This window comes from Microvirga sp. 2MCAF35, from assembly GCF_052115545.1.
GTDB lineage: Bacteria > Pseudomonadota > Alphaproteobacteria > Rhizobiales > Beijerinckiaceae > Microvirga.
The window spans coordinates 1-113,909 of sequence record NZ_JBFRGW010000009.1; the positions used below are offsets into that span (position 1 = coordinate 1).

Annotated in this window: 101 protein-coding genes and 1 pseudogene (1 of these 102 running past the window's edge); 41 read left to right on the forward strand and 61 right to left on the reverse strand. The window is 64.6% G+C overall.

What is annotated here, in order from left to right; genetic code table 11:
* Window positions 1–116: 116 nt before the first annotated feature.
* Together AB4097_RS06670 and AB4097_RS06675 are read right to left on the reverse strand one after the other, a co-directional pair.
* Window positions 117–665 (reverse strand): hypothetical protein, encoded by a 549-nt coding sequence (locus AB4097_RS06670; protein WP_442037830.1) that lies wholly within the window; start codon window positions 663–665, stop codon window positions 117–119.
* Window positions 666–678: 13 nt separating this feature from the next.
* Window positions 679–2,175 carry a CoA-acylating methylmalonate-semialdehyde dehydrogenase gene (locus tag AB4097_RS06675; RefSeq protein ID WP_442037831.1) on the reverse strand — a complete coding sequence of 499 codons (1,497 nt, stop codon included), beginning with the start codon at window positions 2,173–2,175 and terminating at the stop codon, window positions 679–681.
* Between the two features lie 121 nt (window positions 2,176–2,296).
* On the opposite strand from AB4097_RS06675, the gene AB4097_RS06680 reads away from it, so the two are divergent.
* The gene (locus AB4097_RS06680) at window positions 2,297–3,187 is read left to right on the forward strand and encodes a LysR family transcriptional regulator (RefSeq protein WP_442037832.1); all 891 of its coding nucleotides are present in this window, start codon (window positions 2,297–2,299) and stop codon (window positions 3,185–3,187) included.
* A gap of 70 nt (window positions 3,188–3,257) precedes the next feature.
* Window positions 3,258–4,229, forward strand: coding sequence for a transaldolase (gene tal, locus AB4097_RS06685; protein WP_442037833.1), 972 nt, complete (start codon window positions 3,258–3,260; stop codon window positions 4,227–4,229).
* Window positions 4,230–4,452: 223 nt separating this feature from the next.
* On the opposite strand, the gene AB4097_RS06690 is transcribed toward tal, so the two are convergent.
* The 3 genes from AB4097_RS06690 to AB4097_RS06700 form a co-directional block, all read right to left on the reverse strand.
* A complete protein-coding gene (locus tag AB4097_RS06690; protein WP_442037834.1) occupies window positions 4,453–6,132 on the reverse strand; it encodes a thiamine pyrophosphate-binding protein in 1,680 nt (559 codons plus the stop codon).
* Window positions 6,133–6,205: 73 nt separating this feature from the next.
* Window positions 6,206–7,756 carry an L-piperidine-6-carboxylate dehydrogenase gene (gene amaB, locus AB4097_RS06695; RefSeq protein WP_442037835.1) on the reverse strand — a complete coding sequence of 517 codons (1,551 nt, stop codon included), beginning with the start codon at window positions 7,754–7,756 and terminating at the stop codon, window positions 6,206–6,208.
* 205 nt (window positions 7,757–7,961) lie between these two features.
* Window positions 7,962–9,095 carry a saccharopine dehydrogenase family protein gene (locus AB4097_RS06700; protein WP_442037836.1) on the reverse strand — a complete coding sequence of 378 codons (1,134 nt, stop codon included), beginning with the start codon at window positions 9,093–9,095 and terminating at the stop codon, window positions 7,962–7,964.
* Between the two features lie 114 nt (window positions 9,096–9,209).
* Between AB4097_RS06700 and AB4097_RS06705 the strand changes: the two genes are divergently transcribed.
* Together AB4097_RS06705 and AB4097_RS06710 are read left to right on the forward strand one after the other, a co-directional pair.
* Window positions 9,210–9,638: an Lrp/AsnC family transcriptional regulator gene (locus AB4097_RS06705; RefSeq protein WP_442037837.1), complete on the forward strand. Its 429-nt coding sequence runs from the start codon at window positions 9,210–9,212 to the stop codon at window positions 9,636–9,638.
* A complete protein-coding gene (locus AB4097_RS06710) occupies window positions 9,635–10,843 on the forward strand; it encodes an NAD(P)/FAD-dependent oxidoreductase (RefSeq protein ID WP_442037838.1) in 1,209 nt (402 codons plus the stop codon). The genes AB4097_RS06705 and AB4097_RS06710 overlap by 4 nt, the downstream gene beginning before the upstream one ends.
* On the opposite strand, the gene AB4097_RS06715 is transcribed toward AB4097_RS06710, so the two are convergent.
* Window positions 10,840–11,562 carry a hypothetical protein gene (locus tag AB4097_RS06715; protein WP_442037839.1) on the reverse strand — a complete coding sequence of 241 codons (723 nt, stop codon included), beginning with the start codon at window positions 11,560–11,562 and terminating at the stop codon, window positions 10,840–10,842. The two genes, AB4097_RS06710 and AB4097_RS06715, sit on opposite strands and share 4 nt — an antisense overlap.
* A gap of 206 nt (window positions 11,563–11,768) precedes the next feature.
* Here AB4097_RS06715 and ugpB point away from each other — a divergent pair, with 206 nt between their 5' ends.
* From ugpB to AB4097_RS06740, 5 genes are all read left to right on the forward strand, one after another.
* Complete coding sequence (gene ugpB / locus AB4097_RS06720; protein ID WP_442037840.1) at window positions 11,769–13,076, forward strand: sn-glycerol-3-phosphate ABC transporter substrate-binding protein UgpB; 1,308 nt, start codon at window positions 11,769–11,771, stop codon at window positions 13,074–13,076.
* A 124-nt stretch (window positions 13,077–13,200) separates the two neighbouring features.
* On the forward strand, window positions 13,201–14,082 hold the full coding sequence (gene ugpA / locus AB4097_RS06725) for a sn-glycerol-3-phosphate ABC transporter permease UgpA (protein WP_442037841.1): 882 nt from the start codon (window positions 13,201–13,203) through the stop codon (window positions 14,080–14,082).
* Window positions 14,082–14,927, forward strand: a complete 846-nt coding sequence (ugpE, locus tag AB4097_RS06730; protein WP_442037842.1) for a sn-glycerol-3-phosphate ABC transporter permease UgpE — start codon at window positions 14,082–14,084, stop codon at window positions 14,925–14,927. Before ugpA ends, ugpE begins: the two co-directional genes overlap by 1 nt.
* Window positions 14,928–15,031: 104 nt before the next feature.
* Window positions 15,032–16,108, forward strand: coding sequence for a sn-glycerol-3-phosphate import ATP-binding protein UgpC (locus tag AB4097_RS06735; RefSeq protein ID WP_442037843.1), 1,077 nt, complete (start codon window positions 15,032–15,034; stop codon window positions 16,106–16,108).
* Between the two features lie 291 nt (window positions 16,109–16,399).
* Window positions 16,400–18,031, forward strand: coding sequence for an HAL/PAL/TAL family ammonia-lyase (locus tag AB4097_RS06740; protein WP_442037844.1), 1,632 nt, complete (start codon window positions 16,400–16,402; stop codon window positions 18,029–18,031).
* Between the two features lie 47 nt (window positions 18,032–18,078).
* On the opposite strand, the gene AB4097_RS06745 is transcribed toward AB4097_RS06740, so the two are convergent.
* Window positions 18,079–18,384, reverse strand: a complete 306-nt coding sequence (locus AB4097_RS06745) for a hypothetical protein (RefSeq protein ID WP_442037845.1) — start codon at window positions 18,382–18,384, stop codon at window positions 18,079–18,081.
* 80 nt (window positions 18,385–18,464) lie between these two features.
* Between AB4097_RS06745 and AB4097_RS06750 the strand changes: the two genes are divergently transcribed.
* Window positions 18,465–18,980, forward strand: a complete 516-nt coding sequence (locus AB4097_RS06750; protein ID WP_442037846.1) for a GNAT family N-acetyltransferase — start codon at window positions 18,465–18,467, stop codon at window positions 18,978–18,980.
* A 56-nt stretch (window positions 18,981–19,036) separates the two neighbouring features.
* On the opposite strand, the gene AB4097_RS06755 is transcribed toward AB4097_RS06750, so the two are convergent.
* The 9 genes from AB4097_RS06755 to AB4097_RS06795 all read right to left on the reverse strand — a co-directional run bounded on the left by AB4097_RS06755 (window position 19,037) and on the right by AB4097_RS06795 (window position 27,558).
* Entirely contained in the window at window positions 19,037–19,477 is a 441-nt protein-coding gene (locus AB4097_RS06755; RefSeq protein ID WP_442037847.1) for a GNAT family N-acetyltransferase, read from the reverse strand.
* Between the two features lie 10 nt (window positions 19,478–19,487).
* Window positions 19,488–20,726, reverse strand: coding sequence for an allantoate amidohydrolase (locus AB4097_RS06760; protein WP_442037848.1), 1,239 nt, complete (start codon window positions 20,724–20,726; stop codon window positions 19,488–19,490).
* A 179-nt stretch (window positions 20,727–20,905) separates the two neighbouring features.
* Entirely contained in the window at window positions 20,906–21,949 is a 1,044-nt protein-coding gene (locus AB4097_RS06765; protein WP_442037849.1) for an NAD(P)/FAD-dependent oxidoreductase, read from the reverse strand.
* A gap of 61 nt (window positions 21,950–22,010) precedes the next feature.
* A complete protein-coding gene (locus AB4097_RS06770) occupies window positions 22,011–22,325 on the reverse strand; it encodes a 2Fe-2S iron-sulfur cluster-binding protein (RefSeq protein WP_442037850.1) in 315 nt (104 codons plus the stop codon).
* A 107-nt stretch (window positions 22,326–22,432) separates the two neighbouring features.
* Complete coding sequence (locus tag AB4097_RS06775) at window positions 22,433–23,149, reverse strand: ABC transporter ATP-binding protein (RefSeq protein WP_442037851.1); 717 nt, start codon at window positions 23,147–23,149, stop codon at window positions 22,433–22,435.
* Window positions 23,146–23,922 (reverse strand): ABC transporter ATP-binding protein, encoded by a 777-nt coding sequence (locus AB4097_RS06780; protein ID WP_442037852.1) that lies wholly within the window; start codon window positions 23,920–23,922, stop codon window positions 23,146–23,148. The genes AB4097_RS06775 and AB4097_RS06780 overlap by 4 nt, the downstream gene beginning before the upstream one ends.
* Complete coding sequence (locus AB4097_RS06785) at window positions 23,919–25,766, reverse strand: ABC transporter permease (RefSeq protein WP_442037853.1); 1,848 nt, start codon at window positions 25,764–25,766, stop codon at window positions 23,919–23,921. Before AB4097_RS06785 ends, AB4097_RS06780 begins: the two co-directional genes overlap by 4 nt.
* A 3-nt stretch (window positions 25,767–25,769) precedes the next feature.
* Complete coding sequence (locus AB4097_RS06790) at window positions 25,770–26,258, reverse strand: endonuclease domain-containing protein (protein ID WP_442037854.1); 489 nt, start codon at window positions 26,256–26,258, stop codon at window positions 25,770–25,772.
* A gap of 94 nt (window positions 26,259–26,352) precedes the next feature.
* Window positions 26,353–27,558: an ABC transporter substrate-binding protein gene (locus AB4097_RS06795; RefSeq protein WP_442037855.1), complete on the reverse strand. Its 1,206-nt coding sequence runs from the start codon at window positions 27,556–27,558 to the stop codon at window positions 26,353–26,355.
* 156 nt (window positions 27,559–27,714) lie between these two features.
* Between AB4097_RS06795 and AB4097_RS06800 the strand changes: the two genes are divergently transcribed.
* From AB4097_RS06800 to AB4097_RS06815, 4 genes are all read left to right on the forward strand, one after another.
* Window positions 27,715–28,908 (forward strand): amidase, encoded by a 1,194-nt coding sequence (locus tag AB4097_RS06800; RefSeq protein ID WP_442037856.1) that lies wholly within the window; start codon window positions 27,715–27,717, stop codon window positions 28,906–28,908.
* A gap of 75 nt (window positions 28,909–28,983) precedes the next feature.
* The gene (locus AB4097_RS06805) at window positions 28,984–29,865 is read left to right on the forward strand and encodes an SMP-30/gluconolactonase/LRE family protein (RefSeq protein WP_442037857.1); all 882 of its coding nucleotides are present in this window, start codon (window positions 28,984–28,986) and stop codon (window positions 29,863–29,865) included.
* 6 nt (window positions 29,866–29,871) lie between these two features.
* The gene (locus AB4097_RS06810) at window positions 29,872–30,873 is read left to right on the forward strand and encodes an aldose epimerase family protein (protein WP_442037858.1); all 1,002 of its coding nucleotides are present in this window, start codon (window positions 29,872–29,874) and stop codon (window positions 30,871–30,873) included.
* A gap of 88 nt (window positions 30,874–30,961) precedes the next feature.
* Window positions 30,962–31,138 carry a hypothetical protein gene (locus AB4097_RS06815; RefSeq protein ID WP_442037859.1) on the forward strand — a complete coding sequence of 59 codons (177 nt, stop codon included), beginning with the start codon at window positions 30,962–30,964 and terminating at the stop codon, window positions 31,136–31,138.
* Between the two features lie 33 nt (window positions 31,139–31,171).
* On the opposite strand, the gene AB4097_RS06820 is transcribed toward AB4097_RS06815, so the two are convergent.
* Complete coding sequence (locus tag AB4097_RS06820) at window positions 31,172–33,250, reverse strand: M3 family metallopeptidase (RefSeq protein ID WP_442037860.1); 2,079 nt, start codon at window positions 33,248–33,250, stop codon at window positions 31,172–31,174.
* Between the two features lie 45 nt (window positions 33,251–33,295).
* Window positions 33,296–34,087, reverse strand: coding sequence for a dienelactone hydrolase family protein (locus AB4097_RS06825; protein ID WP_442037861.1), 792 nt, complete (start codon window positions 34,085–34,087; stop codon window positions 33,296–33,298).
* A gap of 194 nt (window positions 34,088–34,281) precedes the next feature.
* Here AB4097_RS06825 and AB4097_RS06830 point away from each other — a divergent pair, with 194 nt between their 5' ends.
* Window positions 34,282–36,306: an AI-2E family transporter gene (locus AB4097_RS06830; RefSeq protein ID WP_442037862.1), complete on the forward strand. Its 2,025-nt coding sequence runs from the start codon at window positions 34,282–34,284 to the stop codon at window positions 36,304–36,306.
* A gap of 6 nt (window positions 36,307–36,312) precedes the next feature.
* Here AB4097_RS06830 and AB4097_RS06835 read toward each other — a convergent pair whose 3' ends face one another.
* The 18 genes from AB4097_RS06835 to bcsN form a co-directional block, all read right to left on the reverse strand.
* A complete protein-coding gene (locus AB4097_RS06835; protein WP_442037863.1) occupies window positions 36,313–37,140 on the reverse strand; it encodes an ABC transporter ATP-binding protein in 828 nt (275 codons plus the stop codon).
* Window positions 37,137–37,994 (reverse strand): ABC transporter ATP-binding protein, encoded by an 858-nt coding sequence (locus tag AB4097_RS06840; RefSeq protein ID WP_442037864.1) that lies wholly within the window; start codon window positions 37,992–37,994, stop codon window positions 37,137–37,139. The genes AB4097_RS06835 and AB4097_RS06840 overlap by 4 nt, the downstream gene beginning before the upstream one ends.
* A 2-nt stretch (window positions 37,995–37,996) precedes the next feature.
* Entirely contained in the window at window positions 37,997–38,911 is a 915-nt protein-coding gene (locus tag AB4097_RS06845) for an ABC transporter permease subunit (protein ID WP_442037865.1), read from the reverse strand.
* Complete coding sequence (locus tag AB4097_RS06850; RefSeq protein WP_442037866.1) at window positions 38,908–39,918, reverse strand: ABC transporter permease subunit; 1,011 nt, start codon at window positions 39,916–39,918, stop codon at window positions 38,908–38,910. The genes AB4097_RS06845 and AB4097_RS06850 overlap by 4 nt, the downstream gene beginning before the upstream one ends.
* Before the next feature lie 65 nt (window positions 39,919–39,983).
* Window positions 39,984–41,585 (reverse strand): ABC transporter substrate-binding protein, encoded by a 1,602-nt coding sequence (locus AB4097_RS06855; protein ID WP_442037867.1) that lies wholly within the window; start codon window positions 41,583–41,585, stop codon window positions 39,984–39,986.
* Between the two features lie 244 nt (window positions 41,586–41,829).
* Entirely contained in the window at window positions 41,830–43,728 is a 1,899-nt protein-coding gene (locus AB4097_RS06860; protein ID WP_442037868.1) for a response regulator, read from the reverse strand.
* Between the two features lie 14 nt (window positions 43,729–43,742).
* On the reverse strand, window positions 43,743–45,467 hold the full coding sequence (locus tag AB4097_RS06865) for a response regulator (protein ID WP_442037869.1): 1,725 nt from the start codon (window positions 45,465–45,467) through the stop codon (window positions 43,743–43,745).
* On the reverse strand, window positions 45,464–46,540 hold the full coding sequence (cheB, locus tag AB4097_RS06870) for a chemotaxis-specific protein-glutamate methyltransferase CheB (protein WP_442037870.1): 1,077 nt from the start codon (window positions 46,538–46,540) through the stop codon (window positions 45,464–45,466). The genes AB4097_RS06865 and cheB overlap by 4 nt, the downstream gene beginning before the upstream one ends.
* 10 nt (window positions 46,541–46,550) lie before the next feature.
* Window positions 46,551–48,770, reverse strand: a complete 2,220-nt coding sequence (locus AB4097_RS06875; RefSeq protein ID WP_442037871.1) for a hybrid sensor histidine kinase/response regulator — start codon at window positions 48,768–48,770, stop codon at window positions 46,551–46,553.
* A 27-nt stretch (window positions 48,771–48,797) separates the two neighbouring features.
* Window positions 48,798–50,474: a methyl-accepting chemotaxis protein gene (locus AB4097_RS06880; RefSeq protein ID WP_442037872.1), complete on the reverse strand. Its 1,677-nt coding sequence runs from the start codon at window positions 50,472–50,474 to the stop codon at window positions 48,798–48,800.
* Between the two features lies 1 nt (window position 50,475).
* Window positions 50,476–51,075, reverse strand: a complete 600-nt coding sequence (locus AB4097_RS06885; RefSeq protein ID WP_442037873.1) for a chemotaxis protein CheW — start codon at window positions 51,073–51,075, stop codon at window positions 50,476–50,478.
* Window positions 51,076–51,077: 2 nt separating this feature from the next.
* Entirely contained in the window at window positions 51,078–52,517 is a 1,440-nt protein-coding gene (locus AB4097_RS06890) for a CheR family methyltransferase (RefSeq protein WP_442037874.1), read from the reverse strand.
* On the reverse strand, window positions 52,517–53,023 hold the full coding sequence (locus AB4097_RS06895) for a chemotaxis protein CheW (protein ID WP_442037875.1): 507 nt from the start codon (window positions 53,021–53,023) through the stop codon (window positions 52,517–52,519). The genes AB4097_RS06890 and AB4097_RS06895 overlap by 1 nt, the downstream gene beginning before the upstream one ends.
* Window positions 53,024–53,122: 99 nt before the next feature.
* Window positions 53,123–55,255: a tetratricopeptide repeat protein gene (locus tag AB4097_RS06900; protein WP_442037876.1), complete on the reverse strand. Its 2,133-nt coding sequence runs from the start codon at window positions 55,253–55,255 to the stop codon at window positions 53,123–53,125.
* The gene (locus AB4097_RS06905) at window positions 55,231–56,268 is read right to left on the reverse strand and encodes a glycosyl hydrolase family 8 (protein WP_442037877.1); all 1,038 of its coding nucleotides are present in this window, start codon (window positions 56,266–56,268) and stop codon (window positions 55,231–55,233) included. The genes AB4097_RS06900 and AB4097_RS06905 overlap by 25 nt, the downstream gene beginning before the upstream one ends.
* 71 nt (window positions 56,269–56,339) lie before the next feature.
* On the reverse strand, window positions 56,340–58,907 hold the full coding sequence (locus tag AB4097_RS06910; protein ID WP_442037878.1) for a cellulose biosynthesis cyclic di-GMP-binding regulatory protein BcsB: 2,568 nt from the start codon (window positions 58,905–58,907) through the stop codon (window positions 56,340–56,342).
* A 9-nt stretch (window positions 58,908–58,916) separates the two neighbouring features.
* On the reverse strand, window positions 58,917–61,112 hold the full coding sequence (gene bcsA, locus AB4097_RS06915) for a UDP-forming cellulose synthase catalytic subunit (protein WP_442037879.1): 2,196 nt from the start codon (window positions 61,110–61,112) through the stop codon (window positions 58,917–58,919).
* Between the two features lie 162 nt (window positions 61,113–61,274).
* Entirely contained in the window at window positions 61,275–62,108 is an 834-nt protein-coding gene (gene bcsN, locus AB4097_RS06920) for a cellulose biosynthesis protein BcsN (RefSeq protein WP_442037880.1), read from the reverse strand.
* 554 nt (window positions 62,109–62,662) lie between these two features.
* Between bcsN and AB4097_RS06925 the strand changes: the two genes are divergently transcribed.
* Window positions 62,663–63,850 carry a multidrug effflux MFS transporter gene (locus tag AB4097_RS06925; RefSeq protein ID WP_442037881.1) on the forward strand — a complete coding sequence of 396 codons (1,188 nt, stop codon included), beginning with the start codon at window positions 62,663–62,665 and terminating at the stop codon, window positions 63,848–63,850.
* Here the strand turns inward: AB4097_RS06925 and AB4097_RS06930 are convergent.
* The gene (locus AB4097_RS06930; protein ID WP_442037882.1) at window positions 63,841–64,743 is read right to left on the reverse strand and encodes a LysR family transcriptional regulator; all 903 of its coding nucleotides are present in this window, start codon (window positions 64,741–64,743) and stop codon (window positions 63,841–63,843) included. The genes AB4097_RS06925 and AB4097_RS06930 overlap by 10 nt on opposite strands.
* 134 nt (window positions 64,744–64,877) lie before the next feature.
* Between AB4097_RS06930 and AB4097_RS06935 the strand changes: the two genes are divergently transcribed.
* Genes AB4097_RS06935 through AB4097_RS06945 form a run of 3 tightly spaced genes read left to right on the forward strand, consistent with a single transcriptional unit; the run spans window position 64,878 to window position 68,075 of the window.
* The gene (locus AB4097_RS06935) at window positions 64,878–66,074 is read left to right on the forward strand and encodes an acyl-CoA dehydrogenase (protein WP_442037883.1); all 1,197 of its coding nucleotides are present in this window, start codon (window positions 64,878–64,880) and stop codon (window positions 66,072–66,074) included.
* A 17-nt stretch (window positions 66,075–66,091) separates the two neighbouring features.
* Entirely contained in the window at window positions 66,092–66,898 is an 807-nt protein-coding gene (gene dapB, locus AB4097_RS06940) for a 4-hydroxy-tetrahydrodipicolinate reductase (RefSeq protein ID WP_442037884.1), read from the forward strand.
* A gap of 4 nt (window positions 66,899–66,902) precedes the next feature.
* Window positions 66,903–68,075, forward strand: coding sequence for a CaiB/BaiF CoA transferase family protein (locus AB4097_RS06945; protein WP_442037885.1), 1,173 nt, complete (start codon window positions 66,903–66,905; stop codon window positions 68,073–68,075).
* Window positions 68,076–68,090: 15 nt separating this feature from the next.
* Here AB4097_RS06945 and AB4097_RS06950 read toward each other — a convergent pair whose 3' ends face one another.
* Complete coding sequence (locus tag AB4097_RS06950) at window positions 68,091–68,663, reverse strand: TetR/AcrR family transcriptional regulator (RefSeq protein ID WP_442037886.1); 573 nt, start codon at window positions 68,661–68,663, stop codon at window positions 68,091–68,093.
* A 166-nt stretch (window positions 68,664–68,829) separates the two neighbouring features.
* Between AB4097_RS06950 and AB4097_RS06955 the strand changes: the two genes are divergently transcribed.
* Entirely contained in the window at window positions 68,830–69,963 is a 1,134-nt protein-coding gene (locus tag AB4097_RS06955) for an efflux RND transporter periplasmic adaptor subunit (protein ID WP_442037887.1), read from the forward strand.
* Window positions 69,964–69,972: 9 nt separating this feature from the next.
* On the forward strand, window positions 69,973–73,056 hold the full coding sequence (locus AB4097_RS06960; protein WP_442037888.1) for an efflux RND transporter permease subunit: 3,084 nt from the start codon (window positions 69,973–69,975) through the stop codon (window positions 73,054–73,056).
* A gap of 109 nt (window positions 73,057–73,165) precedes the next feature.
* Here AB4097_RS06960 and AB4097_RS06965 read toward each other — a convergent pair whose 3' ends face one another.
* The 7 genes from AB4097_RS06965 to AB4097_RS06995 form a co-directional block, all read right to left on the reverse strand.
* On the reverse strand, window positions 73,166–73,618 hold the full coding sequence (locus AB4097_RS06965) for a Fur family transcriptional regulator (RefSeq protein WP_114943105.1): 453 nt from the start codon (window positions 73,616–73,618) through the stop codon (window positions 73,166–73,168).
* A 202-nt stretch (window positions 73,619–73,820) separates the two neighbouring features.
* The gene (locus tag AB4097_RS06970; protein ID WP_442037889.1) at window positions 73,821–74,231 is read right to left on the reverse strand and encodes a Fur family transcriptional regulator; all 411 of its coding nucleotides are present in this window, start codon (window positions 74,229–74,231) and stop codon (window positions 73,821–73,823) included.
* 114 nt (window positions 74,232–74,345) lie between these two features.
* Entirely contained in the window at window positions 74,346–75,521 is a 1,176-nt protein-coding gene (locus AB4097_RS06975) for a Gfo/Idh/MocA family protein (protein WP_442037890.1), read from the reverse strand.
* A 17-nt stretch (window positions 75,522–75,538) separates the two neighbouring features.
* Window positions 75,539–76,600: a sugar phosphate isomerase/epimerase family protein gene (locus AB4097_RS06980; protein WP_442037891.1), complete on the reverse strand. Its 1,062-nt coding sequence runs from the start codon at window positions 76,598–76,600 to the stop codon at window positions 75,539–75,541.
* A gap of 124 nt (window positions 76,601–76,724) precedes the next feature.
* Entirely contained in the window at window positions 76,725–77,675 is a 951-nt protein-coding gene (locus AB4097_RS06985; RefSeq protein WP_442037892.1) for a substrate-binding domain-containing protein, read from the reverse strand.
* Between the two features lie 66 nt (window positions 77,676–77,741).
* Window positions 77,742–78,740: an ABC transporter permease gene (locus AB4097_RS06990; protein ID WP_442037893.1), complete on the reverse strand. Its 999-nt coding sequence runs from the start codon at window positions 78,738–78,740 to the stop codon at window positions 77,742–77,744.
* Window positions 78,737–80,257, reverse strand: a complete 1,521-nt coding sequence (locus tag AB4097_RS06995; protein WP_442037894.1) for a sugar ABC transporter ATP-binding protein — start codon at window positions 80,255–80,257, stop codon at window positions 78,737–78,739. Before AB4097_RS06995 ends, AB4097_RS06990 begins: the two co-directional genes overlap by 4 nt.
* A 252-nt stretch (window positions 80,258–80,509) precedes the next feature.
* Between AB4097_RS06995 and AB4097_RS07000 the strand changes: the two genes are divergently transcribed.
* Complete coding sequence (locus AB4097_RS07000) at window positions 80,510–81,568, forward strand: LacI family DNA-binding transcriptional regulator (protein ID WP_442037895.1); 1,059 nt, start codon at window positions 80,510–80,512, stop codon at window positions 81,566–81,568.
* 39 nt (window positions 81,569–81,607) lie between these two features.
* Here AB4097_RS07000 and AB4097_RS07005 read toward each other — a convergent pair whose 3' ends face one another.
* Window positions 81,608–81,925 (reverse strand): hypothetical protein, encoded by a 318-nt coding sequence (locus AB4097_RS07005; protein WP_442037945.1) that lies wholly within the window; start codon window positions 81,923–81,925, stop codon window positions 81,608–81,610.
* 403 nt (window positions 81,926–82,328) lie between these two features.
* On the opposite strand from AB4097_RS07005, the gene AB4097_RS07010 reads away from it, so the two are divergent.
* Window positions 82,329–82,742 (forward strand): VOC family protein, encoded by a 414-nt coding sequence (locus AB4097_RS07010; RefSeq protein WP_442037896.1) that lies wholly within the window; start codon window positions 82,329–82,331, stop codon window positions 82,740–82,742.
* A 6-nt stretch (window positions 82,743–82,748) separates the two neighbouring features.
* Here the strand turns inward: AB4097_RS07010 and AB4097_RS07015 are convergent, their stop codons facing one another.
* Both AB4097_RS07015 and AB4097_RS07020 read right to left on the reverse strand, forming a co-directional pair.
* On the reverse strand, window positions 82,749–84,380 hold the full coding sequence (locus AB4097_RS07015; protein ID WP_442037897.1) for an alpha-D-glucose phosphate-specific phosphoglucomutase: 1,632 nt from the start codon (window positions 84,378–84,380) through the stop codon (window positions 82,749–82,751).
* 221 nt (window positions 84,381–84,601) lie between these two features.
* Window positions 84,602–85,036 (reverse strand): hypothetical protein, encoded by a 435-nt coding sequence (locus AB4097_RS07020; RefSeq protein ID WP_442037898.1) that lies wholly within the window; start codon window positions 85,034–85,036, stop codon window positions 84,602–84,604.
* Between the two features lie 27 nt (window positions 85,037–85,063).
* Here AB4097_RS07020 and AB4097_RS07025 point away from each other — a divergent pair, with 27 nt between their 5' ends.
* Window positions 85,064–86,050 carry a Bug family tripartite tricarboxylate transporter substrate binding protein gene (locus AB4097_RS07025; protein ID WP_442037899.1) on the forward strand — a complete coding sequence of 329 codons (987 nt, stop codon included), beginning with the start codon at window positions 85,064–85,066 and terminating at the stop codon, window positions 86,048–86,050.
* A 168-nt stretch (window positions 86,051–86,218) separates the two neighbouring features.
* Here the strand turns inward: AB4097_RS07025 and AB4097_RS07030 are convergent, their stop codons facing one another.
* Window positions 86,219–87,052, reverse strand: a complete 834-nt coding sequence (locus AB4097_RS07030) for a DUF1194 domain-containing protein (RefSeq protein ID WP_442037900.1) — start codon at window positions 87,050–87,052, stop codon at window positions 86,219–86,221.
* 422 nt (window positions 87,053–87,474) lie between these two features.
* Here AB4097_RS07030 and AB4097_RS07035 point away from each other — a divergent pair, with 422 nt between their 5' ends.
* The 4 genes from AB4097_RS07035 (at window position 87,475) to AB4097_RS07050 (ending at window position 90,205) form a co-directional block, all read left to right on the forward strand.
* A complete protein-coding gene (locus AB4097_RS07035; protein WP_442037901.1) occupies window positions 87,475–87,894 on the forward strand; it encodes a DoxX family protein in 420 nt (139 codons plus the stop codon).
* Window positions 87,895–88,249: 355 nt separating this feature from the next.
* A complete protein-coding gene (locus tag AB4097_RS07040; RefSeq protein WP_442037902.1) occupies window positions 88,250–88,540 on the forward strand; it encodes a hypothetical protein in 291 nt (96 codons plus the stop codon).
* A gap of 445 nt (window positions 88,541–88,985) precedes the next feature.
* Window positions 88,986–89,744 (forward strand): LuxR C-terminal-related transcriptional regulator, encoded by a 759-nt coding sequence (locus AB4097_RS07045; protein WP_442037903.1) that lies wholly within the window; start codon window positions 88,986–88,988, stop codon window positions 89,742–89,744.
* Between the two features lie 245 nt (window positions 89,745–89,989).
* A complete protein-coding gene (locus AB4097_RS07050) occupies window positions 89,990–90,205 on the forward strand; it encodes a hypothetical protein (RefSeq protein ID WP_442037904.1) in 216 nt (71 codons plus the stop codon).
* A gap of 113 nt (window positions 90,206–90,318) precedes the next feature.
* On the opposite strand, the gene AB4097_RS07055 is transcribed toward AB4097_RS07050, so the two are convergent.
* From AB4097_RS07055 to AB4097_RS07065, 3 genes and pseudogenes are all read right to left on the reverse strand, one after another.
* Window positions 90,319–90,516: a hypothetical protein gene (locus tag AB4097_RS07055; RefSeq protein WP_442037905.1), complete on the reverse strand. Its 198-nt coding sequence runs from the start codon at window positions 90,514–90,516 to the stop codon at window positions 90,319–90,321.
* 186 nt (window positions 90,517–90,702) lie between these two features.
* A complete protein-coding gene (locus AB4097_RS07060) occupies window positions 90,703–91,593 on the reverse strand; it encodes a LysR family transcriptional regulator (RefSeq protein ID WP_442037906.1) in 891 nt (296 codons plus the stop codon).
* A 386-nt stretch (window positions 91,594–91,979) separates the two neighbouring features.
* Window positions 91,980–92,123: pseudogene (locus AB4097_RS07065) on the reverse strand (chemotaxis protein CheB); the annotation flags it as partial.
* Window positions 92,124–92,292: 169 nt separating this feature from the next.
* Here AB4097_RS07065 and AB4097_RS07070 point away from each other — a divergent pair.
* From AB4097_RS07070 to AB4097_RS07080, 3 genes are all read left to right on the forward strand, one after another.
* On the forward strand, window positions 92,293–93,030 hold the full coding sequence (locus AB4097_RS07070; protein ID WP_442037907.1) for a Crp/Fnr family transcriptional regulator: 738 nt from the start codon (window positions 92,293–92,295) through the stop codon (window positions 93,028–93,030).
* A 71-nt stretch (window positions 93,031–93,101) separates the two neighbouring features.
* Window positions 93,102–94,214: an NADH:flavin oxidoreductase/NADH oxidase gene (locus AB4097_RS07075; RefSeq protein WP_442037908.1), complete on the forward strand. Its 1,113-nt coding sequence runs from the start codon at window positions 93,102–93,104 to the stop codon at window positions 94,212–94,214.
* A 42-nt stretch (window positions 94,215–94,256) separates the two neighbouring features.
* The gene (locus AB4097_RS07080; protein ID WP_442037909.1) at window positions 94,257–94,502 is read left to right on the forward strand and encodes a hypothetical protein; all 246 of its coding nucleotides are present in this window, start codon (window positions 94,257–94,259) and stop codon (window positions 94,500–94,502) included.
* Window positions 94,503–94,529: 27 nt separating this feature from the next.
* Here the strand turns inward: AB4097_RS07080 and rocF are convergent, their stop codons facing one another.
* Window positions 94,530–95,480 carry an arginase gene (rocF, locus tag AB4097_RS07085; RefSeq protein WP_442037910.1) on the reverse strand — a complete coding sequence of 317 codons (951 nt, stop codon included), beginning with the start codon at window positions 95,478–95,480 and terminating at the stop codon, window positions 94,530–94,532.
* 93 nt (window positions 95,481–95,573) lie between these two features.
* Between rocF and AB4097_RS07090 the strand changes: the two genes are divergently transcribed.
* The 8 genes from AB4097_RS07090 to AB4097_RS07125 all read left to right on the forward strand — a co-directional run bounded on the left by AB4097_RS07090 (window position 95,574) and on the right by AB4097_RS07125 (window position 102,857).
* On the forward strand, window positions 95,574–95,741 hold the full coding sequence (locus tag AB4097_RS07090) for a hypothetical protein (protein WP_442037911.1): 168 nt from the start codon (window positions 95,574–95,576) through the stop codon (window positions 95,739–95,741).
* A gap of 104 nt (window positions 95,742–95,845) precedes the next feature.
* A complete protein-coding gene (locus AB4097_RS07095) occupies window positions 95,846–97,654 on the forward strand; it encodes a methanol/ethanol family PQQ-dependent dehydrogenase (protein WP_442037912.1) in 1,809 nt (602 codons plus the stop codon).
* A complete protein-coding gene (locus tag AB4097_RS07100) occupies window positions 97,635–98,213 on the forward strand; it encodes a c-type cytochrome (RefSeq protein ID WP_442037913.1) in 579 nt (192 codons plus the stop codon). The genes AB4097_RS07095 and AB4097_RS07100 overlap by 20 nt, the downstream gene beginning before the upstream one ends.
* Window positions 98,214–98,220: 7 nt before the next feature.
* Complete coding sequence (gene coxB / locus AB4097_RS07105; protein ID WP_442037914.1) at window positions 98,221–99,228, forward strand: cytochrome c oxidase subunit II; 1,008 nt, start codon at window positions 98,221–98,223, stop codon at window positions 99,226–99,228.
* Between the two features lie 107 nt (window positions 99,229–99,335).
* Entirely contained in the window at window positions 99,336–101,237 is a 1,902-nt protein-coding gene (gene ctaD, locus AB4097_RS07110; protein WP_442037947.1) for a cytochrome c oxidase subunit I, read from the forward strand.
* Window positions 101,234–101,869 carry a cytochrome c oxidase subunit 3 gene (locus tag AB4097_RS07115; protein WP_442037915.1) on the forward strand — a complete coding sequence of 212 codons (636 nt, stop codon included), beginning with the start codon at window positions 101,234–101,236 and terminating at the stop codon, window positions 101,867–101,869. The genes ctaD and AB4097_RS07115 overlap by 4 nt, the downstream gene beginning before the upstream one ends.
* Before the next feature lie 4 nt (window positions 101,870–101,873).
* Entirely contained in the window at window positions 101,874–102,224 is a 351-nt protein-coding gene (locus AB4097_RS07120) for a hypothetical protein (protein WP_442037916.1), read from the forward strand.
* Window positions 102,225–102,278: 54 nt separating this feature from the next.
* Window positions 102,279–102,857 carry a c-type cytochrome gene (locus AB4097_RS07125; protein WP_442037917.1) on the forward strand — a complete coding sequence of 193 codons (579 nt, stop codon included), beginning with the start codon at window positions 102,279–102,281 and terminating at the stop codon, window positions 102,855–102,857.
* A gap of 124 nt (window positions 102,858–102,981) precedes the next feature.
* Here AB4097_RS07125 and AB4097_RS07130 read toward each other — a convergent pair whose 3' ends face one another.
* The 8 genes from AB4097_RS07130 to AB4097_RS07165 all read right to left on the reverse strand — a co-directional run bounded on the left by AB4097_RS07130 (window position 102,982) and on the right by AB4097_RS07165 (window position 110,928).
* The gene (locus tag AB4097_RS07130; protein WP_442037918.1) at window positions 102,982–103,839 is read right to left on the reverse strand and encodes a c-type cytochrome; all 858 of its coding nucleotides are present in this window, start codon (window positions 103,837–103,839) and stop codon (window positions 102,982–102,984) included.
* Between the two features lie 59 nt (window positions 103,840–103,898).
* On the reverse strand, window positions 103,899–104,300 hold the full coding sequence (locus AB4097_RS07135) for a translation initiation factor 2 (protein ID WP_442037919.1): 402 nt from the start codon (window positions 104,298–104,300) through the stop codon (window positions 103,899–103,901).
* 90 nt (window positions 104,301–104,390) lie between these two features.
* Complete coding sequence (locus AB4097_RS07140; RefSeq protein WP_442037920.1) at window positions 104,391–105,287, reverse strand: carbohydrate kinase family protein; 897 nt, start codon at window positions 105,285–105,287, stop codon at window positions 104,391–104,393.
* On the reverse strand, window positions 105,284–106,354 hold the full coding sequence (locus AB4097_RS07145) for an ABC transporter ATP-binding protein (RefSeq protein ID WP_442037921.1): 1,071 nt from the start codon (window positions 106,352–106,354) through the stop codon (window positions 105,284–105,286). The genes AB4097_RS07140 and AB4097_RS07145 overlap by 4 nt, the downstream gene beginning before the upstream one ends.
* Entirely contained in the window at window positions 106,354–107,862 is a 1,509-nt protein-coding gene (gene argH, locus AB4097_RS07150) for an argininosuccinate lyase (protein ID WP_442037922.1), read from the reverse strand. Before argH ends, AB4097_RS07145 begins: the two co-directional genes overlap by 1 nt.
* Window positions 107,863–107,867: 5 nt before the next feature.
* The gene (locus AB4097_RS07155) at window positions 107,868–108,722 is read right to left on the reverse strand and encodes a carbohydrate ABC transporter permease (protein ID WP_442037923.1); all 855 of its coding nucleotides are present in this window, start codon (window positions 108,720–108,722) and stop codon (window positions 107,868–107,870) included.
* Complete coding sequence (locus tag AB4097_RS07160) at window positions 108,722–109,648, reverse strand: carbohydrate ABC transporter permease (RefSeq protein ID WP_442037924.1); 927 nt, start codon at window positions 109,646–109,648, stop codon at window positions 108,722–108,724. Before AB4097_RS07160 ends, AB4097_RS07155 begins: the two co-directional genes overlap by 1 nt.
* Before the next feature lie 26 nt (window positions 109,649–109,674).
* Complete coding sequence (locus AB4097_RS07165) at window positions 109,675–110,928, reverse strand: extracellular solute-binding protein (protein ID WP_442037926.1); 1,254 nt, start codon at window positions 110,926–110,928, stop codon at window positions 109,675–109,677.
* Between the two features lie 172 nt (window positions 110,929–111,100).
* Here AB4097_RS07165 and AB4097_RS07170 point away from each other — a divergent pair, with 172 nt between their 5' ends.
* On the forward strand, window positions 111,101–112,354 hold the full coding sequence (locus AB4097_RS07170; protein ID WP_442037928.1) for an ROK family transcriptional regulator: 1,254 nt from the start codon (window positions 111,101–111,103) through the stop codon (window positions 112,352–112,354).
* Window positions 112,344–113,909: the 5' portion of a PIG-L family deacetylase gene (locus AB4097_RS07175; RefSeq protein ID WP_442037930.1), read on the forward strand. The gene runs 831 nt beyond the window's last position; only the first 1,566 of its 2,397 coding nucleotides appear in the window; the start codon lies at window positions 112,344–112,346; its stop codon lies off the right edge, out of view. The genes AB4097_RS07170 and AB4097_RS07175 overlap by 11 nt, the downstream gene beginning before the upstream one ends.

A 113,909-nucleotide genomic window follows, 5' to 3' on the forward strand; every position in this document is an offset into this window, starting at 1 on the left:
CCCGCGGCACGCCATGAGCCAATGGGAAATACGGTGAGATCCGCGCCATCTGGCGCTCGCTCAGAAGAAACAGATCACCCATCAGCACCTCCATCGCAGAGGCACTGAATCACTCCTCAGACCAAATTAATAGGTCCTGAGCCTAGGCGTTTTGGGCGCTCTTTCCTAAACGGCTGATCGCGCAAATCGACTTTGCCGTACAGCCCCTTGTCGCGGTTCGCGAGATAACTCGTGCTGTATGGAGAAATGTTTAGCGGTGACAGGGTAATGAGTTCCGCGTCAAAAGCACCAGCCAAGACCAGTTTTCCATCCGCCATTCTGTATAGGTTTGCCTCTGCGAACCCGCCGTGATCTGAGAAAAGCTCAGTGACGGTAGTCGAATTGTCCGACTGGGTAATTAAAAGACGGCGGTCGAATTCTGCTTTGCCAATCGGGCTGGTGTTGGTCAGTTCGATGCCAATCCTGACTTTCTCTGGCTCTAGTGAAACACTTGCAAGGTGATCCGGCCCATAGACGAGGCGCCGCGTTCGAGGATTGAGCTCCACGACACAGGAAACGAGGAGTGCAACGAAGGCCGCAATGAAGGTCCAGAGCAGCGCTTTCGAGAAAAGCGCAAGCACCCTCCTGAATGAAAGGTGCTTGCTTTGCGTGGTCGGATAACTCACCACGTCTGTTCGACTACTTCATCGTCGGAATGGAGAATTCCGCGCCTTCCTTGATGCCGGACGGCCAGCGGGAGGTGACCGTCTTGGTCTTGGTGTAGAAGCGCACCGCGTCCGGGCCGTGCTGGTTGAGGTCGCCGAAGCCCGAGGCCTTCCAGCCGCCGAAGGTGTAGTAGGCGAGCGGCACCGGGATCGGCACGTTGATGCCGACCATGCCCACGTTCACCTTGGAGGCGAAGTCGCGGGCGGCGTCGCCGTCGCGGGTGTAGATCGCGACGCCGTTGCCGTATTCGTGGTCGGAGGGCAGGCGCAGCGCCTCGTCGTAGTTCTTGGCGCGCACCACCGAGAGGACAGGCCCGAAGATCTCTTCCTTGTAGATGCGCATGTCGGTGGTCACCTCGTCGAAGAGGCAGCCGCCCATGTAGAAGCCGTTCTCGTAGCCCTGCATCTTGAAGTCGCGGCCGTCGACCACGAGCTTGGCGCCTTCCTTCACGCCGAGATCGACGTAGGAACGCACCTTCTCCATATGCGCCTTCGTGATCATCGGGCCGAAATCGGCCGACGGATCGGTGGAGGGGCCGACCTTCAGGCTCTCGACGCGCGGGATCAGCTTGTCCATGAGCGCATCGGCCGTCGCCTTGCCGACCGGCACCGCGACCGAGACCGCCATGCAGCGCTCGCCCGCCGAGCCGTAGCCGGCGCCGATGAGCGCGTCCGCCGCCTGATCGAGATCGGCGTCGGGCATGATGATCATGTGGTTTTTGGCGCCGCCGAAGCACTGGGCGCGCTTGCCGTTCGCGGCCGCGCGGGAATAGACGTATTGCGCGATCGGCGACGAGCCGACGAAGCCCACGGCCTTGATGTCCGGATCGTCGAGGATCGCGTCCACCACTTCCTTGTCGCCGTTGACCACGTTGAGGATGCCGGCCGGAAGGCCCGCTTCCATCATGATCTCGGCGAGGCGCATCGGCACGCCGGGATCGCGCTCGGAAGGTTTCAGGATGAAGGCGTTGCCGCAGGCGATGGCGGGCGAGAGCTTCCACAGCGGGATCATGGCCGGGAAGTTGAACGGCGTGATGCCGGCCACCACGCCGAGCGGCTGGCGGATCGAGTACATGTCGATGCCGGGGCCGGCGCCTTCCGTGAACTCGCCCTTCAGCAGATGCGGGATGCCCGTGCAGAACTCGGCCACCTCGACGCCGCGCTGGATGTCGCCCTTCGCGTCCGGGATGGTCTTGCCGTGCTCGCGGGCCAGCATGTCGGCGAGCGAATCGGTCTCCTTGGCGATGAGTTCGAGGAACTTCATCATCACGCGGGCGCGGCGCTGCGGGTTCGTGGCCGCCCAGGCGGGCTGCGCCGCCTTGGCGTTCTCGACCGCCTGGCGCAGCTCGTCCTTGGAGGCAAGCGCCACTCGGCCGAGAACCTCGCCGGTCATGGGCTGGAAGAATTCGGTGGTGCGACCGGATTGGCCTTTAACCTGCTTGCCGCCGATGAAATGTCCGACCTCGCGCATGGCGTCGTCTCCTCCTGAGGGTGTTTTTCGTGCTTTCCTTCTATCATTGTTGAAATCGCACGACTATGGGTGAAACCAAAGTGCCGTTGTGCGAAAATGCCAATATGCTCAAGGTGAGGACATGAGCGCCTTCGACTGGGACGATCTCCGCTTTTTCCTGGCCGTCGCCCGGGCCGGACGTCTCACCGTGGCGGCGCGGCAGCTGGAGGCCGACCACACCACCGTGTCCCGCCGCATCTCGGCCCTGGAAGCTGCCCTCAAGGCCAAGTTGTTCGAGCGCAGTCCCCAGGGCTACACCCTGACCGAGCAGGGCGAGCGGCTCCTGAGGCACGCGGAGACGATGGAGACGCAGGCGCTGGCGGTCGCGAGCGAGCTCGGCGGGGCGGATCTCGCGCTCTCGGGCACCGTGCGCATCGGCGCGCCGGACGGGATCGGCACCTACTTTCTCGCCCCCGAACTCGGCGCGCTGGCCGAGCGGCATCCGGGCCTGACCCTGCAGCTCGTGGCCCTGCCGCGCACCTTCTCGCTCTCCAAGCGCGAGGCCGACATCGCCGTGACCCTGGAGCAGCCGACGGAAGGGCGCCTCGTCTCGCGCAAGCTCACCGATTACCGCCTGAGGCTCTATGCCTCGCAGGATTATCTCGACCGTCACGGGCCGGTGGCGGAGCTGGCCGATCTCTCGGGCAAAACCCTCGTCACCTACGTGGCCGACCTGCTCTACAGCCCCGTGCTCGATTATTTTTCAGGCCTTGAGAAATACACCGCTCGCCGTTTCGAGTGCGCCAGCGTGGTGGCCCAGGCGGAGGCGGTGCGAGCAGGCGTTGGCATCGGCATCCTGCACGATTACGCCGTGCGCCAGTTCCCGGAGCTGCGGGTGGTGCTGCCCGAGGTTTCTTACTTGCGCACCTACTGGCTCGTCACCCATGCGGACGTAAGGTCCCTGCGCCGGGTGGAGGAGGTTTATTCCTTCATCCTCAGTCGGGTACGGGCCAATAGAGGACTTTTTGTCTGACGCTTTGCCCTTCACGCGGGCTCCTTATGGGACTAAGTCAGACCTCAAAGGACAACCTACGGAGATCCCCATGCCCTCCAAGCTCGACCAGTTGCGCGCCATGACGGTCGTCGTCGCCGATACCGGCGACCTTGACGCGGTGCGCCGCCTGAAGCCCCAGGACTGCACCACCAACCCGACCCTGCTCCTGAAGGCGGTCGAGATCCCCGCCTACGAGCACCTCCTTGAGGAGGCCCTGGCCTGGGGCCGCAAGCAGGGCGGCTCCCGCGAGGGCGTGGTTGCGGCCATCTGCGACCGGCTGGCGGTCGCCTTCGGCGCCGAGCTTGCGAACATCGTGCCCGGCCGGGTCTCGACCGAAGTGGATGCAGATCTCTCCTTCGACACGGAAGCGACGGTGACGACGGCGCGGAGCATCATCAAGGACTACGAGGAGCGCGGCATCGGGCGCGAGAAGATCCTGATCAAGATCGCCTCCACCTGGGAGGGCATCCGCGCGGCCGAGATCCTCCAGAAGGAAGGCATCGACTGCAACCTCACGCTCCTGTTCAGCCAGGTCCAGGCCCAGGCCTGCGCGGAGGCAGGGGTATTCCTGATCTCGCCCTTCGTCGGCCGCATCCTCGACTGGCACGTGAAGGCCGGCGGCGGCCCCTACACGGGCGAGACCGATCCGGGCGTGCTCTCCGTGCGCAAGATCTATGCCTCGTACAAGGCGCAAGGGATCAAGACCGTGGTGATGGGCGCCTCCTTCCGCAACATCGGAGAGATCGAGGCGCTCGCCGGCTGCGACCGCCTCACCATCTCGCCCGCGCTCCTCGACGAGCTGGCGAAGGCCGAAGGCGATCTGCCGCGCAAGCTCTCGGCCGACGACGTGGAGACGATTCAGCCCCTGCCGCGCATGGACGAGAAGAGCTTCCGCTTCGCGCTGAACGAGGACGCCATGGCAACCGAAAAGCTCGCCGAGGGCATCCGCTCCTTCGTGAAGGACCTGCGCTCCCTGCGCACGCTCGTGGCTCAGCGGCTCGACGAGGCGAAGGCGGCTTAAGAGCGAAAAAACGTTGTCCCGGACGGTGCAGCCGATCCGGGATCGCAAGACGGAAGCGCCGATTAGGACTTCTCATGTCATGGCCGGGCTTGTCCCGGCCATCCCGATCCTGTGAAACGCCGTGCCTTCCTTGATCGAGATCACCGGCACAAGGCCGGTGATGACGGTGGAGGCGCCATATCGCGCGCACTCTGCCCGAGATGACTCTTAAATCAGAGCAGCGTCACTTCTTCCCCGCCAGCGCCTTCTCGCGGATCTGCGTCAACGACATGGTCGGCGTGATGACTTCCGGGTCGATCATGCAATGGAGGATCGCCGGCTTGCCGGAGGTCAGTGCCCGCTGCAAGGCGGGGGCGAATTCCTCCGTCGTAGTCACGCGCTCGCCATAGCCGCCGAAGGCCTTGGCGTAGGCGGCGAAGTCCGGGTTCTTCAGCATCGTGGCCGAGACGCGACCGGGGTATTCACGCTCCTGGTGCATGCGGATCGTGCCGTACATGCCGTTGTCGAGCAGGATCACGAGGATCGGCAGATCGTACTGCACGGCGGTGGCGAATTCCTGCCCGTTCATGAGGAAGTCGCCGTCGCCGGCGAACACCACCACGGGGCTGTCGGGCCGGATGCGCTTCGCACCGACGGCGGCGGGCACGCCGTAACCCATGGAGCCGGACGTCGGGGCGAGCTGCGTGCCGTATTCGCGGAAGGGCCAGAAGCGGTGGACCCAGGTGGCGAAGTTGCCCGCGCCGTTGCAGAAGATCGTGTCGGACGGCATCACCTTGCGCAGGTGCGCCATCACCTCGCCCATCTGCAGCCCGCCGGCGGTGCGGATGGCGCTCGGGTCGCTCCAGGCCAGATAATCCGCATGCGCGGCCTTCGTGCCCTCGCTCCAGGGCAGCGAAGCCGGGGGATGCACGCCCTCCAGCGCCGCCGTGAAGGCGACCGGCGAGGCGTTGATGGCGAGATGCGGGGAATAGACCCGGCCGATCTCGCTCGGATCGGGATGGATGTGCACTAGTTTCTGCTGCGGCGCCGGAATGTCGAGGAGCGTGTAGGCCTGACTCGGAATCTCGGAGAGGCGCCCGCCCACGAGCAACACGAGATCGGCTTCCTTGATGCGTGCCAGAAGCTTCGGATTCACGCCAAGGCCGAGATCGCCGATGTAGGAGGCGTGATCGGCGGGAAACAGCATCTGGCGGCGGAACGTGCAGGCGACCGGCAGTTCGAAGCGCTCGGCAAAGCGCACGAAGCGCTGCACCGCCACGTCGGACCAGCGGCTGCCGCCGAGAAGCGCGATGGGTTTCTTGGCGCCGTGCAGGAGCTTCTGGAGCTCCGCCATCTGGGTCAGGCCCGGATGCGTCTCGACGATCTGGTAGCGCGGCGCGTCGGCGACCTGCGCCATCTCGGTGAGCACGTCCTCCGGCAGGGCGATCACGACAGGACCGGGGCGGCCCGACGTCGCCACATGGAAGGCGCGGGAGATGATCTCAGGGAAGCGTGCCGGATCGTCCACCTCCGTGGCCCATTTGGCGAGCGGGCCGAAGGCCGCGCGGTAATCGAGTTCCTGGAACGCCTCGCGCTCGCGCATGCCGCGCTCGATCTGGCCGACGAACAGGATCATCGGCGTGGAATCCTGCTTGGCGATGTGAATGCCCGGGGAGGCATTCGTCGCGCCGGGACCGCGGGTGACGAAGCAGATCCCGGGGCGGCCCGTGAGCTTGCCGTAGGCCTCGGCCATCATGGCGGCGCCGCCTTCCTGGCGGCAGACCGTGACGTTGATGCTCGCATCGTGCAGCGCATCCAGCGCCGCCAGATAACTCTCGCCCGGAACGCAGAAGATGTGATCGACTCCGTGGATGAGAAGCTGATCGACAAGGATCTGGCCGCCGGTGCGGGAGGAGGCTGTCATGGAAGACTCGCGATGTGAGATAGAAGATACAGAAACGGAGGGCAGTGCCCTCCGTTTAGCTAACGTGCAATGATCAGGCGTCGACGTCGAACTTCACGCCCTGGGCGAGCGGGAGGGTCGAGCCGTAATTGATCGTGTTGGTGGCGCGGCGCATATAGGCCTTCCAGGCATCGGAGCCCGACTCGCGTCCGCCGCCCGTTTCCTTCTCGCCGCCGAACGCCCCGCCGATCTCGGCGCCCGAGGGTCCGATATTCACATTGGCGATGCCGCAATCGGAACCCGCCGCCGACACGAAGGCTTCAGCCTCGCGCAGGTTGAGTGTGAAGATCGAGGAGGAGAGGCCGGCGCCGACCGCGTTGTGCAGCGCGATCACCTCATCGAAATCCGAATAGCGCATCACGTAGAGGATCGGCGCGAAGGTCTCGCGCAGCACCGGGCCGGTCTGGCTCGGCATCTCGACGAGCGCCGGACGGGCATAGACGCCATCATTCGCCACATCCGTGGTGCGTCCGCCGCCATGCACCTTGCCGCCTGCCGCGCGGGCCTCGTTGAGGGCGCGCTCCATGTTGTCGAATGCCGCCTTGTCGATCAGCGGGCCGACGAGCGTGCCCTCGGCGCGCGGGTCGCCGATCTTCACGCTGCCATAGACCTTCACGAGGCGGGGAACGAGCTGGTCGTAGACGCTCTCATGCACGAAGAGGCGGCGAAGCGTGGTGCAACGCTGGCCTGCCGTGCCCATGGCGGCAAACGCGATGCCGCGGAGCGCCAGATCCAGGTCTGCGGAGGGAGCCACGATGGCGGCATTATTGCCGCCGAGCTCCAGGATCGCACGGGCGAAACGCTCGGCGAGCTTAGGGCCGACCTGACGGCCCATGGCGGTGGAGCCGGTGGCGGAGAGAACCGGCACGCGGTGATCGTCCACAAGAATCTCGCCGACCTCACGGCCGCCGAGCAGCACCTCGCACAGGCCTTCCGGCACGCCGCCGAAGCGCTTGGCGGCGCGCTCGACGATGGCGTGCGTGGCAAGTGCGGTCAGCAGGGTCTTTTCGGAGGGCTTCCACACCACGCTGTCGCCGCACACGAGCGCGAGCGCCGCATTCCAGGACCACACGGCCACGGGGAAGTTGAAGGCCGAGATGACGCCGCAGACGCCGAGCGGATGCCAGGTTTCCATCATGCGGTGATCGGCGCGCTCGGTGGCGATGGTCAGGCCGTAGAGCTGGCGGGACAGGCCGACGGCGAAATCGCAGATGTCGATCATCTCCTGCACTTCGCCGAGGCCTTCCGAGACGATCTTGCCGGCTTCCAGCGTCACGAGGCGACCGAGATCGTCCTTGGCGGCGCGGAGTTCCTCGCCGAGCAGGCGGATGAACTCGCCGCGCTTGGGCGCCGGGACCTTGCGCCAGGCCTTGAAGGCGGCGTCGGCGCGCCCGATGGCGGCCTTGGCCTCCTCGGGCGTGGTCTCGCGCACATGGGCGATTACCTCGCCGGTGATCGGCGACCTAGCCGGACGGCCGGTGGACGCGAAGGCGCTCTCCGGCACGCCGAGGCGCGCGAGAATGGCGCGAGCCTCATCCGCAACGGAAGCGGGCGCGGAGGATACGGGTTTCAGGCTCGCGGTCATGTTGGTTCTCCCTGGATGCGGGCTTGGGCTCATGGAGGCCCGCCACCCTCGCTTGTCTTTGAAACGAAACGACGGCGGCTCTCATGCCACCGTCTTAATGCATGACCGGGAAGCCTGGGAACTGCTTTTCCCGAATAGGGTCATGCCAATTTGTAAAGAACTTGGCCGTTCTCGCTGCGCGAAAACGGCCAGACAGTCCTTTTTATCATGCCACCGCGTCGAGGCGGATCTTCTTCGCCGCGGGCTCGTGGCCTTCGTCCAGGCGCTCGCCCGCATAGACGCGGCCGAAGCGGTTGGCGAGGAACGCGCCGAGGTCGATCTCCTCCTGGCGCACGAAACCCTGTTTCGGCAGCTTGCCCGCTACCAGCAGATCGAGCATGGCGCAGATGCCGGCGGCGGTCGTCACCTGGATCGCGGTGCGCTGGGTGCCGGCGACCTTCTGGCCGTAGACGCTGCGGGCATAGGTTTCCTGGACGTAACGGCCGCCGCGCTCGCCGGTCACGGTCACGAAGACGATGACCATGTCCTGCATGGTGGCCGGAACGGCGTTCTCCAGGATGTCCTTCAGGACCTCGCGGCGGTTGCGCAGCTGAAGGTCGTTGAGCAGCACGCGCATCAGGGCGCAATGGCCCGGATAGCGGATGGTCTTGTAGTTCAGGTTGCGCACCTTGCCTTCCAGCGTCTCGCACAGGGTACCGAGGCCGCCCGAGGTGTTGAAGGCTTCGTAGCGGGTGCCGTCGAGGGAGAACTCTTCGAGCTCCTCCATGGCGGGCACTTCGCGGAGCTTGCCGTCGACCACCGCCTCACAGCGCTCGATATATTCGTTGATGACGCCATCCGTGCTCCAGGTGAGGTTGTAGGAGAGGGCGTTTGACGGATATTGCGGCAGCGCGCCGACGCGCAGGCGCACGGTGTCGAGCTTGTCGAAACGGCTCGCGATGTCGTGGGCCACGATAGAGATGAACCCGGGAGCGAGGCCGCATTGCGGAATGAAGGCCGTGGTGGCGCCCTCCGCCAGCTCCTTCACCATGCGGGTGGTGGCCACGTCCTCGGTCAGGTCGAAATAGTTGACGTCGGCGAGGCGCGCCGCTTGGGCCACGTGGCCGGTCAGGTGATATGGCGCCGCGCTGAGCACCGCGTAACGGCCCTTGAGGGCGTTCTGCAGGGCGACCGCATCATTGAAGTCGAGCTGGATCGTCTTGATGCCACCCTTGGCGACGGCTTCGAGGGCGGCGGCGGACGAATCCGCAACTGTGACGTCGTAGTCGCCGGTCTCGTGAAGCATGTCGACGATGGTGGAGCCGATCTTGCCGGCGCCGATGACGAGGATCGAATGCATGGAGTTCTCCCTGTGATGGTTTAAGAAAAAGGCAAAGCCTTGCAGAACGCCATGGACAAGCTGACGAAAAGACGAGTATTTTTCGGCATATCGCCATAGCGACTGGTCATTCTGATGCTCGACCCTACTGATCGTGCCTTGATTGCGCTGCTGCGGGAGAATGCCCGGATCGGCCACGCGGAAGCCGCCCGGCGGCTCAAGCTCTCGCGCACGACGGTGCAGGCCCGCGTGGAAAGCCTGGAGCGCCGGGGTGTGATTGCAGGCTATACCCTGCGCCTGGCCGAGGAAGTCGCGAGTCGCATGGTGCGGGCGCATGTGACCATCGTGGTTGCGCCCAAGGCCTCGGGCGGGGTGGTCTCGGCGCTTCAGCGCATGCCAGAATTGCGCGCGCTTCATTCGGTCGCGGGTGTCTTCGATCTTCTGGCGGTGGTAGAGGCTGAGGACGTTCCCTCCCTCGATGCGGCCATCGACAAGATCGGCGCCGTCGAAGGGGTGGAGCGCACGCAATCCTCCATCATCCTCTCAACGAAATTCGAACGATGACCCCTGCAGCTTCCTCTTCAGCCGATGTCGTGATCGTGGGCGGCGCCGTCATGGGCTCCTCCACGGCCTACCACCTGCTCGCCGATTCCGGCTTCAAGGGACGCGTCGTCGTCGTCGAGAAGGACCCGACCTACCAGCTCTCCGCCTCGGCCTTGTCCGCAGCCTCGATTCGCCAGCAATATTCGAGCGCGGTGAACATCCGCATCTCGCTTTACGGCATCGATTTCCTGCGCTCCATCGGCGACCGTCTCGCCGTCGACGGCGAGCGGCCGGAGATCGGCCTGAAGGAGGGCGGCTATCTCTATTGCGCATCGAAGGCCGGTGCGTCGATCCTGGCCGAGAACCAGGCGCTCCAGGCTGAGGAAGGCGCGGACATCCTGTTCCTGAAGCCCGACGATCTGAAGGCCCGCTTCCCCTGGCTCAACACGGACGATCTGGCGGCCGGCACCTGGGGGCGCTCGGGCGAAGGCTGGTTCGACGGCTGGGGCCTGCTCCAGGCCTTCCGCAAGAAGGCGCGTTCGCTCGGCGCCGAATACGTGAGGGGCGAGGTCTCGGAAGTCGAGCGGGACGGCGGCACCATCGTGGCCGTGCGCCTCAAGGACGGGACCCGCATCGCCTGCGGCAGGCTCATCAACTGCGCCGGCTCCGGCGGGCGGGCGCTCGCCGCCATGGCCGGGCTCGACATCCCGGTCCAGGCCAAGCGCCGCTACGTCTTCACCTTCTCATGCAAGGGACCCGTGGAGAACTGCCCGCTGCTCATCGATACGTCGGGAGCCTATGTGCGGCCTGAAGGGGAGGGGCACTTCATCTGCGGCGCCTCGCCGGAAGCGGATCTCGATCCCGACTGGTTCGACGAGGATCCCGCATCGCAGGAGATCGATCACTCCTTCTTCGAGGAGTTCATCTGGCCGAGCCTGGCGCACCGCGTCCCGGCCTTCGAGGCGATCAGGCCGGGCCGTGCCTGGTCGGGGCCCTACGACATGAGCCTCCTCGACCACAATGCGATCATCGGCCTGGCCGGCGGGTTCAAGAACTTCTACGTCTGCAACGGCTTCTCGGGCCACGGCCTGCAGCAGGCCCCGGCCGTGGGCCGGGGCATGGCCGAACTCATCGTCCATGGCGGCTACCGCACGCTCGATCTGTCCGAACTCGGCCATGAGCGCGTCCTCGCCAACCGGCCGCTCCTCGAGCGGAACGTGATCTAAAGTCCGCCTTCCTCGAACGTGCGATAGGCCCAGACCCGACCGCCGCGGTTCATATAGCGCTGCATCAGGCCGGGCTGGTCGGGCCCCGGCCGGGTATCGAGGGCAAGCTCGTTGACGCCCTCCCGGTCGGCGCGTTCGTCGCTGCGGCGCGAGGCGGTGCCGACCGTCGTGCCCGAACCCTGATTGCCTTGCGCGAACTCGTCCGCCCTGAGATCCGGGGTGCCGAGATCGTCCGCGCCTTCCGCCATCAGGCCCATGCCCGGCAGGGCGTTCGTGTTGGTCATGCCGCCGTCAGAGCCGCCGGTGATCCCGGCGCCCGGCGGAGCGCCCGCATCGGCTCCGGCCCGGTCGGACGGGTGCTCGTTCAGCCACTCGCGGCTGCTGGCGTCGAGATCGACTGGATCAAACATCTCCAGCACCCGCAGCGCCTCTTCGATATTGTCCCGGTCGACCTGTGCGGCGATCAGGGTGCAATGCCTGTGGATGCCCTGCTCGAAGAGCCGCTTGTCGGCTTCCGGCAGGTTCAAATCTTGGAGAGCGTCCAGGGTCTCGTCCCGCGCGGAGAGGGCGCGAAAGCCCGAGATCGACGAGATCTCGCGCGCCTCAGCATTGCCGGCCGCGACGATTCGGTTCTGGGCGATGCCCATTTCCAGGAGGGATTGAAGGGCTTGGCGGGCGTGGGCAGGATCCCTGAACAGGGCTGCGATCATCTGGGGCATGGGTCTCTTCCGTTGAGTTACTCCCTCAACGAAGAGGCGTTCCGGCCTGTTCCCCCTGTTGGCCGTTAAGTCTTTTGGCGGAAAGGGCTTCCATTTTGAAGCCGGCTATGATTGTCATGTTTTCGTCATAGAAACGTCATCCGGCCTTAACGCAGGGGTGATGAACGACAAGAACATCCCGACGGGATGACATGGGAGAGATTACTATGATGAAGAAGTCACTCCTCGGCGCCCTGGCCATCGGCCTGGCGACGAGCACCTCCGCCTTCGCCCAGACCGAGATCCAGTGGTGGCACGCCATGACGGGCGCCAACAACGATGTCGTGAACCGGCTGGCGGACGAGTTCAACAATTCGCAGAAAGACTACAAGGTCGTCGTCAGCTACAAGGGCCAGTATGCCGATGCGCTGAACGCCGGCATCGCGGCCTTCCGCGCCGGCAATGCTCCCCACATCCTGCAGGTATTCGAAGTCGGCACGGCGACCATGATGGGCGCCCGCGGTGCCGTGAAGCCTGTCTACCAGATGATGGCCGAGGCCGGCGAAAAGTTCGACCCGAAGGCCTACCTGCCGGCGATCACCGGCTACTATTCCACGGCCAAGGGCGAAATGCTCTCCTTCCCGTTCAACTCCTCCTCCATGGTCATGTGGATCAACAAGGACGAGCTGAAGAAGGCCGGCGTGAACGAGATCCCGAAGACCTGGCCTGAGGTTTTCGAAGCCGGCAAGAAGCTCAAGGCTGCCGGCCACGACACCTGCGGCTTCTCGAACGCCTGGGCTCCGTGGGCCAACATCGAGCAGTTCTCCGCCTGGCACAACATCCCCATGGCGACCAAGGCCAACGGCCTCGACGGCTTCGACACGGAGATGAAGTTCAACTCCCCGGCTCACATTCGCCACCTGCAGAACCTCGTCGACCTGCAGAAGGACAAGACCTACGACTATTCGGGCCGCGACTCGAAGAGCGAAGGCCGCTTCACCTCGGGCGAATGCGCGATCTTCCTGACCTCGTCGGGTTTCTACGGCAACGTGAAGGCCAACGCGAAGTTTGACTTCACCTCGGTGCCGATGCCGTATTACCCGGACATCCAGGGCGCTCCGCAGAACTCGATCATCGGCGGCGCTTCCCTGTGGGTCATGGGCGGCAAGTCGGCCAACGAGTACAAGGGCGTGGCCAAGTTCTTCGCCTTCCTGTCGGACACCGACCGCCAGGCCAAGCTGCACCAGGAATCGGGCTATCTCCCGATCACGAAGGCCGCTTACGAGAAGACCAAGGCTTCCGGCTTCTATGAGAAGAACCCGGTCCTCGAGACGCCCCTGAAGGAGCTGACCAACAAGGAGCCGACCGAGAATTCCCGCGGTCTGCGCTTCGGCAACATGGTCCAGATCCGCGACGTGGTCTCCGAGGAGATCGAGGCGGCCCTCGCCGGCCAGAAGCCCGCCAAGGATGCCCTGGACGCCGCGGTGACCCGCAGCAACCAGATCCTGCGTCAGTTCGAGCGTACCGTTCGCTAAACCCGACCGACTCGACAGTTTTTCATCCCGGGCGGCCGAAAGCCGTCCGGGATGATCTTATAGCACAACCTCGCAGACCGGTGGATGCCGTCATCTGCACCGTCACCGGACAACCGTAAGCGCGATGGAAAAACGAGCTCATTTTTCAGGGTGGACGCTGCCTCTGCTGCTGATCCTTCCGCAGATGGCGATCACCGTCATTTTCTTCTACCTGCCGGCCTCGCAGGCGATCTGGCAGTCCTTCCTGCGCGAGGACGCCTTCGGCCTTTCTTCCGAATTCGTGGGCCTGGAGAACTACAGCGCGGTCTTCGAGCAGCCCGAATATTACCGGGCGATGGTCACGACGGTGATCTTCTCGACGCTGGTGGCCTTCTTCTCGCTCGCCGTCGCCCTTCTGTTCGCTAGCCAGGCCGACAAGAGCCTGCGCGGCGGCCACGGCTTCAAGACCCTGCTGATCTGGCCCTATGCGGTGGCTCCGGCCATCGCGGGCGTCTTGTGGATGTTCATGTTCCATCCGACGCTCGGCACGCTCGGCCGCCCGCTCAACATCCTGGGGTTCAACTGGAATCCCATGCTTGACGGCAAGGACGCCATGATCCTGCTCGTGCTCTCCGCCACGTGGAAGCACGTCAGCTACAACTTCCTGTTCTTCCTCGCGGGCCTGCAGGCGATTCCGAAGAGCGTGATCGAAGCCGGCGCCATCGACGGCGCAGGGCCCCTGCGCCGCTTCTGGACCATCGTCTTCCCGCTTCTGTCGCCGACCACCTTCTTCCTTCTCGTCGTGACTATCGTCTACGTGTTCTTCGAGACCTTCGGCATCATCGATGCCGTGACGGGCGGCGGTCCTGCCGGAACGACCACGACCCTCGTCTACAAGGTCTATGCGGACGGCCGCTCCGGCGGCGATCTCGGCCTGTCGGCCGCGCAATCGGTGGTCCTCATGGTCATCGTGATCGCGCTGACCGCCATCCAGTTCCGCTATGTCGAACGCAAGGTGCAGTACTGATGGTCGAGAATCGTCCCTTTAGAGACTTCATGGCCTACCTGACGCTGATCATCGGCGTCATCCTGGTGGCCTTCCCGGTCTATCTCGCCATCATGGCGTCGACTTTCGATACCGCCACCATCATCAACGGCAACATGCCGCTGGTGCCGGGCAATCAGGCACTGGAAAACTATTCCCGCGCGCTGTTCTACGGCGGCAAGACCGCCCGCGAGCCCGTGATGGGCATGATGCTCAATTCCATGATCATGGCGCTAGGCATCGCGTTCGGTAAAATCCTGATCTCGATCCTGTCGGCCTACGCGGTGGTCTATTTCAAGTTCCCCTTCCGCAGGACGGCGTTCTGGATCATCTTCATCACCCTGATGCTTCCGGTCGAAGTGCGTATCTATCCGACCTACAAGATCGTCGCGGATCTGGGTCTCCTCGACACGTATTCCGGCCTCGTCCTGCCTCTCATCGCATCGGCGACCGGCACGCTCCTGTTCCGGCAGTTCTTCATGACCATCCCGGAAGAGCTTCTGGAGGCCTCGAAGATCGACGGAGCAGGCGCGTTCCGCTTCTTCAAGGACACGCTGCTCCCGCTTTCGATGACGACGATCGCGGCGCTCTTCGTGATCCAGTTCATCTATGGCTGGAACCAGTATCTCTGGCCGCTGCTGATCACCACGAAAAGCTCGATGCAGACCATCGTGATCGGCATCAAGAAGATGATCACGACCACGGATGCGCTGACCGAGTGGAACATCGCCATGACGACGGCCGTGCTCGCGATGATCCCGCCGGTCCTGGTCGTCATCTTCATGCAGCGGCTCTTCGTGAAAGGGCTCGTCGAAACAGAGAAGTAACGCACGGCCCTCGCGACTCCATGGCGGGAGGGCTCCTTCTCACATCAACGGAATTTTCGCCCGGTGCCCCATGCGGCGCGGGCAGCGGTTAAAGGAACAGAACAATGGCAGGGGTAACACTCGACACCGTTCGCAAGATCTATGCGGGTAATGTGGAGGCCGTGAAAGGCGTGTCGCTCGGCATCGAGGACGGCTCTTTCTGCGTGCTCGTCGGCCCATCGGGCTGCGGCAAGTCCACGCTTCTTCGCATGATCGCGGGTCTCGAGACGATCTCCGGCGGCGAGGTGAAGATCGGTGACCGCGTCGTCAACCAAGTGGAGCCTGCCGATCGCGACATCGCGATGGTGTTCCAGAACTATGCGCTCTATCCGCATATGAGTGTCTACGACAACATGGCCTACGGCCTGAAGAACCGGAAGACGCCGAAGGACGAGATCGAGAAGCGCGTGAAGGAAGCGGCCCGCATCCTCGCCATCGAGTCGTTCCTCGAGCGCAAACCGCGTGCTCTTTCCGGCGGCCAGCGCCAGCGCGTCGCCATGGGCCGCGCCATCGTGCGCAAGCCGCAGGTGTTCCTCTTCGACGAGCCGCTCTCGAACCTCGACGCCAAGCTGCGCGTGCAGATGCGCGTCGAGATCAAGCGCCTTCAGAAAGCTCTCGGCGTGACGTCGATCTACGTGACCCACGATCAGGTCGAGGCGATGACGCTCTCCGACAAGCTCGTGGTGATGTCCGGCGGCCAGATCGAACAGGTCGGCAGCCCGTCCGAGGTCTACCGCCGTCCCGAGACCCGGTTCGTCGCCACCTTCATCGGCTCGCCGCCCATGAACATCCTGCCCGGCAAGGTCGAGGGCCCCGGCCGCGTGTCGGTCGGCGGACAGGTGATCGCGGTCTCCGACATGCGTGACGGACTCACTCCCGGCTCGGCCATCGAAGTGGGCCTGCGTCCCGAGGACGTGCAGGCGGGCGGCGTGGGCTCCAGCTCGCTGTCCATGGACGTGGATTTCGTCGAGGAGCTCGGCGCGACCCAGCTCTTCCACGGCAAGGTCGCGGGCGCGGACTTCGTCGTGCAGGCCTCCACCGGCCAGATCGCGGCGGACACCCGCAAGCTGACGCTCGCGGTCGATCCGGCCAACGTTCATCTCTTCGACCCCCAGACCACGAAGCGCCTCGGCCGCGTCTGACGGCGGAACGCCGGTTCGAAGAATGTTACAAGGCCCCGGCATTGCCGGGGCCTTTTCGTTTGTCTGGAGAGGTCGGCTCGTAAGAGCGGAGCCCAGGGTAGCACTTGCACCCAACCCTTGATTGCTCCCCGCAACGGGGGAGGGAACAGGTGTGAGCCCTTTACGAGCCACCGGACACTCACCACGTCATCACCGGCACGAGGCCGGTGATGACGTGGTGCGAGGGTGGGGCCGAGGTTGCGCCGCGTGCGAAGCCTCGGTATCCCTTTGTCTTCAACGTGAGGAACAGCGATGACGGTCAAGCTCGACGGCGCCACTCTCGGCATTCAGGACGTGGTAAGCGTCGCGCGCCCCGATGCTGAAGGAGCATTCGCCACGGCCGCCCTGGCGCCGGAAGCGCGCGAGCGCATCGCCGCCACGCGGGACTATATCGACCGCACCTGGATGCATGACGACGCGCCGCTCATGTACGCCTTCAATACCGGCGTCGGCCTGTTCAAGGACCAGCGCGTCCTTATCAGCGACATGGCGGCCTACCAGCGGAAGACCGTTTACGCCCACGCGACCGGAATCGGCGAACCATTCTCCGAGGACGTGACGCGCGCCATGATGCTTCTGCGCGCCAATGCCTTCGCGTCGAACTATTCGGGACCGCGCGTCGAACTGGTGGAGCGCCTCATCGCCTTCCTCAATGCGGGCCTGCATCCGGTCATTCCGCAGAAGGGCTCCGTCGGGGCCTCGGGCGACCTTGCGCCGCTCGCGCACATGGCCGGGGCCGTCTGTGGTTTCGAAGAGGCCGAAATGGTCTATCGCGGCCGCCGGATGCCGGCGCGCGAAGCCATCAAGGCGGCGGGCTTCGATCCCGATTTCGAGCTCGGTGCGAAGGATGCCTCCGCGCTCATCAACGGCTCGACCACGTCGCTCGCCCTCGGCGCGCTCGCGACGCACGATGCGCGCCGCCTGCTCAAGCAGGCCGACATCGCCATGTGCCTGTCGCTGGAAGCCATGCGCGGCGAGCTCGCGGCCTTCGACCCGCGCGTGCACAAGGCGCGTCCGCATCCGGGTCAGGCGCGCACGGCGCGCAACCTGCTGCGCATTCTCGAGGGCACGAAGCGCTGCTCGCAGGATGCGCGCGACGTTGTCTTCCCCGACGAGCCGCGCCAGCCTGGAACGCCCGCGGCTCCCCGCGTCCAGGACGTCTATTCCCTGCGCTGCACGCCTCAGGTCCACGGACCGGCCGTCGAGGCGGTCGAGTACGTGGAGCGCATCATCGGCACGGAGATGAATTCCGCCACCGACAATCCGCTGATCTTCGATGACGGGCAGGGTGGATACGTGTCGATTTCCGGCGGCCATTTCCACGGGCAGTACATGGCCCAGGCCATGGATTTTCTCGCCATCGCCATGGCGGATCTCGGGGCGATTTCCGAACGGCGCCTCGCGCGCCTCATCGATCCCACCATGTCCTACGGCCTGCCGCGCAACCTGCTGGCCGGCAAGCGCGGCCTCAACACGGGCTTCGCCACGGTGCAGTGCTCCATGTCGGCGCTGGTCATGGAAAACCGTGGCCTGGCGACACCGGGTTCGGTCGATTCCATCCCCGGAAAATCCAATGCCGAGGACCACGTCTCCAACTCCACCTGGTGCGGGCGCAAGGCGCGCATCGTGGTCGAGAACGTGGAGCAGATCGTAGCCGGCGAATTGCTGATGGCCGCGCAGGCGCTCACCCTCGTGGAGCCGCTCGCCAAGGATCATCCGTTGGGCAAGGGCTCCCGCGCCGCGATGGACGCGATTCGCGCCGTCATCCCGCCGGCGCTCGACGGCGACCGCTGGTACGCCACCGAGATGCGCCAAGCGCTCGACCTCGTGCGCTCGGGCGCCGTGGTCGAAGCCGTCGAGAGCGCCATCGGCGAGCTGGAATGAAAAAGGGCCCGGCGATCCCGGGCCCTCGTTTTTCGTGCCGGTCTTGATCAGCGGCAGCGGCGGACGTTGCGCACCACCACGCTGCCGTTCGGGCGGTAGACGCGCTCCTGCACCCAGCGGCAGCGATTCGGGCCAGTCCATCCTGGCCGCACGCCGCAATCCCGCACGGTGCGATAGACGACGCGGCCGTTGGGACGGACGGTGCGCACGCGCCGCGTGACGCAAGCCACATTGTCGACGAGCGTCGGCGCCTGCAGCTGCTCGGCGCCGAATCGGGCCTGGGCTTCTTGCGGTGCAGCAAAGAAACCTGCGCCGAGGGCGAGAGCGAAAGCGGGGAGAATGATGGCTCGCATGGTCCATTCCTTTTGTTTTGAGGAGGGGCTGACGACAACGACAGGTCTATGCCATGGTTCCTGAAGATGGGATGAACTTCATGTTGCCACGCGTTGTCATTCGTCTCGTACATGCCTCTGATGCCGCCGAGCTGATTGCCGCCAATCTCGCGAGCCTCGATCTGCACGAGCCCTGGGTCTCGCCCTGCCGCGACCATGCGAGCTTCCAGGGCTATCTCGCCCGGTGCGACGGCGATCGCTCTATCGGCTTCATCGCCCGCGAGCGAGAGAGCGGCAGGATCGTCGGCATCGTCAACCTGAGCGAGATCGTGCGCGGCTTCTTCCAGAGCGCCTATATGGGCTATTACGGCATGGCCGGCATGAATGGGCGCGGCCTGATGAGCGAAGCGGTGAGCCTCGTGGTCGCGCACGCCTTCCGTGAACTCGGGCTGCACCGCATCGAGGCCAATATCCAGCCGGGCAACGGGCCGTCCCGTGCCCTCGCCCAGCGATTGGGCTTTCGGCAGGAGGGCTACTCGCCGCGCTATCTCAAGATCGGCGGCGAATGGCGCGACCACGAGCGCTGGGCCGTGCTCGCGGATGAATGGCGGGGTTAAAGCATCGAACGCAAAAGTGGGAACCGGTTTTGCGTGAAAAGATGCTTCAGGGCCGTTCAGGCGACGGGCCCGAGCTTCTTCTGCAGGAAGAAGCGGCTGCCGCCGACCGGATAATCCTTCAGCTCGCCGAAGACCTCGTATCCCAGGCGCCCGTAGAGCGTGCGCGCCTTCGGATTGAGCGTGTCGATCCAGGCCGAATGGCAACCCTTGCCGCGAGCTTCTTCCTCGGCCATGGCGATGAGCCGTGTGGCAAGTCCCATGCCGCGAAAGGCCTCGGGCACGAAGAGGAGTTCGATGGCAAGCCAGCCGCCGTTCATGCGGCCGCAGAGCCCTCCGACAGGCTCGCCGCTGTCGGGATCGCGAATGGCGATGGCGAGATCGCGGCCCGGCGGATGGCCGGCGAAGAGAGTCTTGTTGAACTCTCGCACGCCCTTTCGAAGGATCGGCTGAAGCGCGGAAACATCGTCGACGAACGCGATCCTGGGCACCTGGGTCATCGCACGAAGCTCACACGGAGATGCGCTTGACGGCATCGATCAGAACGCGTGCCGCCACATCCGCATCCTCGACCGTGATCGATTCCGCCGGGTTGTGGCTGATGCCGCCCTTGCAGCGCACGAAGAGCATGGCGGAAGGGCAGAGATTGGCCATCGCGACCGCATCGTGGCCCGCGCCGGAGGACAGATGCAGCGGCGCGATGCCGAGGCTGCCCACGGCCTCTTCGAGCCGTGCGATCAAAGCCTTGTCCATGGGCGTGGCGGGGGATTCCATGAACGGCTCGATGGTGAAGTCCACACCGCGCCTCTGGGCGGCGGCCCGGCATTCGGTCACGATGTCCTCGACCATGGCCAGACGCACCGCATCGTCCGGCGAGCGCGCGTCGAGGGTGAAATCGACCCGCGCGGGAATGACGTTGATAGCGCCGGGCTGCACCTGCGCGACGCCCACCGTCGCCACCGTGTCGGTGCGCGTGGAGCCTGCGCGCTCCACGATGCCGATCATCTCGGCTACCGCCGCGAGCGCGTCGTGGCGCATGGTCATCGGCACGGTGCCCGCATGGCCCGCTTCGCCGATCACATGCGCGCGGGCCCGGGTGATGCCGTTGATCGCGGACACGATGCCGACGGGCAGGTTCTTCGCCTCGAGCTGCGGCCCCTGCTCGATATGCACTTCGAGATAACCGCGATAACGCGCCGGGTCTCGGGCCAGAGCGGCGGCGGCATCCGGATCGCCGCCGAAGCGGATCAGTGCATCGCGCAAGGTGATTCCGTCTTGGTCCCTGCCGTCGAGCCACGTCGGATCGAAACGGCCGGCCAGGGCCTGTGACGTGGAGAGATTGGTCGGGAAGCGCACATTCTCCTCGTCGCCGAACGCCACGATTTCGATGGGGCAGGCCGGCTCGATGCCCTGCTGCTTCAATGCCTCAACCACGACGATGCCGAGCACCACGCCGAGATTGCCGTCATAGCGGCCCGCATCGACGACGGAATCGATATGCGAGCCGATGAGAAGCGCGGGCGCTTCGGGATCGGTACCCGCGATGCGCCCGACGACGGAGCCGAGCGTGTCGATGTGGGCGTTCAGGCCGGCCTGCTGCATCAGACGTAAGGTGGCGTCGGCTGCTCTGCGATGGGCGTCGGAGAGGTAGAGGCGCGTGAGGCGGCCGGGCTCGTCCGTGTACTGGGCGAGTTCCTCGATCATCGCCATCACGCGGCGGCCGAGGGTGAGATCTGTCGCGTTCGTCATGCGCCCGAGAGTTTCAGGAACGGGTCTGCTTCGCAAGACCTGATTACACATCAAGAACCTCATCCTGAGGAGCCACGAAGTGGCGTCTCGAAGGAGGATCCAGAGAGCGCTGGAGGATCCTTCGAGACGGTCGCTTCCGCGACCTCCTCAGGATGAGGATGGTGCTTGTGAGAGACGCCTCAAGCCGCCACGCCGAGCTTCTTCTGCAGGCTCGTGGACGAGGTCGTGTATTGGAACAGGAGCCTCTTCTCGGGATACACGTAGCGATGCACTTTCTGGGCCGCGAGCGCACCCTCGTGGAAGCCGGAGAGGATGAGCTTGAGCTTGCCCGGATAGGTGTTGATGTCGCCGATGGCGAAGATGCCGGGAACGTTGGTCTCGAACTTCTCCGTATCGACCGGGATGACGTTCTCGTGCAGGTTCAGGCCCCAATCGGCGATGGGGCCGAGCTTCATGGTCAGGCCGAAGAAGGGCAGCATCACGTCGCAATCGACCGTGAACTCCGAGCCGTCGTCCTTGCGGATCACGGCACCGTGGAGCACGTGGTTCTCGCCCTTGAGCGTGCTGACCTGCCCGAGATGCAGGTCCATGTCGCCGGAGGCGACGAGCGAGCGCATCTTCTCCACCGTATGAGGCGCGGCCCGGAAGGCGTCGCGGCGGTGGAGCAGGGTCAGGCGCTTGGCGATGGGCTGCAGGTTCACCGTCCAGTCGAGGGCGGAATCGCCGCCGCCGACGATGAGCACCTTCTTGCCCCGGAACATCTCCATCTTGCGCACGGCGTAGAACACGCCCGTGCCCTCATAGGCCTCGATATTGTCGATCGGCGGCTTCTTGGGCTGGAAGGAGCCGCCGCCGGCCGCGATGATTACCGCCTTGCAGGTGAAGGTGGTGTCGTTCTCGGAGGTCTTGACCCGGAACAGGGGCGCTTCCGGCGTGCCGATGGATTCCAGGCTCTCCACCATCTCGTTGAGGTGGAAGGTCGGATGGAAGGGATCGATCTGCGCCATCAGGTTGTCGACGAGGCCCTGGCCGGTCACCATCGGAAAGCCCGGAATGTCGTAGATCGGCTTTTCCGGGTAGAGCTCGGCGCACTGGCCGCCCACCTTCGGCAGGATGTCGATGAGGTGGCATTTGATGTCGAGGAGGCCCAGTTCGAACACGGCGAACAGGCCCACGGGCCCGGCACCGATGATGACGACGTCCGTTTCGATATGGTCGGTCATGAACAGGCTCCTTCGAGAGACCCATGGTCTCCAAGTCTAAATCGCTATGGCAGGGTAACGGTCAGGCCCCGGTCGGTGCCAGGGTGACCTCCAGGCCGTCGAGTTCGGGGCTCCAGAGAATCTGGCAGGACAGGCGGGAATTGGTCTGCGTCATCACGGTGTCCAGCTGGTCCTCCTCTTCCCCCGTGGGAGGATACAGCTTGTCCAGCCATTCCTCGGCGACGAAGACGTGGCAGGTCGCGCATTCGCAGGCGCCGCCGCACAGGCCCTCGATGGGCAGGCCCCAGTCGCGGATGATCTCCATCACCCGCCAGCCCTCGATGGCCTCGAGGGTGTGGCGCTGGCCGGCCCGGTCGGTCACATGGATGACGCCCATGAAGCGGGAAATCCTTATGTCGTGCATTCTGGGATGAGGCGCGGAGGGGTTGCGCCGGACCGGGCTGATATCGTCCTTTCGGCCCGGTCCGTCAACGGTTTAGCGCATCAAACTCCGAGGGTTTCCGCCCGCAGGGCCTCGTCGGCCATCAGCTCGGCCATGGTGCCCTGGAAGCGGATCTCACCCCGCTCGATGACGCAGGCCCGGTCGCTGATGCCGGCCGCGAAGGCCCAGTTCTGCTCGGAAAGGAGCACGGCCACCCCCTCGGCCTTCATGGCCCGGATTGCCTCGGCCATCGTCTGGACGATGACCGGGGCGATGCCCTCGGACGGCTCGTCGAGCAGGATCGCGTCCGGGTTGCCCATGAGGGTCCGGGCGATGGAGAGCATCTGCTGTTCGCCCCCCGACATCTGATTGCCGCGCCGCCCGCGCATCTCGGCCAGGTTGGGAAAGAGCCTGAACAGCCGCTCCGGCGTCCAGGCCTGCCGCCCGTCCCCGGCCGGGCGCCGTCCCGTCTCCAGGTTCTCCTCGACGGTGAGATCGGTGAAGATGCGCCGGTCCTCCGGCACGTAGCCGAGCCCCAGGCGGGCGATCCTGTAGGTGGGGAGCCGGCCGAGGGAGTGCCCCTTGAAGGTCGCATGAGTGGCCGTGGCCGAAATCAACCCCATGATGGCCTTCAGGGTCGTGGTCTTGCCGGCACCGTTGCGGCCGACCAGCGCCACCACCTCGCCCGGGTAGAGATGGAGCGACAGGCCGAACAGCACCTGGGCCCGGCCGTAGAAGGCATCGAGGTTCCGGATGTCGAGCAGCGCTTCTCGTCTCATGCGGGGCTCAGTCCTTTCGGCTGCTCCAGGGCATGCTCGTCCCCGAGATAGGCCCGTCTCACCTGCTCGTCCCGGCGGATCTCGTCGGGCGTCCCGGCGGCGATGATCTGGCCGCGCAGGAGCACGAGAACCCGGTCCGCATGGCCGAAGACCACGTCCATGTCGTGCTCGGTGAAAAGAACCCCGATCCCCCGCGAGGCCGCGATCGAGGCCGTGAGATCCATCAGCTCCGCCCGCTCGCGGGGCGCCATTCCGGCCGTGGGCTCGTCCATGAGGAGGAGCTTGGGCTCTCCGGCGAGCGCGATGGCGAGTTCCACGCGCTTCACGTCGCCATAGGCGAGCGCCGAGCAGGGAATGTCCGCCGCCTCCGCCATGCCCACCTGCGAGAGCAGCTCGACCGCTTTCTCGCGATACCGTTCCCGGGCCGGAACCCAGAGGCCGTGGCTTCGCCGATGGCAGCTGATCAGCGCCATCTGCACGTTCTCGGCGGCATTCATGGACAGGAACGTCTGGGCCACCTGGAAGGTGCGTCCCACGCCGCCACGAAAGCGCTTCTGCGGCGCTGCATGGGTGATGTCCTGCCCGTCGAGCAGAACCTGGCCGTGATCGGGCCTCAACTGTCCGCCGACCATGTTGAACACGGTGGACTTGCCCGCGCCGTTGGGGCCGATGATGGCGAGCATCTCGCCGCGCTCGACGTTGAACGTCACGCCGCGAGCCGCCACGACGCCGCCGAAGGATTTCTGCAGGTCTTTCACGGCAAGAAGCGTCATGCCCGCTCCTCGTGCCAATGTTGGATCGTGCCGGCAAGGCCGCGCGGGAAGATCAGCACCATGGCGATGATGCTCAATCCCAGCACCAGGCGCCAGTGCGACGTGAGCGGCATGATGAGGTCGCGCAGGAAGTGCAGGACCCCGGCGCCGACGAGCGGCCCCGTCACGGTCTGGATGCCGCCGAGGAGCAGCATGGTGAGCGCGTCGACGGAGGTCGAGATCCCGAGCAGGCTCGGATCCACCGAGCCGCGGGAGAAGGCATAGAGCCCGCCCGCAAGCCCCGCCGCCGCGCCGGACAGGATGAAGGCGAGCCAGCGGTGCTGACGGACCTTCAGGCCGATGGCTTCGGCGCGGGCTTCCGAATCGCGGGCTGCGCGCAGGGCATAGCCGAAGGGGGCGTCGATGATGCGTTTCAGCAGCAGCACCGCCACAAGCGTGAGCGCGGCGGTCAGAAGATAATAGGCGACAGGACCGGAGGCCCAGGTCGAGGGCCACACGCCGACGATGCCGTTGTCGCCGCCGGTCACGTCGACCCACTGGAAGGCGACCGCATAAAGGATCTGAGCCGCCGCGAGCGTCATCATGGCGAGATAGATGCCCGACAGGCGCACCACGAAGGCGCCGATCAGCGCCGCGCTTAAGGCCGCGAGCGCAAGCCCGAGAGGAAGGGCCGCCTCCATGGAGGTTCCAAACCATTTGACCGCCAGGGCCGAGCCATAGGCGCCGAGGCCGAAGAAGGCCGCATGGCCGAAGCTCACGAGCCCACCGACCCCCATGAGAAGCTGCAGGCTGAAGGCGAACAGCGCGAAGATGAGGATCTCGGTTGCGACCTTGAGCAGATAGGCATCGGCCACGAGCGGGAAACAGGCGAGAAGGGCGATGACGGCGAGCAGGATGAACGAACGGCCCGGCAGGGGCTTGCTGCTGGCGATTCCCACCGCGTGGGTTCCGCCGATGATTTCGGCGCGCCCGAAGAAGCCGTAGGGCCTGATGGCCAGCACCACGGCCATGAGCAGAAACACCACCACGAGGGTGCTCTTCGGAAAGATCAGGATGCCGAAGGCCTGCAATTGCCCGATGACGAGGGCCGCGAGGAACGCGCCGGGCACGCTGCCCATGCCGCCGACCACCGTGACCACGAAGGCCTCCGCGATGATGGAGAGGTCCATGCCGGTATTCGCCGAGACACGCGGGATCTGAAGCGCGCCGCCGAGGCCGGCGAGGAACGCGCCGAGAAAGAGCGTGCCGGTGAACAGCATCGCCTGATTGACGCCGAGCGACGCCACCATGTCCCGGTCCTGTGTGGCCGCGCGCACCAGCACGCCGAAGCGCGTCTTGCGCAGGAGAAGCCACACGAGCCCCAGCACCACGGGCCCGGCGGCGATCAGCACGAGTTCATAGGACGGAAAGCGCCGTCCGAAAATGTCGACGGGGGCACGCAATCCCGGGGCCCGCGGCCCGAGAATGTCCTCGGGCCCGAACACCTGCACCACGAGATCCTGCACCACCAGCACGACCCCGAAGGTGGCGAGCAGCTGAAACAGTTCCGGCGCGCCGTAGATGCGCCGCAGGAGCAGAACCTCGATGATGACGCCGATGAGGCCGACGATCAGGGCCGAGGCCAGAATGCCGGCCCAGAAGGCGACGGGTCCGAAGGAGAGTTCGAGCAGGCGCGGCACCAGGGTCGCGGCCGTATAGGCGCCGATCATGTAGAGCGATCCATGCGCGAAGTTCACGATCCGCGTGACCCCGAACACGATGGTCAGGCCGCAGGCCGTGATGAAAAGCGACGATGCGCTGGAGAGGCCGCTGAGAGCCTGAACGGCCAGGAAGGAGGGATCCACTATTCACCCTCCGCACGAATATCGGATGCTTCCGATATCCGCTTCCCGTTGCGCATATCGGGAACACCCGACATGCGTGGGGGAGGGTCGGCCGACAGGCCGGGGTGGGGTGGGAAGCGCGACGGCTTCCGCTTGAGGCGAGCAATACAAGGCCGCGTATATGGTGTCGAGAATGCCGTTCAAATTCTCGAACAGCTCGGCATTCCAAAAACGAACGACGCGATAGCCTTCTTTCTCAAGCCATTGCGTTCTGGCCTCATCTTTTGCGGCGATATCGTCCTGCGAATGATGACCACCGTCGAGTTCGATGACGAGACGCGCCTTCAGGCAGGCGAAATCAGCAATATAGGGACCGATGGGCACTTGCCGCCGGAAGTGACTGCCGTAGACGGGGATAGTCTTCAGGGCGCGCCAGAGATGCTGCTCCGGCTCGGTTGCATTCGAGCGAAGCTTCCTTGCTCTTTCACGTCTGAAGCGGCTGATATCGGCCATGGTTGTTTTCTGTCGCGGTACCACCCCACCCCGGCGCTGAAGCGCCGACCCTCCCCCTCAAGGGGAGGGTACGTGCGCGTCGCGCACCCAAAGACTAATCCTTCCGCACCGCCTTCACCTCGGCCTCGGTCGGCATGAACGACGTTCCGTCCTTGTAGGTCCAGTCCGTCATGCCGCCCGAGGCGCCCTTGAGCGCGAGCTTGCCGACCCAGGCGCCCATGGTGGACTGGTTGTCGATGCCGCGCATGGTGACGGGGCCGATGACGGTGTCGAACTTCTCATCCTCGAGCGCTTTGATGACGGCTTCCGTGTCCGTGGAGCCCGCGCGCTCGAGGGTGTCGCGGATCATGTACACAACCATATAGCCGAGGAGCGAGCCGAGACGCGGCGTGTCGTTGTATTTCGCGCGGTACGCATCGACGAAGGCCTTATGCTTGGGATCGGTGATCTGGTCCCAGGGATAGCCCGTCACGGTCCAGCCCTCCGGCACCTCGTCCTTGAGCGGCAGGAGCCATTCGGGCTCGCCGGTGAGGAGGGAGAGCACCGTCGCGCCCTCGAAGAGGCCGCGCGTGTTGCCCTCGCGCACGAACTGCGTGAGGTCGGGGCCGAAGAGCACGTTGAAGATGCCGTCGGGCTTGGTCTGTTCGAGAGCCGACACGGTGGCGCCGGCCTCGATCTTGCCGAGGGCAGGATATTGCTCGGCAACGATCTCGGCGCCGGGCACGCGCTCCTGGATCAGGCGCTTGAACGCCTGCGCGGCCGACTGGCCGTATTCGTAATTGGGCGCCACGATGGCCCAGCGCTTCGCGCCCGACGCCTTGGCCTGATCGACCAGCATGCCCACCTGCATGGTGTTGTTGGGCCGGATGCGGAAGGTGTAGCGGTTGCCCTGCGCCATGGTGATGGCATCGGTCAGGGGCTCGGCGGCGATGTAGACGATCTTCTTCTGGTTGGCGAAATCCGCCATGGCGACGCCTACATTCGACAGGAACGAGCCGAAGAGCAGCGAGACGTCTTCACGGCTCACGAGCTCGTCGGCCACCCGGGTGGCGTCGCCCGTGGTGGCGCCGTCCTCGCGGGAGACGATCTCGATCTTGCGGCCGAGCACCCCGCCCTTGGCGTTGATCTCGTCGAGGGCCAACTGCCAGCCATTCCGGTAAGGCACGGTGAAAGCCGCTTGGCGGGCGTAGGAATTCAGCTCGCCGATCTTGATCGGGGCCTGTTGCGCGTGAACCGACGGCGCTCCGAGCGCGAGCGCCGCTCCCAGAGCCAGCCAGCGGATCGTTGAAATCTTCGCCATTGCGCGTTCCTTGCCATCGAGAGCCTGCCTGGATTTAGGGCCATTCCAGGTTCGAAGAAAGCCCAAACTGCCGCGCTTCGCGAATTCCCGGCTTGCTTGAAGCATCGAGGCAATGACACATTCGCCGCCTTCGTTCCTCAGAGCCAGACGGGCCCCATGTTCCTCGACCGCGACCCCGCCCATGCTTTCATGCCTTACCCGGCCGTTCCAGTCCCCCATGCTCCGAGCGGCCCGCTCTCGGGCCTGACCTTCGCGGCCAAGGACCTGTTCGACGTGGCGGGCTATCCGACCAGTGCGGGATCGCCCCACATGCTCGCCATGTCCGGGATCAAGACCCGGACCGCCCCGACGGTCCAGAAGCTTCTCGATGCGGGCGCGCGGCTCGTCGGCAAGACGATCACGGACGAACTGGCCTTCTCCATGAGCGGCAAGAACGCCCATTTCGGCACGCCGGTGAACGGCGGTGCGCCCGATCGAATTCCGGGGGGCTCGTCCTCGGGCTCGGCGGCGGCCGTTTCCAACGGATTGTGCGATTTCGCTCTCGGCACCGATACGGGCGGGTCCGTCCGGGCGCCGGCCAATCATTGCGGGCTCTTCGGCATCCGGCCCACCCATGGCCGGGTGAGCCTCGAAGGCTGCCACGATCTGGCGCCTTCCTTCGACACCTGCGGGTATTTCACCCGTGATGGCGCCACCTTCGTGCGCGTGGGCGAGGTTCTGCTCGGCCCGGACAGCGCTCCCCTGCCGCAGAGCCCCAGGGTATTGCTGGCGCAGGATGCATTTGCCCTGCTCAAGAGAGAGGTGCGGGATGCGCTCGCGCCGGCCCTGAGCCGGGCGGAAGCCGCCCTGGGGCGGCCCGAGCCGATCAATGTTGCACCGGAAGGCTTCACGGCGCTTTATTGGGCCATGCGCTACATCCAGAGCCGGGAGGCCTGGACTATCGATGGCCCGATGATCGAGCGTTACCACCCGCCCCTCGGTCCTGGCGTGGCCGACCGGTTCGAGTTCTCGAAGGCGGTGACCGACGCCCAGGTGACGGAGGCCCAGGTGATCCGCGCGGCTTTCCGCAAGCGGTTCAGCGCACTTCTGGCCGATGATGCGGTCCTGATCCTGCCGACCATGCCGGACATCGCGCCGCTCCTCTCGGATAGCGACGAATCCCTGAACGATTACCGCAACAACGCCCTCAACCTGCTCTGCCTGTCGGTGCTGTCGGGCCTGCCGCAGGTCTCGATCCCGCTCGCCTCCCGGTCAGGGGCGCCGCTGGGGCTGTCGATCATGGGACCCGCCGGGTCGGACCTGCGCCTCGTTGCCCTGGCAGACCGAATCGCCGGGAGCGCGGCGGCGTGACGGGACCCATCGCGCCCGGCCGGAGTTACCGGCAGGAGCGGGGAGGCACTCAAATCATCTCACAAGGGGAGACACATGACCCATCCAGCCGTGCATCCGGAAACACCCCATGTGGCGGTGGCGAGCGCCTGCATCCTGGGCGAGGGCCCTGTCTGGGACCACCGGTCCAACACCCTGTTCTGGGTCGACATCAAGAACCCTGGAATCTGGCGGTATCATCCGGATACCAAGGAGCATTTCCGGGTCGATGCGCCCGAGCGGATCGGCTTCATCGCCCTGACGCCCGACCAGGATGTGGTCATCGCGGGCTTCAAGTCGGGTCTCGCCCGCTTCAATCTCAAGACCGGCGAGGCGCAGCCCATCGTGGCGCCCGACAGCGACAAGCCGAACAACCGGATCAATGACGGCCATGTGGGACCGGATGGGGCCATTTATTTCGGCACCATGGACGACGAGGAAAAGGAGGGCTCCGGGGCCTTCTGGCGCTGGGACGGCAAGGAGCTGACCCAATTCCATTCCGGCATCATCGTCACCAACGGCCCGGCTTTCAGCCCGGACGGGCAGCGGCTCTACGCGACCGATACGATCGACGGCACGGTTTATGTCCTCGACGCTCAAGGAAGCCGGATCGGCGAGCCGCGCCCCTTCGTCCGGTTCGAAGAGGGATGGGCCCATCCGGACGGCATGGCGGTCGATGCGGAGGGCCATGTCTGGGTCTGCCACTGGGGCGCCTCGCGCATCACGCGATTCGCGCCGGACGGTTCCGTGGAGCGCATCGTGCCCGTTCCCACGGCCCAGGTGACGAAATGCGCCTTCGGCGGACCCGATCTCACCACGCTCTACATCACCACGGCCGCCATCGGCCACGATCCCCATATCGACCCGATGGCGGGCCATCTCTTCAAGGTCGAGACCGGCGGCATCCGTGGCCTGCAGGCCCATATTTTCGAGGGGTAAGGAAACATGACCATCGAGCGTTTCGGCTCCCTCGACGGGCAGGACGTGCTTCAGGTTTCGCTGAAAGGCCCGGACGGCGTGGAGGCGAAGGTTCTCACCTGGGGCGCCGTGGTGCGGGACCTGATGGTCCCGGTGGCGGGCGGTTCACAGCGGGTGGTGCTCGGCCTGAACTCCATCGAGGATTACGTCACCCATTCCCCCTACTTCGGCGCCATCGTCGGACGTTACGGCAACCGCATCGGGAAGGCACAATTCACCCTGAATGGACAGACCTACCGGCTCGATGCCAATGAGGGCGAGAACCAGCTTCACGGCGGAGCCAAGGGCTTCGGCTCACGGGTCTGGAGCATCGTCGACCACACGCCCTCCAGCGTGACGTTGAGCCTTGTGTCGGACGACGGCGACATGGGCTATCCGGGCCGCCTTCTGGCGACCTGCACCTACACGCTCCTGCCGTCGTCGCGCCTGCGGATCGAGCTCGAGGCGACGAGCGACAAGCCGACGCCGGTCAATCTCACCACCCACGGCTATTTCAACCTCGACGGCGGCCCCGACATTTCCTCGCACGAGCTGACGATTGCGGGCGATTACATCACGCCGACCCGGCCCGATCTCATTCCGACGGGCGAGATCACGGCAGTCGCGGGCACCGATTACGACTTCACGTCGGCGCGGCCGATCCATGGGCCGCAGCACACCCTCTACGACATCAACTATGTCTTGCGCGGACCCTATGGAGACCTGCGCCATGCGGTAACGCTGGCCTCGGGCCGCAACGGTCTTTCCATGGAACTCTGGACCACGGAGCCAGGCGTCCAGTTCTATGACGGTCACCTGATCGACATACCGGTGCAAGGCCTGGACGGAGCCCGGTATGGCCGTCACGGCGGGCTTTGTCTGGAGCCTCAACGTTTTCCCGACAGCCCCAATAAAGCCCACTTTCCATCGTCTATCCTGCCGCCCGGGCAGGTTTCCCGACAGGTCAGCGAGCTCCGGTTCTCCCGCTGATCTGAGGGAACTTTGCCGTTGTGGGCTTGTTCTTCTTTGTAGGCGTTGCGTTTCCGGTCAGCCACGAAACCAAGAAGGGACAGTCCCCATGCCGGTGCTCGATGCGAAAGCTCTGGAGATCGATCCGAAGGGAGCGGCTTTCCTGAAGAGCGTCCTGCATCCCATGCCGGTGCCCCAGGCGCCTCCTAAGGAAGCATCGCGAATCGTCAAGATTCGCTTCTACGCTTTGAAGCGGTCGAGAGAACTCGCGACCGGCACGGCGTGACGGGCCGCTTTCGCGGCCCGCCGTTTACTTCCCTCACGCATCCTCGACGACCGACGCCAAGCCACGCTTGGCGAGAAGCGCGTCTGCCGTGGGCAGGCGCCCGCGGAAGGCCGTGTAGGCTTCGGCCGGATCGCGCAGGTTGCCGGCGGAATAGATGAAGCGCTTCAGCCTGTCCGCCATGGCCTTGTCGAAGGCATCGCCGGTCTCCTCGAAGGCCGTGAAGGCATCGGCGTCCAGCACCTCCGACCAGAGATAGCTGTAATAGCCCGACGAATAACCGTCGCCCGAGAAGACATGCGTGAAATGCGGCGTGCGGTGGCGCATGATGATCTCGCGCGGCATGCCGATCTTTTCAAGCGTCTGCGCCTCGAAGGCCGACACGTCGAGATCCTTGGGATTCTTGCGGCGATGGAGTTCCAGATCGACAAAGGCGGATGACAGGTATTCGACTGTTGCGAAGCCCTGATTGAAGTTGCGCGCGGCCATCAGGCGGGCAAGCAGCTCCTCCGGAATCGGTTCGCCGGTCCGGTAATGGGTTGCGTAGCGGCGCAGGATGTCCGGCTGCGACAGCCAATGCTCGTAGAGCTGCGAGGGGAGCTCCACGAAATCCGTCGACACGGCCGTCCCCGCGAGCAGCGGATAGGTCACGTTCGAGAGCAGGCCGTGCAGGCCGTGGCCGAATTCGTGGAACAGGGTCCGCGCATCGTCGAAGCTCAGGAGCGACGGTTCGCCCGCGGCGCCCTTGGCGAAGTTCATCACGTTGACGATGATCGGCCGAACGTCGCCGGTGAGTTTCTCCTGCGACCGGAAGGCGCTCATCCATGCGCCGCTGCGCTTGGACGGACGTGCGAAATAATCGCCGATGAAGGTGCCGACAGGATTGCCGTCAGCATCCATCACCTGCCAGGCGCGGATATCGGGGTGGTAGCGCGGAAAATCCTTCAGCTCCTTGAAGCTGAGGCCGAAGAGTCGGTTGGCCGTCTCGAACGAGGCCTCGATGATCCGGTCGAGCTGGAAATACGGCTTGATGGTCGCCTCATCGAGATTGTGACGCGCCATGCGGACCTGATCGGCATAATAGCGCCAGTCCCACGGTTCGATGACGATGTTGTCGCCGATGGATTGCGCCTGGGCCTGCAAGTCGTCCCGTTCCCCCTTGGCTCGGGCAATGGCCGGCGTCCAGACGTCGGTCAGGAGCTTCTCGACGTTGTCGGGCGTCTTGGCCATGGTGTCGGCGAGCTTGAAATCGGCGAATGTCTCGTAGCCGAGAAGTTTCGCGCGCTCCGCCCGCAGGGCCGCCGTCTCGGCGATGATGGCCTTGTTGTCGGTCGCATTGCCGTTGTCGCCGCGTGCAGCCCAGGCCTTGAAGGCCTGCTCGCGCAGGTCGCGGCGCTTGGAGAATTGCAGGAAGGGCTCGATGCTGGAGCGGGAGAGGGTGATCACATGTTTGCCCGGTAGCCCACGCTCCTCGGCGGCCTGCGCGGCCGCTTCGCGCAGGAAGGAGGGAAGGCCGTCGAGATCCGCCTCGCCGTCGAGAACGAGCTGATAGGACTTCTCGTCCGCCAGCACGTTCTGCGAGAACTGCGTGCCGAGACTCGCCAGCCGCTCGGTGATGGCGGCGAGCCGCTTCTTCTCGTCCGTTCCGAGCTTTGCTCCGGCGCGTACGAAAATGGTATGGTACCGGTCGAGGACGCGGGCCTGCTCGGGCGTGAGGCCGAGGCTGTCGCGCTTCCCGTAGAGAGCCGCCACGCGCCGGTAGAGCGCTTCGTTCATGAAGATGCTGTTGCGGTGCTTGGCGAGGATCGGCGCCATCTCGCGCTCCACCGCCTGGATCGCGTCGTTGGTATGCGATCCGGCCAGATTGAAGAACACGCCGCCGACCTTCTTCAGGGCCTGCCCGCTCTTTTCCAGCGCTTCGATGGTGTTGGTAAAGCTGGGCTCCTCGGCGCTGTCGGCAATGGCCCCAATCTGCCTCTGCTGCTCCGCCAGCGCCCTGTCGAAGGCGGGCTTGTAATGCTCCGGCACGATGCTTTCGAAGGGCGGAATCCCGAACGGGGTATTCCATTGTGCGAGGAGGGGATTGCCTGCGAGAGCCGCGTCTGAAGCCGTCATAATTGCTCCTGCCTGATGATCGTCGAGCTGCAAGTCTTAATGTTCTCACCCACCGACGGGAAGGGGTCTCGACTCTGACGAGACGTCCGCGTCGGCAAGATACCGCTGCAGGAAGGCGAGGGATCGGGCGGACGCATCGTCCTCCGCCTTGCCCCTGAAGCCATGACCTTGACCGGGATAGACCTTGATTTCGTGCGGCACGTCCTGCTGGCGCAGCAGCGCTTCGACCGCATAGGCGTTCGCCACGGGCACGATGGGATCGGCCGAGCCGTGCAGGACCAGGGTCGGCGGCAGCTTGGACGTGGTGGCGATCGCCCCCTGCGGCAGCGGTCCGAAATAGTTCACCAGCGCCTTTACTCGGGGATCCGTGCTGGCCACCGCAAGGCTGAGCGCCGCCCCGAGCGAGATGCCGACGATGCCGATGCGACGTGAGTCGGCATTCGGCTGATCCGACGCGAAGGAGAGGGCATCCTGGACCGTGCTCATCCAGGGCATGAAGTTCTGGAACAGGGTGCCGAAGGAAGCCCGCTTCTCGCCGGTGCGGTCGAGGTAGTGGACGAGGTGAACCTGGTACCCAGCAGCCGCCACATTCCGGGCGCCCTCGCGATACTGCGTGTTGTAGCTCAGGCCGTCGGCGCCGTGCAGCATCAGCACCGCAGGGCGGGGCGAGGAGCCTGCTGCCTGGAAGGTCTCGACGGCAATGGCTTTGCCTCCGCTCTTGAAACTGTTTCGCTGGGTCGTGACGGGCATTGCGTTCGGCTTGTCCTGTTGGGCGTGAGCGGTCGAGGAGGCAGACAGGGCTGCCCCGATCAGGAGATTGCGTCTGGTGAGCGGCATGAGGGCTGATATTTGAAGGGTAGGGCTCGGGATCCTCATGAGATGGGATGGGATTCCCGGCCAGGCAGATGGCAAAAGGTCCCAGCTTTCTCCGGCGGAGGAGCGTTGTTGTTACGCTCAAGGATCGTTTGGCCGTCCAAGACGTTGTTTGCAGGTCGGCGAGAGTGTCTCGCGGCCCAGCAGAGATCCCTTAAATGCGTCCAGGCCCTCCCACCTTGCCTCCCTCGGAGACGGAGATCGAGCCGCCCGCCGTTCCTGGGCTCTCCGGGCTCATGACCCTGGCCGTTGGGGTCGTCGTGCTCGCCGGCCTCTATGTGGGCCGGGAAGTCTTTCTGCCCGTGGTGATGGCGATCCTGCTGGCCTTCGTGCTGGCCCCCTTCGTCGAATTGCTACGCCGGTGGCGTCTCGGGCGGGTTCCGTCCGTCATCGTTGCCGTGCTCGTCGCCCTCGGGATCATCGGTTCTCTCGGCACGGTCATTGGTTTCCAGCTGGCCGGCTTGGCGAGCGACCTGCCGCGCTATCAGACCACCATCGAAACGAAGGTCGGCTCGCTCCGTGAGGGAACGCTCGGAAAGCTGCCGAGCCTCCTGAAGGATGTCGGCCGCCGTTTCGACCGCGCCGTCGCGGAGCCGCCACCGGAGCAGACGCCCGCGAGGCCTGCCGCATCGGCACCGCCGGCGTCCACGCCGCCGGAGGCGTCGGGCCCGCTGCCGGTCGAAGTCCATGAGCCGGAACCGACGCCGTTCCAGATGGCCCGGGACGTGCTGCTGCCGGTGCTTGGGCCACTTGCCACCATGGGCATCGTGTTCGTGGTGCTCGTCTTCATTCTCATGCAGCGGGAAGATCTGCGCGACCGGATGATCCGCCTCTTCGGGGCGAGCGATCTCCATCGCACCACGGTCGCCATGGACGATGCGGCGCGCCGGCTCAGCCGGTACTTCCTGACCCAGCTTGCCCTGAATGCCTCCTTCGGCGTCGTTGCCGCCATCGGCCTGTGGCTGATCGGCGTGCCGAGCCCCGTCCTGTGGGGCGTCTTCGCCGCGCTGTTGCGCTTCGTGCCCTATATCGGCTCGTTCCTTGCGGCCCTGCCGCCGATCCTCCTGGCCGCCGCCGTCGATCCCGGCTGGTCCATGGCGCTCATGACCCTGGCGCTGTTCGTGATCGGCGAGCCCCTGATGGGGCACGTGATCGAGCCGATCGTCTATGGGCAAAGCACGGGCCTTTCGCCCTTCTCAGTCGTCATCTCGGCTATTTTCTGGACTTGGCTCTGGGGGCCGGTCGGCCTTCTCATCGCCACGCCCCTGACCCTGTGCCTCGTGGTGCTGGGCCGGCATGTGGAGAGACTCGAGTTTCTCGACGTCCTGCTGGGCGACAGGCCCGCTTTGACGCCGGCCGAGAACCTCTACCAGCGCATGCTGGCCGGGGATCCGGACGAGGCGCTGGATTCGGCGGAACTCCTGCTGAAGGAACGCTCGCTGACCTCCTACTACGACGAAGTCGCGCTCAGGGGTCTTCAACTGGCGGCCAACGATGCAACGCGCGGCGTGCTCACCCAGCGTCAGCTCGATCAGGTCAAGGATGTGATCCGGGCGCTGGTGCAGGACCTCAGCGCCCACAACGATGTGGAGCCGCACCCGCAGGAGACCAAGGATGAGCCGGTCGCATCTCCCGCGAGCGAGAAGCCCAGCAACAAGGAGCCGGCTATCGCGCAGCCGATGCCGCCGGAAAGCAATATCCCCGAGGCTTGGAGCGCGGAAGGCGCGATCCTGTGCGTCGCCGGTCGCGGCCCGCTCGATGAGGCTGCGTCCGAGATGCTGGCACAACTCCTGAACAAGCACGGACTCGGTACCCGCGTCATCCCGCATTCGGCCGTGTCGCGCCGGGAGATCTTCAATCTCGACATGACCGGCGTGCAGATGGTGTGCATCAGCTACCTGGAGATCAGCGGCACGCCGGCGCATCTGCGCTATCTTCTGCGCCGCCTCAAGCAGAAGGCGAAGGCTCCTGCCCTGGTCGGTCTCTGGCCGGCTGAGGATGCGGTCCTGAAAAACGAGACGATGCGCGCGACGCTCGGCGCCAATTACTACGTGTCGTCCTTGAGGGATGCCGTGGTGCAGTGCCTGAAAACGGCGACCGGCGAGGAGAAGCTGCCGGAGCCGGCCAATACGCCGGCCGTGGAAGAGGCAACGGCAGCCAGGCGACTGCCGTTGCCGGCCTGATAGCCCTCAGGCCGCGTTCTTGCGCGCCAGTCGCGCCTTGATGCTCGCGGGATCCGCGCGCGGCGTCGCGGCGAAGAGCGTCTTGGTGTAGTCGTGCTTCGGGCTCGAGAACACTTCGTCGCGGGTTCCGTATTCCACGGCCTCGCCGAAATACATCACCATCACGTCATCGGCGATGTAGCGCACCACCGACAGGTCATGGCTGATGAAGACGTAAGTCAGGTTGAACTCGTCCTGGAGATCGGCCAGCAGGTTCAGCACCTGTGCCTGGACCGAGAGGTCGAGCGCGGAAACCGGCTCGTCGAGGACGAGTAGGCTCGGATTGAGCATCAGGGCGCGGGCAATCGCGATGCGCTGGCGCTGACCGCCGGAGAACATATGCGGATAGCGGTTGTAATGCTCCTCGCCGAGGCCGACCTTCTTCAGCATCGCCATGGCGCGCTCGCGGCGCTCGGACGCCGGCACGTTGCCATGGATCACCAGCGGCGCGCCGAGCACGTCGCCGATCTTCTGGCGGGGATTGAGCGATCCGTAGGGGTTCTGGAACACGATCTGCACTTCGCGCCGGAGATCCTTCGTGAGGTCCCCTTTGACGATGTCGACCTTGTTGCCCTGGATGAGAAGGTCACCGGACGTCGCGGGGTCGATCAGCGTGAGGATGCGCGCGAGCGTGGACTTGCCGCAGCCGCTCTCGCCGACGATGGCGAGGGTTTTGCCCCTCTCGACCGTGAAGCTCACGCCTTTGACGGCGTGGACGGTACGGCCCTTGGAGAAGAGGCCTCCGGGCACATGGTAATCCCGGACGATGTTTCGGGCTTCGAGAACAACACTCATGATACGGCCGCTCCGGCGATCTCGCTTCCGTCCTTGAAATAATCGGCAATGGTAGGCAGGCGGTCGCCCGTCGCGTTGTCGGGCAACGCGGACAGGAGAGCCTTCGTGTAGTTGCTGCGCGGGTTCTCGAACAGCGTCAGAACATCCGCCTCCTCCATCTTGCGGCCCTTGTACTGGACCACGACGCGGTCGGCGGTTTCCGCGACCACGCCCATATTGTGGGTGATCATGATCATGCCCATCCCGTGCTCGGCCTGAAGCTTCACGAGAAGGTCCAGGATCTGCTTCTGGATCGTGACGTCGAGCGCCGTGGTGGGCTCGTCGGCGATCAGGAGCTTCGGATTGCACGCGATGGCCATGGCGATCATCACGCGCTGGCACTGGCCGCCGGACATCTGGTGCGGGAACGAACTCAGGCGCTCGTCCGGGTCAGGAATGCCGACCAAGGTCAGGAGCTCGATGGCGCGCGCGCGCCGCTCCCGACGCCCGAGACCGAGATGAAAGCGCAGCACTTCCTCGATCTGGAAGCCGATCGTATAGCACGGATTGAGGCTTGCGATCGGCTCCTGGAAGATCATCGCGATATCCTTGCCGACGATCTTGCGGCGCTCGGAATCGGACAGTGTCAGGAGGTTACGCCCGTTGAAGGCCATCTTGTCGGCCGTCACCTTCGCGGTCCACGGCAGAAGGCCCATCACGGCGAGCATCGAGACGGATTTGCCAGAGCCGGATTCGCCGACGATCGCCAGAACCTCGCGCTCGTCGACCTTCAGCGACACGCCATCGACTGCCCGGAACATGCCGACCGAGGTCTGAAACTCGACGACGAGGTTCTCGATTTCAAGAAGCGCCATGATCAGGACCTCTTCAGTTTCGGGTCGAGGGCATCGCGAAGACCGTCGCCCAGAAGATTGAAGGCGAGCACAGTGATCAGGATGGCGAGACCGGGGAAGGTCACGACCCACCAAGCGCGGAGCACGAATTCGCGGGCATCGGCCAGCATGGTGCCCCATTCGGGCGACGGCGGTTGCGCGCCGAGGCCGAGGAAGCCGAGCGCGGCGGCATCCAGGATGGCGGTCGAGATGCCGAGAGAAGCCTGCACGATCAGCGGAGCGGTGCAGTTCGGCAGCACTTCCCTGAACATCAGGCGCATCGTGCCGGCACCGCTCACCCGGGCCGCCGTCACGTAGTCCTTCGAGGTTTCCGTGATCACCGCCGCGCGGGCAAGGCGCACGTAGTGCGGCAGGATCACCAGCGCCACGGCCAGCATGGCGTTCATCAGGCCGGGCCCGAGCACCGCCACGATCACGATGGCGAGCAGGAGGCTCGGCAGGGTGAGGACGATGTCCATCAGGCGCATGATGAAGATCTCGGTCAGGCCGCGGAAGAAGCCTGCGACGAGGCCGAGCACCGTTCCGATGATGATGGAGATCGTCACCACCACGATGCCGATCAGGAGCGACAGGCGCGCGCCGTAGATCATGCGCGAAAGGATGTCACGGCCGATCGGATCGGTGCCGAGCGGATAGGCGAACGAGCCGCCCTCCTGCCAGAACGGCGGCTTCAGGGCGATGGTGGTGTCGGTGAGATAGGGCGAGTGCGGGGCGAGCACGTCGGCGAGCAGCGCCACGAGCACCACCGCGACGATCACGACGAGTCCGGCAACGGCGCCGTGATTGGCGCTGAAATAGCTCCAGAACTCGCGCAGCGGGTGGGGAGGGGTGGCCGTCGGAGCTGCGACAGCCGGGGCTTCCATGGTTTCTGTGGTCATCGCGTATGCCTGATACGAGGATTGATGAGACCGTAGGCAAGGTCGACGAGAAGATTCACGCTCATCACGACAACGCCGAGCAGCAGGGCACCGCCCTGGAGTACCGGATAATCGCGGCGGAAGATGGCGTCGATGAGCCATTTGCCGACGCCCGGCCAGGAAAAGATGGTTTCCGTGAGGATCGCGCCGGTGAACAGCACGCCGACCTGCAGGCCGATCACCGTCACGACGGGGATGAGCGCGTTGCGCAGGGCATGGAGGGCGATGATCCGGAACCGGGGCAGACCCTTGGCCTTGGCGGTGCGGATATAATCCTCGCCCAGCACCTCGAGCATGGCCGAGCGCGTCATGCGGGCGATTACCGCCAGGGGCACCGTGCCGAGGACGATGGTGGGAAGGATCAGGTGGTTCACCGCCGACCAGAAGGCTTCCGGCTCGTCGGAGAGCAGGGTGTCGATCAGGAGGAATCCGGTGACCGGCTCGATGTAATAGAGCACGTCGATGCGGCCGGAGACCGGGGTCAGGTCCAGCTGCACCGAGAAGAGCAGGATGAGGATGAGACCCCACCAGAAGATCGGCATGGAATAGCCGGTCAGCGAGATGCCCATCACGCCATGATCGAAGATCGAATTTCGTCGGATGGCCGCGATGATGCCCGCCGGAAGTCCGAGCACGAGAGCAAAGATGATTGCGCAGAGCGCCAGCTCGACCGTTGCGGGGAACAGCGACGAGAATTCGTTGAGAACGGGCTCCTGGGTGATCATCGACTTGCCGAGATCGCCCTGCAAAACGCGGGAGAGATAGATCCCGTATTGCACGAAGACCGGCCGGTCGAGGCCATATTCCTTCAGGAGCTGCTCATGGCGGGCAGGATCGATGCCGCGCTCGCCAGCAAGTGTTTCGATGGGATCGCCCGGGACAAGGCGGATCAGGAAAAAGGCCAGCAGCGTGATCCCGAGGAAGGTCGGTATGATCAGGCTGACGCGAGTGAAAATGAATCTGAGCATCGTCTGAACGTAAAAAGGCGGAGCGGCTTTTTTGAGCCGCTCCGCCGTAGGTTGAAGGGATGAGCTTACTTGCCCTTGATATCCACGCCGTAGAAGGTGTGGCGACCGAACGGCGAGAGCTTGAAGTCCACGACTTCCTTGCGGATCGGCTTCAGCTGGACGGCGTGAGCCACGGTGAACCAGGGAGCCTGCTCCTTGAAGATCACCTGAGCCTGCTCGTAGAGCTTGGTGCGCTCGGCCTGATCGGTCGTGACCTTCGCCTTCGTGACGATGTCGTCGAACGGCTTGTAGCACCACTTGGCGATGTTCGAGCCGGAAGCGCTCTCTGCCGAGGCGCAGCCCAGCAGGGTGTGCAGGAAGTTGTCCGGATCGCCGTTGTCGCCCGTCCAGCCGAGCTGAGCCATCTGGTGCTCGCCGGCCTGGGCCCGCTTGCGGTACTCACCCCACTCGAAGCTCTTGATCTCGGCCTTCACGCCGATCTTGGCGAGGTCGGCCTGCATCAGCTCGGCGATGCGGCGGGCATTCGGGTTGTAGGGACGCTGCACGGGCATGGCCCACAGGTCCGTCTCGAGACCGTTCGGGTAGCCGGCTTCCGCCAGAAGCTTCTTGGCGGCTTCCGGGTTGTACTCGTCTTCCTTCACCTTGTCGTTATACGACCACATGGACGGCGGGATCGGGTTCTTGGCCGGAACGCCCGAGCCGAGGAACACGGCGTCGACGATCGCCTTCTTGTTCATGGCCATGTTGAAGGCCTTGCGGACGCGCACGTCGTCGAAGGGCTTCTTCGTGGTCTGATAGGCGAGATAGCCGATGTTCAGGCCGGGCTGCTCGAGAATCTGGACGTTCGTGTCCTTCTTCATGGCCTCGAGGTCAGCCGGGTTCGGGTACGGCATGACGTGGCATTCGCCCTTCTGGAGCTTCGCCCAGCGCACGGAGGCGTCCGGGGTGATCGAGAAGACGAGGTCGTCGAGGGCGGCCTTGCCGCGGAAATACTCGGGGAAGGCCTTATAGCGGATGATCGCGTCCTTCTGGTACTGGACCAGATAGAACGGGCCCGTGCCGATCGGATCTTGGTCGATCTTCTCAGGCGTGCCGGCCTTCATCATGGCGTCGGCATATTCCTTCGACTGAACGCTCGCCCACATCATGGCGAGATCGGCCAGGAACGGAGCCTCGGGACGGTTCAGGGTCACCTTCACCGTGTAGTCGTCGACCTTCTCGACCGACTTCAGCAGGGCGGGCATGCCCATGTCGCCGAAGTAGGAGTGGTTGGGGCTCGTGACCTTGAAGAAGGGGTTAGCTTCCTTCCACTGACGCTCGAACATGAACACGATGTCGTCCGCGTTCATGTCGCGGGTCGGCTTGAAGTTCTTATTGGAGTGCCACTTCACGCCCTTGCGCAGGTGGAAGGTGTAGACCGTGCCGTCAGCGGAGACGTCCCACTTCTCGGCGAGGCTCGGCTGAACCTTCGTGCCGCCGCGCTCGAATTCGACGATACGGCTGTAGATCTGCTCGCTGGCATCGAAGGAGGTGCCGGTGGTGTTCACGCCAGGATAGAAGTTCTCCGGGCTGCCCTCGGAGCAGTAGACAAGGGTTTTGGCTGCCAGCGGAGCGGCGACCAGGAAAGCCGGAACGCAGATGGCTGCGAAAAGGGCTGATTTTTTCATTACCTAGGTCCTCTGAGACGGCTCTACTCGTGGCCGTTCTGTGACGGAGTTAAGGTGCGAAGCCCCGAAAATGTCAATCTGTCCATGAAACAATGGATAATATTTAAAGGAAATTTACCATTTTCTGCCGCTAGGGCAGCCAGAATCGCCAGGGAAAAGGGTCAATTTTCCGCGATTCCGGCCGGGTTTCAGCCAAAACCGCCGAAACACCTTTTGTCCATAATCTGTGGATCCGGAGAGCAGGTCAGGCGGAGGAGCCGTGTGCCTGATCCAGACAGGCCGCCTCGGTCACTTTCGCGGCCAGATCGGCGCGGCTGAAGGGCTTGTGGAGCATCAGGTAGTCGTCCGGCAGTCGCTTCGGATCGGCATATCCCGTCACGAGCAGGATCCCGAGACCGGGCCGGATCTCCCGCGCCTTGCCGGCGAGATCGGTTCCCGTCATGCCGGGCATCGCAAAGTCGGCGATGAGAAGATCCAGCTGATTGTCCGCCTTCAGGATATCGAGGGCCGATGATCCGTCCGCGGCCTCCACGACCCGGTGTCCCATCTCGGTCAGGTAGGCGGCCGTGACGGTCCGAACCTCCGCGTCGTCGTCGACGAGAAGGATCCGCACCTTGGGCGCATCGGGGGCGAGCGCCTGCTGCTCCTGCGGCCCCTCTTTCCGTTCCGTGGCGGCGCGCGACAGATAGAGCTCCACCGTCGTTCCCGCCCCAATCGTGCTGTGGATGGTCACGGTGCCGCCGGATTGCTGCGCCAGCCCATAGACCATCGGCAATCCGAGCCCTGTTCCCTTGCCCACCTCCTTGGTGGTGAAGAAAGGCTCGAGCACTCTGGTCAGAACCTCGGGCGCAATGCCGCTGCCGGTATCCGCGACCGCAATCACCACATATTCGCCGCCGCCCAGGTCGGGGATCCGGCCTTCTTCCACCATCTCGTTGCGGGTCGAGAGGGTCAGAATGCCGTTCTCGGCCATGGCATCGCGGGCATTGATGCACAGATTTAGAATTGCGAGTTCGAGTTGGTCCGGGTCGACCATGGCCGTCCACAGGGCGTCGCTAAGATGCCGCTCGATCCGGATCACGCCGCCGAGGGTGCGGGTCAGCAGGTCGTTCATCCCGGTGATGACCTGGTTCACGTCCACGGCCTGAAGCCGCAGGTCGCGCTGGCGGCTGAAGCTCAGGAGCCGCTGGGTCAGAGAGGCTCCCCGCTCCGCCGCGTAGGTGGCATTCTGCAGAAGCCGGGTCAGCCGCGGATCGTCGGGAGCCCGGCGCGAGGCGAGATCCAGGCTGCCGAGGACGGCCATCAGCAGGTTGTTGAAGTCGTGGGCGACGCCGCCCGCGAGGGTCCCGAGAGCCTGCATCTTGTCCGCCTGCCGCAGGCGCATTTCCATCAGCTTGCGTTCGGTGATGTCGCGCTCGATGGTGGCCAGGTTCGTGACGGTTCCCGCCTCGTCCAGGATCGGGATGTGGTTGATGAGGATCCACTGGGTCGTGCCGTCGGGGGCGGTGCGCTCCTCGGTCACCTCGTCGGGCGCGCGCGCCGCGACGGCCCGGCGCTCCGCCTCTTCGATCATCATGGCCCGCTCGGGCGAGACGTAGTCACGCTCCCTGCGGCCCAGGCAATCCTCCGTGCCGCAGCCGAGGCTTCGCGCCTTGCTGGCGTTCAGGCGGACGAAGCGGCCCTCCAGATCCTTGAACGAGATCAGGTCGCCCGTGCTTTCCATCAGTCCGCGCAGAAGAGCGCGTTCCGTGTCGAGCTTGCGGGCCAGCATGCGCCGCTGGTAGGCCGCAGCCACCATGTTGGAGAGAGCGGCCGGATCCCAGGGTTTCGGGACATAGGCCATGATGCGGCCCTTGTTGACCGCGCCGATGACGGCCTTGAGATCCGCATAGCCGGTGAGAAGAATGGCATCGGCATCGGTCTCGTGACGGGCCTGGGCCAGGAACTCGTCGCCCTGCATCTCGGGCATGCGCTGGTCCGAGATGATGATGGCGATGTCGGGTTCGTGCCGGATGATGTCGAGCGCCTGGATGGGCGACGAGGCCGTCAGCACACGGTAGTCGTTCTCGAACAGATCCTCGAGCGCAATCAGGATGTCCGGTTCGTCGTCGACGACCAGGATCGTGCCATGGGTTGAATTCATCTCGCTCGACAAGGTCATGAAACAATATGCCTCGGGATCGTGAGGGTGAAGCGAGCGCCCCCCTGGGGGCCTGCATCCACCGCAATCGATCCTTTGTGGGCCTGGACCACGCTATAAGCGATGGCGAGGCCAAGTCCAGTTCCAGACCCTACGGGCTTGGTCGTAAAGAACGGTTCGAAGATGCGCTCCCGCAATTCCCCCGGGATTCCCGGCCCGGTATCGCTGATCTTGATGGTATAGGTTGTCCCGTCGCTCTCAGTTTCAATGTCTATGCCGCCGGTTCCCTTGATCGCATCCGCGGCATTGCCGACGATGTTCATGACCACCTGGTTCAGAAGGGCAGGAGAGCAGTAAAGATCGGGAACCGCGTTGTAATGTCGGCGCACGTCGATCCGCGTGCCGAGCTTGTGGCCCAGAAGGGCCAGGACGGTTTCGATCGATTCCGGTACGTTGACCGTCTGGAAGTCGCCCTCGTCCAGGCGGGAGAAGCGTCTCAGGTTGAGGACGAGCTCCTGGATCCGGGCGAGGCCCAGCTTCATGGCGCCGACCCGGTCGCGCGATTTCTGCACCTGCCGCTCGAGGCCGGCCCCCGGCGGGAGCTTCGCGGCGATTTCCGTCAGCAGTCTCTCCACGGTCCCCTGGTGCGCCTGGATGAAGGCGAGGGGATTGTTGATCTCATGGGCGATGCCCGCCACCAATTCACCGAGGGATGCCATCTTGGCGGCTTGGACGAGTTGTGCCTGGGTGCCCTTGAGAAGGTCGTTGGCTTCCGCCAGCTCGCGGTTGGCGTTGGCGAGCGCCTCGGCCGAAGCGGCCTCGGCCCGGGCCTTGGCGAGGGCCAGCTCCCGTTCGCGCAGCTCCGCCTCGATGCGCCAGTTCTCGTCCTGCATGAGCTTGCGCCGGACGAGGGCGCGGATACGCACGCGCATCACATCGGCTTCGATCGAGGAGGGGACGATGTCGTCCACGCCCGCAGCGAAGGCACGCGCAAGGATGTCGCCGCCTTCCTCGTTTCCAAGGCCCACGATGGCGAAGGTCGGGGCGTCGGTGCCCGGAAGGGGGGCAAGGCCGCGATAGAGGTTCAGCTGGCGGCAGAGTTCGACACCGTCGAAACCCGGACTGAGCAGGTTGACCAGAATGCAGTCCCAGGTGGCGTCCCGTGCGCGGACGAGCCGGAGCGCCTCGGCCGGCTCCGAGGCCGGCGTCACGGCATAGCCCTCATGGGCCAGCAGATTCTGCAGATAGGTGCGGTGTGTCGGGCTGTCGTCCACGATCAGGACGCAGGCGCGGCGGAAGGTTCCGAAACTCGGGGATTGCCGCTCTTCCCGGGAATCCCCGATGGGAGACGAACGCCGGCGCAGCAGCGCCTTGATCCGGAGAACGATCAGCTCCTGCTCGGCGGATTTCGAGATATAGGCATCCGCGCCGCTCTCCAGTCCCTGCCGCTCGACGGTCCGCTCCCTGGCTTCCGTCAGCATGATGACCGGGATCGCCCGCGTCCGTACGTTGAGGCGCATCTGACGGGTCAACTCGTCCCCGTTCATGCCGGGCAGGTGGAAATCGGCGATGACGAGCTCGGGCAGCTTTTCGTTCAGGCTGTCGAGGGCCGCTTCTGCGGTGGAACTCCAGGAAACGTTGAACCCGTTCGTCTCGAGCATGTGGCGCAACTGGAGAGCCTGGGTTTCCGAATCCTCGACCAGGAGGATTTCGGCGGCCTGCGCAACGGAACCGGCGCTCATTCGCCCTCTCCCCGGGCCAGCCTCAGGATTCGGGGAGCGATCAGGTCGAGGGGCAGGCTGACATTGACCCCGCCCAGGCGGGACGCCGCGGCCGGCATGCCATAGACGACGGCGGTGCTTTCGTCCTCGGCCAGTCCGTAGCCTCCGGCCTGGCGCAGCTCGACGAGGCCCTGCGCTCCATCCTCGCCCATGCCGGTGAGGATGACCCCGAGGCCCCGGCGGCCGACGGACCGAGCCATCGACTGGAACAGGATGGTGGCGGAGGGGCGCTGGTTGCCCAGGGGAGGTTCGGCGCTCACCTTCAGGGTCCCGGCGGGAGAAAGCAGCAGGTGCCGGTCGCCGGGCGCTACGTAGACATTGCCCGCGGTCGGGATTTCCTGATCCTGGGCCAGGCGGACGTTCAAAGGCATCAGCCCGTTCAGCCAGGAGGCAAAACCTTCCATGAACGGAGCGCCCATGTGCTGGACGAGGAGGACCGGCAGCGGGAAGTCCGCCGGGAGCGCGCCCAGGACCTTGGCGAGGGCCGGAGGCCCGCCCGTGGAGGCGGCGATCCCCATGATGCTCGGATGCGCCGCGTTCCATTCCAGATCGCGCTTGGGAGGCGTAACGGCCGTTCTCTCGCGCCATGGCGCAAACGAGCGCTGCCGGACCACCGGCACCTGGCTCATGATGTAGAGCTGTGTGCAGATGGTGCTGGCAATCCCCGCATAATTGGCGCTGGAGAGACCGACGGGCTTTTCCACCACCGTGAGCGCGCCCGCCCGCAGGGCATTCATGGAGATCTTGAGAGAGGAATCCTCGATGCTGTCGGCGATGACGACGATGGGGGTCGGATGTTCCGACATGATCCGGCGCGTGGCCTCGAGCCCGTCCATGCCGGGAAGGCGGATATCCATGGACACCACATCCGGCTGCACGCGGCCGATTTCCTGAAGGGCGTCCTCGGCCGAGCTGACGGCGGCGGCCACCACGAGGCGGGGATCGCTGGCGATGATATGGACGAGCAGCTGACGGACGACAAGGGAATCCTCGACGACCATCACGCGCACCCGTGGCTGAGACGCCATACTCATCGCCGGAAACTCACAGCACCTGCCCGATCGTCGCCAGGAGTTCGCGCTGATCGAACTTCTGCTTCGTAATATAGGCGCTCGCGCCCAGGTCGAGACCCTTGCGCACGTCCTCCGGATCGGCGCGCGAGGTCATGAGGATGACCGGAAGGGTCGAAAGACGCGGATCGTTCTTGACCGCCTGCAGCAGTCCGAATCCGTCCATGCGCGGCATTTCCACGTCGGCAATGACGAGATCGACGATGGCCTCGCCCGAACGCAGGACGTGAAGGGCATCGATGCCGTCGACGCTGAGGAGGACTTCGTAGCCCTGCGCCTCCAGAATGCTCTTCTCGAGCGTGCGCGTGGTGATGGAATCGTCGACCACGAGGATCGTCCGCGCCCGCCGCTCTTCCTCGGGCGCCCACCGGGCAAGCCCCAGGCCTCCGGCCGCGAGACTGCCCTCGTTCTTCACCCAGTGCTCGACCAGTTTGTCGGGGCTCAGCACGAGGGCCGGCGTTTCGTTTTCCAGAAGGACGGTGCCCGAGACCAGCTCGTTGAGCCCGACCGCCTGGACGTCGCTGACCAGCATCGTCCGGACATCGTGGAAGGTATCGACGGCAAGCGCGCAGGCGCGGGGGCCGTGACGGACGAGCACGGCCTTCACGTGTCCAGCCTCGATGGGGAGGGGGGCATTCGGGGATCCTGTCAGGGCTGCGAGGGCGACGACTGGGACGATAACGTCCTGTCCCCCGATCTCGATCCGTGCCGTGGGACGGCCTTCCACACTTTCCAGCGTATCGGCAGGCAGCCGCAGAAGGCGCACCACCGCATGGGAGGGCAGGCCGAACATCCGCTCCTGCGCTTCCAGGAGCAGCAGGGGCTGGCGTGCCGCCGTGAAGGGCACGTTCAGCAGGACCTCCGTTCCATGGGGATAGCGCGGCCGCATCAGAACGGAGCCCTGCAACCTGCGGGCAGCCTCCGCGACCACGGACAGGCCCATGCCCCGGCCCGAGAGCCGGTCGACTTCGCCTGCCGTCGAGAAACCAGGGGCGAAGACGAGGGACAGCAGCTGGTCCATCATCGGCGGCGGATGGCCTGCCGACCGTCGCTGCAGCAGCCCGCGTTCGACGGCAACCTCCTCGATGCGTTCCAGGTTCGGGCCCCGTCCGTCGTCGCGGATCGCGATGACCAGACGCCCTCCGCGGGACGCCAGTTCCAGGGTAACTTCGGCCCGCTCGGCCTTGCCCGTGGCAAGGCGATCCTCCGGCGGTTCGATCCCGTGGCTCACCGCGTTGCGCAGGAGGTGCATCACCGGATCCTTGAGAGCCTGAAGCACCTGCCGGTCCGCCTGGATGTCGAGACCGATGCTGCGCACGTTCACGTCGCGCCCGGCCTTGCGGGCGATCTCGCGGACCATATGGCCGAAAGCGCCGAAAACCGTCTCGGCCGAGACGAGGGAGACGCGGTCGATGTTGTCGCGAACCTGACGCGCCGCCTGTTCGAGGGACCAGCTCGACTGTCTTCTGTCCCGCGAGAGGGCGGACAGCCTGCGGAACAGCGCTTTCAGGCCCTGATCGAAATCGCGCAGGCGCGGGGCGAAGGATGGATTGCCGCGGAAGCCGGAGCCGTCGGGGGCGCGCTGTGTTGCGGCACTGAGCGTATTGACCTGTGCATGAAGCTGATCCCAGCTTCGCCTGAGGCCCCGAACCTCCAACTCGACCTGCCGCAACGTGTCGTCGATTCCTTCATCGGCCTGCAACTCGGCCAGAAGCTGATGCATGGAATCGGACAATTCCTCCATCTGTTCGGCAGCGACGCGGAGGTAGGCGCCCGTACCGGTATCGGTATGGGCGGGCACCTCCGCCTTCGGAGCTGTCGCTTCCGGCGCGAGCGGCTCCGGCTTTGCAACCGGCACCTGGGCCGCCTGCGGCTCCGACGGCTTCAGGACATCCGCGACAAGGTCCTCAATGAGATCGAGATTCTGTCTGACCGTGGCGATGGTGGGCGTATCCAGGGATTGCTGGCCGTCGAGCACCTGGGAGAAGAGCGCCTCGAGCTGATGGGCGACTTCCTCCACGGCCGGCAGGTCGACGGCGCGGGCCGCTCCCTTGAGGCTGTGCGCCCGGCGAAAGACGTCCGTCAGGTCGATCCCGCCTCCGTCCGCATGGTCGAGCGCGGATCGGATCGCCTGGAGGTGCTCCCGGTGCTCCGCCTCGAAGGCTGCCAAAAGCTGCTTGCGGATATCCGTCACGACACGCGCGTTCCCATCATCGTCCGGTTACAGGCGATAGCGCTCGGCGAGGCCGAGAAGCTGTTGCGCAAGGGACGACAGGTTGGCGGCGGCCGTATCGAGCTGGCGGGTGCCTGCGGCCGTCTGCTGGCTGGCCTGTCGGATGTTCTGGAGGGCTCCCATCACCTGCTCGATGCCGAGCTGCTGCTGGTTGGTCGATGCGATGATCTGCTGGAAGGTCTGCACGCTCTCCTGGATCTGGCCGGAGATGCCGGTGATGGTCTGCTGGGTGATGTCCGTGCGCTCCTTGCCGGCCGCGACGCGCTTCACGGCCTCTTCCGTGAGCATCACGGACGAATTGATGCCGCGCTGAATGTCACCCAGGATCGAGCGCACCTGCAGCGTCGCATCCTTCGCCTGGTCGGCGAGCGTCTTCATCTCGGAGGCCACCACCGCGAAGCTGCGCCCGTTCTCGCCGGCCGCCGCCGCCTCGATGGCCGCGTTGAGGGCGAGAAGATGCGTGCGCTCGGAAATGTCGTTGACGGACGTGATGATCTCGCCGACGGCCTGCGTCTTCTCGCTCAGGGCGACGATGTTCTCCGCCACCGCTTCCGCCTGCTCGCGGATGGCGTCCATGGCGCGGGCGGTTTCCTCGACCGCCTGCAATCCCGAGATGCTGGTCTGCGCCGCGGCCTGGGCGGATGCGATGACCTCCTGCGCGCGCTTTCCGATCTGGGTGCCCGAATGAGTGATCTCGTCGACCGTCGCGGCGGTTTCCTGGACGGCGGCCAGCTGCTCCTCGACGGAAGCCGCCTGTTCCTGTGTCGAGGCACGGATCTCCGCCGCCGCGGCGTTGAGGTTCTCAGTCGCCTCGCGGCTCTGTTGCGCCAGTTGGCGCAGGCCGTCGACCATGGTGTTGAGCGTGGCGCCGAGATGCCCGATCTCGTCCTTGCCGGCCACGGCCTTCTGGCCGCCGAGTTCTCCGCGCCCGACCCGCTCGACGAAGCTCATGAAGTTGCCGAGGGGGCCGGTGATGGAGGAGCGCAGGGCGTAGGTGATTAGGACGCTCAGGAGCGCCGCGACCGCCACGGCCAGGATGATCGACATACGGCTCTGCTCATAGACTTCACCGATCCGTCTCTGCCCGATCGTGATGGCCTCGCCCAGAACGCTGCGGGCTTGAACGAGGTTCCTGTTCCAGGATTCGCGGCTGGCGTTCAGGGCGTTCTGTGTGGCGGCAACCGTTGCGGGATCATTGTTCTGCTCGGCTGCAAACTGCCTCTCCGTCGAGGAGCGGAGCTGACGCAGGTCCCCGCTCGCGCGATTGAAGGTCTCGGAAATGCGCCGCCACGCATCCGCTCTCTGCGAGGTGACCGACCGCGCGGTGAAGTCGTTCACCGTCGCGATTGCCTGCGCCATCGCGGCTTCGGTCGCGGCCGCCTGTTGCTCCCAGGAGCGGGACAGGTCCTCTCCGGAGGATTGCTGCTGACCGAGGGAGCGCAGGTAATAGCGGGAGAGAATTTCCTCCCGCAGGCCTCGCATGTTGTTCTGCAGATCGCCGAGATCCTCGATCTGACGCATCAGCGCCAGATCGCGTGTCACGATCGTCTCCGTGGACTGGCGGACATCGTCGAGCTGGTTGATGGCATAGACGCAGAGGCCGACCATCAGCGCGACGATGACGGCGAAGCCGAGAAGAATGCGGTTGGCGATCGAGATCGTCACGTCAGACTCCAGGAACGAGAGATGTTGGCAGGAAGTGGCGCAGAAGGCGCTCGGTATCGAGAAGAGAGAGCGTTTCGTCCTGCCCGTCGAGGCCGGATCGAACCTTGCCGTAGCCGGTGACCGCATCGTTGCGGAAACCGGTGGCATCGTCACCCGCCAGGGGCAGGATATCCTCGACGGCATAGGCGCGCTCGACCCGCAGGACCACCTGTGGATGCTCGCGCCGCAGCAGGACGAAGTGCTGGTTGTCGTTTTCCGTCGAGGACGGCTCAAGTCCTAGGGCCAGCGCGAGATCGATCACGCTCACCAGCCGGCCGCCCCGGCCGAACAGGCCGATCAGGGCCGGCGACCCACCGGGAACGGGCATGCATTTCTGCGGCGGCAGAACCTCGGCCACGGCATCGACCGCAAGCCCGAAACGCTCGCGGCCCGTGCCGCAAACCAGGGCGCGGAGCAGGATGCCCGCCGGGGCCGCTGCTCCACCCTTTCTCGCCGCGAGGCGCTCCGTGCGCTCGTCGAGGATCTGCTGCACGCGCTCCTCGGCGGAGCGGACGCGGACGCGTTCCATCAGTTTCAGCTTGCGGCGCGCCGATCGAGCCACGATCAACTCCTCGGCTTGGGCGGTGTTGCCGCCTCGAGATGGATCCGGATCAGATTGCGCAGATCCCTGGCGGTCAGCCCATCGGCTTCATCGAGCGGATCGTCGTCGGGCATTGCAGCGGCGATACGCGCCGCATTGGTCAGGGCACGTCGGCCGGGAGTCAAACGACCCTCCGCGAGCAACAGCAATCCAAGGTGGTAATGGGCCATGGCAAAGCTTTTATCGAGATAGATGCTCTTAAGGAAGCTTTTCTCGGCATCGTCGGCCCGTCTGAGGCCATGCAGGATGAGCCCATGGTAAAAATGAAGGACAGCGCTCAGTGGCTCGACGGCCAGGGCTTTTCGGCAGAGAGCGTCGGCCGCAGCGAAATCGCCCGTATCGGCACTCGCCCGGACCTCGTTGAGCAAGGAACCCGATGCCTGGGGAGAGGGGGACGCCTGCGCCTGAGACGGGATCGTTGTCGGTGGAATGAGACGCTGCGGCTTGACCGGCTCGACAGGCTTCGGCGCGGGGAGAAGCGGGACCCAATGCGCCGGGACAGGACTGGCTTGATCGACCGGAGACGCTGCCGATGCCGTTCCGGCACCGGGCCGATAGGCCACCGTTCCTGGCAGGTTCAGGGTCTGCATCATGGCGGAGAAGGCAGGGTTGGGCTCCGCATGACCCAACAGCATCCACCCGTCCTCCGTGAGGCGGTCGCGCAAGGATTCGACGATCCGGACCACGATGTCCGGGTGAAAGTAGATCAGGACGTTACGGCAGAGGATCAGGTCGAAATCGGTGAGCTCGAGGGGCGAGGTGCCGTCGAGTAGGCTCAGGAGATTATGCTTCTCGAAGCGGACCAGGGAGCGGAATTCCGGCCTGACCTGCCACTGGTCCCTTCCCGCATCCACGAAATAGCGATCCCGTTCCGCGGCTGGCATGGAGCGAAGCGCCCATTTCCCGAACCGGGCCTGCCTGGCGAGGTTGAGAAAGCTGTCGTTGATGTCCGTCCCGACGATGCTGACGCGCCATGTGCCCAGGCGCTCACCCAGGATCTCCTTGACGAGGATGGCAAGGGAATAGGGCTCGGCTCCGGTCGAGCAGCCGGCGCTCCAGATGCGCAGCCGCTGCGTGTCGCGCTTCCTGTCGATGATCTCGGGGAGGATCGTCTCGCGCAGGGCTGCAAACTGCTCCGCGTAGCGGAAGAAGAAGGTCTCGCCGATGGTGATCTCGGCTTCCAGCTTGCCCCATTCGGCCGGGCCCGAAATCGCATCGTCCAGAAGGTTCAGATATTGCGTCGAACCGGCAAGGCCCGTGGCGCGCAGGCGTTTGCGCACCCGCTCCCAGAGCAGGTCGTCCTTGTCTTGGTAGTAGAAATGTCCGGTGCGCTCGATGATGCGGCTTTTCAGGTCTGGAAAGCCGGTATCGATCAGCGGGACGGCGATGGCACGTGGGGCCATCAGGCCTCGACCGCCCATTCGCTGAGCCGGCTTTGCGCCTTGCGTCCGAGTTCCGCCAGAGCCTGCTGCTCCTCAGTAAGGAGAATGCGCTCGACCGAGAGCAGGTGGACGAGCCGCTCGTCCCACGTGACCTCCGCCTCGACGCAACCGTTCAAGGTGCCCTCTCGGCTCACCGGTGAAATCTGCGACGGAACCACGCCGACCACATCGAGAACCCTGTCGACGAGGAGCGCGGTCGTTCCGGACGCGTTCAACCGATCGATGAGGATCAGATGCCGGTAGAGGTTCGCCTCTGCGCCCTCATCCGTCCGCTCAAGGCCGAACAGCACATCGAGCCGCAGCACCGGAACCGCATGGCCGCCCAGGTTGAAGAAACCGGCCACCGGGCGGGGCAGGGCCGGGGGGCGCCACAAGTGAGGCAGGGGCAGAAATTCGCGCGCGGCGTTTCTGTGCAAGGCACAGGCGGTGCCGCACACGTCGAACACGATGATCTGCAAGCTGGCCATGGATTTCGGGTCGAGGGAGGAAACAGGATTCGGGCACTAGCCCATTCGGCCATTAGATAGGTGTAAGGCTCGATCTGGCAACCGCCCGGGAAACGGGCGCTAATACCGTATCTGGCCTGTGATTTCGCGAATGGCGTTCAATCCGCCGGCGGCTTCCTCGGAATACCCCGTCTGCTGAACGGCGCGGAAAACCTTCTCGGCGTCATCGTAGCGACCGAGCTTGACATAGGACCAGCCGCGGATGAGCAGAAGGTCGTTCTGCTCCGGAACGAGTCGGGCCCGCTCGGTCAGGGCGAGAAGGGTTTCCACGTAGCGCTCGTCCCGATAGGCTGCCAGCGCCCGCTGGGTCAGGATCGAGGCGCCGAGCTCCACCTGGCGCTCGCGGGTCTGCGGCGCCTCGGCGGCCGCGACGGCCGCCTCGGAGGTCAGGTTCTTGCGCAGGTAGGCCAGGGACTTGCCGTAGGCCGCTTCCTCGCGGGTGCGGCCGCCGCCGGTGGCGATGGCCTGATCGAAGGCCGCCACGGCTTCCATGGGGCGGTTGATCTCCATGAGGCACCAGCCACGGGTGAGGGCGCCGTCGCCAGACAACCCGGCCGGATTGCGCGTCATGGCGCAGTTGCGCCCGAGGGTGGACCGGGCCTGGCTCTGCCTGCTGCGCACATTGGCTTCCGTCCGGGCGAATGTCTGCTCCGTCTCGACACGCTCCACCGTCACCGAAGGGGAGGCCGGGCGGGGCTGCACCGGCACGGGGGCGCTCTCGGCCGGCTGAGCAACGGGGATCTGCGCGACAACGGCGGGCGTGGCGGCAGGCTGCCGCCGGGCGGCCGGGTTGGTCCCATCCGCCAGCTCGGCGATCCGCTGCGAGCGCCCGCGCCACTGGGCGACCACGGCATTGAAGCCCGCCCGGTCGTTCAGGCGCTGGGTGGTCAGGGCCAGCCCATAAGCCGAGGCCTCGTCGTCGGCCTTCCACGTCAGGGCCGTGCGGAACCAGTCGCGCGCCGTGCGGATCTGCTCCGTGTTGTAGGAGTACCAGCCGAGCGCCTGGGCCGCATCCGAGAAGCGCTGCGCGGTGACGACCGGAACGATCCGTGCGAGCACCTGCGGTTCGAGGCGCGGCGGCGGATCCTGGCTGAGGAGCGCGGTCGCGACATCGAGATAGATCTTCATGTTCTCGGGCGCACGCTCGCGCCATTCATAGGCGAAGGCTTCAGCGTCCGTGAGCCGCTCGAGGGCCCGCAGAGCCATGGCATAGCCTTCCGCCGCCTTCGTTCCGCCGTCGCGGTCGAGAGCGGTCTTGAACAGTTCGAGGGACCGCGCCGGGTTGCCGTGATGATAGTTGTACCATCCGAGGATCAGCACGGGACCGGCTTCGTTGGTGTTCTGGATCATCCGCTCGACCACGGCGAGATCCTCGGCCGAGGCCGTCATCTTGCTGTCGAGGGAGGCGCGTTCGACACGGCGACGGGCCAGCTCGTCCCGGATGGACGTGAAATCGTCCGGGGTTTCGCCCGTCTTGCGCTCGAACTGAAGCAGGGCGGTGACCTGCTGTTCGGGCAAAAGGGTCAGCGCCTTCTGAAGGGTCGCCAGACGTTCGCCCGGATTGGCGCAATTCTGCAGGAGATAGGTGTAGACGTCCCGCGTCCGGTTCGGCTGGTCGGTCCGGGCGAACGCCTCCGCCACCCGCCACATCACGTCCACGTTCGTGCAGGTCAGAAGGCCCGGCGTTTCCGTCGCCACCTGCAGGACCGTCCGCCATTGGCCCGTATCAGACGCATTGGTCAGGCGGCGGCGCGCTTCCACCATGTCGAGGGCCGTGACGAGCTCCTCCGGCGGCTTCCAGTTCGGGTCGGAGGTCTGGCGCTCCGTGATGGCGGCGCGGACCTCGGCGATCCGGTCTTCGCGATAGAGGTTCCACAAGCGCTCGATGAGCGGGTCGGGCGCTGCGGCCGCGGCCGCGGCCGAGAGCTGCGAGAGGTCGCTCGGCGGCGTCCAGTTGGGATAGAGCGCGCGCAATCGCGCGATTTCGGCATTCACCCGGCGTGTATCACCCTGGGATGCGAAATAGCGCAGGGCGGATTCATCGACCTGGGGCTGAGACCCGTTCGCAGGCGGTGTCGGGGCTGGCGGCGATCCGGCGGGCGGCTGGTTATTGCCGGTGCCCGTTTGCTGCGCAATGGCTGCGAAGCCCAGGATTGCAACCGCAATCGTTATGGCACTGCCGACGAGACGCATTGCGGATATTTTTCACCAAGCAGGGATTTCGCCAAAAGGTACAGGGTCGACGGATAATAGAGGGTCGGCTCGAAGGTTTTCAACGGATCCGGAACCGGCGTTCCGTCGAGAGCACAGGCTAAAGTCGCGGGCAGGATGGCGTAGCCCTGGTCGGTCAGCCGCTCCCGGACCTGTCCGGTGACCACGTCGACCACGGCAACTCCTTCGTTCTCGGCAGACCAGCGCTGCCTGAGCGCCCTCAGCCACTCCATATCAGTCATTCCTGCTCTCAACAGGTAAAGCGGTATCCTTAACGAGTTGTAACCAAACTCCGGAGGAAAGCCATCCGCCGGTTGAGGCTGAAGGCCGTTGTGAAGCGAGATCCAGTCGGCCGGAAGCCTGATGCGGCCCGACGTTGCCTGCTGCAGCAGCGTCACGCCATCGCGCCAGACGCGGTTCCACTCATATTCGGGTGCCAGGGCGGCCATCACCGGAAAGGCCTCGAAGACCCAGTAGGAGAGGTTAACCACCGGACCGTCGGGCCGGTCGCTCGCGCTGAAGCCGTGGGCGCCAGGCAAGAGAATCAAGGATGGCCCGTTGCGGCTGAACGTGTTCTTGCCAATGGCCCTCGCGAGCTTCTGCGCCGCCGTCGTGTAGCGGGGCTCCCGCCAGGCCGCTCCGGCCTTGGCCAGGGCATAGGCGATGAGCAGGTCGCCGTCGGTGGCATTGTTGCGGTCGGTGACCCGCGGCTTCGCGGCCGGATCCCACTTCCAGGCAGCCAGACCGTCGTCCCGGATGAGGAGCTCGGTGAAGGTGAAGTTCCAGATCAGCTCGAAGGCGCTCCTGTCGGCAGCTGCCAGGGCGAGCAGCAGGCCGTATCCCTGTCCCTCGCTGTGGCTGATATTGCCGTTGGCCGTGTCGACCACGCGCCCGTTGTCCTCCACGAACCGCGAGCGGTAGGCCTCCCAATCTGCCTGGGAGATGGTGCCAATCATGTTCAAGGGCTGAACGGACAGGGTTTGGGAGGATGCCATCGGCGCCATTAGAAGGAAGAAAGCGGCAAGGAGCCCGGGCAGAAGCGGGAGAGGCCGAAGCATCCTGTTCGTCATGAGCGGCGTCCCAGTCGGTTCAGGAGGAGCGATGTCGCGATGCCCAGGAAGGTGCAGCACGCCAGCATGAGGAGGGCATAGGGAAGAATGTTGGCGGACATCCAGTTCGCCGCGACCAAGCGCAGGTTCGTCAGGGACGGGGGCTGCGTCTGCACGAAGCGGTATTCCTTGATGGGCTCGACCTGCAGCTTCATCTCCCGGGGATCGAGCGCGACGGCGCGGCCCGCGATCTGGGACCAGATCATCGGATTCGCCAGCCGGGCCGTTTCATCCGCCAGGGCCTTGTCCGTGCGGGCCGTCACGAGCGTCCAGACGCCGGACGATTCGGTGCGGCTCTGCGCCAGGAGCAGGGATGCTCTCTGCGGCGGCTCATAGGGCGCATCGGTGCGCTCATTCAGCGACAGGGAATTGATGGAAAGGCTGAAGGTCCTTTCCATCCAGTCCTGTACCGTGCCAATCGTCTGCTGAAGAACGCCGCGTCTCTGGAACGTCTCTGACCAGCGCTTGCGCACTTCGTCGGTCGAGGCGGCCGCCATGCGGTCCGGAGAAGCCTGTGGAGCGGGGATGCTGAAATCCGTGCTGGCGGCCGGTTGCCCGGGCCGGTTGCCTGCGCTCGGCGTCGAAGGCCAGATCATGCGCAGATGCTCCGAGACCTTCACTCGATTGAGCAGACCCGCGGGAATCTGATCGACGGCGCCGATGAAGAGCACCGATTCGTCGTCCGCCGAGGCCGCGTTTGCGAATTGCGCCCGCACGGGCGCGCCGGCGCTGCGCGCCATCCGGGCTAGCAGCGTTCCGGCTGCGGAATAGTTCAAGGGATCGGGCCGGGCCAGCACCACGGTCGTCGGAAGATCTTCGTCCGGGAAACGGCCCGAACTCAGGACCGCGAGATCCGGCAGGCGTCCGATGCGCCCATAGGTCGGAAATTCGAGCGTGGTGGTATCGAACAGGACGAAGCGGCTCGTCTCGGAAAGGGTCTCGCCGGGAGTGCAGCGCTCATCGGCGTCCGTCAGCAGCGCGGCCTCGATGGTGACGTGGTTGAGCCCTGACCTGAAGTTCTTGAGCGGTACACGGATGTTATGCCGACGGACGATATCCCCTTGCGAGGTGATCATCATCTGCGTGCTGATCATGCCGTTGACGAACACGTTGACGTGACTGCCCGGCCGCACAGCCGAAGTGTAGGCCGCATCGAGATGCAGGACGGTCTCGCCATATTCGGTGGCGTAGAAATCCGGCGGCAGGTTGATGGAAAAGCCGACCTTGAGGCGCCGGCCGGAGAATTCCTGCGTCGGGACGCCGAGATCGGCAAAGCGGAAATTCTGGGCACCGAAGGCGGTCGGAACTTCCGGCCACTGCCAGGAGGCGGTGTCGATCATGCCGCGCTCGGTCTGGGAGACACCCAGGCCGCGGGTTCCCACGATGCCGATGGCGGTATCGAGATCCTGCCAGGCCGGTCCGGAAACGACCAGGGTGGAGCCTGCGGAGCCCGGCTCCTGCATCATCATCGTCAGTGGCTGGATCGAGGCGGCATCCGGCACACCTGGGACAAGGCCGCGCAGCTCGCTGGCCAGGCCCATGGCCACCTTGATCGTACCGACCGGGGAGGGGCCCGGATCGGCCTCCACCACCTGGATCACAGGATGGGCATAGCGTCCGCGCAGGGCGACGAGCTGCACGAGACGCAGCAGGCGGTCGCGGATTTCGGGCCGGTAGATCTTCGGGGCGACCACGCGGATCGTCGTGACGCCCGCATTGTCGACGCCGACGGCGGGCAGATCATCCAGACCGTGCAGGGTCTTTGTGGCGCCTTCGGCGAAGACGAGCTTCGTGGAAGCCGAGTCGACGTCGGTCCAAAGTTCGTATGTGGCGTCGATCGTGCAATCCGTGCGGTGGCGCTGGAAGGCTTCCATACGGATGATGTTCTGCCCCGCCCGCAGGAGGCCAGGGCGGATCGATGCCGTCAGGCGCTTGATGTCGTTGGGCGAAGCGATCGGCGTATCGACGACGGATTCGCCGTTGATCGCAATCCGCAAGCGCGAGCCTTCGGGCATGACCACGACGGCATTCTTGTAGCCAAGCGCGATGCTGGCGCCGCTCGATGCCTCATCCTGGGTGAGGTGGACGGTCCAGGATCGGGCATCGGTCTCGCCCTCCAGACGGATCGCCTCGAAGGGAAGGACGGGACGCTCGATCCTCGCCGCGCTGCGGGCCGCCGTGGCTCCCGCGGTCGGCTTGGAGGGGACCGGAGTGCCTGCCTGAGTCGGAGCGGCCGGGCGTTGAGGCGCGATGTTGAAGGGCGCGGTTCCTCCCGAAGGGGGCGCGGATTGGGAGGGAGCGGGCGGCGGTGTCGTAGACGGGCCCGCGGGCGCGGCTCCCTGCTGGCGCATCTCGAAGGGAGTAGCAGGCGGTGTCTGCTGAGCCGGTTCTTGCCGCGGTGCAGGCTGAGCTGCCGGAGGTGCGCTCTGAGCGCCCGGCGACATGCTGAAGGGCGTCTGCGCGACGGCGCTTTGCGCGCCCAGGGCCTGGATGGCCAAGAGAGAGGAGATCAGGACCCGACGCACGATAGACCTCTATTTGGCAGCCGAAGCGACGGACGGCGCCTGAGGCTTCGAAGCGCCGATCTTCTGCAGACCGAAGAAATAGGAGAGGCCCCGTCCCGTCTGGTAGAACGCGACCATGAAGAACCAGAGCGTTCCCCGGAGAACACCGATGTCGTGGTGCCGATTCTTCTGGAACTCGCTCCACTGGTCGGCATTCGCAAAGACCAGATCGGCAATCATCCGACGATGCTCCGGCTTCTCGATCAGGAAGCGGCAGCCGAGAAGAAGCCCCTTGTCATCCATGCCGACCTTGCGGATTTCCATGGGCAGATGCTGGACGGGAAGGCTGGAGAAGGGCTGGAACTCGAGGGTGCCGGCGGTGCCCTTTTTCAGCTTGGGCTCGGCCGAAGGCGGAACGTGAACCCTTGCGCCTCCGACCGATACGTCCTTGAGGACCGCATCGATGGTCTCGTCGCCCATGATGAAGCGGCAGGGGCGCTCGACCCGGACACGATGGCTATGGCGCCGTGTCGCCCGCTCCGACACCACGCCCAAGGCGCAGCCGGCGATGATGAGGTTGAGGACGTTCCAGGCACCGGTCACGAGGGTGAGATCCGCCTTGTAGGGCTCCGCCCAGACCCGGATGCCGGTGGCGATGACGCCGAGGATCAGGATGCCGAAAATGATGAAATACGGCGTTCCCAGCTCCGAGACACGGCTCTCCTCCATGGATTCGTTCTTCGCCGTGACCTTGAAGGTGGGCTTGCTCGGATTGGCGATCACCGACAGCACGGCCGGCAGCAGGTAAATCGTCTGGATGTACTCGTAGAGATCCGAGATCCACGGCCACCGGTAGCGGCCGTAGAGGTAGTTCTGCATCATGAAGTTCACCATCATGTAGGTGAACGTGTAGGCGAGGAACTCGCCGCCCGATGCGGTGAAGATCTCGAGTGAGAAGAAGAGATAGCAGAGCGGCGAGATGAGGAAGCAGAACCGGGAGAACGGGAACAGCCAGAACATGCTGCTCGACATGTAGCACAGGCGCTGCGAGATCTTCAGTCCGCGCTTGAGGGGCGGAAACTTGTAGCGCAGGATCTGCATCATGCCTTGCGCCCAGCGCGAGCGCTGGCCGATGAAGCTCGCGAAGCTGTCCGGCTGAAGGCCGGCGATCAGCGGCTTGTCCACGTAGACGCTCGTCCAGCCGCGGGAATGGAGTTCGAGGGCGGTCTCGCAATCCTCAGTGATGCTGACGCCGCTGAAGCCGTTGGTTTCCTGAAGAGCCTCGCGCCGGAGCACGGCGGCCGAGCCGCAGAAGAACGCTGCGTCCCACTTGTCGAGACCGCGCTGGATGACGCCATAGAACATCTCGTTCTCCGACGGCATGGTCTGGAACGTGCCGAGATTGCGCTCCAGCGGGTCGGGATTGATGAAGAAGTGGGGCGTCTGAACCAGAAACAGGTTCTTGTCCCTGGTGAAATATCCGACCGTCTCCATGAGGAAGCTGCGCGCGGGCGCATGGTCGGCGTCGAACACGGCGACGAGGTCGCCGGTCGAGTTTTCGAGGCCGTTGTTGAGATTGCCAGCCTTGGCGTGCAGGTTGCGCGCCCGGGTCAGGTACTTCACCTCCATGACGTCGCAGAGGGCCTGCAGTTCCGCGCGGCGCTCGCGGGCCTCCTGCGCGGCCTTGGCGTTGCTAGAATTGCACTTCTCGTCCGTGCCGCCGTCGTCCAGAAGCCAGACCGTGACCTTGTCCGCGGGGTAGGTCATGGCCTTCGCGGCGGCCAGGGTCGTCGCCAGAAGGTCGGAACCCTCGTTGTAGGTCGGAACGAAGACGTCGACGCTCGGCAGGTTCTGCGGGTCGATCTGGGGCGCCTTGCGGGATTTCAGGGGGCTCGACACCACGAACAGGCTCAGGAACAGCATCATGACGCTGTACATCTCAGCCAAGTAGAGCAGGAATCCCGGGATGAAGCTCGCGACCTCGGTGATCGGCGGGATCGTGCTGGTGGTGCGCCAGAAGACGTAGCGCAGGACGATGGCGGTGCCGAGAGCCAGCGCGATCAGCCGCCAGATGCCCTGGGCCCGGAAGAATTTCAGGATGATCATGCAGGCGACGACCGTGAGGCCCGCAACGAGGTGTGCCTGGATACTGATCGGAAGAGCAACGATCGAGATGATCAATACCGCTGCCACAGCCCAAAAGGCCACGATAAGACCTGCTCGCATTGTCTGGATTCTCGGATTGGAAGTTTGCGCGGGGGACTACACGCTTAATTCAAGACTAAAGTCGGGTCCATTAATATATCCATAGTGTCGTTTAGGCCGAATGTCACAGCGGTAAATGGAATGCTATCCATATGTAATATCATTCCATGGTGAAACTTGACGTTACTGGGCGGGTGGCGGCGGTACGACCGGATAACCGCTCGGCGGCGTAGTTTCCGGCTGCGTGGCGGGGGACGGCACAGCTGGAGCTACCGTATCCTTGTCGATGGTGCGGCGTGGAGCCGTGACCTGTCGAGCGCGCTCAGTGACGCTGCGCCGGCGGACGATCGTTGCGCCTCCTCCGCTGTCGCCGAGGCCGAGCGGATACATCGGGGCGTCCTTCTCTCCGAGCTGCTTGGGCGGTGAGGGCGGATCCCCATAGGGGTTCCAGGACTCCTGACGATAATAGGCCGCAATCGTATAGCCGTAGAAGACGCGCAGCAGCTGATCCACGTTGGCATCCGCATCGCAGAGGCGCAGGCGGACGGAGATCGCTCCGCCTGGCACGAGGATGGCCGGCTCGCCCGGCTCGATCTGCTGCCAAGCGTAAAGGCAAAGGTCCCCTCGGGAGGAGCGCCCGGTGGCAAAGCCGAAGGGTCCGAACCTGTTCTGCACGTAGACCAGCGAGGTTTCCATCTCGACGCCCGGCATCCGCTCCTCCATCTCGCGCTGGAGGCGGTCCGGGGTCATGGAGGGCAGGGACAGGGTGTTCGGGATCTCCGTGTTGCCTGCGGTGTTGTTGAGCAGGCTCACGTAAAAGGCGTTTTGTCCCGAGGTCAGGGAGGCTGTCGAGAGGGCGATCTCCTGTGAAAGGCCGTCCTGGTACTGCTGTTGCAGAACGGCGACCACGGACGGGCCTCCGGGTGGGGGAACGACGATCGCCCGCGCCGCCGGAACTTCGGACATGAGGCTCGCGTAGCCCAGGTCCGAGCGACCTGCGCAGGCGGACACGGCCATCAGGACGGCTCCGGCAGCAAGACAGCTCAGCGCTTTGCGCGCGCCGGCCAGTCTCATGTGGATGGAATCAGGGCGCGGTGCGGAATGCGGAATGCTGAGACACGTCTGATTCGGGGGCATCGAGGCGGTCATGAAGAACTTTGATATCTCTGGGACTAGCCAGGCGGCCGTACCGGCTGCCGTGAAGAAGGGACGGGTCTTCGCGGATCGGCCCATCCGGCAGGATGGTTAATCAGTTATGACCATTCATGGTTAACGAACCGTAAGTATTATAGCCAGAGCGGACTATAATCCAATGACGGCGACGGCCGTCTTGAACCTCGGCACCGGAAGGCCTACAAGCACCGCATATCCTATGGTGCTCCTTCTCTTGGCTGGCGCATCGTTCGGTGCGGAAAACCGGGTCCACTTTTCGCTAGCGCGGCCCGCTGGGTCCGCACAATGCGCTAGGTGAGCCGGGCCATTCTCAGTCCACATTGCTAACCTGTTCCACCGATGGGCAGGCCGTTTTCTCAATCCCGGCTCGTCGGACGGGGCTACGAAAGCCGTTCTCCATGAAGTCCGCCTTTTTGCGCAACGCGCTCGTCCTCGGCATGCTTTCGGCTGTCGGGCCCTTCGCCATCGACATGTACCTGCCGTCGTTCCCGGCCATTGCCCGAGAATTTCAGGTGGATGTCAGCGCCGTGCAGATGAGCCTGATGAGCTTCTTCCTGGCGGTGGCGGTCTGTCAGATCGCCTATGGGCCGCTCTCGGACCGGTTCGGCCGCAAGCCGCCGCTCTATTTCGGCCTGGGCCTTTTCATTCTGGCGGGCATCGGCTGCAGCTTCGCGCCCAATGTGGAAACCCTCATTGCCTTCCGCTTTCTGCAGGGTGTCGGATCCTGCGCGGCCATGGTCATCCCCCGGGCCATCATCCGGGATCTCCATACCGGTCATGAGGCGGCCCGGCTGATGGCCACCACGATGCTGGTCTTCAGCGTCTCTCCTATCCTGGCGCCGCTCGCCGGCAGCACCCTGACGGCCTTCTTCAGTTGGCGCGCGATCTTCTGGGCCATTGCCGTGATCGGACTTGCGGGCCTCGCCGTCGTTCTCTTCCTGCTGCCGGAAACCCACAAGCCCAACACAGAGCGCAAAGGCATCGGACATGCCTTTTCCACCTACAGGAGCCTTCTGAAGGATCGTCGCTTCCTGGGTCTCGCTTTCATCGGCGGCTTCAGTCAGGCCAGCTTCTTTGCCTATCTTGCCGGCTCATCGGTCATCTTCATCGAGCATTTCGGCCTCACGCCGTCCGCCTACAGCTTGGTCTTCGCGTCGAATGCCATCGCGTTCATCGGCAGCGCGCAGTTCAACAGCTTCTTCATGCGCCGCTTCGGCGCGGAACGGGTCGTGAGAACGGCCATTTCCGGCTTTGCCGCACTGGTGACCCTGCTCTTCGTGCTGACGATTCTGGGCGTCGACAACGTCTATGTTCTCTGGGGCCTGCTCTTCGTCTCCTTCGGCTGCCTCGGCTACGTGATTCCCTCGACGGCCGTACTGGCGCTCGAGGAGCACGGTCCGGTGGCCGGGACCGCGTCCGCGCTCATGGGAACGCTCCAGCTCAGCACGGGCGCCGTGATCATCGTGCTCGTCAGCGCCTTCTACAACGGCACGCCGCTCTCGATGGTCAGCGCCATCGTGGTCTGTGGCATTACCGCGTTCACCTTGAGTTTCCGTATCATGAAGCCGAAGCGCATCTATCCCTGACGGATCTCGTTCAGGATCCAGTCGCGGAACGAGCGCAGGAGCGGCGTCTCCGCCTTGTGTTCCGGATAGACGAGGTAATAGGCGCCGCCGCTGACGAGGCTCTGGGGAAACAGGATCTCGAGGCGGCCGGACGCCAGCTCGTCGGCGATCAGGAAGTGAGGGATGAGCGCCGCGCCAAGCCCCGCCGCAGCCGCTTGGGCCACCATGGCGAATTGCTCGAAGCGCGGACCGCGCAGCGGATTGCCGATCGTCACGCCGACGCTGGCGAACCACTCCGCCCAGGCGGTCGGGCGGGTGCTCTGCTGCAGCAGGATGGCGCGGGTGAGATCCTGCGGCGCGCGCAGGTTCTCCCGCTCCCGATAGGCCGGGCTGCAGACAGGCACGACCTCTTCCTTTCGCAGCAATTCACAGACCGCGCCTGGCCAATGCGGCTCGCCGAAATGGATCGCGGCGTCGAAGGGTTCGGCCGCGAAGTCGAATGGAACGAGGCGAACGCCGAAATTCACCGTTGCGCCGGGGTGCCGGGCGAAAAAGTCCGGGATGCGCGGAATGAGCCAACGGGTGCCGAAGGTCGGCAGGGTGGCGAGGTTCAGGACCCCGCTCGTGCCCGAGAGCGCGATGGCCTGATGGGTCGCGTCGGAGAGTTCGGACAGGGTGCTGCGGACCTGGGAGGCATACATGCGGCCGACATCGGTCAGCACGACCCGCTGCCGGGAGCGGCTGAACAGGGAGACGCCGAGGGAATCCTCAAGTTGCTGGATCTGGCGCGAGACGGCACTCTGGGTCAGATTAAGTTCCTCGGCGGCTCTCGATACGCTGCCATGACGGGCTGTGGCCTCGAAGGCCAGGAGGTTGCCCACATTGGGCAGAAAGCCGCGACGAAACACGTTCATTCCAATTAAGAATAACCTGCTGCGAAGATGTCGATTTACTTTTATCCTGTCCAGCGCGATTTTGCCGCTCAAATTCAATGGCTTTGGTCGGCCTGAACGGCTGGCCGCGTACTCTTTCGAGAAGGATGACCGTCATGGCCGGTGCTCAGGAATATGCGAAGTTCAAATGGGATGATCCCTTCCTGCTCGACGAACTCCTCACCGATGACGAGCGCATGATCCGCGACACGGCCCGCGCCTATGCCCAGGACAAGCTCCTGCCCCGCGTGATCGAGGCCTACCGCGAGGAGAAGATCGACCGTGGCATCTTCAACGAGATGGGCGAGCTGGGCCTCCTCGGCGTGACCCTGCCGGAGGATTACGGCTGCGCCGGCGCCTCCTATGTGGCTTACGGCCTCGTGGCGCGCGAGGTGGAGCGGGTCGATTCCGGCTACCGTTCCATGATGAGCGTGCAGTCCTCCCTGGTCATGTACCCGATCTATGCCTATGGCTCCGAGGAACAGCGCCGGAAGTATCTGCCCAAGCTCGCCTCCGGCGAGTTCGTAGGCTGCTTCGGACTCACCGAGCCGGATGCGGGCTCGGACCCAGCCGGTATGAAGACCCGGGCCGTGAAGACCGATGGCGGCTATCGCCTCATCGGTTCCAAGATGTGGATCTCCAATTCCCCCATCGCGGATGTGTTCGTGGTCTGGGCCAAGTCCGAGGCGCACGACAACCAGATCCGGGGCTTCGTGCTGGAGAAGGGCATGAAGGGCCTCTCCGCGCCGAAGATCGGCGGCAAGCTTTCGCTTCGCGCCTCGATCACCGGCGAGATCGTCATGGACAACGTCGAGGTGGACGAGGATGCGCTGCTTCCCAACGTGTCGGGCCTGAAGGGGCCGTTCGGCTGCCTTAACCGGGCGCGCTACGGCATCTCCTGGGGCTCCCTGGGGGCCGCGGAGGATTGCTGGCACCGGGCGCGCCAGTACACCCTGGACCGCAAGCAGTTTGACCGGCCGCTCGCCGCGACCCAGCTCGTGCAGAAGAAGCTCGCCGACATGATGACCGAGATCACCCTCGGCCTTCATGCATCCCTCAGGGTCGGCCGCCTCTTCGATGAGGGCCGCGTGGCGCCGGAGATGATCTCGCTGGTCAAGCGCAACAATTGCGGCAAGGCCCTCGATATCGCCCGCCAGGCTCGCGATATGCACGGCGGAAATGGTATCCAGGAAGAATATCATGTCATGCGCCATGCGCAGAACCTGGAAACCGTGAACACCTACGAGGGCACGCACGACGTGCACGCCCTTATTCTGGGCCGGGCGCAGACGGGCCTGCAGGCGTTCTTCTGAGAGAGGGCTGGTCGCTCATGTCACTTCGGATCACCTTGGCGGGCTCGACCGGTTGGGTCGGCAAGGCCCTCGTGGCGGCGATCGCCGCTGCGGACGATCTCGCGCTCGTGGGAGCGGTCAGCCGCAGCGCCGCCGGCCAGGACGCGGGCGAGGCCGTAGGGCTCTCCCGCCTGGGTGTTCCGGTCAGCGCCACCCTCGAAGAGGCGCTCGCCGCGCCGTCCGACGTGGTGATCGACTACACCAAGCCGGGTGCGGTCAGGGCGCATGCCATGACGGCGCTGACGCAGGGCCGGCATGTGGTCATCGGCACGTCCGGTCTCTCGGCCGAGGATTACGCGGAGCTCGACCGCTATGCGCTCGCGGCGGAGCGCGGGGTGCTGGCAGCGGGCAATTTCTCGATCACGGCGACGCTTCTGCGCCGCTTCGCCCTGGAGGCGGCCCGCTACGTGCCTGACGTGGAGGTCATCGACTACGCGTCCGCCAAGAAGCCCGACACGCCTTCCGGCACGGCCCGGGAGCTGGCGGAGCTTCTCAGCGAGGTGCGTCAGCCCGCAACGTCGAAGGCGGTCGGTGAGCTGGCCGGCGTGAAGGAAACCCGCGGCGGTGCCCTGGGGGCCAAGGAGCCGGTGCAGGTCCATTCCCTGCGCATGCCATCCTTCGTCCTGTCCTGCGAGGCGGTGTTCGGCGCGGACAACGAGCGGCTGGTGATCCGCCACGATGCGGGCTCGTCGGCTGCTCCCTATGTGGCCGGCACGCTTCTGGCCGCCCGTCGCGTTTCGTCCTTCATCGGATTGAAGCGCGGCCTCGATGCCGTGATGGATTGAACTCATGAAGCCGCTCGAAGGCCTCAAGGTCCTGGAACTCGCGCGCATTCTCGCGGGTCCCTGGGTCGGTCAGCTTCTCGCCGATCTCGGCGCCGATGTGGTGAAGGTCGAGCGGCCCGGCGCGGGAGACGACACCCGCGGCTGGGGTCCGCCCTTCGTCGAGGGCGCCGAGGACGAGCATCTCTCGGCGGCCTATTTCCATTCCTGCAATCGCGGCAAGCGCTCCATCGCGGTCGATTTCGAAACCCCCGAGGGGCAGAAGCTCGTGCGTAAGCTTGCCTCCCACGCGGATGTGGTGATCGAAAACTTCAAGGTCGGCGGCCTGAAGAAGTACGGGCTCGACTACGAGAGCCTCAAAGCCGTCAATCCGCGCCTCGTCTGTTGCTCGATCACCGGCTTCGGGCAGGACGGCCCCTATGCCTCCCGGGCCGGCTACGACTTCATGATCCAGGGTCTTGGCGGGATCATGGACCTGACGGGTGATCCCGAAGGCGAGCCGCAGAAGATCGGCGTGGCCTATGTGGACATCTTCACCGGGGTCTATTCCGTCGTCGGCATCCTGGCGGCGCTGCGCAAGCGCGACCAGACCGGGGAGGGGGCGCATCTCGACATGGCGCTCCTCGACGTGCAGACGAGCGTGCTGGCCAACCAGGCCATGAACTACCTGGCCTCCGGCAAATCGCCTCGGCGCATGGGCAATGCCCATCCCAATATCGTGCCCTATCAGGTGTTCCCGGTGGCCGACGGCCATGTGATCGTGGCGGTCGGCAATGACGGCCAGTTCGGCCGTTTCGTGTCGGTGCTGGGCCAGCCCGAGCTGGCGCAGGACGAGCGTTTCAGGACCAATGCGGGCCGCGTCGGCCATCGCGCCGAACTCGTGCCCCTGTTGACCGAGCTGACGCTCAAGTTCACCCGCGAGGACCTCCTCTCGGCCCTGGAAGGGCAGGGTGTCCCGGCTGGTCCCATCAACACGGTGGCGGACGTCTTCGACGACCCGCAGGTGATCGCCCGGGGCATGAAGATCGATCTGCCATCGCAGGCGGCCAAAGGCGGGGTCATCCCCTCCGTCCGCTCTCCCATCGTGATGGACGGGCAGGCGATGGCAGCCGACCGGCCCTCGCCGCGCCTCGGCGAACATACGGACGAGGTTCTGGGCGATCCGTCCTGGATCGCCTGAGACGGGCAGAAATCTCTACTCGGCGATGCCCTTGACCACGACCCGGTCGATGGCCTTCACGATCCGGTCGCGGTCCTCATCCGTGAACGGGCTGAGATTGTGCATCTCGAGGTTGCTGAGACCTTCAGTCGCGAGCCAGCCTAGCAGGGCGGCGTCGAGATCGTCCGAATTGTCCTTCAGCTGTTTCAAGGTATTGCTGATCACCTGTCGGACCGGGTCGAGGAGGCCGGGGTTCTCGGCCGTGGCCACCATCATGCCGGTGGCGAATTCCTGCATCTTGCCGCCGCAGCAGATGTTGAGCAGGGTCTTCGTGACCACGCGCGCTTCCAGGTTCGGCCCGGGCTCGGCTGTTTCCCGCAGCGCTTCCTTCTCGGCCGTGACCTGGTCGATCATGCGCTGGATCATGCCCTGCAACAGGGCTTCCTTCGTGGGGAAATTGTACAGAAGCCCGCCCTTGCTGAGGCCGGCCTTCTCGGCAACGGCGTCCAGGGTGAGCCGGCCGGCGCCGATTTCGGCGACGAGTTCCGCCGCCGCGTCGAGGATCTTCTCGCGTGAACTCTTGCGGCCTCTGGTACAGGGAAACAGCATCTACATCTCTTGATCTTGTGCGCGGACGCACTTGCAACTAAACCGTCCAGCCGGTATATAAATTCCCTCTCACGGCATGGGCGTCAAGGTAAAGTACGCTGTTGCCGCACCCACCATAGTCGTACAAGGGCTCTCAGGAATGAGCCCTAACTCTCGGAAAAAGCCTATGAAACGGCGCATTGTAGTTGCTTTCGTCTTTATTCTTGCAATCGGACTTTGCGCCGGACTGATCTGGTTCAACTTCTTCCGCGACAAGATGATCACCCAGTTCTTCGCCACCATGCAGCAGCCGCCGCAGGTGATCTCGGCTGCCAAGGTCGAGGCCAAGACCTGGACGCCGAGCATCAGCGCCATCGGTACGGCCAAGGCCGCCAACGGTGTCGAGCTGGCTTTCGAGACGGCGGGCATCGTCAGCGAGATCAAGTTCAAGGCGAACCAGAACGTTCGCCAGGGCGAGGTCCTCGTCCAGCTCGACGATTCGGTCGAGCGCGCGGACATCCAGGACGTCCAGGCGAACGTCAAGACCGCCGAGAGCAGCTTCGAGCGCGCCAAGACGCTCTCGACCCGCGGCTACGGTACGGAAGCCAATCTCGACCAGGCCAGCGCCCTGCTGGCCGCGGCACGCTCCCGCCTCGCACGCCTGCAGGCGACCATCGAGCAGAAGGCCCTGAAGGCGCCCTTCTCGGGCGTCATCGGTATTCCGCGGGTCGATGTCGGGCAGTACCTGCAGCCCGGAACGGTCATTGCGAGCTTCCAGGACCTGTCTTCCATGAAGGTCGATTTCACGGTGCCGGAGCAGCGCGCCAGCGAGGTCAAGCTCGGCCAGGAGATCCATCTCGGCACCACCGAGGGCAATCTCCCGTTTAAGGGCCGTATCATCGGCAAGGACCCGCGCGTCGACCCCAAGACCCGGCTCGTCTCTGTTCAGGCTCTCGTCGAGGACAACAAGGATGGCACCATCCTTCCCGGCCAGTTCCTCCATGTGGAGGTGATCCTGCCGGAGCAGCCCAATGTCATGACCGTGCCGCAGACGGCCGTGATCGCCAGCCTCTACGGCGATTACGTCTACACGATCGACGAGGAGCAGAAGGACGGCAAGGCGGTCCTGGTCGCCAAGCAGGTCTTCGTGAAGACCGGTCGCCGCCGCGGCGGCGCTCTCGAGATCGTCTCGGGCGTCAATCCGGGTCAGCAGGTGGTCGCCTCCGGGCAGAACAAGCTGCAGTCCGGTGCGACGGTCAAGATCGACAACTCCATTGATGTGACGAAGTTCGACGCGTCCAAGCTGGCGAGCGGGCAATAGGCATAAGCCATGAGTTTCACTGAACTTTTCATCCGCCGCCCCGTCCTGTCGATGGTGGTGAGCCTCCTGATCCTGCTGCTCGGCGCGCAGGGTCTGATGAGCCTTCAGGTGCGTCAGTATCCTGAGGTCGAGGAAACCACGATCACGATCACGACGACCTATACGGGCGCCAGTGCCGACCTGATCCAGGGCTTCATCAGCACGCCCATCGCCAAGTCCGTGTCCAGCGCGGAAGGCGTGGATTACGTGACGACGCAGAGCCGCCTCGGCATCAGCACGGTGTCGGTGCGCATGCGTCTGAACACCGATCCGAACGCGGCGCTCACCGAAGTCACCGCGAAGGTGCAGCAGGTGCGCGCGCAGCTTCCCTCCGAGGCCGAGGATCCGGTGATCATGAAGGGCACGGGCCAGAGCTTCGCGCTCATGTACCTCACCTTCGGCAGCACGGAGATGAATCCGGAGCAGGTCTCCGAATTCCTCACCCGCGTGGTGCAGCCGCGCTTCGCGACGCTCGACGGCGTGGGCAATGCCGAAATTCTCGGCGGACGCGACTTCTCCATGCGCGTCTGGCTCGATCCCGTGCGCCTGGCGGCTCGCGGCGTCACGGCGGGCGATGTCGTTCAGGCGATCAATGCCAACAACTTCCTCGCGGCGCCCGGCAAGACGCAGAGCGAGTACGTGGCCTACCGGCTCGACATGCAGACCACCCTGCAGACGCCCGAGACCTTCGGCATGCTGCCGATCCGCTCGGCGGGCGATCAGGTCGTGCGCCTGCGCGACGTGGCGGATGTGGAGCTCGGACCCAAGAGCACGGACACCATCGTCAGCTTCAACGGCAGCCAGGGCACCTTCATCGGCATCACGCCAACCCCGTCGGCCAATCCGCTGACCGTGGCGGCCGAAGTCACGAAGGCCATCGACGAGATCCGACCGACCCTGCCGAAGGGCATGAGCGTGGAGATCGTCTACGACGCGTCGAACTTCATCTCGGCCTCCATCGAGGAAGTGTTCAAGACCATCGGTGAAGCGGCCCTCATCGTCGTGGTGGTGATCCTGCTCTTCCTGGGTTCCTTCCGCTCGGTGCTGATCCCGATCGTGACGATTCCGCTCTCGCTCATCGGCGTGTGCTTCTTCCTTTATGCGCTGGGCTATTCGATCAACCTCCTGACCCTGCTGGCCATGGTGCTCGCCATCGGTCTCGTGGTCGACGACGCCATCGTGGTGCTGGAGAACATCCACCGCCATATCGAGGAGGGACTCAAGCCCGTCGATGCCGCCATCGTGGGCATGAAGGAGATCTTCCTTCCCATCGTGTCCATGACGGTCACGCTCGCTGCGGTGTATGCGCCCATCGGGTTCACGCAAGGATTGACCGGCTCGCTCTTCCGCGAGTTCGCCTTCACGCTTGCAGGCGCGGTGATCATCTCGGGAATCATCGCGGTGACGCTCTCGCCCATGATGTCCTCGAAGCTGCTGAAGGCGCATGGCGGCCAGGGGCGGTTTGCCGCCTTCGTCGACCGCACCTTCACGCGGCTCGAGAACTGGTATGGGCGACGCCTGAAAGGCTCGCTGGATTACCGCGGCGTGACCCTGGTCATCGTCGCCGTCCTGCTCGGCACCACGGCGTTCCTGTTCACCAAGACCTCTTCCGAACTCGCGCCGGAAGAGGATCAGGGCGCCTATCTCGGCATCGTCAACGTGCCGAAATACGCCACGGCCGAATACACCCAGGCCTTCTCCAAGCAGTTCACGAAGGCGGGCGAGAAGATCCCCGAGATCGAGGACAGCTTCCTCATCGTCGGTATCGACGGCGGCGGTGGCGGCTTCTTCGGCTTCAAGCTGAAGGAGTGGAGCGAGCGCGAAAAGAAGGGCCCCGTGACCAAGCAGGAGATCCAGAACCTCCTGAATGAGAACGCGGGCGTGCAGGCCTTCGCCTTCGCACCGCCGTCTCTCCCCGGTGGCGGCGACGGCCTGCCGGTCCAGTACGTGCTGCGGACCATCGGCGACTCGTCCCAGGCCTATGAGGTGGCCGAGCAGATTCGCCAGCGTGCGATGAAGTCCGGCAAGTTCATCGTGGTTCAGAACTCCATCTCCTACGAGACCCCGCGCGCCCGCATCACGGTGGACCGCGACCGGGCCGCCGCTCTCGGCGTGCCGGTCTCGGAAATCGGCAATACGCTCGGCGCCCTGGTGGGCGGCGCGCCGATCTCGAAGTTCGACCGCGACAGCCGGAGCTACGACGTGGTCAGCCAGGTCCGGCAGCAGGACCGCCTGAATCCTGAACGCCTGGCCGAGTATTATGTCCGGGCTTCCGACGGGTCCATGGTTCCGCTTTCCGCGCTCGTCAGCATCAAGACGGATGCTGCCCCGGCGGTCATCGAGCAGTTCAACCAGCTCAACTCGGCGACCGTCTCGGCGCTGCCCCTGCCCGGCGTGACCACGTCGGAAGGCTTGGCAACCCTGCGCTCCATCGGGAAGGAGGTCATGCCTCAGGGCTTCTATGAGGATTACGCCGGCCAGTCGCGCCTGGAGATCCAGGAGGGAAGCTCGATCTTCCTCGCCTTCGGTCTCGCGGTCATCGTGATCTATCTGGTGCTCGCGGCGCAATTCGAGAGCTTCCGCGACCCGTTCATCATCATGATGTCGGTGCCGCTCTCCATGTTCGGCGCCATGATCTTCCTGAATCTCGGACTAGCGACGCTGAACATCTACACGCAGGTCGGGCTGATCACCCTCGTGGGTCTGATCACCAAGCACGGCATTCTGATGGTGGAGTTCGCCAACGACCTGAAGGAAAAGCACGGCGTCAACAAGCGTGAAGCCATCGAGGAGGCCGCCCGCGTGCGTCTTCGCCCGATCCTCATGACCACGGCCGCCATGGTGCTCGGCGTCGCGCCGCTGCTCTATGCCAACGGCGCGGGCGCGGCGGCTCGTTTCTCCATGGGCCTCGTGATCGCCTCGGGCATGTCGATCGGCACGATCTTCACGCTCTTCGTGGTGCCGATGTTCTACACCTTCATCTCGAAGGAGACGGTGCGGGCCGACCGCGCCGAAGACACGCATCCCCATCGCCAGGCCTTGGCGGCCGAGTAAGGCATCCGATCCGTCAAGAAAAAGAAAAGGCCGGGCAATGCCCGGCCTTTTAAGTTTGAAGCTCGGAAAGACAGGGTCCCGAAATCGTTCCTGCCTTTTTTCTCAGCAATCAGTGGGCGATCTCGCCCTCGACTTCCATGAAGGGGGAGACGGACTTGAAACCGGCCTGCTCGGCGGCCTTCTTCACGGCTTCCGCGACCTCGGTCGAGTGAACCTCGATGGTCTCGCCCGTCTTGGAGTCGACGAACATGATCTTCATCGCGTTCACGTCCGGCTGGCCGTGAGAGATCACATAGGAGTTCTGGGTCGCCAGGCGATGGACGAGACCGGCATCGCGCAGGAAGTCGAGCGCACGGTAGATCGTGACCGGGGCCAGGCGCTTCTTCTCGCTGCTGAGACGGTCGACAAGATCGTAAGCTCCGACCGGGCCGCCGCTCTGGACCAGCTCGCGATAGACGCGCTCGCGAATCGGCGTGAGCCTGAGATTGTTCTGACGGCACAGATCGTCTGCACGACGGAGGAGGTTGTCCTCTTCTTCTTTCCTGAGGGCCTTGGTGCTCATGAGCCACACTCCTGTTATTACGGAACCTACATATTCATATAGGGAAAATTCGCGCCTGACAATGTGCTATCGTTACTGGAGGAGCTTGCAGCTGTGCATATTCCCCAAAGGAACTGGGCGTTTGAACAAAAGTACAGCCTGCTATAGGGAACGTTACTCGTAATAAAGTAACTTTATAGGCCGAAGTTCCTGAGGAAAAGTTTTACTTTGCGCAAGTCTCGCACAGGCCCCGGATCTCGACCGTCACTTTCTTAGTGCAGAACGCATGGTCGTCGCCCCAATGGGACAGGCGCTCGCTGATATGCGGATCGGTGAATTCCTTGACGAGACCGCAGCTCTCGCAGATCGCGAAGGCCGCCATCTCGTGCTCGTGATGCGGGTGCTTGCAGGCCACGTAGGCATTGAGGCTCTCGAGCCGGTGGGCGAGCCCCTTCTCGATCAGCTTGTCGAGGGACCGGTAGACGGTCGGCGGCGTGACGGCGCCCTTGGCCCGCATCTTGTCGAGAACCTCATAGGCCGAAAGCGGGTTCTGGGCGGAGCACAGAATCCGATGCACCCGCTTCTGGGTGTCGTTCAGGTCCTCGAGGCCATGGTGGTGATGCGTGGAAGCCATCTTGAAATCGTCTGATCCGCTTAGGGGCGATGACCCTATACGTCATGATTGCGGAGACGATTTCAAGGGAAGAGGCAAGGAGGCCGGCAGGGCCGGCCTCCTGCTCCCGGCAGTCTAGAGAGCGACCCAGGCGGCCTTGCGCTGCGAGGAGCGCACCGCCGCCTCGATGAAGCGCACGCCGCGCACGCCGTGCTCCACGGTCGGCACCTGGAGCGCGAAGGGATTGGGCTTGCGGTTCTCCATCCGGGCGACGATCTGCTCGGCCACGTCCGTGTAGAGCTGAGCGAAGCCTTCGAGATAGCCCTCCGGGTGCCCGCCCGGAATGCGCGAGGCCGCGCGGGAGACGTCGTCGGCGCCATAGCCGTTGCGGCGGATCGTGCGCGGCGGCTCGCCCAGGGGCGAGAAGGTGAGATAGTTGGGGTTCTCCTGATGCCATTCGAGCCCGGCCTTCTCGCCATAGATGCGGATCTTCAGGCCGTTCTCGAGGCCTGCCGCCACCTGGCTGCACCAGAGCATGCCTTTGGCTCCCGACGCGAAGCGCAGCATCATGTGCGCGTTGTCGTCGAGCCTGCGGCCCTCCACGAAGGTGTGCAGGTCCGCCGCCAGGGACGTGACTTCGTCGCCCGCGATGAACTCGGCGAGGTTGAAGGCGTGCGTGCCGATATCGCCGACGGCGCCGGCGGGACCGGAACGCGCAGGATCCGTGCGCCATTCCGCCTGCTTGCTGCCGGTCTCCTCCATGCGCGTGGCGAGCCAGTCCTGGGCGTATTCCACCTGCACCACGCGGATCGCCCCGAGTTCGCCGGCCTGCACCATGGCGCGGGCCTGCCGCACGAGGGGATAGCCCGTGTAATTGTGCGTGACCGCGAAGACGAGGCCGGATTCGCGTGCGAGTTTCGCGAGCTGGTCCGCCTCCCGCCGCGTGGTCGTGAGCGGCTTGTCGCAGATCACGTGGATGCCGGCCTTGAGGAAGGCGCGCGCTGCGGCCGCATGGGCGTGGTTCGGCGTCACGATGGCGACCGCATCGATGCCGTCCTTCAGCCGCCGCTCGCGGCGGGCCATCTCGTTGAAATCACCATAGATGCGATCCGGCTTCAGGAGCAGGTCCTCGCCAGAGGCTTTGGCCCGTTCCGGATCGGACGAAAGCGCGCCCGCCACCAGCTCCCAGCGATCGTCGAGACGGGCGGCGATGCGGTGCACGGCGCCGATGAACGCGCCGCGCCCGCCGCCGACCATGCCGAGGCGCAAGCGGCGGTTCAGCTTCTGATCCGGTGATCCTGCAATCGTCATATGTGCCCCCTTGTCGCTTAGCCGACGTCAATGCCGAGCATCCGGCGGTTCGCCGCCTCGTCCGTTCCGCCGGCGGCGAAATCGTCGAAGGCTTTTTCGGTCACGCGGATGATATGCGCCTTGATGAACTCCGCGCCTTCGCGCGCGCCGTCTTCCGGATGCTTCAGGGCGCATTCCCATTCCAGCACGGCCCAGGAATCGTAATCGTACTGCGCGAGCTTCGAGAAGATGGCGTTGAAATCCACCTGCCCGTCGCCGAGCGAGCGGAAGCGGCCGGCGCGGTTGATCCAGCTCTCGTAGCCGCCATAGACGCCGATGCGTCCGGACGGATTGAACTCCGCGTCCTTGGCGTGAAAGGCCTTGATGCGCTCATGGTAGAGATCGATGAAGGCGACGTAATCGAGCTGCTGCAGCAGGAAGTGGCTCGGGTCGTAATTGATGCAGGCGCGACGATGCTCGCCGACCGCGTCGACGAAGCGCTCGAAGGTGGCGCCGTCGTGGATGTCCTCGCCGGGATGAATCTCGTAGCAGACGTCGCAGCCCGCGTCCTCATAGGCATCGAGAATGGGTTTCCAGCGGCGTCCCAATTCCTCGAAGGCCGTCTCGACGAGGCCCGTCGGACGCTGCGGCCAGGGATACATGAAGGGCCAGGCGAGCGCACCCGAGAAGGTGACGCTGGCATTCAGGCCCAGGCGCTTCGAGGCCTTCGCCGCCATGAGCATCTGGTTCACCGCCCATTCCTGCCGGGCCTTCGGATTGCCGCGCACCTCAGGGGCCGCGAACCCGTCGAAGGCTTCGTCATAGGCGGGATGCACCGCAACAAGCTGGCCCTGCAGGTGGGTGGAGAGTTCCGTAATTTCCATGCCGTGCGAGCGCACGATTCCGGCGATCTCGTCGCAATAGGCGTCCGACTCCGCCGCCTTCTTGAGGTCGAACAGGCGCGGATCGAAGGTCGGAATCTGAACACCCTTGTAGCCGAGGGAAGCGGCCCAGCGGCAGATCGCGTCGAGCGAGTTGAACGGAGCCTCGTCGCCTGCGAATTGCGCAAGGAAAAGGCCAGGGCCCTTCATGGTCTTCATGGGTGAACTCCCGAGGTGGCGTGAGCGAAGGCAGGAATCGGCAAGGGGAAGCCGCACGACGGTCGAGCAGCTTGCCGTTGCCTCGCCTCTCCCTGGTGGAAGAGGCGAGAGCCACGTCATTCGATTAGAACGGCGAGTTCGGGAAGTAGTGGTCCTTGGCGTTGTCCTTCGTGATCAGCTGGGCGTTGAGCACGTAGGTGCCGCGCATGGGAGCGTTGCTGTAGAAATGCGCTGCGGTGACGCCCATGGCGGTGGAGATCATCGACGGCGGATAGGAGACGTCGGCGGGGATCATCTTGTCGCCGTCCATCACCTTCTTGATCATGTCCTTCATGCCGGCGCCGCCGAGAACGAACTTGATGTCCTCGCGCTTGGCCTGACGGATCGCTTCCATGATGCCGAGCGCCATGTCGTCGTCCGACGCCCAGACGGCGTCGATCTTCGGATGCTTGGACAGGAAGTCCTGCATCACCTTGAAGGCGTCGTCCCGGTTCCAGTTGGCATATTGCTTGTCGATCACCTTCACGCCCGAGCCTTCGAGCGCCTTCTCGAAGTTCGACACGCGCTCCTCGTCGATCACCGTCGGAATGCCGCGGAAGACCACGACGTTGCCCTGCTTCAGGTTGTCGACGAAGTACTTGCCGGCGACGCGTCCGAATTCCGGATTGTTGCCGGCCACGTAGATGTCCTGGATCGACGAATCCTTGAGGCCGCGATCGACCACGGTGACGAAGGTGCCGCGTTTCTTGATCTCGCGGACGGGGTTCGTCAGCTCGTCGGAGTTGAAGGGCAGAACCACCAGCGCGTCGACCTTCTGCGAGGTCAGGTCGTCGAGGGCGTTCGCCTGAGACGCGCCGTCCGGCGAGGTTTTCACGATGACCTTGAGGCCCGGATAACCCTTCTCGAGCAGCTTGGCGGTTTCCTGCGCATGATAGACGACGCCGCCGGTCCAGCCATGGGTCGCGGCCGGGATCGAGACGCCGATCGTCACGTTCTTCTGCTGGGCCATCGCGCCGGTGGCGACGCCGGCCATGAGGCCTGTCGCCATGGCGATCTTCAGTACCGTTGCTTTCATCGTATTCCTCCCAGAAGCGTTGATTTTAAGCCCTTTGTCCCTTGTCCGGTGGGCTCAAGCCCGGTTTCATCGCCCGCGGTGGACTGACCGCTGCACGAGCATGGCGATAATGATGATGGCGCCCTGAACCGCGCCCACGAGAAACTCGGAGACGAAGTTCGACAGCACCATGATATTGGCGACGAGTTCGAGGATCACGGCGCCGACCACCGTGCCCCACACGCGGCCGACGCCGCCCTTGAGCGCAGTGCCGCCGATGACCACGGCCGTGATGGCCTGCAACTCCCACAAGAGGCCCGTCGTCGGCGTCGCGGAGCCGAGGCGCGGCACGTAGACCAGCACCGCGATGCCGACGCAGATCCCCTGAATGACGTAGGTGAGCGTGCGCACGCGCCAGATCGGCACGCCGGAATAGCGGGCCACATCCTCGTTGGAGCCGAGCGCCACCACATGGCGGCCGAAGGAGGTGCGATAGAGGATCAACGCCCCGATGGCGGCCACAATGAGGAACGCGATGATCGGAATCGGAATGCCGAGGATGCTATCGAAATAGACAGGGCGGTAGAGTTCGCGCAGATCGTAATTGCGCATGGTGATGGTGCCGCCCGCCGCTAGCCAGATCACCAGGGAGCGATAGATGCCCATGGTGCCGAGCGTCACGATGAAGGGCTCGATGCGCCCGAAGGTGACGATGAGGCCGTTCGCCAAGCCGCAGGCCGCGCTCAGGGCGATGGCAGCCAGCATGCCGAGCGCGAGCGTTCCCACGTCTCCGCCGCCGAGATTGTTCAGGGTCAGGATCATGATGCCCGCCGTGAGCGCCGCCATGGAGCCGACGGAGAGATCAAGCCCCCCGCCGGCGATCACGAAGGTCGCACCGACCGCGATGATGGCGATGAAGGCCGAGCGCGTCACCACGTTGAGCAGGTTCGACGCGGTGAGGAAATCCGGATTGATCAGCGCGCCCGCGATGATGAGCGCGATCAGCGCGATGAAGGGCGAAAGGGCCCGCATGTCGAGATTGAGCCGGCGCTTTTCGGCGGTGGAGCGAAGCACGGTTTCGGTCATGCGTGGCCTGCGGCGATTTCCGCCGCCCTTTCTTCATGGACGCCGGTGGCGAGATAAACGATGGAATCCTCGGACAGGTCCGCCTGGGCGACCTCGCCCGCGACGCGCCCATTGCGCATCACGACGACCCTGTGGCACAGGCCGATCAGCTCCTGCATTTCGGACGAGATGACGACGACGGCGCGGCCTTCGGCAGCCAGCGCGGCGATGAAGCGGTAGATCTGCTCCTTGGTGCCGATATCGACGCCGCGGGTCGGCTCGTCGATGACGACGATGCGCGGCTCCACCAGCATCATCTTGGCGAGCAGCAGCTTCTGCTGATTGCCGCCGGAGAGCTGTCCGGCGAGAAGGTCACGGCGGCGGGTGCGGATGTCGAAATCCTTGATCGCCTTGTCGAGCGCCTGCTCCTCGTCGCCCCCATTCAGGAACGATCCACGGCTGAATTTCTCCAGGGCCGCCAGGGTCAGGTTCACGCGAAGGTTCTGCTGCAGCAGCAGGCCTTTGCCCTTTCGGTCCTCGGAAAGATAGACGATGCCGGCGGCCATCGCGTCGCGGGCGTCGCGGAAATGAACCTGCCTGCCGTCGAGGGTGATCGTGCCATGGCCCGGACGAAGGCCGACCAGGGCCTCGAACAGCTCGGTGCGGCCTGCTCCGATCAGGCCGCCGAAGCCGAGGATCTCGCCACGGTGCAGGGTGAAGGAGGCGTTCTCCACATAGCCGGGCACGGCCATTTCGCGGACGGTGAGAAGGGGCTGGTCGGAGGCGGTCGCCGGTTTCTCCGGATAGAGCTTGGACATGTCGCGGCCGACCATGAGGCGCGCCATTTCGAGCGGCTCCAGGCCTTCGATATCGCGGGTCGCCACGTGGCGACCGTCGCGCAGCACCGTGACCCGGTCCGCAACCGCCTTCACCTCGTTCAGACGGTGAGAAATATAGAGCACCGCCACGCCCTGGGAGCGCAGCTTGCGGATGATCTCGAACAGGCTCTCGGCCTCGATGGGCGTGAGCACCGCGGTCGGCTCATCGAAGGCGACCACCTTGTGCGGCACGAGCAGCGCGCGGGCGATCTGCACCAACTGCCGGTCGGCGATGGACAAACGGCCGACCTCACGGTCGGGATCAATCCGGGTGCCGAGTTCATGCAGGATGGACCGCGTCTGCTCGCGCATGGCCTTGTCGTCGACGAAGCCGAAGCGCTTGATCTCCCGGCCGAGGAAGAGGTTCTGCGCTACCGTCAGGTCGGGCGCGAGCAGAATCTCCTGGTGCACGAGAACGATGCCATGGCTCTCCGCATCCACGGGCCCGGAGAAGGTGATCGGCTGGCCGTTCAGGTGCAGGCTGCCCTTCGTGGCCGCGATATGGCCCGAGAGGATCCGCATCAGGGTCGATTTGCCGGCCCCGTTCTCGCCGATAACCGCATGGACCTCGCCGGGCTTCAGATCCAGCGAAATGCCACTCAGGACCTCGACGGGTCCGAAGGATTTCGAGATGTTCTCGGCGCGAAGAACGGATTCCATAAACAGCTCCAGATGAGCGGCATCACTCGCTCCCGCATGGGAAGACGATCATCGAAGGATATGCGACGTGGATCAGCTGGACAGGGCGTGGACCGGCATTCGTTTCCTCCTGGATTATCGGCTTCGTCCTCTGTCGGGACAATTGACGATCTAGGGTTATCGCAGGGGACGGCAACGGCCCCATGTAATCGATTACATGAAACTTTACCGAAACCCCGGGTTCTGTCAAACAGAACCAAGGTAGGGGGAGCCATGGACGACATCGGGCACAAGGACAGGCCGGAGCATGAGGGCATTTCGGTCCGCGCCGCGCGGATCCAGGATGTCGCCAAGCTCGCCGATGTCTCGACCGCAACGGTCAGCCGGGCTCTTGCAACCCCGGAGCGGGTCTCGCCCGAGGCTCGAGCGCGGGTTCTGGAGGCCATCGCCAAGACCGGCTATGTGCCCAATCCCGCCGCGCGCACCTTGCGCTCCCAGAAGACCTATATGGTCCTGGTCGTTCTGCCTGATTTGGCGAACACCTTCTTCTCCAAGATCCTGCGCGGCATCGAGGAAACCCTCTTTGAGGCGGGTTACGGCATGATCATCAGCGATCTCGATGGCTCGCCTGAGAAGGAGGCGCATTTCGCCGCCTTCACGGCGGCGGGCCGTGTGGATGGCGCCATCCTTCTGAACGGCCATCTGTTCGGACAGACCCGCGCAGGGGAGGGGAATCCGGCCCGCATCACGATCCCGCTCGTGGCGCTCTGCGAAAGCATTCCCGGTGCCGACATTCCGCAGATCGAAATCGACAACCGCGCTGCGGCTTGCCGGATGACCCGGCATCTGGCTTCCCTGGGCCACCGCAAGATTGCCTATGTGAGCGGCCCGGCAAGCAATGTCCTCGAACGAGAGCGCTTCCTGGGCTTCCAGGACGGATTGGCGGCCTCCGATCTCCCGTTCGATCGGGCCCTCGTCATTCCGGGGGACTACACCATCGAGACAGGCGTGAAAGCAGGGCAGGACATCGTGGCGCGCGCCAACCGCCCCACGGCCGTGTTCTGCACCAGCGACGAGATGGCCATCGGGTTGATGCGCACCCTCTTCTCCGCCGGCCTCAGCGTCCCAAGGGATATTTCGGTGGCGGGGTTCGACGATATCGAGTTCGCCGCCGTGGCCGAGCCGGCGCTGACCACGATCCGGCAGCCGCGGCGGGAACTCGGGCAGACCGCGGCATCGGCCCTGATCGACCTTCTGCAGGGGCGGCCGTCGCCCAAGCGGATTCGGTTGGAGACGGAGCTGGTGATCCGGGACAGCGTGGCGCCGCTTTAGCGCGAAGAACGATGCGCTTTCTAGAAAGAGAGCAGCCGATCAGAAGATCGAGACGGCGCCCACGAACAGGACGAGCACGAGGCCGATGAAGCCGACGAAGGCATAGAGCGCCTTGCGGGAATCCTGATGGGCGTAGCTGTCCTTCTCGGCGCCCTCCTTCCAGCGCGCGGACGATTCCTGATGACGGGCCCGATCGACCTGCGCCGGGGTCGGAGGAGTGCCGGCCGCCTCGTCGTCGGTGCCGAGCGGAGAGAGGCCGGGATCGAAGGCCCGGATCTTGTCGCCCGTGCGGCCGCTGTCGATGTCGCCCTTCAGCTGCGCGGTCGTCGAGCCCTTGGTCAGGGGCGGCGCATCCATGGGCTCGACGGTCCGTGTCGGAGGAATGTCGGCGTGATGATTGTCTGAACGGGTGGACATCTTACTCTCCCGGGCTCCGATGCAGGAGAAACCTTCGGGATTCCGGGATGTTCCGGTTCTGAAGCGCTTCAAACCCCAGGCTTCAGGCAAGAAAAAAGGCCGTTGTTGCCAACGGCCCGAAGTTTAGGGAGGAAACGCCCAAGAAGGGCAGCAACGCGGCGACGCCAATCGCCGTGTTGCACTGCAAGAAGTAAGGGGTCGGAAAGCCTGTTTCAAGACCAAAAGGTCAGCATCGTTGCCCAATTTTTCGCCGCTCTGAAATCTGCGGTTTCCAAGGATAACTGGACATGGACAAGGCGTCCGTGAACAAAATGCAGGCAACGAGCTTTGTACGAGGCCAGATATGCCCACGCTGAATGCCGTCCTCGAGACCGCGCTCTATGTCGACGACCTGTCCCGCGCTCGAGCCTTCTATGAGGAGGACCTTGGCCTGAGAATGCTGTTCGGCAACCAGCGCATGTGCGCCTTGGATGTGGGCGGGAAGAGCGTGCTGCTGCTCTTCCTGCGTGGTGCGTCGCGGGAGGACATGTCGACGCCCGGCGGGACGATCCCCGGCCATGACGGGCAGGGACCGCTGCATATCGGCTTCGCCGTTTCAGCCGATGAGCTGGCCGCGTGGGAAAAACGACTCCAGGAGCGAGATATCCCCATCGAGAGCAGGACGACATGGTCCCGAGGTGGGACCAGCGTCTATTTCCGGGATCCCGACGGCCACCTTCTGGAACTGGCGACGCCGGGTCTTTGGGAAATCTACTAAGAGATCTCAGGTCACGACGCTGGGCTCGTCGCGACCCGTGCGGGTCGCGATCTCGGCGATTTCGTTCGCCGCCTGAACAACGGGAGCGAGAACAGCCGCCGTCGCCAGATTGTGCCGGTCGGCATTCGGCACGAAGCGCTCGAGATAGACGCGCAGGGTCGCGCCAGACGTGCCGGTGCCCGACAGGCGGAACACGGCGCGGGCATCCTCCGCGAAGAGAATGCGGATGCCCTGCTTGGGCGTCACGGACTTGTCGACCGGATCCGTATAGGCGAAGTCGTCGCAGGATTGGACCGTGAGGTCGCCGAAGCGCTGGCCAGGCAGGCTGGGAAGCTTCGCCCTCAAGGCATCCATCAGCGCATTGGCCGGCGCGGTCTCGAGTTCCTCGTAATCGTGGCGCGTGTAGTAGTCACGCCCGAACGTGGCCCAGTGCTCGCGCACGATCTGGTCCGCCGGCTTCCGGGTCACGGCCAGGATGTTGAGCCAGAGCAGCACGGCCCAGAGGCCGTCCTTCTCACGGATATGGTTCGAGCCCGTGCCCGCGCTCTCCTCGCCGCACAGGGTGGTGAGGCCCGCGTCCAGAAGATTGGCGAAGAACTTCCAGCCCGTGGGCGTCTCGAAGCAGTTGATGCCGAGCTTCGCCGCCACCCGGTCGGCCGCGCGGCTCGTCGGCATGGAGCGGGCCACGCCGGCAAGGCCCCCGGCATAGCCGGGAGCCAGATGGGCATGGCTCGTGAGGATGGCGAGGCTGTCGCTCGGGGTCACGAAGAGGCCCTTCGCCACGATCATGTTGCGGTCGCCGTCGCCGTCGGAGGCTGCGCCGAAATCGGGCGCGTCGGGCCCGTACATCAGATCCATGAGGTCATGGGCGTGGACCGGGTTCGGATCGGGATGGTGGCCGCCGAAATCGGGCTTCGGCTCGCCGTTCACCACTGTTCCCACCGGGGCGCCGAGGCGGCCTTCGAGAATGGCTTTTGCATAGGGTCCCGTGATGGCGCTCAGCGCATCGAAGCGCATGCGGAAACCGGAGCGGAACAACTCGGTGATGGCGTCGAAATCGATCAGCAGCTCCATCAGCTCGGCGTAATCGGCGACGGGATCGATCACCTCCACCGTCATTGCGGCGACCTTGCTATGTCCGATCGTGCCGAGGTCGATGTCGGGCGTATCGACAATGCTGTATTCGGTGATCGCGCTGGCGCGCTTGAACACGGCCTCCGTGAAGGATTCCGGTGCGGGTCCACCGTGGGACATGTTGAACTTGATGCCGAAATCGCCGTCCGGCCCGCCCGGATTGTGGCTGGCCGAGAGCACGAGGCCGCCGATGGCCTTGTGCTTGCGGATCACGCACGAGGCGGCCGGCGTCGACAGCAGGCCCTTCTGGCCGACGAGGACGCGGCCGAAGCCGTTCGCGGCCGCCATCTTGATCGCGGTCTGGACGACGGATTCGTTGAAGAAGCGCCCGTCGCCGCCGATGACCAGGGTCGAGCCGTCCTTGTTCTCGACGGTGTCGAAGATCGACTGGATGAAGTTCTCCACATACCGGGGCTGCTGGAAGACGGTGACCTTCTTGCGCAGGCCGGACGTGCCGGGACGCTGGTCGGAAAACGGTGTCGTCGGAATGCGGGTGGTCACCATCGGTGCAGATCACTTCCTTGAGGCGGCCCTGCCGGGGCCAGTTCTCGAAATCCTTCGCCGATCCCGGAGGGGATCACGGACCATTTTAGGGTCGCTCATGGCAGATGCCACTGCCAAGATGAAGGCAGGATGAAAGATCAGGCAATCGATTGGAAGCTTCTACCGCAATCTCTGGCATGGCCTTGTGATAGGCCACGCCAGAGATGGGCAAGAGAAGGAGTCTAAGGATTTTTGCCGCCGGATGGCTGGTTGGGGGCCCTTCCTGCCTGGGCAGGATCGGTAGCCTCCGGAGTGTCGCAGACCGGCTTGACCTCCTCCGGATCGGACACGGCCGTGTTCACGGGCTCCCGCGCCGGCTCCTTCTGCGGGGGAGGACCGGCAACGGCCGATCCGCCCATGTACGAAGGCGGGTCACTGGCTGGGAAGGAATATTCCGAGCCGGCATCGACCAGTTCGTCTTCTTCTTTTTTCACGCCCATAGAGGTGTCTCCTGTCTTGGCGAAGCTTTTCGTGTTCAAGAGGAGAATGCAGGCGGTGCCGTCATGTTCAGGCGGAATGGTAAAAAACAGGTCCGGTCGTGCGGTCAGCCCCGACTTAGGTCGAGCTTGGTGGCAGCAAAGGGCGACGCTATCTCCCGCCGGGCATATGAATTCCATAACGGGACTGATAATCGGGAGTACGCCATGAATCCGACCCGCCGCACCCTCCTCAAGGCCCTGGCCGCCGGATCCGCCGCCGCGACCCTGCCGCCTTGGTCCGTCTACGCGCAATCCGCTTACCCCACGAGGCCCGTGCGGGTGATCGTGCCCTACGCGGCCGGCGGCGGAACGGATTTCTTCGCCCGCCTCGTCTTCGGCGCCATGGGCGAGCAGCTCGGCCAGCAATTCGTCATCGAGAACAAGCCCGGCGCCGGCACCAATATCGGGGCCGATACGGTGGCGCGCGCGGAGCCCGACGGCTATACGCTGCTCCTGGGCGACACGGCGACCTTCGCGACGAACCGTACCCTTTACCGGAAGCTGTCCTTCGACCCGTACAAGGACTTCACGCCGATTTCCCTGACCGGGCGCTTTGCCCTGGTGCTTCTCGTCAACACGAACAAGCTGCCGGTGAAATCGGTCCAGGAACTCGTGGCCGAGGCGAAGAAGAACCCCGGCAAGATCAATTACGCGACGCCGGGATTGGGCAGCCCGTTCCACCTCGCCACCGAGCTGCTCGGCCAGGGCGCCGGGATCAAGCTCACCCATGTGCCGTATCGGGGCGCCGCACCCGCCGTGCAGGATCTGGTGGCCGGGCAGGTGGACATGATGTTCATCGATTTCGCTACCGCGCGCTCGCAGCTCTCCGGCCCGATCCAGGCGATCGCGGTCGCTTCGCCCAAGGAATTCACAGGGCTGCCGGGCGTGCCGCCCGTGGCGGCCGTTCAACCGGGTTTCGAGGCCTGGGCCTGGCAGGGCTTCGTCGCTCCGGCCGGTACGCCGTCCGAGATCGTCACCAAGCTCAACGACGCCTATCGCCGGGTCATCGGCAATGCGGAAATCCGCGACAAGCTGATCGGTGCCGGCATCGACGTGCTCCAGAGCTCCCCCGCCGAAATGGCCGCCTACATGCAGGAGGAAGGCACGAAGTGGGAGAAGGTGATCAGGACGGCGGGCATCACTCTGGAATGAGCTTGGCTGAAGACCTGCTGTCATCCTTATGGAGTTTATCGGCCCTCCGACGTCATGGCCGGGCTCGTCCCGGCCATCCCGATTGCTCTAAGCGCCGCGATCTTGCGATCGGGATCACCGGCACAAGGCCGGTGATGACGTGGTGGTGGATGTTCCCGATCTACGGCGTCAGTTCCGGTCCCAGCGATACATCCCGCGCTCGCCTTCCTGGCAGGTGATGGGAGGATTTGCCTGGACAGTCTGGATCAGCGATGAGCTTGGGAGCGATGCGATCTCGCGGATGATCTTCGTGCGGATGGCGTCGGCGAATTGATGACGCTCCCGTACGGGGACGACGAACGCGCCTTCTCCGCCGATCACGCAGGCTTTGTAGTAGAGGTCGAGGTTCTCCATGTCGCCGAAGCCGGTCGGACGCTTGAGCATGATGGGAAGCCCGTTGACGGTGATGCCCTTCGCGACGGCCTCGTCGCGGGCTGCGACGACATCCCTCCCGCTGCTGTTGGGCCCGTCGCCCGAGATGTCGATCACGCGGCGGATGGGCTCGACCCCGGTCTGATCCAGAAGCTTCGCGCCGAAGTCGATGGCGCCCGAGATCGATGTCCGCCGCAGGCGGCCGATCGGAGTGTCGTGCAGCGTGTCCGCGAACTTCACGGCAGCGTCCGGACCGTCGATGACGGTCCAGGGCACGATGACGTGCTGATAATCGACGCCCGACCATTCGAAATAGGTCACGATGATCCGGCCCACCATGCCATTCTTGATGGCGTCGTGCACCTGGGACGAGCGGAAGGCGTCGATGAAGCCCTGGCGCTGGAGCTCCTGCTCGTCCGGATCCATGGAGCGGGACACATCCACGGCGAGGACAAGCGCAACGTCCACGTCCGTTTCCGCCCTGGCGGCGGAGCCCGGCAGCCAGAGCGATGCCGCCATGAGAGCCCCGACCATGCTGAGACGCCTGAAACCCATCCCGACCTCCGTTCCGTCGCCGTCCGGCCTCATCATCGGCCCTCCCTGAGCCGTCATCCTGAGGAGGTCGCGTAGCGACCGTCTCGAAGGACGAGGGTGCCTCCCGTGCTCTCTGGATCCTCCTTCGAGACGAAGCCTGACGGCTGCTCCTCAGGATGAGGGGAGAGTTTCACGAGCCAGCCTCCCAGGGTGAGGGGAAGATGGATGATACGGACTGTCAGGAGAAGCTGACATGAATCCTTCTCCGGGCAAGGTTGGATCGTCTCATGCGCGGGATGTGGAACCTCAATTTAGCGTGAGCAGCAGTAATCTTGAAACAATCCTGGTTCGGCTCGAGATAAAGGGCAGGAGCCTCGGGGATAAACGATGTTCGTCCGTGTCATCTGCCTTATAACCCGGTCGACAGAGACCCGAGCTTGCCTCGGTGGTCCGATCACAAGCAGAAGGTTTCCATTCGCATGTTCGCTACCCTCGACCGTTGGTCGCCTCATGCCCTGGCCGTCCTGAGGATCGTCACGGCCCTGGTCTTCATGGAGCACGGAACGCAGAAGCTGTTCGGCTTCCCGGCCCCTCCCGACGGCGGCACGCCGCCGCTCCTGTCCCTGTTCGGGATCGGCGCCATCCTGGAACTCGTCGGAGGGTTCCTGATCCTGATCGGCCTGTTCACCCGGCCCGTCGCCTTCCTGCTCGCCGGCGAGATGGCCGTGGCCTATTGGATGTTCCATGCTCCCAAGAGCCCCTATCCGGCGCTCAACGGCGGCGATGCGGCGGTGCTCTTCTGCTTCGTGTTCCTGCTCTTCGTTTTCACCGGACCGGGCGCCTGGAGCGTCGACGGCGCAAGACGGCCTGCAGGGCCTCGGCATTCATGGGAGCGGTGATCGGGGATGGGACTCCACCGTCACTTCGCCGCGGGAACGATGCCCTCCGACGTCATCACCGGCCCCGTGCCGGGGATCCCGATGGGAAGAGGGCCCAGCCGTTCATGAGAGGGATGACAGGCAACGAAGCGGGGTGAGCATGCAATCCTGCGCTCATCAGCCATCGATGGGCAGAAATTCCGAGATCAGTCGTCTCACAATACGGACGTAACCCCGAAGAGACCGGTCACTTTCTCCGGCCGGATGATTATTCTCTGGAACGCTTTTCAAGAACCGCTCGTTTTCGATGCAGGCCCCATGACCTTTGCGTCGGAAGAGGATAAAGCGGGGCACAATGCGTTGCGTGGAGTAGGACATGGCGGAGATCATCGCGTTCAAGGATCTCAAGAAGATTGCCGACCGGTGCGAAGTGCTGACGCTGTTCGAGCCGAAGCGTCCATCGAAATCAAAATCCCGCTCCGAGTCCAAGACCTTCGAGTTTCCAAGCTCACGACCCTTCATTTCCGGAAACCTGACCGACCTGTTCGAGCAGGCGAATGCCGTCGCCATGCGGCACTATCACGGTGATCCGAAGGTGTCGGCAGTCGTCGCCGCGAAGTGCATGGAGCTCATCCAGGCTCTGGAAGATCACGCCCAGCCGGAATGATCGTCGATCGATGGCAGAGTTTGTTGGCTCTCGCAGGAGCCGACTCGGCGATTGTCGATGCATGTTTCCTCGCAACAGGCCGGATGCAGCCTCGGCGATCCGTCCGTTCGCGAACTCAGCCGCGCATTGAAAATCAATGCATGAAAAGTGATGGGCGACACCTGTCTCTCGTGCTCCACGGAGGGGGCACGGCGCGCGGCCGCGTGTCATGTCGGATGGAGCAGGGCTCTCTTTCGGGCCTTTGCCAGGACGAAGAGTTACCCCTTCGGGGGCCGTAGTCTCAAGGAACTAATGCCTGTAGGGATTGTTGTTGCCACGCTCGGTCCAGTGATGGATCGGCTTCCAGGGTCCGGCTCCTTTCGACCAAGGCTTTCCGCCTCGTGTTGCATGCGAACGGTGTCAGGATCCTGCTTGATATACCGCTGAACTATGGGGGCTCGCACACATGAGACACGATGTTGTCTACAATGAGCGGATTCTTGCCGTTGCGCAGGATCCGCTCCAGAACGTCGCCACGGTCCTGATCTGTCAGAATCTCCTGCTTCGCACCGGCATCAGCCACATCCTTTCCGGAACGCGCTTCGCCTTGACGGATATGTCGTGCGACGATCCGTCGAACCTGCCGGCGCTCGACGACACGATGCCGGCGCTTTTCCTCGTCTGCGAGAGTCGGTCGAACGAGGAACTCGCCGCCATGGTGGAAACGCTCAAGGCGCAGCATCCATTCTCGCGCGTGGTCGTCCTGGCCGATACGATGGATCCGGACACCGCCGTTCAACTCTGCAGCGCCGGCATGGACGGGTTCTGCCCGACGAGCATGGATCGGCACGCCCTGGTCAAGGCTCTCGAAATCGTCGTTCTCGGTGAAACCTACATCCCGGCTTCGATCGGGTTGGCCCTTCTGGAACAGGCCCGGCAGGGCCGGGCGCATCTTACCCATGACGGTGCCGGCACGCCGGTCAACCCGGCGCTTCTCGACAAGCTGTCGGAGCGGGAAGCTCAGATCCTCCGCTGCCTGACACGCGGCTCCTCCAACAAGGTGATCGCACGCGAACTTGGTGTGGCGGAGGCCACGGTAAAGGTGCATATCAAGGCGATCCTGCGGAAGGTGAAGGCTTCCAACAGGACCCAGGCCGCCATCTGGGCGACCGGACATTTCGATCTTGCACAGGATAATGTTCGGGCTCTGGCCGCGGGAGAGTGAGAATAAGTGCCGGCCTTGCGATCGCATTTGGCTGAATCTTGCGATTTTTCCTATCATGAGCGGCCGCCGAGAGGCGGCCTACTTCTTTGGGGGTAGCTCATGTGGCGAGTTGCGGATCAGTCGAGGCGGACGGTAAGCCTAATACGTCCCTGCGGCGGACCAGCGAAATAATAAATGTAAGTGCGTATTCGCGCCGCGGGCCTAATGCGAAAACAAGATCACCTGAATGGTGAAGTGGGGCATCAATGGATTATCAAGTAGAGCTGGTTGCTCGCGCATTTTACGATGCCGAGTATGAGGACTGCCTGTGGGATGCCGAGGCCGAGGCCATCAGGCAGGACTTTCGCGAATACGCGCGCAATGCCATCAATCTTCTCAACGAAGACATCGGCGTTCTGCTGATGGCTCTGGAGAATGCTACGGCCGAAGAGCATCCGAACCGGTCGCGGGCCGCGGCTTGAATCATCTCTCCTGAGAGAGACGACCTCAGCGTATCATGCGCAGAAGTAAAAACGAAAAGCATCGTGCGGCCTTCCAGGACCGCACGATGCTCTTTTTAGAGAGCGCGAAATCTTCAATGCGCGTCCGGTGGCAGATCCACGATCCGCTTGATCTCGTAAACCACCAACATCAGGAACACGGACATGATCACGAGGCCGACGGCGCTCGTGAACACGCTTGAGCTGACCCCCGTCGACGAGACGAGAGCGAGCAGGATCAGGAACGGAAGGCCGACGGCAATCGATAGAACAGCGAGAACGGACCGTGACATTGGAATGATGTCCTGAGGGTTTCTGGGAAAAGGTTAGGTAGCCTAAGAATCGTGGAGAAAATGAGGTTGGCCGTCGTGCGGCCCTGCTCGGAAGGATGCGCTGTTCAACGGGTGAAGCATGTGAATGGATCCGGTCTCCCACGAAGAACGACGCGACAGCCCGAAGAAAGAGCATCTGGCCTCGTTTCAGAAGTCCCAGCGTTGCGCCTTGGAGACGAGGAAGTCGCGGAAGACCTGAACGCGCGCCACGGTGCGCATCTCCTCCGGATAGACGAGATAACTGTCGAGGGTCGGCATCTCCTCGTCGCGCAGGACCTGCTTGACGCGCGGATTGGCGCTCATCGCGTAGTCCGGCGCCATGCCGATCCCGGCTCCGTTCTCGATCGCCTGCCGCAATGCCAGGCTGTCGTTGACGACGAGCCGGCTCGGACGAGGGTCCCTGGGGTTGCGTCCCAGGGTCGTGAGGCGATGCAGGTCGAGAATGAAGGACGGCTGATCGCCGCCGAGACAGAGGATGGAGTGATCGTCGAGATCCGCGATGGTCTCTGGCTCCCCGCAGCGCTCGATATACGTATGGGCCGCGTAGGCGTGGTACTGGATGGTGAAGAGGCGGCGCTGGATCAGGTCGGGCTGGGCCGGCAGGCGCAGGCGGATCGCGATGTCCGCCTCCCGCATTGCGAGATCGAGCTCGTCGTTCGTGAGGATGAGCTGGATGCGTACCTCGGGATAGAGATCGATGAATTCGGTGATGCGCCGGGCGAGCCAGATACCGCCGATGCCCACGGTCGCCGTGACCCGGAGATCGCCCGCGGGCCGCTCGCTGGTCTCGGTCAGGCGCTGGCGCGTTTCCTCCAGGCGCAGGCGGATGTCCTGCGCGGCCCTGAAGAGCACGTCGCCATGCTCCGTCAGCACTAGGCCGCGAGGATGGCGGTGGAAGAGCGGGACCTTCAGTTCGTGTTCGAGGGCGCTGATCTGGCGGCTGATGGACGATTGGTTGACGCCGAGCTTCTCGCCGGCACGGGTGAAGTTCCCGGCGCTGACGACTTCGTAGAATAGTCTGATCTTGTCCCAGTCCAATGCGGATCCTCAAGGCTGGATGGTGGGCCTGCGGCGGCGCTCGACGGCCAAATGGAGAACAGGGGAGCGGTTCCGGTCAAGCCTAATCTTCAGAAGGGAGCAAGGCGCCCCTCGGGCTGGTCGTCCTCGTCGGACCGGTCCGCCGGCTGGGCGCGCCCCAGCAGAGCGGATCGCTGGTTGAGCGTAAACGCGATCACGCAGCGAACGCCGGGTGAGAATTCAAGCGCCGTCTTCGCATCGATCTCGCGGTCGACGCTGCCGAGGGACCGGATCACCCGGCGGGCATCGTCCTGGAGCTCGCCATACAGGATGCGCGACTTGATGTGCCCGATCGGCCGACCGACATCGGTTTCGACGAGATGGAAGAGCTTGATCACGGCCGGCGTCCTGAGGGCCTCGTCCACGGCGTTTTCCTGCTCCTTCGCCACGATATCGGCCGTCCGGGCATGTCCGACCTGACAGCGGAACCGGAGCGGCTTGGCGCCCCGGACCTTGGACAGCACGCCGTTGCAGTTGGGGCAGGTGAGCGCCTGTTCCTCGAAACTAGGCCGCGACGCAGATTTCCCCGTGGGGCGCAACAGAATGCTTCGCGCACGCATTAACAATCTGGAAATGCCTAGATGTGGGCATGACGCGGGTGACCATTGCCAGCTCGAGGCTGCACTATCGTACTCTGCCGATAGGGCTGGAGGTGCTATGATGAGCTTCGCCATGCACAAACAGGCCAACATCAGTCCTATGCTGTGGAAGCTCGACAGCATCGTCCGCCTGTCCGAGGAGGAGAGACAGGCGATCCTTGACCTGCCTATGGTCATCAGGGTCTTCGAGGCGGACAGCGATATCGTTCGTGACGGGGACAGGCCCTCGGAATGCTGCCTTGTCCTGAGCGGGTTCGTCTGCCGGTACAAGGGCCTCTCCGACGGCAGGCGGCAGATCATGGGTTTCTATATTCCCGGAGACATTCCCGACCTGCAGAGCCTCCATTTGACCGTGATGGACCACAGCATCAGTACGCTTGTGACGAGCAGCGTCGCCCTCATCCCGCACGAGAGCCTGCGCAATCTCTTGAAGCAGCACCCAGGTCTCACCAGCGCCCTCTGGCGGGATACCCTCATCGACGCGGCCATCTTTCGCGAATGGATGATCGGCCTGGGGCGCCGCTCGGCCTATCAGCGCATCGCGCACCTCCTCTGCGAGCTTCAAGTGCGCCTGAAGGCGGTCGGGCTTGCAGGCGAGAGCGGCTATGAACTGCCCATAACCCAGAGCGAACTCGGTGACGCGCTGGGCCTCTCGACCGTTCACGTGAACCGCGTTGTCCAGGACCTGAGAAGCGAAGGGTTGATCGCCCTGCACGGCGGCACGCTCCACATCCCGGACTGGGAAGCCCTTCAGGTGGCGGGCGACTTCGATCCCGCCTATCTTCATCTCAGGCGATGAAACCCGCATGGGCCTTTCAGAGCTGCTGAATTCCTGACGAAGACAATCGATCTGCAACCGAGAGGCAGCCCATGTCGCACGCGAAGCTGTTCACGCCCTTCCGGGTCGGAGACCTCGAACTCGCCAACCGGATCGTCATCGCGCCCATGTGCCAGTACTCGGCCGAGAACGGCTGCATGAACGATTGGCACCTGATCCATCTGGGCCAGCTCGCGCTCTCGGGGGCGGCGCTCCTGACCATCGAGGCGACTGCGGTCACGCCCGAGGGCCGGATTTCCTATGGGGATGTGGGTCTCTACTCGGATGAATGCGAAGCCGCCATGCGCCGCGCGCTCGACGGAATCCGGCGCTGGTCCGACATGCCGATCGCGATCCAGCTGGGCCATGCCGGACGCAAGGCCTCGACGGAAGTTCCCTGGAAAGGCGGCCGGCAGATTTCACCCGACCATGCCAATGGCTGGCAGACGGAGGCTCCTTCCGCGGTTCCGCACGGAACAGGCGAGGTGGCGCCGAAGGCGCTCGACCGGGATGGCCTCGCGCGGGTGCGCGACGCTTTCGCCGATGCGGCGCGGCGCGCCGGACGTCTCGGCCTCGCGGCCGTGCAGATCCACGCGGCCCACGGCTATCTGCTGCACCAGTTCCTGTCCCCGTTGTCCAACCGGCGCGACGACCAGTATGGCGGCTCCCTCGAAAACCGGATGCGCTTCCCGCTCGAAGTGTTCGATGCCGTCCGCGCCGCGTTCCCGGCGGATCGTCCGGTGACGGTGCGCGTATCGGGCACCGACTGGGCCGAAGGCGGTTGGACCATCGAGGAGACGGTGGAATTCGCCAAAGCCCTGAAGGCGCGTGGCTGCAGCGCGATCCATGTGTCGAGCGGCGGGCTGACGCCGGGGCAGAATATCCCTGTGGGGCCGAGCTATCAGGTGCCGCTCGCCCGCGCGGTGAAACCGGTCGGAATGCCCGTCATCGCGGTGGGTCTCATCACGGATTTCGTGCAGGCGGAGTCGATCCTCGGCACGGGCGACGCCGATCTGATCGCCATCGCCCGCGCGATCCTCTACGATCCGCGCTGGCCCTGGCACGCCGCCGCGCATTTCGGCGCGGCCGTCAAGGCGCCGCCGCAATACTTCCGCTCTCAACCGCGCCAATATCCGGATCTGTTCAAGATGCGGGCGGATGACTGATCCGGCGAAGCGAGGGCGCTCAAAGCTTCGAGGGATACGCCAATGGAGTTGAGCCAGACCGCATGCGACATTCTCGATTATATTGGAGAGACGCACCGCAGGCCGGGCGCGCGCCTCACCATGGCCACCCTCGACGCGCATTTCGGCACGGATCCCACAGTGGCGGTAGCCGTGTCAGAACTGGCCCATCTCGGGTATGTCACCGTGCCCGATTCAGGGACGATCCAGCTGACGGATCGCGGCTTCGACGCGATCCATCGCGGAGCCTACCGCGAGAGTCACGAGTGACCGAAAGCTCTGCCGCTGTCGATCGGTTCACCCGATCCTCGGCGTATAGCGGTAGCTCTGGGTCGGCCGGTCGAGGACCCGCCGGCCCATCAGACTCGCGACGAGATCGACCATGAGCAGGGCCGTGCGGCCACGGTCGTCGAGGAACGGGTTGAGCTCGACGAGGTCGAGGCTTCCCACGAGACCGCTGTCATGCAGGATCTCCATGATGAGGTGCGCCTCGCGGAAGGTCGCACCGCCGGGAACCGTGGTGCCGACGCCGGGCGCAATGGAAGGGTCGAGGAAGTCGACGTCGAGGCTCACGTGGAGAATGCCGTCCGCCGCCGCCACGCGCTTCAGGAAAGCGTCGAGGAGCGGCACGACGCCGTTCTCGTCGATGGACCGCATGTCGTGGACCGTCACGCCTGCGTCCTGCAGCGCGGAGCGCTCCGCGGGATCGACGCTGCGGATGCCCATCATGCAGACGTTCTGCGGCTTGATGGGGGCGGTGAGCGGCGGGAAATAGCCATCGAAGCCCTCACGGCCCGTGGCATAGGCCATCGGCACGCCGTGCAGGTTGCCGCTCGTGGTCGTGGCGAGGGTGTGGAAATCCGGATGCGAGTCGAGCCACAGGACGAAGAACTCGCGACCTTCCTGCGCCGCGCGGCGGGCAAGCCCGGTCATCGAGCCGGCCGAGAGGCTGTGGTCGCCGCCGGCGAAGATCGGCATCCCGTCGCCGCTGGCCCGGTAGGCCGCCTCGGCGATGGCCTCGGTCCAGGCGACGGTCTCGGCCAGCGCCTTGATGGCGGCATTGGGATGCCGCAGGTCCCGGAGCGGCCCGGGGGCGATGTTGCCCCGGTCCTCCACCTGATAGCCGAGGTTTTGCAGCTCGGTCAGGAGGCCGGCGGTCCGGAAGGCGCTCGGGCCCATGTCGCAGCCGAGCCGGCCGGCGCCCTCCTGAACCGGCACGCCCAGAACGATGCACGGCTTCGATGTCATTCTGTCCTCCTCGGGACTCGGTCGGGCCAACGGGTGGAACACGACGTTCGCTTTGCGGTTGCCTCCATAGCACGAATCTCTTCGGGACCGACCATGGCAGAGCCCCGCGCCAGCTCGCTGCGCAAGGATTTCCTCATTTTCCGCGACCCGGGATTCCTGGTCACGCTGGTCCTGATCGGGATCCTGGCGGCCGTGGGTGCGCTCATTCTCGTCTGGGCCTCCAACGAATACGGCGTCCCGGTCTGGCAGGTCTGGCGCTGAGGTTCCCTGGAAGGGCGATCACAACCTCGGGAACATCGATGAAGCTGAACGGTTAGAGTCGAGCCGCCTTTGATGCGGTGCGTCCAGGCGTTCCGGAGGACCCTTTGGGTGGAGCTCGTCTTGCCCTCGTTCTGGCCATTCTGCTGGTTCTTCAGCCTGTCTCCCTGGTGTCGGCCCAAACGGATCCACCTCAGCCTTCCGTTCCATCCTTCGCTGCTCAGCCCGAGGACGGGCAGTGGACGATCCCGCAGAAGAACTACGCTTCCACGCGCTTCAGCGACCTGTCCGAGATCAACACGGAGAATGTGAAGAACCTGCAGGTCGCCTTCACCTTCTCGACAGGGGTCAACAAGGGGCAGGAGGCCGCTCCGCTCGTAGTGGGCGGCACGATGTATGTGCTCTCGCCCTATCCTAACATCCTCTACGCCCTGGATCTGACCCAGCCCGGGGCGCCGTTGAAGTGGCAGTACAATCCCAAGCCCGCTTCCGCCGCGCAGGGCGTCGCCTGTTGCGACGTGGTCAATCGCGGCCCCGCCTTCGTCAACGGTCGCCTCTTCTTCACGACGCTGGACGCCCACGTAGTCGCGGTGAATGCCGAGACAGGCGAGGAAGTCTGGAAAACAAAGCTCGGCGACATCAACCGGGGCGAGACCATGACGATGGCGCCCCTCGTCGTGAAGAACAAGGTGATCGTTGGCGTGTCCGGAGGCCAGTTCGGCGTTCGCGGCTGGATCGAGGCGCTCGACATCAACTCCGGCAAAAGCGTCTGGAAGGCCTACAGCACGGGTCCGGATCAGGACGTGAAGATCGGAGCGAACTTCAAGCCATTCTACGACAGCGACAAGGGCAAGGATCTCGGCGTCGCCACATGGCCGGCGCACGGCTGGCAGCAGGGCGGCGGCACCGTCTGGGGCTGGCTCTCCTACGATCCGGAGCTCAACCTCGTCTACCATGGCACGGGCAATCCCGGCCCCTGGAATCCGAACCCGCGCCCCGGCGACAACAAATGGACGGCCGGCATCTTCGCCCGCGACGCCGATACGGGAGAGGCGCGCTGGTTCTATCAGATCGCGCCTCACGATCTCCACGGCCGGGACGGCAACAACGAGACGATCCTGCTCGACATGGAGTGGGAGGGGAAACTCCGAAAGGTGCTGGTGCATCCGGGGCAGACCGGCTTCGTTTACGTCATCGACCGCACGAACGGCGAATTGCTGTCGGCACACCCCTTTCACGCGCTCACGGCCGCGACGGGCGTCGATGTCGAGACAGGAAAAATTCAATACAGTCCCGACAAGGATCCGGTGGACCATCGCGTCATTCGCGACATCTGCCCGGCGGCGTCAGGCGCGAAGAACTGGAATCCCAGCGCCTTCTCCCCCAGGACCGGGCTCCTCTATATCCCGCATGTGAACCTGTGCATGGACTGGGAGAGCACGGAGCCGAACTACATCGCCGGAACGCCCTATGTCGGCGCGGAGATCCGCATGTTCCCCGGGCCCGGCGGCCACATGGGCGAGTTCTCCGCCTGGGATATCAGGCAGGGCAGGGAGCTCTGGACCATCAATGAGCGCTTTCCCGTCTGGAGCGGCGCGCTCGCGACCGCAGGCGACGTGGTGTTTTATGGCACCATGGACGGCTGGTTCAAAGCCGTGCACGCGCGCACCGGCGAAGTGCTGTGGCAGTTCAAGACCTCATCCGGAATCGTCGGGCAGCCGACCACCTATCGCGGGCCCGACGGCAGGCAATATGTGGCGATCCTGTCCGGCGTCGGCGGATGGGCCGGATCCATCGTGTCGGGCGATCTCGACCCGCGCGACGGAACCGCCGCGCTGGGCTTCGTCAATGCCATGCGTGATCTGAAGAACGTCACGGCCAAGGGAGGAACGCTGCATGTGTTCAAGCTCCCGTAAAGCCGTTGCCGCGTCGGTTTTCGTGACCGTTTTTGCTCTCGCGGCGTGCCAGCGCGAGGAGCGGGAATTTCGTTCCAAGTCCATGACTGACGAGACGGAGGAGCAGGTCTCTCTGGTGCCGTTGTCCCCGGGGCCGAGCGGTCCCGTCGAACAGCGTTCCGGCACGGGCGCGAAATACGAGGAGAACGCCTATCACATCGCACAGGGCCAGCGCCTCTATACATGGTTCAACTGCAACGGCTGCCACGGCAACGGCGGCGGCGGTTCCGGGCCGCCGCTGATGGACGACATGTGGACCTATGGAGGGCAGATCGAGAACATCGTCCAATCGATCCGCGAAGGCCGTCCGAACGGTATGCCGTCGTTCCGCGGCAAGGTGCCGGACGAGCAGATCTGGGAGATCGCCGCCTATGTGCGCTCCATGGGCCGCAACGTGCCGAAGGCGGCAGCGCCCGGACGCAAGGACGACATGAGCCCGGGACCGGCCGAGCAGCGCAGGCCGCCCGGCCAAGTGATCGACGGTGGACAGACGCCGCCCTCCGCTCAGATGCCGCAATGAGGCGCAGATGAGAAGAGTTGGTTCATTTCTTCTCCTGCTTGCGGTCCTGCCTCTCGGAGGCTGCAAGGGCTGGCAATCGGCGCTCGATGCGCAGGGTCCGGCCGCACGCACGCTCGCCGACATGTTCTGGGTTTTCCTCGCCATTCTGGGCACGGTGTGGGTCCTCACCATGATCGCTCTTCTCCTGTCGCTGCGCAGGAGGCGACCTGCGGACGCGGATCCGCTGGCGACGGATCCGCAAACCGAACGACGGATGACCGTCACCACCTCCATTGCCGTCGGTCTGACGCTCGTGACGGTGATGTCCCTGACAGGCCTGAGCTACGCGGCGCAGAAGGTGCTGTTCGCCCACAAGGATGGCGCCCTGACGCTGCTGGTGAACGGACAGCAATGGTGGTGGGAAGTCACCTACGAAGATGCTCAGCCGAACCGCGTCTTCACCACGGCGAACGAGATCCACGTTCCCGTCGGAGAGCCGGTGCTGATCAAGCTCGAAGCCGGGGATGTGATCCACTCGTTCTGGGTTCCCAGTCTGACGGGCAAGATGGATCTGATCCCAGGGCGGCAGAACCAGATCCAGATTCAGGCGGACCGCCCCGGCCTCTATCGCGGGCAATGCGCGGAGTTCTGCGGTCTTCAGCACGCCCATATGGGCCTGCTCGTCGTTGCGGAGACGAAGGAGGATTTCGAGCGCTGGCGCGACCGGCAGGTGTCATCCGCCATTCCGCCAAGCGATTCCCATCGTCAGCGGGGCATGGAGATCTTTCTCTCCAAGCCCTGCGTCATGTGCCATCAGGTGCGTGGCACGGATGCGGGCGGCAAGGTGGCGCCCGACCTCACCCATGTGGGAAGCCGCCGGACCATCGCGGCCGGGACGCTGGAGACGACGCGGGGCAATCTCGCGGCCTGGATCCTCGATCCGCACGGCATCAAGCCGGGCGTGAACATGCCGGCCGTCAAACTCGAACCCGATGAGGTGCAGCCTCTCGCAGATTATCTGGAGGGGCTGAAGTGACCCGGGCGATCACACCAGACGATCTCGATGCCGTTCCTGAAATCTCGCGTCTCGCCACGGGCGAACGCGGCGGTCTTCCTGGCGTGCGGAGCGAGGCCGATGCGCCTATCAGCCCCGACGAATTGCGCGACGATCAGGTGGATGGCCCGGAGCTGACCGCGCGCCTGGCCAAGACGTGGGGCACGGACAAGGGCATCATCGGCGCCCTGTCGACGGTGGATCACAAGGTCATCGGCCGCCGCTTCATCGCCACGGCCATCCTGTTCCTGTTCCTGGGCGGGCTGTCCGCCATCCTCATGCGCATGCAGCTGGCCCTGCCGGAGAACAGGCTGATGGGGCCTGATTTCTACAACCAGCTCTTCACCATGCACGGCACCACGATGATGTTCCTCTTCGGCGTGCCGATCGGAGAGGCCTTCGCGGTCTATCTCGTACCGCTCATGGTGGGCACCCGCAACATCGCCTTCCCGCGCCTCAACGCCTATGCCTATTACGTCTACCTCATCGGCGGGCTGATGATCTGGGTGGCCTTCGTCCTCAACATCGGTCCGGATGTCGGATGGTTCGCCTATGTGCCGCTCTCGGGCCCGGAATTCTCTCCCGGCAAGCGGGCGGATTTCTGGGCCCAGATGATCACCTTCACGGAAGTGTCGGGCATCGCGGTCGCGATTTCCGTTATCGTGACGGTCTTCAAGTTCCGCGCGCCCGGCATGACGCTCGATCGCATTCCGCTCTTCGTCTGGGCGGAGCTCGTCAATTCCTTCGTCATCATCTTCGCGCTGCCGGCCGTGGTCACGGCCTCCGCCACGCTGATGATGGACCGGCTTGTCGGCACGCATTTCTACAACCCGGCGGAAGGCGGCGATGCGCTCCTCTACCAGCATCTGTTCTGGTTCTTCGGCCACCCGGAAGTCTACATCATCTTCCTGCCCGCGACGGGCTGGGTCTCCGCCATCGTGGTCACGTTCTCGCGGCGTCAGGCCTTCGGCTACATCGCTCTCGTGCTGTCGCTCATCGCAACCGGGTTCCTCTCCTTCGGCCTGTGGGTGCACCACATGTTCACCACCGGCCTGCCGCAGCTCGGCGCCAGCTTCTTCACCGCATCGAGCATGCTCATCGCCATCCCGAACGGCATCCAGATCTTCTGCTGGATCGGAACCCTGTGGGACGGACGGCCGGTCTTCCGCGCGCCGCTCCTCTTCGTGATGGGCTTCTTCTTCATCTTCGTGGCCGGCGGATTGTCCGGGATCATGCTCGCATCCGTGCCGCTCGACACCCAGGTCCACGATACCTTCTTCGTCGTCGCGCACTTCCACTACGTGCTCATCGGCGGCAACGTGTTCCCGCTCATCGGCGCGGTATACTACTGGTTCCCGAAATTCACCGGCCGCATGATGAGCGAGCGGCTGGGGAAGTGGCATTTCTGGCTGGCCTTCATCGGGTTCAACGCGACCTTCTTTCCCATGCACATCCTGGGCCTGATGGGCATGCCGCGCCGGGTCTACACCTATCTGCCGGAGATGGGCTGGGGAAACCTGAACCTCTTTACATCCTTCGGGGCGTTCCTGTTCTTCGCAAGCTTCGTGCTCTTCCTCTACAACATCGTGTCGAGCGCGCGCCGCGGCACTGTCGCCGGCCCCAATCCCTGGGGTGCCGGCACGCTCGAATGGGCGGCCGCGTCTCCGCCCCGGCCACAGAACTTCGACCGGATTCCTGTCGTCACGAATCGCGAGCCTCTCTGGGCCAACCGGGGCAGTCTGCCGGTGGTCGCCGGCCTGAGCGTCGAGAACCGGGAGCAGATCGTCACAACGGTCACTGACGGCCGCGCGGATCTGCGCGAGACCACGCCGGAACCCTCGATCTGGCCCTTCATGGCGGCGATCGCGACGACGATCCTGTTCATCGGCTCCATGTTCACGCCCTGGGCCCTCGTGTGGGGTAGCGTTCCCCTCGCGCTGGCGCTCATGGGCTGGTTCTGGCCGAAGCCGAACATGGAGGACGAGAAATGACTCTGGGGCCTCAGCCCGATGACGCCATGCTGCCGCACCGGGTCGTGATGAGCGCCAGGCACATGCCGGGCTACGCCTATGGCCCGCGTAGCCCGATCTGGTGGGGAACGGTGGGCTTCGCCGTCGCCGAAGGCATGGGTTTCGCCATCGCGGCGGCCATGTATTTCTACCTCGTCTTCATCAACGGCAACTGGCCGCTGAGCGCGCCGCCGCCCGATCTTCTCTGGTCGGGTCTCTTCAGCATCGTGCTTCTCGCCAGCATCTGGCCGAACCAGCGCGCCAAGAGGGACGGGGAGCGAGAGGATCTCGCGAAGACCCGCCGCAACCTCGTGATCATGAGCCTGTTCGGCGTCGCCCTGCTGGTCATCCGTGTGTTCGAGTTCGGCACGCTCCACGTGCGGTGGGACCAGAATGCCTATGGGTCCGTGGTGTGGCTCCTTCTCGGCCTGCACACGCTGCATGTTCTGACGGATCTGGGCGACACCATCGTCCTCACGGTGCTGATGTTCACCGGCCATGGCCACGGCAAGCGTTTCTCCGACGTGGGCGACAACGCCTTTTACTGGTATTTCGTCGTGGCCTCGTGGCCGCCGATCTACGTGATCATCTACTGGTTCCCGAGATGGTGGTGAGATCATGACGGCGTGGCTCTCCCGCGGCATTCCATCGGCCGGCATCTTCATCGGTCCTCTCGCGTGGCTCATCAACACGCAGTTTGCCTACGCGGCCGTGCCGTGGGTCTGTGCCCATCAGGTGCCGCTCATTCCCGTCTTCGCCCTCGCCATGGCGATCTTGAGCCTGTTCGGCGGCTTCCTGTCCTGGCGCGGCTACGCCGCCGCGGCGCCAACGTCCCAGGCGGACTCGACGGGAGCGGGCCGCCCGCACCGCTTCGTGGCGCTCATCGGAGTGTCCATCGCGCTGCTGTTCACGGTCGTTATTCTCCTGCACGGGGTTGCCGGTCTCGTCTTTCAGGGATGCGAGCGATGAAAGCCCTGGGTATCTCCTTCGCGCGGCCTTGGCACCGGAGGGAGAGACATGCTCATGCGGCGTCCTAGAACTCTGGCATTGCTGGCGGTCCCGGTCGCCATCCGGTTGGCAGGGATCGTGCTCAGCGTCCGTCGGATGGGAGCAGCCTCGCACTCCAGGGAGGGGCAACCTATCTCCGACAGCTCTGAGGCGCGTCCGCGCCGCATGCGCATGGGCAGGCGAATCCGCGCCCTGCTCCTCTGGGGCTCATGTGCCCTCATCCTGCTCCTCCTGGTCGGAGGCGGCGTCTATGCCGCGTATCGGGTGAAGTCTGACCGGGACGCCCGCGCCCGCGCCATTGCGCTCACCGGCGGCGATCCGGATCTCGGCCTTCGCCTCACGCAGCGCTATGGCTGCGCCGGCTGCCACGTCATTCCGGGTGCTTCAGGCGCTCAGGGCAGAGTCGGCCCGACACTTCAGGCCTATGCGGCACGGATCTATGTCGGTGGCGTCGTCCCGAACTCGCCCGACAATCTCATCCGGTGGATCGAGAACCCGCGCTCCATCGACCCCAAGTCGGCCATGCCCGTCACCGGCATCTCCCGGGACGAGGCGAGGCATGTCGCGACCTATCTCTACACGCTGCAGCCTTAAGTCATCGGACGTGACCTCAAAGCCACGTCCGATGACTTAGGTTTTTGTCTTTGTGCATCTTTTCACGCAAAACCGGTTCCCACTTTTGCGTTCGATGCACTCGGCTTCTGCGGAAGTTGTCTCGTCAGCGCAGCGCGTAGAGATAGGTCGCGATATCGCGGGCATCGTTCTCCGAGACGCCCAGATTGGGCATGGCGGAAAGCGGGTCGACCTGCTGAGGATTGCGCAGCCATTCGATCATGTGATCCGGCGTGTTCCGCAGGACGCCTGCGATGTAGACCTGCCCCGCGATACCGGCCAGCGGCGGACCCACATGCGCGTCGGGGCCCCTGACTCCGGGAATGACATGGCAGGTCTCGCACGCATATTGCAGGATCGCCACGCGGCCCCGCTGGACTGCATCTTTCGGATCCCAAGGAGCCTCGGGTTTGCGCGGTTTGGGCTGTTCCTCACTCTCGCCCGCCGCTTGCTCCCGTCGCGCCCGGTACTCGGCCGGCGTCAGGTTCAGGGAGGCTTTCACGAATGCGGTGAGAGCCCAGCGTTCGGGCTCGGTCAGGCGAAACTTCCAGGCGGGCATCCCGGTCAGCTTGATCCCGTTCGAGATGGCCCAGTAGATCTCCGGCGCCGAGAGGTCGCGGCCCATCTGGGCGAAGTTCGGCGGCGCCGGCATCATGCCGAGGCCGATGGCATCCGGCGGAAGGCCGGGCGCGCCATGGCATTGCCTGCAATGCTGGTCGTAGAGGGAAAGTCCCGCTGCGACGACATTTGCATCCGTCAGGTTGGACGGCGGTGTCTCGCCGATGACGCGAGCCCGGATCGACTGGCGCCGCGCGGTCGTGAGGGCCCAATAGACGGGCGCTATATGCTGCTTGGTGGCGGCGATGTCGTAGATGCCGGAAGAGATGTAGGCCAGCGCGCCGCCCGCCGCCAACACCAGGATCAGGGCTCCCCAGAGGATCAGGCGAGGAAGCGAACGTGACATCGAACTTTACCTACCGAACACGCGGTCAACCAGCTTGGCAGTGCTAAGTTCCGCTCCGGTCAGCGGCCCCGGGCCCGGCCTATCGGCACAAGCTGGATGTGAGCAGGATTGGGCGTATGGTCCAGCATGGCGCCGTTCGCGGCATCCAGCACCAGCCCGACCGAACCGCCGGGAAGCACCGCATTGCCGATCACGCCGGGAGCCGCCTTGTCCGTGAGAATGGACTTTATCTCCAGAGAGCCGGGCCGATATCCGCGCGCCTCGGCATAGGCGGTGAACTCCGCCTTCCGGTCGACCTTCACGACGCAGGGCGACCGGGGGCAGCTATGCCCCAGCGACGTCCGGATCCGCGCGGAGGCCGGGCTGGCGCTGATGGTCACCTCCTCCATGGTCCCGCGCGTCACCGTGTTGCAGGCCGTCAGGGAGAGAAGGCTGCCCGCAACGCAACTGAGAATTCGCATCCGCATGGATCGTCCTTGCCGAGAGGATGGGCACGATGGCCCTGTCCCGACAGCAGATAGCGCATACGGCTCAGCCTGCCAGAGCGCGCCTTACGACCGGCGCGGCGGGGCTCCGCCCGGGGATTGGACGGAGAGGGCCCCGGCTCTGATCCCCGCCGCCAGACTTCTTTCGATGTCGGCCGTATCGAGCCAGGAATGCAGGAAGCCCGCGTTGAACGCGTCGCCTGCTCCCGTGGTATCGACCACGGTGACGGGCAACGCCTCTGCCGAAACCGAGTTCGAGCCCTGGGATGCCACGGCGCCGTGTTCTCCGCGCTTCAGCACGACCAGGGGAAAATGCTTCTGCAGCGCGGACAGGATGGCGTCTGTCGACGTTTCACCGGTCAGCGCTTCTCCCTCCTCGACATTCGGGAGGAAGACGTCGATGCCTGCGCAGGTCTCGAAGAACCCGGAATCGCGGCGGATGAGCTCGTCGTCCCAGCTCGGATCGAGCGAGATCGTCAGGCCGTGCTGTCTCGCCATGGCGATCACATCGGGATTGTCCTTCAGTGTGGCGAATTCCGCGATGTGGAGATGGGCGATGTCGGGTGCCGCGAGCGCCTTCTCCAGGGAGGCCGGCCGGGAGGTCCCGGCGCGCCGGGACACGAAGGCGCGCTCGCCGTCCTTCACCAGGGCGACGGTCGGCTGGGGGCCGGCATCACGCGATCGCTCGATGAACGCGAGGTCGATACCGCTGCTTTCAAGCTCCGGATCGAGGCCCCGCGAGAGAGGGTCCGTTCCGAGACGCGTGAGCAGGGCCGACGGCCGCCCGAGGGACGCGAGATGCGCCGCCGTGATATAGGCGCCGCCGCCTGCGACGACCGTCACGTCGTCAGCAAAGCGTTCGCGTCCGAGCACCGGCATGTCGCGCAGGCCGGTGAAGATGATGTCGCAATAGATCCGGCCAAGGCACAGGACCTTGTTGTGCTCAGAGGCTCTTCCGGTCATTGGGCGGCCAATGCCTTCTCGGTCGCCTTGTCGAAGTAGTACAGCCTCTCCGTCGGGGCATGCAGGGTCAGCTGCTCGCCGATCTTCGGGATCTGCCGTCCCGGCGCCGAACCGATGACGGTCTGGTTCCCCTTCTCGATATGGACCAGAGTCTCGGAGCCAAGGGTTTCCACGACCACGACGGTGCCCGATACGGCGAGGCCCGGAACGCCGAATGTCGCGGGAGTTAAGTCTTGAGGGCGGACGCCGACCAGGATCTCGGGCGACGTCGCCGAGACGGACGGGACCTTGACGGAGCCGCCCGCCGACAGGTTCGCATGGCCTTCCTTCAACGAGGCCGGCAACAAGTTCATCGTCGGGCTACCGATGAAGCGCGCCGTGAATACGTCGACGGGCTTCTCGTAAATCTCGAGAGGCGAGCCCACCTGCAGGATTCGGCCGTCGCGCATGACGACGATCCGGTCCGCCATGGTCATGGCTTCCACCTGATCGTGGGTCACGAAGACGGACGTGGCGCCGAGCCGGTGATGAAGCCGCTTGATCTCGATGCGCATTTGGGTGCGCAGCTGGGCATCGAGGTTGGACAGGGGCTCGTCGAACAGGAACGCCGCGGGATCGCGGACCATGGCCCGTCCGATGGCGACGCGCTGGCGCTGACCGCCCGACAGGGCCGACGGGCGGCGCTCCAGCAGATGCGAGAGGCCGAGGGTCTGCGCAACCTGTTCCACCCGTGCGCGCTTCTCGCTCTTCGACAGCTTCGAGCGATAGAGGCCGAAGGCGATGTTGTCGGCGACCGTCACGTGCGGATAGATGGCGTAGTTCTGGAACACCATGGCGATGTTCCGGTCCTTGGGCTGCAGGTCGTTGACGACGCGCCCGTCGATCCTGATTTCGCCGCCGCTGATTTCTTCCAGGCCGGCGATCATCCGCAGGGTCGTGGACTTGCCGCATCCCGAAGGGCCGACCAGCACGACGAACTCCCCGTCCTGAATCGCGAGGTCGATGCCGTGCACGACGGCCGTCTGCCCGTATCTCTTGACGAGGCGATCGATTTCGATGGTCGCCATTAGCGGGCTCCAAGAAGTGCGTTGAAACGGGATTGAAGGTCCTGCACGGCGGCTTGGGCGCGGCTTTGCGCGTCCTGCATCCGCGTGCAGATCGCCGAGATGTCCTGGTTGTAGCCGGCGATGGCCTGGGACAGCGCCTTGGGCGCCGGTCCGCCGAACCGGTCGCGCACGGCGACGAAGTTCTCCGCCGAGACGATCTCGGCGAAGCGGTCCGGCTGGACGCTCGTCTCGCGGCCCGCGCAGCGCCGGAAAGCCTGCTGAAACGCATCATAGCCATCGGCCGCGATATCGCCCCCGATGGCCACGACGGCACGGGCGACTTCCGCTGCGATCTCGTGCGCCTCGCGGAAGGACAGCCCTTCCAGGCGAACGAGGCTGTCGGCGAGTTCCGTCACGGTGATGCAGCTGCGGCGGATGTTCTGGCGCACCCGATCGGCATCGATCCGCAGCGATGGAACCAGCGCGGCGAGGAGGTCGAGGACACGACCGCCGCTCTCGAAGGCGCCGTAGCCGAAGCCCTGGCTCTCGCCTTCGCTGTCGTTCATGTCGGTGAACGGCGTGTTGTGCATGATCGTGAGCATCGCCTGCGCCCGGCCGACGGTCTGGGACGAGAGGTGACGCATGTGCTCGATGGGAACGGGATTGCGCTTCTGCGGCATGATCGACGAGATCTGCACGAACGCGTTGGGGACGTAGACCTGCCCGACCTCGAAGCTCGTCCAGAACTGCAGATCCTGGATGAAGCGGCCGAGATGCAGGAAGATCAGCTCGATGGCCGAATAGGTGGACGTGATGTAGTCGATGGATGCGATGCAGCCATAGGAGTTCTGCAGGGGACGGCTGAAGCCGAGCAGACGGGCCATCAGTTCGCGGTCGATGGGAAAGCCGCTCGTGGTGATGGCGGCGGCGCCCATGGGGCTCCGGTCGACGATGTCCCGCGCCGCCTCCAGGCGCGCGATGTCGCGCAGCAGGGTCTCGAGAACGGCGGACAGGTAATGGCCGAAGACGGTCGGCTGCGCCGGCTGTCCGTGAGTATAGGCGACGATCAGCGTCCTGCTTTCCCGCTCCGCCACGGATGCGAGGGTCTCGGCCAGATGCACCAGGCGCTCGAGCAGCGGGTCGATGCGATCTTTAAGGCCGATCTTGAACAGGGTGTGGTCGATGTCGTTGCGCGAACGCGCCGTGTGCAGGCGTCCCGCGAGGTCGGGCCCGAGGCGGGCGCGAAGCTGCTTCTCGATGAGGAAGAAGAAATCCTCGACCTCGCCCGTATAGGTGAGGGTGCTGACATCGACCTCGCGGTCGATGTCTTCGAGGGCCTGGGCGATGGGACGTGCCTGCTCGATCGTCAGGATTCCGGTCTCGTGGAGCATGACGAGATGGGCCCGGTCGATGAGGCGGAAGCCCTCGACGTGATGATCCTTCGCGCCGTCGAACAGGGGACGCAGAACGGTCTCCTTGTAGACCGGATCCGGGAAGGTGGACGTGTCGTTGAAGGTGCCTGCATTCATCGGCTTCAGCCTTTAAGTCCGGCCAGCATCACGCCTCGGACGATGTAGCGTTGGAGGAACAGGAAAATCACGAGGGTGGGAAGGGTGGCGATGCTCGCGCCCGTCATGATCTTTTCCCACTGGATGGATTGCTCCACGGCGAAACTGGAGAGGCCGACCGGCAATGTGTAGAGCTCCGCGCTCGTGGTCACGATGAGCGGCCAGAAAAAGGCCGTCCAATTGCCGAGGAACGTGAAGATCGCGAGCGCCGACAGGGCAGGGGTCACGAGCGGCATGGCGATCTTCCACCAGATGGTGAATTCGTTCAGGCCGTCGATCCGCGCCGCCTCCAGGAAGTCGTCAGGCACGCCTTCGAAGAACTGCTTCATCAGGAAGGTTCCGAAGGCCGTCATCATGCCCGGGAACATGATGCCCCAATAGCTGTCCAGCCATCCGAACTGGCTCGCCATGAGGTACCAGGGCAGCACCAGCATCTCGGTCGGAATCATGAGCGTCGACAGGATGGCGATGAACACGATGTACCGGCCCCGGAACCTGAACTTCGCCAGCGTGTAGCCGACGAGGCTGTCGAAGAACACGTTCGAGAGCGTGACGATCACCGCCACGACCATGGAGTTGACGAACCAGCGCGTGAAGCGGCCATCGCCCAAGATCTCGATGTAGTTGTCGAGGGTCGGCGCCGCCGGAATGACGCGCAGGTCATAGACCTGCGAGGCATCCTTGAGGGAGGTCGAGAGCATGAACAGGAGCGGCGTTATCATGATGACGCCGCCGATGAACAGGAGCGTCCAGGCGACGATCCGGCCGGGCCTGATACGGGGCGTGGGCAGAGACCCTTGGGACGATGCGGCTTGGGTCATCAGCGGTCTCTCATGATGCGCAGTTGAACGAGGGAGATCACGAGCAGGATCAGGAACAGAACGACCGTCTGGGCCGCCGCGTATCCCATCTCGTAGGAGCTGAAGGCCGTCTGGTAGATCATCAGTACGAGGGGCTTCGTCGAGTTCAGCGGGCCGCCGGGATCGTTCGTGTTGATGTTGTAGACCTGATCGAAGATGCGCAGGAAGCCGATGGACGAGAACACCACCAGGAAGACCAGCGTCGGTTTCAGCAGGGGAATCGTGATCTTGCGCAGGATCGCGCCCTCCGACAGGCCGTCGATGCGTGCGGCTTCGTAATACGTCGAGGGAATGGCGCGCAAACCGGCGAGGAAGATGATGATCTGGAAGCCGAGGCCTGACCAGATGGCCGGTGCGAGAACGGCCGGCAATGCTTGCGTGGTCGAGCGCAGGAACGGCTGCTGCGGGATGCCGAAGCTCGCGAGCAAGTCGTTGATCACCCCGATAGGGACAGGCTGGTAGAACCAGCGCCAGACCCATGCCATCGCGGCGGCCGTCGTGAGAAACGGCAGGAAATACAAGGCACGGATGAACGAGTGCATGAACCGCACCCGGTCGAGGTAATAGGCCACGACGAACGAGATCAGGAGGCTGATCGGCGTGCCGATGATCAGGTAAAGGAAGGTGTTGCGGAACACCTGCCAGAAGAGCGGGTCGGCGAAGAGCCTCTTATAGTTCTCAAGGCCCACGAAGGAGGCGGGCCGCGTGATGCTCCAGTCCGTCACGGACAGGTAGAACGCCTGGAAGGTCGGCCAGAAACGGATGACGACGTAGAAGAGAAGGGGAACCGCGAGGAAGCCCCACGCCCAGATCAGCTGCTTCTGGCCAAGGCTCATCCTCGACCAGAGGCCGCCTGAGGCGGCCTCCCGATGTGCGACGACGGACATGAAAGGTTCCTCGCGGTCTCGACGTGTCAGCGCTTGGCGCGATCGATGATCGCCTGCTCGGCTTCGGCCGCCTTGGCGAGCGAGGTCTTGGGATCCTCGTTGCCGATCAGCACGCGGTTCGCCATGTCGATGGCGACCTGCCGCTGGGCAGCCTCATCCTTGAACAGGGTCGTGTGGGCGTATTCCAGCCCCTTGAGGAACGGACCATAGACCGGATGCGCGATGTTCTCCGGCGTGAGAGCCGCGGTGCGCCGCGCCGGCAGTTCACCGACGACGTCCATCCAGATCTTCATGGCTTCCGGCGAGGAGACGTATTTCAGGAACTTCTCGGCTGCCGCGAGCTTCTCGCCTTCCGCCTTCGTGGTGATCGCGTTGGCGAAATAGCTGGCATAGTTGCTGCGCACACCCTGAGCATTCGCGGGAAGCTCGGTCACGCCCCATTCGAAGGCCTTGATCGTGTTGAACGATCCGAGGCGGAACGTGCCGTCGATGGTCATGGCCGCGAGGCCCGCACGGAAGGCGGCTTGGCCTTCGTCCATGAAGCCGATCTGGCCGACCTTATGCTTCGTCTGCAGGTCCGTGTAGAAGGTGAGCGCCTTCAGGCCCGCCTCGTCGTTATAGGCGACCTTGGTGTCGTTATCCGTGTAGGGAACGCCGCCGAACTGGCGGATCAGGACTTCGCGCCACCATTGGTGGTCCTGCCCGGCCATGTCGAGGGTCATGCCGGCGGAGACGATGTTGCCGCTGCCGTCGCGCTTGGTGGTCTTCTCGGCTGCGGCGACGAGCTCCTCGAGATTCTTGGGCGGGTTGTTGGGATCGAGGCCAGCGTCCTTGAACGCCTTCTTGTTGTAGAAGAGCGCCAGCGAACGCACGGCGGTCGGCAGGCCGTAATAATCATTGCCGCGCTTCATGGCACTCACGATCGGGAAGAAATCGCGTTCGATATCGGCTGCCGGAAAAGCCTCTGCCCGCAACGGGCGGATCATCTTGCCGGAGATGAAATTGTCGGTCCAACCGTAGAAGAGCTGCGCCACGTCGGGACCCTGGCCGGCGAGGATCGCGGCGGCGACCTTCGTCTGGTAGTCGGCATAGGGGAAGGTGGTCTGCTTGACCTTGATGTCGGGATTGGCTTCCTGGAACTTCGTGATCAGCTGGGTCATCGCCTTGACCCGCGTGTCGAAGACATATTGCCAGTATTCGATTTCCACGGCCTTCGCGCCGGTGGCGGCCAGGGTGATCGCCCCTAAGGCGACGCTCGCGAGCATGTGACGAAAACGCATATCCCTCTCCATATTTTGCCGGCGCGGGGCGCCAGCATCTCTCTGGTGTGGCGGCCTTCGCAAGGGCCGTTCCAGGCGTAAGGCTCCTCTAGAGTCATCCACCTGTCAATAAGATAATTCACTTGAGTTATTCATTGCCCGGGTTCATCGTCTGTCTCGGGGAGTGGTGGAGATGCCGAGAAAAGCCAAAGCCGGGACGCCATCGACGATCGGGAGTAATCCGGAGCGGAACCGCTCTCACAACCGGCGGGTAGTGCTGGACGTGGTGCGCCAGCTCGGGCCGGTCGGGCGGATGGAAATTTCGCGCCATGCGCATCTGAGCACCCAGGCGGTCTCGAACATCGTCGAGGATCTCGTCGCCGACGGTTTGCTGATCAGGACCGGGCGTCTTAGGGCCGGTCGCGGCCTGCCGCCCATCCAATTCGACGTGAATCCAAACGGCGGGATGACCGCCGGGATCGAGATCGCGGCCGACCACATCTCGACGCTCCTGGTGGATATCGGCGGCCGCATCCGTGCCCAGCGCAGCATCCCGCTGCCGCAGAACGATCCCGAAACCGTGCTTCCCGTCATCAAGGCCGAGATCGAAGCCGCGCAGGCGCAGCTGGAGCCTCCCGTCCCCCAACTCCTCGGCGTCGGGGTCGTGATGCCGGGTCCCTTCAACGTCGAGGGCATGACGTCCGTCGGGCCGACGACTTTGTCCGGCTGGTTCGACTTCGATGCGGTTGCCCGCATCGGCGACATGCTGGGCGCGCCCGTGACGCTGGAGAACGATGCCACCGCGGCGGCCGTCGGTGAGCGTCTTCACGGCGTGGCCAGGAACCTGAAGAACTTCTGCCTGATCTATTTCGGGCAGGGGCTCGGCTTAGGCATCATGATCGACGGCCGTCCCTATCGCGGAGCCAACGGCAACGCGGGCGAGATCGGGCATGTGCTGGTGGCGAAGGGCGGGCGGCTCTGCTCGTGCGGGCAGCATGGCTGCCTCGAGGCCTATGCCTCCTTCCACTCCCTCGCGCAGCAGCTGGCCGCAGTCGGAATTCACGGGATCGACTACGCGGACCTGGAGCGTCTCCACCGCGAGAGGCATCCCGTCGTACTGACATGGATCGAGGAAGCGGCCGGGTATCTGGCTCCCCAGGTGGCGATGCTCGAAAACCTGTTCGATCCGGAAGCCATCGTGCTCGGCGGCGTTCTTCCGCCCGGCCTGCTGGAGGATCTCGTTGAGGCCATGCAGCCGCTTCCCCTGTCGGTTGCCCGGCGCAGGAACCGCAGCGAGGCCCGCCTGATCCACGGGCGGACCGGCGGCCTGACGGCAGCGCTCGGCGCCGCCGCCTTGCCCCTCCTGGAGACGATGACCCCGCGTCTCGACACGGCCCACGCGGCCGAACGTGAACAAACGAACGAGGAGACCTCCCTTGCCGGATGACCATCGCCGTCTCGCCCGCGCCGTTCATCAGCCGGCCCTTGTCCGTCTCCATCGTGCCCTGAGCCGGCTCCCGTCCGTGCTGACCGTGATGAACACGGGCGCGCATCCGGACGACGAGCACAACGGCCTGCTGGCCGCCCTGCGCTTCGCCTACGGCATGCGGATCGTGGTCGCGTGCTCGACCCGGGGCGAGGGAGGCCAGAACGCGCTCGGGCCGGAGCGGGGCGGCGCCCTGGGGGTGCTCAGGACTGCCGAGATGGAGGAAAGCGCCCGCCGCATCGATGCCGACGTGGCATGGCTCGGCCATGGGCCCGACGATCCCGTTCACGATTTCGGTTTCTCCAAGAACGGACACGATACCCTTCGGCGCTGGGGCGAGGAGCGGATCATAGAGCGGCTCGTCCGGGCCTATCGCCGGTACCGGCCCGACATCGTGCTCCCCACGTTCCTAGACGTGCCGGGACAGCACGGCCATCACCGCGCCATGACCCGTGCGGCGGAAACCGCCCTGGTGCTGGCGGCCGATCCGTCCGCCTTTCCGGAACACGCACAGCAGGGCCTCGCGCCCTGGCAGGTGTCCAAGTTCTATCTCCCGGCTTGGTCGGGCGCGAGCTACGCCTATGACGACGAGGTTCCGCCGCCACCGATCACGCTCAGCGTTCGGATCTCCGGTGGTGATGCGGTCACGGGCTTGGCCTATCGGCAGCTCGGCGAATGGTCCCGCGCCGCGCACGCGTCTCAGGGAATGGGCGTGTGGCGGGATAAGCCTGTCGATCAGTGGAGCCTCCACCTGAAGCTCCTGGTCGGGGCTTCTCCGGGAGCGGAGCAGGACATTCGCGATAACCTGCCGGCAGGGATCGGCGATCTCGCGGCGCTGCCGGGCGTGCGGGATGCTGCCGGCGCCGCTCTTCGGGAGGCCCAGGAGCGCATCGATGCCGCGATGGCGGCGTTCCCTGACCGTGAGGCAGTCAGCGAATCCCTCGCCACCGCGGCACGGCTGATCGAGGATGCGCGCAACGGCATGGATCGGCCCGCGCTCGACCAGGTGGGCCATCGCCTCGCCCGCAAGCTCCGGGAAATCGATGCCGCGCTCTTCGAGGCCCATGTGAAGACGGCAAGGGCGGTCTTCCAGGGAGCGAGCCACCCGGGCGCCGAGATGGTGCTGGATGCTGCCGTCGATGCTCCCGGCCTCGCCGATCTCACGATCGCTCCCCGGCTTCCTGAAGGGGTCGAGGCAGCGGAAGTGTCCCGTGAACCGGGGCATGTCCGCTATGCGATCACCCTGCCTGAAACGGCTCCTCACACGGGCAATTACCCGGACGCCTTCGACCCTCTGGGCGGCAGCGGCCCGGCCGGGATCCGCATCGCCGGCACGCTGCACGGCCGCAGCATCGGGATCGATCTGGATCCCGAGGAGCCTTTCACCATCGGGCCGCAGCAATCCCTTTCCGTCGATCCGGCCTTCGCGATCCTGAGGATAAACGAACCGGTCTCCGCCCTCCGGGTCCGGACCCTTGGGGCGAACCCGACGGACTGGCAGGTGCCGCAGGGCTGG

Excerpts from the sequence above, each read along its gene's own strand:
- AB4097_RS06960 (WP_442037888.1), top strand. The coding sequence starts at position 69,973 with ATGAGTTTCACTGAACTTTTCATCCGCCGCCCCGTCCTGTCGATGGTG.
- AB4097_RS07035 (WP_442037901.1), top strand. The coding sequence starts at position 87,475 with ATGTTCGCTACCCTCGACCGTTGGTCGCCTCATGCCCTGGCCGTCCTG.
- AB4097_RS06810 (WP_442037858.1), top strand. The coding sequence starts at position 29,872 with ATGACCATCGAGCGTTTCGGCTCCCTCGACGGGCAGGACGTGCTTCAG.
- AB4097_RS06930 (WP_442037882.1), bottom strand. The coding sequence starts at position 64,743 with ATGAACGTGTTTCGTCGCGGCTTTCTGCCCAATGTGGGCAACCTCCTG.
- AB4097_RS07120 (WP_442037916.1), top strand. The coding sequence starts at position 101,874 with ATGACGGCGTGGCTCTCCCGCGGCATTCCATCGGCCGGCATCTTCATC.
- AB4097_RS07080 (WP_442037909.1), top strand. The coding sequence starts at position 94,257 with ATGGAGTTGAGCCAGACCGCATGCGACATTCTCGATTATATTGGAGAG.
- AB4097_RS06975 (WP_442037890.1), bottom strand. The coding sequence starts at position 75,521 with ATGACGATTGCAGGATCACCGGATCAGAAGCTGAACCGCCGCTTGCGC.
- AB4097_RS06680 (WP_442037832.1), top strand. The coding sequence starts at position 2,297 with ATGAGCGCCTTCGACTGGGACGATCTCCGCTTTTTCCTGGCCGTCGCC.
- AB4097_RS07125 (WP_442037917.1), top strand. The coding sequence starts at position 102,279 with ATGCGGCGTCCTAGAACTCTGGCATTGCTGGCGGTCCCGGTCGCCATC.
- AB4097_RS06830 (WP_442037862.1), top strand. The coding sequence starts at position 34,282 with ATGCGTCCAGGCCCTCCCACCTTGCCTCCCTCGGAGACGGAGATCGAG.
- AB4097_RS06970 (WP_442037889.1), bottom strand. The coding sequence starts at position 74,231 with ATGGCTTCCACGCATCACCACCATGGCCTCGAGGACCTGAACGACACC.
- AB4097_RS06985 (WP_442037892.1), bottom strand. The coding sequence starts at position 77,675 with ATGAAAGCAACGGTACTGAAGATCGCCATGGCGACAGGCCTCATGGCC.
- AB4097_RS06770 (WP_442037850.1), bottom strand. The coding sequence starts at position 22,325 with ATGGGCGTCATCCATGTGACCGACCGGGCCGGCCAGCGCCACACCCTC.
- AB4097_RS06775 (WP_442037851.1), bottom strand. The coding sequence starts at position 23,149 with ATGAGACGAGAAGCGCTGCTCGACATCCGGAACCTCGATGCCTTCTAC.
- AB4097_RS06890 (WP_442037874.1), bottom strand. The coding sequence starts at position 52,517 with ATGGCCCCACGTGCCATCGCCGTCCCGCTGATCGATACCGGCTTTCCA.
- rocF (WP_442037910.1), bottom strand. The coding sequence starts at position 95,480 with ATGACATCGAAGCCGTGCATCGTTCTGGGCGTGCCGGTTCAGGAGGGC.
- AB4097_RS06850 (WP_442037866.1), bottom strand. The coding sequence starts at position 39,918 with ATGCTCAGATTCATTTTCACTCGCGTCAGCCTGATCATACCGACCTTC.
- AB4097_RS06745 (WP_442037845.1), bottom strand. The coding sequence starts at position 18,384 with ATGCGAGCCATCATTCTCCCCGCTTTCGCTCTCGCCCTCGGCGCAGGT.
- AB4097_RS06900 (WP_442037876.1), bottom strand. The coding sequence starts at position 55,255 with ATGCGTCTCGTCGGCAGTGCCATAACGATTGCGGTTGCAATCCTGGGC.
- AB4097_RS07030 (WP_442037900.1), bottom strand. The coding sequence starts at position 87,052 with ATGATGAGGCCGGACGGCGACGGAACGGAGGTCGGGATGGGTTTCAGG.
- AB4097_RS06690 (WP_442037834.1), bottom strand. The coding sequence starts at position 6,132 with ATGACAGCCTCCTCCCGCACCGGCGGCCAGATCCTTGTCGATCAGCTT.
- AB4097_RS06980 (WP_442037891.1), bottom strand. The coding sequence starts at position 76,600 with ATGAAGACCATGAAGGGCCCTGGCCTTTTCCTTGCGCAATTCGCAGGC.
- AB4097_RS06705 (WP_442037837.1), top strand. The coding sequence starts at position 9,210 with ATGCTCGACCCTACTGATCGTGCCTTGATTGCGCTGCTGCGGGAGAAT.
- ugpA (WP_442037841.1), top strand. The coding sequence starts at position 13,201 with ATGGAAAAACGAGCTCATTTTTCAGGGTGGACGCTGCCTCTGCTGCTG.
- AB4097_RS07130 (WP_442037918.1), bottom strand. The coding sequence starts at position 103,839 with ATGTCACGTTCGCTTCCTCGCCTGATCCTCTGGGGAGCCCTGATCCTG.
- AB4097_RS06765 (WP_442037849.1), bottom strand. The coding sequence starts at position 21,949 with ATGACCGACCATATCGAAACGGACGTCGTCATCATCGGTGCCGGGCCC.
- AB4097_RS06755 (WP_442037847.1), bottom strand. The coding sequence starts at position 19,477 with ATGACCCAGGTGCCCAGGATCGCGTTCGTCGACGATGTTTCCGCGCTT.
- AB4097_RS06795 (WP_442037855.1), bottom strand. The coding sequence starts at position 27,558 with ATGGCGAAGATTTCAACGATCCGCTGGCTGGCTCTGGGAGCGGCGCTC.
- AB4097_RS06925 (WP_442037881.1), top strand. The coding sequence starts at position 62,663 with ATGAAGTCCGCCTTTTTGCGCAACGCGCTCGTCCTCGGCATGCTTTCG.
- AB4097_RS07100 (WP_442037913.1), top strand. The coding sequence starts at position 97,635 with ATGTGTTCAAGCTCCCGTAAAGCCGTTGCCGCGTCGGTTTTCGTGACC.
- AB4097_RS06805 (WP_442037857.1), top strand. The coding sequence starts at position 28,984 with ATGACCCATCCAGCCGTGCATCCGGAAACACCCCATGTGGCGGTGGCG.
- AB4097_RS06965 (WP_114943105.1), bottom strand. The coding sequence starts at position 73,618 with ATGAGCACCAAGGCCCTCAGGAAAGAAGAAGAGGACAACCTCCTCCGT.
- AB4097_RS06905 (WP_442037877.1), bottom strand. The coding sequence starts at position 56,268 with ATGGCATCCTCCCAAACCCTGTCCGTTCAGCCCTTGAACATGATTGGC.
- AB4097_RS07040 (WP_442037902.1), top strand. The coding sequence starts at position 88,250 with ATGGCGGAGATCATCGCGTTCAAGGATCTCAAGAAGATTGCCGACCGG.
- AB4097_RS06950 (WP_442037886.1), bottom strand. The coding sequence starts at position 68,663 with ATGCTGTTTCCCTGTACCAGAGGCCGCAAGAGTTCACGCGAGAAGATC.
- AB4097_RS06780 (WP_442037852.1), bottom strand. The coding sequence starts at position 23,922 with ATGACGCTTCTTGCCGTGAAAGACCTGCAGAAATCCTTCGGCGGCGTC.
- AB4097_RS07140 (WP_442037920.1), bottom strand. The coding sequence starts at position 105,287 with ATGACCGGAAGAGCCTCTGAGCACAACAAGGTCCTGTGCCTTGGCCGG.
- AB4097_RS07160 (WP_442037924.1), bottom strand. The coding sequence starts at position 109,648 with ATGTCCGTCGTCGCACATCGGGAGGCCGCCTCAGGCGGCCTCTGGTCG.
- AB4097_RS06835 (WP_442037863.1), bottom strand. The coding sequence starts at position 37,140 with ATGAGTGTTGTTCTCGAAGCCCGAAACATCGTCCGGGATTACCATGTG.
- AB4097_RS06845 (WP_442037865.1), bottom strand. The coding sequence starts at position 38,911 with ATGACCACAGAAACCATGGAAGCCCCGGCTGTCGCAGCTCCGACGGCC.
- AB4097_RS06760 (WP_442037848.1), bottom strand. The coding sequence starts at position 20,726 with ATGACGAACGCGACAGATCTCACCCTCGGCCGCCGCGTGATGGCGATG.
- tal (WP_442037833.1), top strand. The coding sequence starts at position 3,258 with ATGCCCTCCAAGCTCGACCAGTTGCGCGCCATGACGGTCGTCGTCGCC.
- AB4097_RS06820 (WP_442037860.1), bottom strand. The coding sequence starts at position 33,250 with ATGACGGCTTCAGACGCGGCTCTCGCAGGCAATCCCCTCCTCGCACAA.
- AB4097_RS06990 (WP_442037893.1), bottom strand. The coding sequence starts at position 78,740 with ATGACCGAAACCGTGCTTCGCTCCACCGCCGAAAAGCGCCGGCTCAAT.
- AB4097_RS07020 (WP_442037898.1), bottom strand. The coding sequence starts at position 85,036 with ATGGAATTCATATGCCCGGCGGGAGATAGCGTCGCCCTTTGCTGCCAC.
- AB4097_RS06735 (WP_442037843.1), top strand. The coding sequence starts at position 15,032 with ATGGCAGGGGTAACACTCGACACCGTTCGCAAGATCTATGCGGGTAAT.
- AB4097_RS07025 (WP_442037899.1), top strand. The coding sequence starts at position 85,064 with ATGAATCCGACCCGCCGCACCCTCCTCAAGGCCCTGGCCGCCGGATCC.
- AB4097_RS06790 (WP_442037854.1), bottom strand. The coding sequence starts at position 26,258 with ATGGCCGATATCAGCCGCTTCAGACGTGAAAGAGCAAGGAAGCTTCGC.
- AB4097_RS07050 (WP_442037904.1), top strand. The coding sequence starts at position 89,990 with ATGGATTATCAAGTAGAGCTGGTTGCTCGCGCATTTTACGATGCCGAG.
- AB4097_RS07090 (WP_442037911.1), top strand. The coding sequence starts at position 95,574 with ATGGCAGAGCCCCGCGCCAGCTCGCTGCGCAAGGATTTCCTCATTTTC.
- AB4097_RS06740 (WP_442037844.1), top strand. The coding sequence starts at position 16,400 with ATGACGGTCAAGCTCGACGGCGCCACTCTCGGCATTCAGGACGTGGTA.
- AB4097_RS06945 (WP_442037885.1), top strand. The coding sequence starts at position 66,903 with ATGAAGCCGCTCGAAGGCCTCAAGGTCCTGGAACTCGCGCGCATTCTC.
- AB4097_RS06860 (WP_442037868.1), bottom strand. The coding sequence starts at position 43,728 with ATGAATTCAACCCATGGCACGATCCTGGTCGTCGACGACGAACCGGAC.
- argH (WP_442037922.1), bottom strand. The coding sequence starts at position 107,862 with ATGAATGCAGGCACCTTCAACGACACGTCCACCTTCCCGGATCCGGTC.
- AB4097_RS07045 (WP_442037903.1), top strand. The coding sequence starts at position 88,986 with ATGAGACACGATGTTGTCTACAATGAGCGGATTCTTGCCGTTGCGCAG.
- AB4097_RS06855 (WP_442037867.1), bottom strand. The coding sequence starts at position 41,585 with ATGAAAAAATCAGCCCTTTTCGCAGCCATCTGCGTTCCGGCTTTCCTG.
- AB4097_RS07070 (WP_442037907.1), top strand. The coding sequence starts at position 92,293 with ATGAGCTTCGCCATGCACAAACAGGCCAACATCAGTCCTATGCTGTGG.
- AB4097_RS07015 (WP_442037897.1), bottom strand. The coding sequence starts at position 84,380 with ATGGTGACCACCCGCATTCCGACGACACCGTTTTCCGACCAGCGTCCC.
- AB4097_RS06800 (WP_442037856.1), top strand. The coding sequence starts at position 27,715 with ATGTTCCTCGACCGCGACCCCGCCCATGCTTTCATGCCTTACCCGGCC.
- ugpE (WP_442037842.1), top strand. The coding sequence starts at position 14,082 with ATGGTCGAGAATCGTCCCTTTAGAGACTTCATGGCCTACCTGACGCTG.
- AB4097_RS06715 (WP_442037839.1), bottom strand. The coding sequence starts at position 11,562 with ATGCCCCAGATGATCGCAGCCCTGTTCAGGGATCCTGCCCACGCCCGC.
- AB4097_RS07005 (WP_442037945.1), bottom strand. The coding sequence starts at position 81,925 with ATGGATGCGCCGCCCCTGACCAAGGGCTCGACGACCGCGCAGCTGAAG.
- AB4097_RS07115 (WP_442037915.1), top strand. The coding sequence starts at position 101,234 with ATGACTCTGGGGCCTCAGCCCGATGACGCCATGCTGCCGCACCGGGTC.
- AB4097_RS06955 (WP_442037887.1), top strand. The coding sequence starts at position 68,830 with ATGAAACGGCGCATTGTAGTTGCTTTCGTCTTTATTCTTGCAATCGGA.
- AB4097_RS07170 (WP_442037928.1), top strand. The coding sequence starts at position 111,101 with ATGCCGAGAAAAGCCAAAGCCGGGACGCCATCGACGATCGGGAGTAAT.
- AB4097_RS07000 (WP_442037895.1), top strand. The coding sequence starts at position 80,510 with ATGGACGACATCGGGCACAAGGACAGGCCGGAGCATGAGGGCATTTCG.
- AB4097_RS06710 (WP_442037838.1), top strand. The coding sequence starts at position 9,635 with ATGACCCCTGCAGCTTCCTCTTCAGCCGATGTCGTGATCGTGGGCGGC.
- dapB (WP_442037884.1), top strand. The coding sequence starts at position 66,092 with ATGTCACTTCGGATCACCTTGGCGGGCTCGACCGGTTGGGTCGGCAAG.
- AB4097_RS06675 (WP_442037831.1), bottom strand. The coding sequence starts at position 2,175 with ATGCGCGAGGTCGGACATTTCATCGGCGGCAAGCAGGTTAAAGGCCAA.
- ugpB (WP_442037840.1), top strand. The coding sequence starts at position 11,769 with ATGATGAAGAAGTCACTCCTCGGCGCCCTGGCCATCGGCCTGGCGACG.
- AB4097_RS06995 (WP_442037894.1), bottom strand. The coding sequence starts at position 80,257 with ATGGAATCCGTTCTTCGCGCCGAGAACATCTCGAAATCCTTCGGACCC.
- AB4097_RS06865 (WP_442037869.1), bottom strand. The coding sequence starts at position 45,467 with ATGAGCGCCGGTTCCGTTGCGCAGGCCGCCGAAATCCTCCTGGTCGAG.
- AB4097_RS06815 (WP_442037859.1), top strand. The coding sequence starts at position 30,962 with ATGCCGGTGCTCGATGCGAAAGCTCTGGAGATCGATCCGAAGGGAGCG.
- AB4097_RS07055 (WP_442037905.1), bottom strand. The coding sequence starts at position 90,516 with ATGTCACGGTCCGTTCTCGCTGTTCTATCGATTGCCGTCGGCCTTCCG.
- AB4097_RS07135 (WP_442037919.1), bottom strand. The coding sequence starts at position 104,300 with ATGCGAATTCTCAGTTGCGTTGCGGGCAGCCTTCTCTCCCTGACGGCC.
- AB4097_RS06895 (WP_442037875.1), bottom strand. The coding sequence starts at position 53,023 with ATGGCCAGCTTGCAGATCATCGTGTTCGACGTGTGCGGCACCGCCTGT.
- bcsN (WP_442037880.1), bottom strand. The coding sequence starts at position 62,108 with ATGGCCGTGTCCGCCTGCGCAGGTCGCTCGGACCTGGGCTACGCGAGC.
- cheB (WP_442037870.1), bottom strand. The coding sequence starts at position 46,540 with ATGAGTATGGCGTCTCAGCCACGGGTGCGCGTGATGGTCGTCGAGGAT.
- AB4097_RS07145 (WP_442037921.1), bottom strand. The coding sequence starts at position 106,354 with ATGGCGACCATCGAAATCGATCGCCTCGTCAAGAGATACGGGCAGACG.
- AB4097_RS07165 (WP_442037926.1), bottom strand. The coding sequence starts at position 110,928 with ATGCGTTTTCGTCACATGCTCGCGAGCGTCGCCTTAGGGGCGATCACC.
- AB4097_RS07155 (WP_442037923.1), bottom strand. The coding sequence starts at position 108,722 with ATGACCCAAGCCGCATCGTCCCAAGGGTCTCTGCCCACGCCCCGTATC.
- AB4097_RS07075 (WP_442037908.1), top strand. The coding sequence starts at position 93,102 with ATGTCGCACGCGAAGCTGTTCACGCCCTTCCGGGTCGGAGACCTCGAA.
- coxB (WP_442037914.1), top strand. The coding sequence starts at position 98,221 with ATGAGAAGAGTTGGTTCATTTCTTCTCCTGCTTGCGGTCCTGCCTCTC.
- amaB (WP_442037835.1), bottom strand. The coding sequence starts at position 7,756 with ATGACCGCGAGCCTGAAACCCGTATCCTCCGCGCCCGCTTCCGTTGCG.
- AB4097_RS06935 (WP_442037883.1), top strand. The coding sequence starts at position 64,878 with ATGGCCGGTGCTCAGGAATATGCGAAGTTCAAATGGGATGATCCCTTC.
- AB4097_RS06700 (WP_442037836.1), bottom strand. The coding sequence starts at position 9,095 with ATGCATTCGATCCTCGTCATCGGCGCCGGCAAGATCGGCTCCACCATC.
- AB4097_RS06825 (WP_442037861.1), bottom strand. The coding sequence starts at position 34,087 with ATGCCGCTCACCAGACGCAATCTCCTGATCGGGGCAGCCCTGTCTGCC.
- AB4097_RS07010 (WP_442037896.1), top strand. The coding sequence starts at position 82,329 with ATGCCCACGCTGAATGCCGTCCTCGAGACCGCGCTCTATGTCGACGAC.
- AB4097_RS06750 (WP_442037846.1), top strand. The coding sequence starts at position 18,465 with ATGTTGCCACGCGTTGTCATTCGTCTCGTACATGCCTCTGATGCCGCC.
- AB4097_RS06840 (WP_442037864.1), bottom strand. The coding sequence starts at position 37,994 with ATGGCGCTTCTTGAAATCGAGAACCTCGTCGTCGAGTTTCAGACCTCG.
- bcsA (WP_442037879.1), bottom strand. The coding sequence starts at position 61,112 with ATGCGAGCAGGTCTTATCGTGGCCTTTTGGGCTGTGGCAGCGGTATTG.